The sequence below is a fragment of the Streptomyces sp. SP18CS02 genome, from assembly GCF_036322365.1.
Classification (GTDB): domain Bacteria; phylum Actinomycetota; class Actinomycetes; order Streptomycetales; family Streptomycetaceae; genus Streptomyces.
In genome coordinates, this window is the sequence record NZ_JAQYXC010000288.1 from 1 (window position 1) to 115,343 (window position 115,343).

Here is a 115,343-nt window from a genome sequence, read left to right on the forward strand (position 1 = left end):
GTGGGCCGCGCACGCCGACGGCACGGTGCGCAACCCCCGGTCCGGCAAGTGCCTGGACGCGTCGGGCGGCACCTGGAACGACGGAACGCCGGTCCACCTCTGGACCTGCCACACCGGCGCCAACCAGAAATGGACCCTGCCCTGACGGTATCCGGCCGGTGAACCTGCCGGCCGCCGCGTTCGCCCCGCTCACCGGCCCGAGCGGGGCGAAACGGCCCGGCGCCGCACGATCTGCCGCAGGCCGGTCGGACGGTGCGTCGCGACGGGCCCTCCCCGCTCGCGGTACCGGCTCGTGCTCTGCCGCCGGCCCGCCGGGCGCTGTGCGGCTCGCGGCCGGGCGGGGCGGTGGAGAGACGGCCGAGAAGAAACCGCTGCCGTGGCGGCGGTCGCGGGAACGGACGTCCTCCCGCGGTACGGCGGGACGAGGACGTCCTGGGTGTTCCATGGCTCATGGGAACGTTTCTGCAGGTCAGCCGCCGACCATGCGCGGCGGGTGCCCCTCGCTGTGGGGTGCGCGTGCGCCTTTCGGCCATAGTCGTCACCACACGTAGTCAGGTGGGCGCGAAGAGTGTTCGGCCTGGCTAGGCTCCTCACAGCGGACACGCCAGGCCTGTGGCCCGGCGCGGGCTTCCGCCTTCCCCTTTTGCCACGAGTAGAGGGCTGAGTCGCTGTGACAGTACGTCTGGATGACCTTCGGATCCTCCTCGACCAGGCGCCGGGTGGTGCGGTCGAGATCCCCGTCTCCGTGTTCGCCGACCCCGAGGCCGCGGCGCTCGTCTTTCCGGGCGGGACGGTACGCATCGCCGGGGCGGTGTGGGATCCGCGGGCCCTGTCGGTCGGCGGGCAGGCCACGATCACCGCGTCCTCGGCGCCGGTCGAGGTCGTGTTCACCGTTGACGGCGAGCGGGTGACCGGAACGACGGCCGCGGTGGACCTCGGCGAGGACCGCAGCCTGGTCCTGGTCGACGGAACCCCGGAAGGAGCGGAACTGCCCGCCGGTGCCTGGGCGCTGGCGGACGGCCGGGCACTGCGGCTGGTCAGGCGCACCCCCGCGCCACCGGCCGGCCCCGGACGCCTGGACGGCCTGGGTCGCGCGCTGCCCGCCATTCGGCACCGTGACGGCGCAGCCCGGGACCGCACCCCCCGGGCGCTGGTGACCGAGCACGGCATCCTCACCCCGCGCCCCGGACCGCGCCGCCGCAAGGGCATGCGGGTCCTCGAAGCGCCGTCGGTGCGGGGCTGGTCGCCGATCGGCACGCCCGGCGGCGAGAACGGACTGAGTGTCGACTACTACAGTCCGCCGCTGCGGATCGCCGGCGCCCTGACCGCGCTGCCGGCCTCCCCGCCGTACAAGACAGTGGTCGGCGGGGTGCTGCTGGTGGACACGGGAGCCTTCAACGGCTCGGCGATGGGCGCCTACGTCGTGCCCGACGGCAGCGGCGCGGATCCGTCCCTGTTCGCCTACGGCTCGCTCGGCAGCCAGGTCGGCTTCGGCCCGCCGCTGTTCCAGGTGCGCGGCATCTCCGCCGGGTTCGGCTGGAACAGCCGCGTGCGCGTCCCGGCCGCCGACGCCCTGGGCGACTTCCCGTTCCTGGTCGCCCTCGACAACCCGGGTGAGATCGGCGCCGACGACGAGGAGGTCGACCCGCTCAAGGTCCTGGGCGCGCTGATCGGCGGCGGGAATCCGTGGGTACGTCCCCAGGAGGGCGACCTCTGGTTCGCCGCGGGCCTGGCCTTCGACTGCTTCGAGACCTTCCGCGGCCGCGCCATGGCGCTGGTGCAGACCGGCTCCGACCTGACGATCAGCCTGCTCGGCGTTGCCGGCATGCAGCTGCCCACCAAGAGCAGCTCGAAGATCGCCCGGGTGGAGATCGGCATCGAGGCCACCCTGCGCCCGACGGCCGGGGAGCTGAGCATCGGCGCGGCCTTCACCGAGAAGACGTTCCTCATCGACCCGAACTGCAAGCTGCGCGGCGGCGTCGGTATGAAGTTCTGGTTCGGCGACCACGCCAACGCCGGCGACTTCGCGTTCATGCTCGGCGCGATCCCCGCCGGCCGGGAGCTGCCCGCCCGCTACCCCAGGCAGCAGCCGGCCGGCCTCACCTGGGGAGTCGGGTCGACGGTCAACATCACCGGCAACGCCTATGCCGCGTTCACCCCCAAGTCCCTGATGGCCGGCGGTTCCCTGGACGTCGTCTTCCAGTCCGGCATGCTGCGCGCCTGGCTGAGTGCCCGGGTGGACGCCCTGCTGGAGTGGAACCCCTTCTACTTCGACGTCGGCATGGGCATCCGGGTCGGAGTCTCGGCGACCATCAAGGTCTGGTTCGTCAAGATCAGAATCTCGATCGAGGTCGGCGTCAGCGTCCGGATCTGGGGCCCCGCGGTCGGTGGCGAGGCCACCGTCCATCTGTGGTTCATCTCCTTCACCATCGGCTTCGGCGCCGGCCGTCGCAACCAGGCCCCGGCGCTGGACTGGGGCGGCTTCCAGGGCATGCTGCCCCCTCCCGAGAACATGGTCCGCACCACCCCGATCGCCGGCTACGAGGGCGAGGGCGTCCCGCCCACCCGGGGAGCGGTCAAGCCGTGGCTGGTCAGCAACGGTGGCTGCACGTTCACCGCCGACACGCAGGCACCCGTCAGTACGGTCTACCTCAACCAGGGCGGCGACACCGTCGAGGCCGCCACCGGTGATGCGGTGGACATCCTGCCCATGCACGCCCGGGGCAAGGGCAGCGAACTGCGGATCTGGCTCACCTACAACGGCAAGGCCGGCACCTTGACCCCATGGGGTCGCGCGGTCCTGCGCGGCAACGTGCCCAACGGCCTGTGGGGCCAGAAGGCCGACGCGCCGAACGACGGAATCATCCCCGACAGGATCCTCGGCATCCGGCTGACCTCACCGCCGGTCGACCACGGCACCGACACCGGGTTCATCGACGAGGAGGCCATCTCCTTCGACCCGATCAACCCCGACGGCAACCAGCCCCTGTCCGTCGCCGAGCCGGCCACCGGCCCGACACCGACGCGGCCCGGCGGGGTGATCGCCGCGATCCAGGACGGCATCGACACCGCGGCCACCTCGGACCATCGCACCGCCCTGGCCCAGGCGCTCAAGGACCTCGGCGCGGACCTCGGCACCCTCGACGGGGACCTGGGCGCCTACGCCCGTGCCGCGGGCACGGCGTTCACCGCCGAGCCGATGCTCGTCGCCGGCTGACCGGACGCACCGCACCGCCCCCCGCCCGCACCGGGCGGGGGCGGCCCGCACCGTCATACGCCCGTCCGGTGCGCCCCGGCCCACTCCACCGGCTCTCTGCCGCGTCCTGTCGAAAGGCACGCCCTGTGACCACCACCTCCGAACCCGCTCCCCAGCCGCGTACCACCGAGCCCGGCGCCGAGCACCGCACCCGGTTCTTCGACCACCGCGTCCCCTCGCTGTACGCCGGCCGGTACCGGATCGACAACCGCCAGACGCTGAAGGCCCTCGACGGCGCGGACCGCGTCATCGACGCCACCCCGCAGCCCTTCGACGTCATCCAGCCGCGGTTCAGCTTCGATCCGACCGGTATCAACGCGCGGTTCCCCGTGCCGGACGCCGTCGGCACCTACAGCCAGACCCTCGCCCACATCAACCTCGACGCCCCCGGCCTGCCGTGGGCCCGGCCGCTCGGCGCCGGCCAGCCCGGCGCCGTCCCGTGGATGGTCCTGCTGCTGTTCCGCGAGGACGAACTGCCCGAGGACCCCGACGCGGTCGGCCTGGTCAAGGCCGGAACGGTGGGCCGGCTCCTGGAGGGCGGCCTCGGCGCGGGCAAGCCCCCCGCTCTTCCGCCCGAGAGCATGCGCCCCGACGAGTACGAGGAGCAGTGCGCCACCGTCCTCGTCCCGGCCGCGCTGTTCGACGCGGTGAAGCCCCTGCCCGCCGAGATGGGCTACCTCGCGCACCTGCGCGAGGGCGGACGCCCCGACGCCGACCACACCCGCGCCGGCGCGGCCCCCGAACCGGACGAGGGCGAACTCAACGCCGTCCTCGTCGCCAACCGCTTCCCCGCCGCCACCGGCGGGCGTCACGTCGTCCACCTCGTCTCCCTCGAAGGACACGACCAGCACCTGACCGGACCGGCGCCCACCGAAGGCGTACGCCTGGTCTCCCTCGCCTCCTGGTCCTTCACCACCGAACCCGACTCCGGCGTCGGCTTCGGCGACCTCTGTCAGCACCTGGCGACCACCGACGGCACCATCCCCCGCCCGGCGGACGAACTGCGCCTGCGCGTGCCGACCACCGCTCCGGCCGACCCGGCCGGAGCGCGGAAGGAAGCCACCGACCGGATGGCGTCCGGGGCCGTCGCCCTGCCGCAGCGCCTGGAGACCGGAGAGCGCACCCTCGCCTTCTACCGCGGCCCGCTCACCGCCCAACCCGCCCGGCAACTTCCCCCGCCACCCGCCACCCGGCTGGAATCCCCCGGCGAGGCGCTGATCTACCTGCAGCGCTACGGCGTCTTCGACACCGCCTACGCCGCCGCCTTCACCACCGGCCGCACGCTCGCCCTCGCCGACGCCGAGTTCCGCAGCGCCCTGCTGGAGTTCCGCTCGGCGGCACGCTCCGCGGCCCGGCGGCTGGCCTCCCACCCCGAACTGGCCGCACGGTCCGCCGCGGTCCTGACCGGCCGGCATCTCACCGCGCCCCTTGCCTTCGAAGCCTTCGACCGCCTCCTGACCGACGGCGACGGACGCTCCGACGCCGCCCGTCTGGTCCAGGCCCTCACCCAGGCCGGCCCGCAGCTGAGGGCCGGCCGCCGCCGCACCGGCGCCCGCACACGCCGCAGCCCCGGTGACCCGCGTGCCGTCCTGGCCCAGCCCGAACTCGCCGGCCTGCTCACCCAGGCCGCCCCGGACGACTTCGCGAAGGTCACCGCCTGGCTGGACGCGCTGCGCCGCCTGGAACTGCTGAGCCTGTCCCACCTGGTTCCCGACCCGCGCGCCCTGCCGGCCGAGAGCATCCGCTTCGCCTACCTCGACCCCGCGTGGGTACGGGCGGCTGTCGACGGGGCGCTGAGTGTCGGCGTCGGCCACACCCTGGACGCCGACCTCAACGCCCTGGCCACCGGTGGCGGGCCCGTGCCGAAGTGCGCGGTGCTGATCAACTCCAGCCTGGTGGCGAACTGGCCCCACACCATCGCCACCGCCTACAAGGGCACCGAAGCCGTGGAGGCCGTCCGCGACGCGGTGTTCGGACTGGAGACACGGCTGCTGCTCTTTCCCGAGGTCATCGACCGCTTCGAGCTCGCCGAACCCCCACGCGGCCTGTGCTTCGGCCTCAGCGACATCGGCACCATCGAGCTCCGCGAGATCACCGGAGACCGCATCGGCCACCCCATGGGTGAATTCCCCCCGCCGCCGCCCGCCGACGACAGCCGCTTCCGGCGCTTCCTGCGCCCGGGTGGCAAGGACGTCCTCAACGTCGACGGCACCGGCGACGCCCTGGTGCCCGCCCTCTCCACCGCGCACGGGCTCACCGGAGGCCGGCGGATCTCCTCGGCCCAGTTCGCCCTGCAGATGATCGACGCCCCTCAGGTACAGAACTTCTCCCGGCCCTGAGCCCTGCCCCGTTTTCGCGCCGTACCGCCAGGCGCTGACCGAAAGGACCCCGGGCCATGTCCGTGGACACCACCCTCATCGTGCCGGTCGAGGTAGCGGCCCTCGCCGTCAACCGGCAGACCCGCGACACCGGCACCCCGCACGTGTTCCATCGGTGGATCACCAATTTCAAGGACGTCGGCCAGGGCGTCCCGGCCGAGCCGGCCCCGTTCTCCAGCCCCGAGGAGTGGACCGGACGCGAGGACCGCCTCGGCGTCTACCTCCAGTGGGAACTGCCCGCCGCCCTCACCCGCGGCCACCACGACGAGGAAGAAGGCGTCGGCGACTTCCCCCTGGTGCCCAACCGGTGGCTCGTCGTCCGCCACACCGACAGCACCCGTACGCTCAAGGCGTGGATCGTCGAGAGCGATTATCTCGACCCCATGGACGGCAGCGTCTCCTTCCAGGACCCCGACAGTGAGGAACCCGCCGCCACCCTGATCGGCAAGTGCCACGAACTCACCGGCCCCTGGCGCGAGCCCACCGGCCGGCGCGAGCCCTTCCTCACCGCGATCGGCCCCGGCCTGCTGACCTTCTCCGTCTTCCAGCCCTACAACAGCAACGTCTTCTCCCTCCACGACACCCTCCTGGACACTCCCGAGGGGGAACTGCCCGCGCGGGAGCGGCTCAGCTACTTCGTCGCCGGCTGGTACGCCCAGCCGGACAGCGACATCCTCGCCGGCACCGACGACCTGGCCGCACTGCTGGAGCGCCTGCAGTGGAGGCCGCCGGTCGACTCCGGCAGCGGCATCCGCTCCTCCGTCTACTCGGGCACCGTCCTGGGCCTGGACTGGGACCTGAACGGCCCCGTCCCCGACTCGCCCTGCCCCGAGCCGGCCGACGTCACCGCGATCGTGTCCAACAGCATCGCCGAAGCCGTCGCCGAACTCGGCGCCCGGACCGACGGCCACGGCGCCCTGACCTCCGAGGAGGCCGACCTGTTCCGGGCCTTCCTCCTCGGCGGTATCGACGCCATGGAGGAACGCGACCGGCCCGAGGCCGACATCCTCACCGACCGCCGCGCCCACGACAGCGCCTTCGGCCCCGTCCCCGGCGGATACCGCTGGTTCATCGGCGAACGCGGCGAGGAGACCGGCCGCACCACCACCCTCGCGGCCCGTGCCGCGGAGGCCGACACCGTCGCCCGGCTCAACGCCCGCCAGGCCGCCCACGACGCCACCGAGGCCGAACTCGACGCAGCCCGCGAACGCCTCTACCACCTGTGGTGGCTCACCCACCTGCATAAGAAGTCCGCCGACTTCAACGGCCGCATCGACGACGAACTCGACCCGTCCAACCCGGACGGCGCAGCCGGACGTGTCGTCGCCCTTGCCCGCGACCTGGCCGGCCAGCGGGCCGAACTGCCCTGGGGCAAGAGCGAGGAAGAACTCTCCGCACGCATCGACACCCTGTATCCGGCCTACGGCGCCCGGGCCGCCCGCCGCCTGATCCGCGTCCCGGTCGAGGACTTCGAGTACAGCGCGGATCCGGTCCTCACCCTGGAGGGCGCCAACCTCCACGCCCCCCTCACCCGGGACACCGCGCTGCCCTGCCGCACCCCCGAACGGGTGGTGACCCGCGCCTCCGGCGTCACCACCACCGACGTCGCCCACGTCGCGGCCCAGATCGACCTCACCGGCCAGCAACCACCCTGCTTCCCCGCGCTGCTCAGCGAGTTCCTCATCCTCGACCGCGCCCTGCGCGGCGGCGCGATCCGGGACGTCACCGGCACTCTGCCCGAATACGGAACCCAGCCGTGGGCGATGCCCTGGCAGCCCCTGTTCCTGCTGTGGAAGGCCGAGTACTTCCCGCTGCCGTTCCGGGACGGCGACACACCGCACTGGGACTTCATCGACGGCTCCCGCTACCAGTGGAAGGGCACCGGAGAGCCCGGCACCCCGCTCGTCGTCTCCGGCCGCCAGACGCTCGCCCCCACCGCCGGCCACATCATCGACGGCACCCTGCAGACCTACGCCCGCGTGCGCGACCAGCTGCCCACCGACACCGTGCTCCGTGTCCGCTCCCAGGCCCGCGAGGCCAACTACCTCTCCCAGACCCTTGACGGATTCGGCGCCGCCATCGCCCAACGCCAGCCGATGGCCGGCCTCCGGCCCGCCGGTGACCTCGCCGCCCTGATCGGCAAGGGCGACTACCCCCCGCCCGACCCCGGCCCCCTCAAGGCCAGCGACTGGGACCCCGACCCCGTCTCCACCTTCCAGGACCTGCGGGCCGGCCAGCTCGCCTTCCTCGACGTCGCGGTCGTCGACCGCTTCGGACGCTCCGTCAACCTCATCGCGGCCGACCCCACCAGCTTCCACCCCGAAATGCCGGACACCATGCGCCCGGCCCACCCCGTCAGCGACGACACCCCCGAGCGGCTGGTCGAACTCGGACCGCGCCTGCTCCAGCCCGCCCGGCTGCGCTTCGACTTCCTCGCCGCCACCACCGACGATGATGTCGAGCTCGTCCCCGGCACCAACCCCGTCTGCGCCTGGCTGCTGCACAACCGCCTCGACCGGTCCATCGTCCTCCATGCCCCCGACGGGGCGGCGCTCGGAGAACTGCGCGTCACTCTGAACACCACGGGGCAGCGTGAGGTGACCTGGTCGGCCCTGCCCGGCTCCGAGGCGGCCCGGTTCGAACAGCTGGAGGCACTGACCCCCCACCCCTATCGGCTGCTCGCCGCGGTGAAGACCCGTGGACCCGAGACGTTCCACGCGTTCCGCGCCACCGTTGACCAGGCCCTGCAGACCATCGACCCCGACGGCCCCGCCGACCCCGGTCTCGGCTTCTTCCTCGGCCGCCCCCTCGCCCTGGTCCGCACCCGCCTGACCATGAACCTCCGAGGCCCTCTGCGTACCGACGTCAGCTGGCAGAACCTCTTCGAACCCACCCCCTCCCAGCTGCCCGCCTACCCCTGGATGATCAGGCTCGGCGAAGCGCAGCAGAGCGACGACGGCCTGGTCGGCTACGTCCTCGACAACGACTACGAGCACTTCGAGACGGTCATCGACCCGGCCCCCGGCGCCGGTGAGTACCTGCGGCCCATCGGCGACAGGCCCGGCCTCGAACTGGACTTCGGTGACCACGGCACCGCGGTCGCCACCGTGCTGCTCGACCCGCGCGCCGCCGTGCACGCCACCACCGACATCCTCGCCACCAAAAAGGTCTTCGTTCCCCAGGAGTTCACCGAGAGCGCGATCGCCCGCATGAGCGTGAACTTCCGCACCGGTCCGCTCCTGGCCGCCACCACCGGCCTGCGCGGGCCACAGGGCGAGAGCGAGGAAACCGTCCTCATGCCGGCCCCGGCAGGCGTCCTCGGCACTTGGACCTGGTCCGAGAACCGCAGCGGTGAGTGGGAGAAACTGCCGATCCTGGGCCAGGACCAGTACGACCTGCCCCTGGCCGAACCCGAGATCCGCTCCGGCTTCCTCACTCTCGACGACGCCGCCGAGCACAGCCGCGCCGAGCGCTGACCACCACGCCCCGCCGTAACGTGCCGCCTCCTGCCGGGGCGGCGCGCCCGCGAAACCGAAGGAGCCCCTGTGACCGTCGTGACCCAGACCCAGGACGCCGGCATCACAGCAGCCGACGATCCGCTGCTGTCGTACAGCGTCAGCACCACCCCGAGCCCGCTGAAGGCGTCGCCGGAGAACCCGCAGGCGCCCGAGGAGATCGGGGAGGTGATCATTTCGGTCGCCCGGCAGAGCGGCACCCCGGCCGATGTCGAATGGATCAGGGTGAAGGTCCCGGCCGGCACGATGGCGCCCGACCTGGCCACCGACCTCAACAAGATCAGCCCCCGGATCAGTCTCACCGGCTGGACCGTCCGCCTGGACGAGACGGCCAAGGAGTTCGTCTGCGCGCCCGTCGGCAGCCACGCGCCGATCGGCCCGGACACCGGGTTCACCATCCAGCTGTCCGACATCCCCATCAGCCGCAAGGTGGGAACCGCCCCGATCACCGTCACCGAACGCTCCCGCACCGGAAGCTCCGCCTTCCAGAACCGGCCCACGGTCTTCAACCTCGGCAAGTTCCCCGCCGACTTCTACCTGCGCAATTTCCTGTGCGAACCCTCCATCATCAACAACGGCGGCGACGTCGCACTCACCTGGGAACGCTCACCCAACGCCACCTACGAACTTCTCTACGGTGACGTCAACCGCGACGTCACCCACCGCACCAGCCTCGACATCGAAGGCATCACGTCCGACACCACCTTCTACCTCCGCGCCACCACCGGCGACCCCACCAACCCCGTCATCCGGATCATCTCCGCCCAGGTCACCGTCCTCAAACCCGACCTGGAACTCGGCAGCCTCACCGTCCACGGAACGTCGGCCTTCAACGACGCACTGACCGTACAAGGACCGACCACACTGAACGGCGTACTCGCCGTCACACAGGACACCGACGCGTTCAGGAAGTGGGAGTTGGCCTCTCTGGGTTCGGACACTGTGGGGGAGCTGCAGCAGAGCTGGACAGCCCCGACGTCCGGCTGGGTGACCGTGACCATCCGCAAGAGCGCGGCGAGCAACAGCAAGGCTGTGCTCTGGAGCGGCGAGGCGGGCTTCAACGCGCACGCGCACTGCCCGCCAGGCACGGAGGGAGCGTCCGCCATGCTCCCCGTCGGGGCCGGCCAGGACTTCGGTTACTCACTGAGCCGGGGTGACGACGGCAACCGGATCAAGGTCGACTGGGTGGCCTTCGGCGTCTCCACCCGTAAGCCCGTCTACCTGGGTGCCACCGACAACGAGCAGGCATAAGGGGCATCCGGCCACAGCGACGCGCCGCACCGGCGGAACCTGCGAGCACCTGGCACCCGCTCCGGTGTCCGACTCGGCCACCCGCCGCCCTGGTGCGCAGCGCTCCTGGCGAGGCCGTACTGCCCTGCGGCCGAGCGCGATCCGCTCCGGCGCTGCGGTCTCCCCGTACTCCATGAGTCCGCCGCCCAGCGGCATCAACCACTGAGCCACTCCTGCCCACCCGTGCTGCCCGACGTCCGGGGCAGCACAGACCCCGAATCCCGAGGAGCGCACTCGTGACCCTGGTCGTTCAGATGCAGGACACCGGCACCACCGCTGCCGACGATCCCCTGCTGTCCTACACGCTGACCACCACTCCGAGCCCGTTGAAGGCGTCGCCGGAGAACCCGACGGCTCCGGAGGAGATCGGGGAGATCGTCATCGCCGTGGCCCGGCAGAGCGGCACCCCGGCGGATGTGAAGTCGATCCGGCTCAAGGTGCCCGCCGGCGCCATGTCGCCGGACCTCGCCACCGACCTGGCGAAGATCACCCCGAGGATCACCCTCACCGGGTGGAGCGCGCGTCTGGAGGCCGCCGCCAAGGAGTTCGTCTTCACCCCCGCGGCCAGTCACACGCCCGTCGGCCCGGAGACCGGTTTCACCATCCAGCTGTCCGACATTCCGGTGAGCCGCAAGGTCGGCACCGCCCCGCTCACCCTGACGGAAGAGTCCCGCACCGGAAGCTCCGCCTTCCAGGAGCGGACCGCGGTCTTCAACGTCGGCAAGTTCCCCGCCGACTTCTACCTGCGCAACTTCCTGTGCGAACCCTCCATCATCAACAACGGCGGCGACGTCGAACTCACCTGGGAACGCTCGGCCAACGCGAAGTACGACCTGCTCTACCCCGGCTTCGAACGCGATGTCACCGACCGCACCGGCCTGGGAGTCGAGGGCATCACGTCCGACACCACCTTCTACCTCCGCGCCACCACCGGCGACCCCTCCAACCCCGTCACCCGCATCCTCTCCGCCCAGGTCACCGTCCTCAAACCGGACCTCGACATCGGCAACCTCACCATCAACGGCACCGTGACCGTCAATGGGCCCATTGCGGCACCGCGGATGCTTCAGGACTACGGCCACACCATGCAACAGGGGGTCTTCACGGCCGACTGCTCGGGAATGCTGGTGGTGAGTGGCTTCAACACCCATCGCTTCGGAGCGGAAGTCCAATTCTTTCCGAAGATCACATCGAACGGTGTGGAAGTGGCGGGCACTGCTGATCCTCAGGACTTCGGGAGTGCCACACTCCTGCTCAACAAGGGCCAACGGGCAGTGTTTACCGTTTCCTGGCGGGCGGGAGACATGGACTTCACGGGGCAGGGATTCTCCGGGAAGGCATCGTGGGTGCCACTGCCCATCCAATGAGGAGGAGCCGGTTCCTGCCTGAGGGGTCCGTGAAGACGCCCACAGCGACCAGGCAGTGCGCCACCGCGGAGGGCCGCTGGGATGCGTACCGGGGCGATCTTGCCGGCTGCGGCTGAGCACCCCCGTCGTCGCGCTCGGCCGGCCGCCCCGGCTACCCTCCGGGCATGGAGCAGGACCACCCCCTCATTCGCGACGTCTTCCCCGATCTCATCGCCGAGCTGACCGCCCTCCTGGAGGTCGAAGGAGAACGCGAGCTGGCTCTCTGCGCGTGGGATCTGCGGCTGGTGGACCAGTGCGGCTGCGGCGATGACTTCTGCCAGAGCATCCGGACGGCAGATCATCCGCAGGGGCAGCCGTACGGCCCAGGCCATCGGTGCGTGCCTCTCCTGCCCTCGAAAGGCATGCTGACCCTGGACGTCGTGGACGGCCGGATCATGTACATCGAGGTACTCGATCGGCCACCCATGCACCGTCAGGGTGCACAACCGTGACGTCCGCCCGAGCGGGACACGAAGTGCGGCTGACGCACCGGCTCACTCTGTTACGGGCAGGCACTCGACGAGCAGGTCGACGATGTCGCGCCAGGCTCTCCGCGCGTGCTGCGGGGAGTAGCCGACGCCGGGGAGCACGGTCTGGTCCGCCGGCTGGTCGACCGGCGGGTGGTGGAAGGCCAAGCAGCGCTCCGCTGGATCCACGTGTGCCTCGCCCGTGATCGCGAGTTCGTGCCCCCCACGCCGCCGGTGCAGGCCCCCGCCCGTCAGAGCGGGTCTTCGGTCCGCAGCTCGCGCCGACTGCGCTCCCCGGGGGAACGCCGCTGTCACTCCACCACCTCCGGGCGCCGATCGGGCTACGGAGGCGGTTGGATTCACTCATTCCGGTTGATCGGCGCGGGCCTGGTCCGGCGGCGTGAGTCCATGCGTCAGTATCGCGGCGGGAGCGGCTCGCTCCCGCCGCCGCTGCTCACTGCATCGGCCCGGCAACCAACGCAGGGACACCATATGACCAGCACATTCACCGGAAAACCCGAGATCGTCCGGCTGATGACAGTGCCCACCTCGGAACGGGACCTGCAGTGGCTCAAGGAGGGCCTGCAGGCGGCCGTGGCCCTGGAACTTTCCACGCTCCCGCCGTACCTGTGCGGCTACTGGTCCATCAGGGCACCGTCGTCCGAGGCTGCTCGGCTCATTGCGCAGATCGCCGTCGACGAGATGTTCCACATGGGACTGGTCTCCAACATGCTCACCGCGATCGGTGGGACGCCGCGCATCGTCGAGGCGGCGACGGAGATCTCCTATCCCGGCCGGCTGCCGGGCGGGGTGCGGCCCCAGCTGAGTGTGTACCTGTCCGGCCTCACGGTGAACTACGTGAAGGAGGTGTTCATGGAGATCGAGATGCCGGAACACCCCCTGGCGTTCACCGGCGAGGGTGTGCCGACGATCGGAGCGTTCTATGACGCGCTCCTTGACGCCTTCAAGGACGTCAACCCCACCATCGACCCCGCCAGGCAGCTGACCGGCAACGTCGGTGCGGCGAACAAGCTCGTGCCCATGACCGACCTCGATGTCATCGAGGAGAGCATCGCCCTGATCAAGGAACAGGGCGAAGGCACGCCGGAGTCGCCCAGCGGCGGGGACGTCCCGGCCCACTACTACCGCTTCGGCGAGCTCTACCACGGCCACAAGCTGCGGTGGACGGGAAGCGACTGGAAGTTCGACGGCGACCCCGTCGCGTTCCCTGACACGTACCCGATGGGCCGGCTCACGGCATCCTCATGGCCCAACCCCGCTCCGGACGTGGCCGAACTGCTCACGACGTTCAACCAGACCTACACCACCATGCTCGAACACCTCGACAAGGCGTGGGAGACCGGGTCCGCCACAGAGTTGAGCACGTCGATCGGCAAGATGTACCAGCTCGCCTCTCCCGCACGTTCACTCATGCAGATGCCGCTGCCGGACAGCAACGGCACGCAGACCTACGGGCCCGAGTTCCTCGTCGTGCCGACGTGAACGAACAGACCCGGCATCGGCCGTGAACAGCGAAGGCGCTGACTCCCCGGCCCCGGGCCAAGACCCGACGAACCCACCACCCAGCCTCGATCACCACGGGCCGCGCCCGAGGATCCGGCGCTGCCCGCCACCCGCTACCCACTGCCTCGCCGGGCCAGGCAACTGGGCACCTGAGTCCTGCCGGACCTCTCCGGCGTGGGGAAGCCGACCGCCCGAAACGGCCTGTCGGCCCAAGACCCGAGCTGACCGCGGAGACCCCCGGTCGGAGCAGGACTGATCGCGGGAGTGAGCGGAGGTCCATCCGATGCGTGGTCGTGGAGACGAGGTGGACGACGTCGGTGGAGGGGCGGGCTCCGCGCGGGTAGGCGGCGCGTTGCCGGTCGGTGGTGAGCGCTCTGCGGCCTGGCGGCGGCCAGCGCATCCAGCCCGGCGGAGGGCCAGATTGCTCGGGCCGCGCGCATCATCTGGCGTCCGGGTTTGCGGGCGCTTGTCCGCAGGGCCTGTACCGGGGCGCGGGCGTCGGCGGCCTCGTCCGGCTCCAGCGGGTCGTGCCCGGCGGCCGCGGCGGCCAGGCCCAGGGTGTGCGGCCGCGCCGGAGGATGCTCCGGCTTCGCGGCGGACCGGCGGGTTCTCCGGCTACGCCCGGGGTCCCGGGTATTGCGCGGTCTTCTGCAGCCGGCTCGACGCGATCCACGTGCTGGACCCGCGGGAGACGCGGCTCGTCCCGGACGACGTCGTCACGCGGCGGACAGGGGGCGGTCCGCCCGGTCGACCCGTCGGTCCGGGACGGAGGTGATGGCGCGCTTGAAGTACGCGAAAGGGTTCCGGCCGGCCGGGATGTCCTGCTGGACGCGGATCATGCGCACCTGGCGCCCGTCGGCGGTCGCTGCGTAGGCTTGTGCCGTCGTCTGGGTGGGGTGCAGGAGAGCGGGCGAAGCTCTCCTCCAGCAGCGTCCGGTTCAGCCGTTCGACCTTGCCGTTGGTCTGGGGCCGGTAGGGCCGGGTGCGCTTGTGAGTGACCCCGGCCGCCGCGAGTGTCTTGCGCCAGCTGTGGGACTTGTAGCAGGCACTGGTGCCAGGGCTACGCACACCCGCCTCGCCCGTCGGGCTCCCGGACCGCTGACGTGGGCGGCTCCGGGAGCCACGGTTGCCTGCCGTAGTCACTCGCTTCCGGTGGACAATGGCGCCCGCGCGGCCCTGCGCCTGCGGTGTCGAACCAGAAGCCCGGCGGTGAGCAGGAGCACCAGGATCCCGGCGAGGAGCCACGGCACCCTGATGAAGCCGTCCGATCCGGTGCCGCGGGCCTTGTCCGCGGTCGCCGTGACGGTGACGTCACCCCAGCCCGCGAAGGGTGCGCCGGACCATGACTCTGAGAGCCGCACCTTCTGGCCCGGGAGCAGCTCGGCCGGTATGTTCTCCAGTCGCCGCTCGTCGGGTCCTCCCAGGAACACTCCACCCACGTGGAGGGAGACTCGGGGGTCGAGCTTCACATTGCCCGTGTTGTGCAGCGTGTACGAGACGGTCGACGTGCTGCTGCCGGACCACGGTATCTGCGGGCTCCGGGCCGTGAAGCGTACGTCCTCGACGGAGAGAGAGGGGCGTTGCGGTCCGTCGACGCGCAGGTAGATCCGGGCTCCGACTCCGCGCTGGACGCCGATGTGGGAGCCGGCTCCGGGCTGCACGCGCTCGTCGACGGCGACGAGGGCCCCCACATGATCGCCGGGAGAGGCGTCACGGGGGATCCTCAGTGTGATGCCGACCATCACCGACGAACGGGCCGGCACTGTGACGACGTCCCGCTCCGGCTTCCCCCACGAGCCGACATCGTGCTGGGACTCCTTGAGGCCGCGCACCGCCAGTCCGCCGTCGCGTTCCGTGTTGTAGGCATCGGCGATGTAGAGACGGAACGTCAGCTTTCCAGCGGTGGTGTTGGTGACGACCGCGCGGTCGGAGAGTGTCGCGCCGGGGCGCGCGGGGAGATGGAAGGCCGCCCGCGGTGTGATCGCGGAGTCGGCGGGTCTGACCGACCATTCGCCGTTGTCCGCCGCCCCGGCTTGGGCGGGGGCCAGGGCCGTCAGGAAGAGGATGAGGAGGGCGACTAACGTTCTGCGCATGGCTCGCTTGGCTTTCTGGGCCACGCGTGCCGGACACCAGGTGTCCGGCACGCGGGTGTGAGGGTCAGAGGAGGGTGAGGGTGAGGGTGGCGGAGTAGTTGCCGACGGGGGTGTACTTGGGGATGTCGAGGGCGACGTCGGCGGCGGTGGTGAATTCACCGCCGGTGAGGTCGGCGTCGGGGGCGGACGCCAGGGTGGCTCCGTTCTTGCCGACGGTGCCGGGGCTGCCTGCCTTGCAGTTGCTGGGGCTGTCGGCCTTGGCAGTGCAGGTGGGGGTCCAGCTGAGGCGGTCGGCGTCGATCTTGCCGCGGGGGCTGGTGAAGTCGGTGATCTTGCCGGTGAGGGACCAGCCGCTCGTGCCGCCGCGGAAGTCCTTGACGGTGACGGGGTTCAGGGCTCCCTTCGAGGCCCCGCCCGCTCCGAAGCCGACGGACGGAAGCCGGACGGCGTCGCGCGAGGTGGCCATGGTGAGGACGCCGGCATCCACCGAGGTGATGAGCTCCTGCTCGGCCTTGCCGGTGCCGGGCGGGTCCGTCGGGTCGGTCGGGTCGGTCGGCTTGGTGGTGGTGCCGATCTTCCATGCCTGGCCGGCCGCGCCGTTGCACTCCGACTGGACGAGCTTGGCGCCGGCCGTGCTGGATCCGCCCTGAATGTCCAGGCACTTGTTGCTGTGCTTGGCGATGATGCGGGAATAGCCCTCGCCGAGGTCCTCGAAGCGCCAGCGCTGGTTGTCGCCCGAGCCGCAGTCGTACTGCTTGACCTCGGCTCCGTCCGCGGCCGACTTGTCGGCCACGTCCAGGCACTTGCCGCTGTGCTGGGCGAGGACGCGGACGTAGCCGTTGTTGTTGTCGGTGAAGCGCCACTGACTGTTCAGCCCACCGGCGCAGGTGTCCTGGACCACGGGAACCTGGTTGTCGGAGAGGCTGTCGGACACGGTGGCGCACTTGTCGCTGCTCTTGCCGGTGATGGTGTTCAGGGGGTCGCCGCCGGCGCCGGAGATCCGGCCGGTCTCCGTGTCGATCGAGACCTTCGTGTACCACGGAAGAATCATGGTCGTCGAGTTCGGGAACTCCAGCGGAAGCCAGACGTACCCCGAGTCGTTGACCCGCTTCGGGTCGGACCAGACGCCCGCCCAGCGGTCTCCCATGTAGAGGAAGGACGTGGTCTCGCTGCCCTCCACCGGCAGGACGAACGTCGTCTGCGAGTCGTGGCCGTCGTGGTTTCCGACGTCCTTCATCGGCGACCAGGGCCCGGCGAGGTCGGTGGCGGTGGCGTACTTCTGCTGGTTCGGATCCCAGTAACTGGTTCCGGAGGTGAGCATGAAGTACACGTTCCCGCGCTTGAACAGGGCGGGGGACTCGCGGTGCTGACCCGGCCAGGGGTTCGCCACGAGCTTCTTCACCTGGGTGTAGTCGTCGGTGAGTTCGTAGATCTGCAGGTCCGCGTTGTGGTTGGCGGCGGAGATCATGTACGCCTTCCCGGCGGCCTTGTCCTCGTAGACGGTGATGTCACGGGACATGTGCTCGGTGCCCTTGTCGTCCTTCGGGCGGAATGAGCCTTTCCAGGTGTAGGGGCCCTCGATCGTGGGGGAGACCGCCACCGCCGCGCGGGCCTCGCCATAGGAGTCGTCGGCCTCCTTGTGCATCCACATCACGTACTGCTTGGTCTTCGCGTTGTAGAGGACCTTCGGCCGCTCGATCACCGCGTTCCTGATCTCGGGGTCTGATTCCTGGGTCAGTGCGGGTCCCCGGCGCTCCCAGCTCTTCAGGTCCTTGGAGCGATACACCGAGACGTAGCGGAACTTGTTGTCCTCGCCCCGGTCCTCGCCGAACCAGTAGTAGTGGTCGCCGACCTTGGTCACGCCACCACCGTGGGCCTGCACCCCTGCTTTCGCGGTGTCCGGGAACTGGGTGCCTGTCTCCGTGGTGACGGGCGCGGCCTGTGCCGCTTGCGTTCCCGCCACGAGGGGCAGGAGCAGGCTCAGGCCCACAAGGGTGGCTCTTATTCTGCGCATGCAGATCCTTGATGTCGTCCGCGCACGTCACTGTCGCCTGCACACGAGGGAGTCCCGTCCCCATGCTGCACAGGAAGCAACATTTCTGCGCGGGAACCAACAATTTAGCCAGAGAGTGGCGCACTAAAAGCTCAAATGTCAACAGGTTGTAAATGATTATGACGACTTGTGCAGGTCGCCCGAGCGGAGCGTCACACAGCGTGGGCACTCCAGGGGCACACGCGGCCACGCCCCGGCCGTCCCTCGCGGCGGGCAGAACGGTCCTGGATCGGTGCGATCATGCGCCGGTTGCCGACGGGGGAGCGCCTGGTCGCACGGCGTCCTGTGGAGGAGACGTATGCATACGCCTCCGGGTTGCCCGTCGATGAGTGGGCCATTGCATCCAATGCCTTTCCGGGCGGCCAGGCCGGATGGGGGAGCGGGGTCCGGTGCCGGAACCCGTGCGGCGGGGGGGAGGGAGGTGCGGGGGAGCCGCGCGGACCGACCACGACGTGGCAATGCGCGGTGCCGGGGCATGCGCGCCCGGCGGATCGGCGCGCTCTGCCCGTGTTCGGCAGGCATGCTCCCCGATGGGCATCGGCGGGGCGGCGGTCGCTCACGTCGGCGGTCGCGGTGTGCGCTGCGGGTCCGCCGAACGGGGCGGCAGGCCATGTGGGTGTGCCGCCAGCAGCAGGTGGGCGTGCACCCGGCGGCCGTCGGCCTCCTGGCGGACATCGGTCCAGTGCGCCAGGCATTCGACGATTCCCAGTCCACGCCCGTGCTCGACGGGATCGACGTCGGGCTGTTTCGCCTGGGGGACGCAGGAGTTTCCGCAGTCGGCGACGGCGACGTGCAGGATGTCCCCGCCCAGTGCCAGCCGGACCGTCATCTCCGAGCGGCCGTGAAGCACGGCGTTGGTGGCGAGTTCGCTGACGATGAGAGTCACGGAGTCCTGGTCGTCGTCGGAAACCTGCCAGCGACCGAGCACATCCGTGGTGAACTGTCGGGCGACACGCACCTGGCTCTCCTCCGCGGCCAGGGTGAGGAGTGCCTGTCGCGGACAACCGGCGGCAGGGTCCGGTGTGGCGCTGCGGCGGGGGGCCGGCATCCGGGGGGATCCAGCGCGGGGCACTGCGACTGCGATGACCGGAAGGCTGTGGTTCGTCATGGCCCCTCCTAGGGCACTCCCCCCGAGGTCACATACCGATTGCTGTGCGGCTCTTGTCCGTACGGGGTGCGAGGGCGGCCCCGGACGTATGCGTACGCCTCGGGCCGGTCCTGACCGTCACCGGAACTGCGTAGCGGCGGGGCGGCGGGGCGGTGGCGCCGGCCGGCGCCCGCGTCCTTCGGGCCCGCCCCCTCAAAGTCCCGCGGCCCTGCGGGAGCGCTCGTCCCATACCGGCTCGACGGTCGCGAACCCCGGACCGTGTCCTCGGCGGTACACCATCAACGTCCGCTCGAAGGTGATCACGATGACGCCGTCCTGGTTGAACCCGATGGTGCGCACGCTGATGATGCCGATGTCCGGGCGGCTGCTGGACTCCCGCTTGGTGAGGACCTCGGACTGCGAGTAGAGGGTGTCGCCCTCGAACACGGGGTTGGGCAGCCTGACCCGGTCCCAGCCCAGGTTGGCCATGACATGCTGTGATATGTCACTGACGCTCTGCCCGGTGACCAGGGCCAGCGTGAAGGTGGAATCGACCAGCGGCCTGCCCCAGCTGGTTCCTGCCGAATAGTGACGGTCGAAGTGCAGTGGGGCGGTGTTCTGGGTCAGCAGGGTGAGCCAGGAGTTGTCCGTCTCCAGAACGGTGCGGCCCAGTGCGTGTTTGTAGACGTCGCCGACGGTGAAATCCTCGAAATAGCGGCCGGGCCAGCCACCGACGGGGGCGGCGGGGACGGTGTCGTGGGATGAGTGCTCAGTCGTCATGAGACTCATTCTGAGAAGCCGCCGGCGTTCTGTGAAATAACGAACCTTCACCGACATCATGCGTCAGACGCATGAGCTATCGAGCGAACGTAGTCGTAGAAACGCACAACCGCTGCCGCGCGCGGCCCTCCGAGGGGGCTGATCAGGCCAATCGTGCGCTGTGCCTGCGGGTCCTTCAACGGTACGGCGACCGCGCGGTCGCCCGTGCCCGACGGGCTTCCCTTCGTGGGGACGACGGCGACGCCCAGCCCTGCCGCCACCAGCTCCCGCAGGGTGCTCAGCTCCGTACACTCCATGAGGATCCGGGGCGTGTACCCGGCCGCGGCGCACAGCCGGTCGGCCACCTGGCGAAGGCCGTAGACCGGCTGCAACGCCAGGAAGTCCTCCTCGGCCAGCTCTGCCGCCTCCACCCGGCGGCGGCGTGCCAGCCGGTGCCCGGAGGGGACGAGCAGGCACAGGGGCTCGCGCTGCAGGGGCGTCCAGTCGAGGTCGTCGCCGGCCGGGTGAGGACTGGTGAGCCCCAGATCCAGCCTGCCCTGGCGCACGTCGTCGACCACCGTGTCGGCGGCGGCCCCTCGCAGTTCGAATCTGGTGGCCGGGGCGATCGAGCGATAGCCGGCCAGCAGTCCCGGCACCAGCCAGGAGCCGTACGAGTGCAGGAAGCCCAGCGCCACCGTCCCCCTGTCGGGGTCCACCAGACTCGCGATGCGCTGCTCGGCACCGTCGATCTCACCGATGGCGCGCAGGGCGTGGGCGCGGAACACCTCGCCGTACTTGTTGAGCCGGAGGCGGTTCTGGTGCCTGTCGAAGAGGGGCACGCCCACGCGTCGTTCAAGCCGCGCGATCGCGCGGGACAGAGTCGGCTGTGAGATGTTCAGCCGCTCCGCCGCGGCCGTCACATGCTGGCATTCGGCCAGTACCGCGAACCACTGCAGCTCCCTGATCTCCACCGTTGCATTATACGTCCAGTGCATGAGGTGCCGGAGTTTTTGTCATTTCACAACGGCCCGCGGGAGACCAACAGTGAGTCCCACCCGATCAGACCCCATGGGAGGGACCCCATGTCCGAGCCGTATACGCCCGCCGAAGACCTAACCGCCGAAGACCGAACCGCCGAGGGCCCCCTTTCCGGGCTGGTCGTCGTGTCCCTGGAACAGGCCGTGGCCGCGCCCTTCGCGACCCGGCAGCTGGCCGATCTCGGCGCCCGCGTCATCAAGATCGAACGACCAGGCAGCGGTGATCTGGCCCGCGGCTACGACCGCACGGTCCGCGGCATGTCCAGCCACTTCGTCTGGCTCAACCGGGGCAAGGAGAGCGTTCAGCTCGACGTCCGTTCCCCGGAGGGGAACCGGCAACTGCACGCCCTGGTCGGTCGGGCCGATGTTCTGGTGCAGAACCTCGCTCCGGGCGCGGCGGAAAGGCTGGGGATCGGCCATGACGCCTTGGCGTCGAGCCGCCCGGATCTCATCACCTGCGACATTTCCGGGTACGGCAGCAGTGGGTCCTATCGCGACCGCAAGGCGTACGACCTCCTTGTGCAGTGTGAGGCCGGCCTGGTCTCCCTCACCGGGACGCCGGAGACTCCGTCCAAAGTGGGCTTGTCGATCGCCGATATCTGCGCTGGTATGTACGCGTACTCTGGAATCCTGACCGCCCTGATCACACGCGATCGCACCGGTCAGGGCTCGCAGGTCGAGGTCTCCATGCTGGAGGCGCTGGGCGAGTGGATGGGCTACGCCGAGTACTACACGCGTTACGGCGGGACAGCACCGGCGCGCACCGGTGCCAGCCACGCGACCATCGCGCCGTACGGGCCCTTCACCGGGCGCGACGGGGAGACCGTCACTCTCGGGCTGCAGAACGAGCGCGAGTGGGCGTCCTTCTGCGAGACCGTGCTGCGCCGCCCGGAGCTTCGTGAGGACCCCCGCTTCGCGGGCAACGCCGCGAGGGTCGCCCACCGCGACGCACTCGACGCGATCGTGGCGGACGTGGCGTCGGCGGTCACAGGAGAAGAGCTGGTGGCCAGGCTGGAGGAGGCGTCCATCGCCTATGGGCGCCAGCGCACCATGGACGAATTCGGCACACATCCGCAACTCCGTGAGCGTCGCCGATGGGCGTCGTTCGACAGCCCTGTCGGAGAACTGCAGGGCCTCATCCCTCCCGTGACCTTCCGTGGGCAGCGCCCGCTGAGGCTGGGTCGGGTTCCGGCGCTGGGCGAGCACACCACCTCCGTCCTCGCGTGGCTGGCCCAGCAGCCTCGTACGAACACCCGTCAGGGGGCTCGCCATGTCGATTGAGGTCGTCGGAGTCCTCGTCCTCGTCGCCGTGTTCGTGCTCTCCGGCGTGTGCGGGCTGAACATGGGCATCCTCTCGCTGGTCGCCGCCTTCGTGCTGGGGTCGGTCGTGCTCGGCCGTACACCGGAAGAAGTGCTGTCCGGCTTCCCCGCCGCGATGTTCCTGGTGCTGGTCGCCGTGACGTTCCTCTTCGGTATCGCCCGGGTCAACGGCACGGTCGACTGGCTGGTGCGCATCGCGGTGCGGGCTGTCGGGGACCGGGTGGGAGCCATTCCCTGGGTGCTGTTCTTCCTGACAGCGCTCCTGTGCGCGACGGGCTCTGCCTCACCTGCCGCGGTCGCCATCGTCGCCCCCATCGGGATCACCTTCGCCGTACGGCACCGCATCGATCCGTTGTACGCCGGGTTGATGGCGGTCAACGGCGCCGCGGCGGGCAGCTTCGCACCGTCCGGCATCCTGGGCGGGATCGTCCACTCCTCGCTGGCGGCCGACCATCTGGCCGTCGGCGCGGGGCAGCTCTTCGCCGGCACGTTCGCCTTCAACCTGGCGGCCGCCGGGGTGACCTGGCTGGTCTTCGGCCGCAAGCAGCTCGCCTCCGGGGGGCCGGAGGATGTCGGCGACGGCGAAGGGGGTGACCCGGTGCCCCGACTGGGCCCCGAACAGATCTCGACACTGGCCGCGATGGCCGCGATGGTCCTGGGCACCACCGCCTTCTCACTGGACACCGGCTTCCTCGCCCTTACCCTGGCCGCCCTACTGGCCTTGTTCTTCCGTCGTACGGCCCAGGCGGCCACCAAGGAGATCGCCTGGCCGGTCGTTCTCCTGGTCTGCGGAATCGTCACGTACATCTCCCTGCTCCAGAAGATCGGCGTCGTCGACTCGCTGGGCACCACGATCGCCGCTGTCGGCTCACCCCTGCTGGCAGCCCTGCTGATCTGCTACGTGGCCGGCGTCGTCTCCGCATTCGCCTCCACGACGGGAATCCTGGGTGCGCTGATGCCCCTGTCCGTGCCGTTCCTCCAGTCGGGCGCCATCGAAACGACCGGCATGGTGATCGCCCTTGCGGCGGCGGCGACGGTCGTGGACGCCAGTCCCTTCTCCACGAACGGCGCCCTGGTGGTCGCCAACTCGCCCGAGCGACTGCGCCTCGGTGCGTATCGCGGCCTGCTGCGGTGGGGTGCGGGTGTGTGTGTACTCGTTCCGGTGTGTGCGTGGCTCGCCTTCGTTGTCCTATGACGGCGCGACGGGAGGAACAAGGATGAAGCCCCAGGTCACGCTGCTGTTCGTGCCGGGTGACCGGCCGGAGCGCTTCCTCAAGGCGGCGGCGTGCGATGCGGGCGGCGTACTCGTCGACCTGGAAGACGCCGTCGCGCCGGAAGGAAAGGCGCGGGCGCGGGACGCCGCGGTCGCCTGGCTCGCCGCACATGACGGATACCTGCGGATCAACGCGGTGGACACGCCGTGGTACGACGAGGACATGGCCGCGCTCGCAGCGGCACGACGGCTGCGGGGAGTGGTACTCCCCAAGAGCGCCACCGCGGACCAGGTTGCAGGAACCGTGCGCGGACTGCCCGCAGGAGTGCCCTTGCTCGCGCTGGTGGAGAGCGCCCTCGGGGTACGGGAGGCTGCGGCGATCGCCGGTCTTTCCGGGGTCGCACGCCTCCTCTTCGGCAGCATCGACTTCGCGCTGGACGCGGGTATCACCCCCTCCGAGCCGGACGAACCGGAGCTGCTGTGGGCCCGTTCGGCTCTGGTGGTCGCCTCGAAGGCGGCCGGTCTGCCGGCGCCGCTGGACGGGGTGTACACCCGGCTCGAGGACGAGGCCGGCCTGATGGCCTCGTCACGGCGCAGCCGTCAGCTCGGCTTCGGCGGCAGGCTGTGCGTACATCCGCGGCAGGTGGAACCCGTGCACCGTGCCTGGCGGCCGACCGAGGCAGAACGGGACTGGGCGCGCCGGGTCGTCGCGGCGGCGGGAGAATCCGGAGGGGCCGCCGTGCGTGTGGACGGCCAGATGATCGACCGGCCCCGCCTCGAACTGGCCCGTTCCCTCCTGTCGCGGTGACGTGAGGACGAGGAGTGACAGGGCGGTGCGGAGTCGTCGCTGTCCGTGAAGGGCGAGCGGGCGCCCGCCGTGGCTCGCGCCCGCAGACAGGGCGGGCTGGGGGAGATCGTGTGGTGGCTCCCACCGGATACGATCTCCCTCAGCCCGTGCTCGGTCCCAGGACGGTTCGTCGGCCGGAGCGGGGGGACCCGGCCGCGCCCGGCCGGCCCCGGTGCGCGCGATCGGCCGACGGTGCTCGTCAGTCCTTGTCAGGGGCAGTTGACCATCGTGTCGCCGGTGTCGCGGGTGCAGGAGTCGAACGAGGCCCCGCCGTCGAGACTGTCGTTGGCGTTGACGCCGTCGACGGCGTCCAGGGTGTCGATACCCTCCTCGCCGATCAGGGAGTCGTTGCCGCTTCCCGCGGTCAGGGTGTCGTTTCCGGTGTTCCCGTTGAGGGTGTCGTTGCCCTCGTTCCCGTTGAGGGTGTCGTTCCCGGCTCCACCGCTGATGGTGTCATTGCCTCCCAGCCCGGAGATGGTGTCGTTCCCCGGCCCGCCGTTGAGGGTGTCGTTGCCCGGAGTCGCCGTCGTGAGGCCGGAGACCCCGGCCGGTTCGTCACCGACGAGGCGATCGGCGTGCGGGCCGCCGTTGAGCCGGTCCTTGCCGCTGCCCCCGTAGAGAGTGGAGGGAGCGTCCAGATTCGGGGAGACCGTGATGCCGTCATCGCCGTCCTGGCCGTTGACCTGTACGGCCGTGGGCAGCGGGCACTCCGCGGTGTCCTGCGACCGTTGCACGCAGGGGGCGGTGGCGCGCACGCCGTCCGAGCCGTCCGACACCACGGCGACGCTGCCCTGACGGCGGATGGTGATGTCGTTGGCCACGCCCTGGGCCGCGGTGACGAGGAGTGTGCCTCCGGACATCTCGACCACCGTGGCGTCCGCGAGGGACCGGGACTCGGAGGTGAGCGGGGCCGCCGAGGCCGAGGCCGAGGCGCCGGTCAGCGTGGCACAGAGGAGCGCACCCGCCGAAAGGATCATGTGGATGTGTCGCACTGCCATGGTGGTACGTCTCCTTCGTTGTGGCACTGGCACTGGGGGCCGATCTCCGCGCCGGTCACGGGCATTCCGTGACGCTGTCGCCCAGGTCGGCCGGGCAGGTGTCGGTCTGGGTGCCTCCCTGGACGTAATCGTTGCCGCTGATCTCGTCGACGGCATCGAGGCTGTCCCGCCCCGCGCCGCCCTCCACGAAGTCGTTGCCCGTGCCGGCGACCACCTGGTCATTGCCGTTGCCGCCGCTCACCACGTCGTTCCCGGCGCCGGCGTCGATGATGTCGGAGCCGTTACGGCCCTCGATCGAGTCGTTCCCCGAGCCGCCGAAGATCCGGTCCCGGCCGCTGGAGCCGGTGAGTGTGTCGTTGCCGCCTCCGCCGGAGAGGAAGTCGGCGCCTTCGTCGCCTTCCAGGGTGTCGTTGGCGCTGCCGCCGTGGAGGCTGTCGTCCCCCGCGCCGCCGATGAGGGTCACCCCCGGACCGGCGAGGGAGGACGTGACATTGTCGGACTGGTCGCCTGCGTTGACCACGAATTCGGTGAGGCTGCCGGCACCCGGACAGACGGCCTCGGTGGTGCTGACCGAGGTGCACCCGCCGAAGGCGGTGACGGTGTCGCCGGTGTCCCTCACCCGGATCGTGTCGCCAACCTGCCAAACGGAGATGGTGTTGCCCAGGCCCACAGCGGCGGTGACGGTGACTGAGGTGCCGGTCCTGCTCACCAGCGTGCCCGCCGCCGGGCTGCCGGATAGCTGAGTGCCGGGCGCCGCGACCGCCGGGCCGGTGAGGCCCAGCGTGAGGCCGAGCACCGTTGTCACGAGAGCGATGGTGCGATGTAACGCCTTGGCCATGATCTGCCTCCTGGAAAGCGTTCTGGGACATCGGGCGGCTCGAGATGGCCGCGTGAATCAGTGGTGACATGGATGCAGCGCCTTCACCCGCATGCCGCGGAAAGGGACGCATCCCAGGGGCGTTGGGGATTCCGCCGGGCCATTTCATCGCTTCCCGCGGGCTGATGTGAGTCCGCGGGAAATGGCTCTTACGGTGTGGTCGCTCCTGAGTATGATGCGGGTCGCACGACAATGGCGGATGACTCACAACGGAGACGGGGCGCGCATAGGCGGAAACGCTGCCCGATACCGAATGGTGCCTGGCGTCCGTGGGCTGCCGGATCAGAGTATGCCGTGCGGAGTCCTTGCGGAGGAGATGCTTTAACGCCATGTGCGGAGAGAATTTCCGCAAGGCTCGAACATATGGTGCGATCTGTGCCGACAGCGGGATTTCCACTGATCGGGCACTTAAGGGATGGTGGAAACGTAAAGGGTGGCGGCCGAATTTCGGTGGGCCACGCGTGCCGGACACCAGGGTCCGGCACGCGGGTGTGAGGGTCAGAGGAGGGTGAGGGTGAGGGTGGCGGAGTAGTTGCCGACGGGGGCAGATGCCAGGGTGGCTCCGTTCTTGCCGACGGTGCCGGGGCTGCCTGCATTGCAGTTGCTGGGGCTGTCGGGCTTGGCGGTGCCGGGCGGGTCCGTCGGGTCGGTCGGGTCGGTCGGCCTGGTGGTGGTGCCGATCTTCCATGCCTGGCCGGCCGCGCCGTTGCACTCCGACCGGACGAGCTTGGCGCCGGCCGTGGTGGACCCGCCCTGAATGTCCAGGCACTTGTTGCTGTGCTTGGCGATGTTGGAGCGGTACACCGAGACATAGCGGAACTTGTTGTCCTCGCCCCGCTCCTCGCCGGACCAGTAGTGGTCGCCGGCCTTGGTCGCACCGCCACCGTGGGCCTGCACCCCCGCCCCCGTGGCATCGGGGAACTGGCTGCCGGAGGCGGTGGTGCCGGGCGCGGCCTGCGCTGCCGGTGCTCCGGCGATGACAGAGAGGAGCGGACTCAGGCCGATGAGGATGGATCCCATACCTCCCCGGTCAGTCGGCTCAGGTCGGCCGACGCCTCGCCGGGGGCCGTGGCGGCAGCCATGAACTGATCGCTCTTCGCCGCCGAGACCATCTCAAGTGTCGCGCCGTCGACGGCCCAACGGGCCCCGGCCGGGCCGCGTGCCGTCAAGTCGAACGGCAAGGCGGTGATACGCACTGGTCGCATGGGCCTTCCTCTTCTCGAAGGAGAGCGACAACAGGTCGTCCAGGTCGCACAGGGCCAGCGAATCGAGCCGGAGGTCGGCAGCGCCGAAGTCGTGCGACCGGGACAGGGCGTGCGGCACCGCCACGCAGAACGCGCCGGCCGCTCTCGCGGCCCGCACTCCCCGGTTCGAGTCCTCGAATGCCACGATGTCCGTCGGGTCGACCCCGAGCCGACGGGCCGCCAGCAGGTACAGGTCCGGCGCGGGCTTCACCTGCGGGACATCCTCCGCGGTGACGATCACGGTGAAGGATCCGAGCAGTCCGAAGGCGTCGAGGTGGGGAACCACGGAAGCGGAGCGGGAGCTCGACGCGATGGCGAGCGGCAGGCCGCGCCGCTCCGCCTCTGCCACCAGCCGCCGGGCCCCCGGCAGCGGCGCCTCGTACGCCATCCAGGCCCGGAACAGGGCCTCTCCCCGGACTTCCAGCTCGGCCGCACTGGTGGTTCCGCACCGGGCGGCCAGATCCTCGAAAGGGTCGAAGTCATGGAGCGTGCCGCCGATGGAAGCGACATAGAGGTCGTGCGGCAGCTCCTGGGAGAGCGACTGGTAGAGCCGTCTGAGCACCGCCAGCCACAGCACTTCGGTATCGGCGACGAGGCCGTCGAAGTCCAACACCAGAGCTCGCGTCTGCTCGCTCATGGGGTCGCCACCAGGTCCGGCCCGTTCCGCTGCGGGACGAGCCGGACGTCTGCCTGAAACGTGGCGCGCCTGCCGAAGGCGCAGAGCGCGGCCATCGCGTAGAGCGTCGCGATCGCCGCGAACAGCAGCAGCGGCCGGGCCTCGAACAGCACCGCGGACAGGTATCCCGTCGGGATGGACACCACCGCGGTGAACGTCTGCACGGCCGCGAAGAACGTGGCCCGCTCCGACGTGTGCACGCAGCTCACCACGAGGGCGTCGCGGTACGACTCCACCAGGAACGGGCCTCCCGAGGTGAGCACGGCGCACAGGAACAGCAGGGCGAGGTTCCCCGGACCGAGGGCGAGGAACAACAGCCAGCCCGTGGAGCTGGCGACGAGTGACCACCGCGCCATGGTGTGCGCCGAGACCCGCCCGGACGCCCACGGCATGACGACCGCGTAGGACAGCAGCGCGACGACCGCACCGACGGCCGGAACCCCGCCCACCGCCAGAGCGCTGTACTCCAGGCTCTTCATGAGATACACGGCCAGGAAGACGTTGAGCTGGAAGGCGACGAAGCTCAGCATGTACATCAGGACCAGACGGCGCAGCGCGGTGTGCCGACCGGCGGCCCACAGCAGCTTGCCACTGTCGATCACGCTCCGCAGCAGGGGGGTGCCGACGTGGCGCTCCATCGCTGCGACGCCCGCCTGTGTCTCGACCGTGTACCAGTGGCGCAGACAGTTGTGGAGCAGCATGGCGAGCCCGCCGACGAAGAAGAGCACGCGCAGGCTGGGCACCGTGCCGTACCTGTCCATGGCGAACCCGACGAACGGCACGAGCAGGCCCGCGAACATGATCACCAGTTTGATGGCGGCGAAGATGCGCGGCCTGTGCTCTTCCGGACTGTCCTCTGTCGCCAGCAGCCAGAACGACACGTTGACGATCTTGGACGAGGCGTTGAGAAGGTATCCCAGGAGGAAGAAAGAGAAGTTGTCGCTGAAGGCCCATACGAACATCGGGACGACCCAGGAGGTGACGTCGAACCAGAACGTGGCACGACGTCTGCCCATTCTGTCGGTGACCGCGCCCGCCACCAGCTGGAACAGGAAGGCGACATAGAGGTTGGCCGAGAGGATCCCGCCTATGGCCACCGTGCTGAGGCCGACGCTCTCCATGTACAGGGTCGCGTAGTAGAGCGCGGCGGTGCCGAAGACGGCCCAGAACGGCTCCGTGTAGATGCAGTACCGGGCGTTGCGGTGAAGGTGCGTCATGAAGCCCTGCCGCCTCATGAGCGGATCACCGCCTTGACGGATTTGACCTCGACCTTCTGTCCGGTTTCCAGGTCGACTCCCATGGTCGCCTCGAAGGCGTCGCGGAAGTCCGCCATGTCGACTTCCGTGGTGACCATCCGCGCGAGCTCCGGAAGACGCGCGGCGAGGTTGATGGCCGGACCGATGGCGTCGTGCAGCGGGACGGCCGCCACGATGCTCAGCCCGTCGTCGATGAGCCTGGTGGGCGCTATCTCGACGTGGTAGGTGTCGTCGTAGCCCATCGGTACCACCCGGCCGCCCTTGGCGACGGCCTCCATGGCCGCGGCCAGCTGGTTGCCGACGGCGTCGATCACCACGTCGAACTTTCTGCCGTCGGTGAGCTCCGCGATCGCCTCGGCGGTGAGCTCGTCGGGGTGCAGGGCGTGGTGGGCGACGCCGGCGGCGAACTCGCGGCGGAAGGCGTTGGGTTCCGTTGCCACGGTGAGCCGGCCCAACCGCCGCGTGACGCTCTGGCAGAGCAGGCCGATCGCTCCTGAGCCGATGACCAGGACCGACTCGTGCGGCTGCAGCCCCGACTTGAGGACGCCGTTCAGTGAGCAGCCCAACGGCTCGATCAGACTGGCGACCTGCCAGCTCATCCCCTCGGGGATCGGGTACAGGTACTGTGCGGTCCCCACGTAGTACTCGGCGAACGTGCCCGCGAGGGTGAAACCCACCTGGTGGTCGTCAAAATTGAAGCAGTAGCAGTAGGCGCCCAGCCGACAGTTTCGGCAGGTGCCGCAGGACTGCGTGGGGTTGACGATGACGCGGTCGCCGACCCTGAGGTGGGTCACGGCGTCACCGACCTCCACCACCGTGCCCACACCCTCGTGGCCGAGCACGGTGCCGCTTCCGGCCACGTCGAGCTTGCCCGCGAGGATCTTGTGGTCGGTGCCGCAGATGCCGGTCATGGCTATCCGCACCTTCACGTCGTCGGGTCTCCGCAGACCGGGCTCCTCGACGTCGACGAGGTCCATCCGGCCCGTTCCCGCATAGACGAGAGCTCGCATCTCCCGGCCTCCGTTCAGTTGTGGTGTCGGTAGCTGGTCAGGGCGGCGTCGATCGCGCGTTCGATCTCGTCGAGCTGCGCCGGTGTGTGCCGGTCGGAGAAGACGAAGTAGCCCTTGGTGAAAATGCGCCGCTCCGTGAGCACGTCCAGCAGGTGCGCGCGGAACGGATCCGTCCAGAAGTCGGGAGCGCCGGACGTGCCCAGGGAGAAGCTCGAGTGGTCGCCCCGGACCTCGATCCGGCCGCCCAGGCCGAGGATGGTCACCCGGGCACGCAGGGCGTCCAGCATGTCGACGGTCCGCGTGCGCCATGACGGCCATGCGGGCACCGCGTCCATCAGGTCCTCGCACGCCAGTGCGGCGGCGAGAGCCAGCGACTCGCTGGAGTGGGCATTGCTCATACGGACGTCCTCGGCACGCATCACCAGGCGGCGGTCGCCCAGGAGAGCCGCCAGCGGCAGCCCGTTCGCCATTCCCTTGGAGACACACAGCAGGTCCGGCCAGATGCCGACTTCGCCGCAGGTCGCGCGTCTGCCCATGCGTATACCGGAAGTGACCTCGTCGAAGATCACGACCGTGCCCATGGAGCGCGCCTCGTCCACCACGGCGCCGAGGCGATCGGCGGACCAGCGATTCGGACACACCACCACCGCGGCGACCTCTCCCGGGTGCTCGCGCAGCAGTGCGAAAAGGCGCTCGGAGTCGTCGGGCGGGGTGGTCAGTGTCAATGCGGCCACGGCTTGCGGGATACCCAGGGTCGTGGGGTGGGCGGAGTAGTGCGACGGTGCGGCCCAGTCGTGCCACCCGTGGTATTCGGTCGCCACGACGCGATCACGCCCGGTGGCCGCGCGGGCGATCCGTACCGCGCCGCTCACCACATCGGCACCGCTCTTGGCGAACTTGACCGCTTCGTAGCGGCCGAACCGGGACAGGAGCCGTTCGGCCAGTTCCAGTTCCAGGGGGTCCGCGACCGAGAACGCGGTGCCCCGCTCCAGTACCGCACGTACCGCTTCCCGCACCTCGGGCCGGGCGTGCCCCCAGGTCGCCGTGCCCATCGCCATCTCGCAGTCCAGCCAGGTGCGACCGTCGAGGTCGGTGAACTCGGCGTCCTTCGCGTGTACGGCCGCGATGGCGCCCCGTCCCGGCAGCAGTCGGTGAGGTGCCTTGGCCAGGGTGCTGCACGCGGCCGGGACCACGTCGCGTGCCTTGTCGAGCCAGGTGAGGCTGGAAGTCCGGTCCGGGGTGGTCGTTCGCTCGTTCGTCACCGGACCTTGCCTCCCGGCCAGCAGCCGGCGAAAAGGTCCTCAAGGCCCGTCCTGTTCCCGTGCAGGTCGATGACGACATCCTCCGACCGGGTCTGCAGGCGCTGGGCGAGCCACATCCGGTTGTCCAGCAGCCGGACGAAGTTCTCGACAAGGATCAGCAAGGGCCGCGGCTCGGTGAGGAGTGCGGTCGGCAGCACATGGGGGAGCAGGATGGGCTGTGTCCCGTCCACCTTCGTCGAGTAGTCGAGCACGTCATGCCGGTCGAGGGACGTGGCATCGGCAAGCGCCTGCCAGACACCGGCGGCATCGGTACGCGTCTCGGCGAGATCCAGGGGAACGAACCGGCCGAGGTCGGCCGTACCGCTCAGCGCGTCGAGGATCCGCGACGTCATGTCGTTCTCGACGTGCTTGCCCCAGGTCTTCCAGAACCGCGCCAGGTTGCTCTTGCGGTTGCCCGCCCGGTGCACGCCGTTGCGCTGCTCCCAGTGGTACGAGGTGACCCTCGGGTCGATCACCGTGCGGTAGCCGAGCAGCCTCGCCCGCATCTGGTAGTCGAAGTCCTCGTACCCGTTGAAGTACCGTTCGTCCAGCAGGCCGACGTCGTCCCTGACCTGCCGGGTCATCGCGAACAGCGCGAAGGCGGCGGCCTGCACCGTGTACGGCGTGCCGGGTAAGTCGTCCGGCCGGCCGTTGAGATACAGATGCCGGCCAAGAGTCTCGCCGAACGTGATGCCGCTGTGTTGCACACCACCCGTGTGCGGGTACAGCAGGACTCCGGCGGTCATCCCGGCCCTCGGATGGTCGCGCAGGGTCCGCAGCATCCCGGACTGCCAGCCGGACGTCAGGATCAGGTCGGAGTCGACGAAGAAGACATGGTCGCCCTCCGCGAGGGAGAGCCCCTGGTTGAGGGCTTGCCCGCAACCGCGGGGATTCGTGTTGTGCACGGTCTCCACCGTGAAGGCGCCGGCCCGCTCGGCCTTCACCGCGCGGGCCGACTCCTCGATGAGTTCACCCGCTTCCGGCCCCGAGCCGTCATTGATCAGGATGAGCTGGGTGTCCGGCTCCACGGTCTGCTCCAGCGATTCAAGGAACAGCGAGAGAACGGCGGGTGATTGGTAGATCGGCACGATGACGCTGCTACGCATGTAGACCCCCCAGATGTACGGAACGAACTCCGGAGCGAATCCAGAGTGTCGAAGTGTGCGAGTCGGGTCAGAATCGAAAGGGCAATACAGGCAAACCGGGGAAAGGTGAGGAGAGAATCCCCAGGACTCAACGTGATCGGACAAAATCAATCATCGATTGCAGAAGGATCAACCGCGTTGAGGTTCATGTCAAGCGGCTCCCGAACCGCCTGCCCCGTCGACCCGACGACTCGACCTGCGGAGATCCGGGCACGCGTCAGGATCACGCGGTACCGCTTCGGTCGAATATCGTCTCGATCCCATGGGTTCGGCAGGTCCGGATGGCGCAATTCGCCCCTCCGGCGCGATGGCCGGCCCCCGGACCTACGGTGCGGCCGGCCGCGCGGAGACTCCGACGCGGCCCTCCGCGCCTGCCCGCCGCCTCGCGACTCCCGGATCGGCGTGCCCGCGTCCGGCCTTCGTGTCGCGGCCCGGCAACTGTTCGCTGCCGGGCCGCGACCCATGACCGGCGTAGTGGTGGGGTCACCAGGACCGTTGACCCCGGCGACGCGGGCGACCTGCCGGCGGGTCGGTGCCGCGGGGACGGACAAGCTTCGGGCCTGTCCGTGACGACCTCACGTCGGCGGGGCCCGTGCGGGTGGGATGGGGTCAGATCCTGGCGGCCAGGGGGACGGAAACCTGCTTCAGCCACTGTCCGGCCGCGAAGTCGCGGGCTTTGATGACGACGCGGTCGCGGTGCACCTCGACCTGGAGTCCTTGGTTGAAGGTGCCGGGGACCGTCGTCTCACCCCCTTGCCCGTTGTCGGTGAAACCGGTCTGAACGGCTCCGGTGTTCACCACCGAGAACCCGTCGAGGTTCGCCGAACCCGGCACGACCCGGCGCACGTACCAGTCGGACAGCGCCAGGTTCCAGTGCGTGTGCCCGCTGAAGAGGAACACGTCCCGATGCCGGCCGAGCAGGCCGAGGAGTGCGTCGGCCTGGAGGTAGTCGCTCATGTAGAGCTTGTTCCGCGTGCCCGAGACCGTGTCGGGCAGAGGATGGTGACTGATCACCATGACCGGTTTGCGGCGCCGTGACCAGTACCGCAACCGCTCCTCCAGCCACCGCAACTGCCCCTCGCTCAGCCACACCTCGTCCCACAGCTGGGGATCGTGGTAATGCATGTAGCGCTCGGTGCCGATGGTGAGGACGGGTATGCCGCCGAACGTCGTCTCCGCGTACACCGCGCCGCGCCCCGCGAACCGGTAGAAGCTGCGGAACAGGGAGTCCTCCGTGGTGCCGTTGGGCCAGGTGGACAGGGCCAGGGTCCGGGGGTCGGCGTACTTGGGGACGTAGAACTCGTGGTTGCCGATGGCCCAGGCGACCTTGCGCGGCTTCGGGCCGCGCTCCAGGACCTTTCGCACCGCCGCGTACTCGAAGTCGTAACCGCGAGGGGTGATGTCACCGGCGACGGCGAGTCCCGCGCTGTGGGGGGCGGTGACGCCGATGTCCCTCAGGGCGACGGCCAGGTCGCCCAGATCCCCCTGGATGTCGCTGATGACGTTGAACGTGCTCAAGGGCGCGGCGCCTCGGCCCGGCGTCCGTGCGTCGGCGGACATGGAGGTGGAGGCTCCAAGAGCGACGGCGCCGGCCGTCGCGGTGATCAGGGCTCTGCGTTTCACGGTCGGGTCCTTTTCGCTTGCTGCGGACCTGGCTGACGGCCCGCACTGTGGGCTAGACCCGTTATGTTTACGCAACCAAGGCGGCCGGTGGGTGAACGCTGCCCAACGGTTGGCGTGCCCTGAGGGGGCACGGCGGCGCGGCCCGCTCCGGGGAGGTGGCGAGCCGAGGCGGTCGGCACGTCAGTGGTCGGAGACCGGACGGTCGGGCACGAGGTCCAGGGTGGCGCGGGCGCCCCCGGCGGGCAGGTTGTCGAAACTGACGTCGGCGCCCAGGACGCGCGCCTGCCCGAGGGCGATGGTGAGCCCGAGGCCGATGCCCACGCCGCGCCGGCGGGCAGTCGTCTGGAAGCGGCGGGGGCCGTGGGCGAGGACTTCCTCGGGGAAGCCGGGCCCGTGATCGCTCACTCGGATCACGGTTCCGTCGACTTCCATGCGTACCGGAGGTTCGCCGTGCCGGTGGGCGTTGGCGACCAGGTTGACCAGGATCCGCTCCACGCGTCGGGGATCGGTCTCCACGACTTCGTCGACCCGGACCAGGACCTCGGTCGTTCCCCCGGCCAGCGCCGACGCACGTCCGGCCAGCTGACCCAGGGACACCGGTTCCCGCGTGGCCTGCTCGACTCCGGGAACGTCCAGTCGTGCGACTTCCAGGACGTCCTCGACCAGGCGCCGCAAGGTGGTGACCCCCGCGTGGACGAGCTCGGTCGGCCGTCCCGCCGGCAGGAGCCCTACGGCTGTCACCAGCCCGGCCACCGGAGTGCGGAGTTCGTGGGCGATGTCGGCGGTGACACGCCGTTCCGCCTCCAGCCGGGCGCCGAGCGCGTCGGCCATGGTGTTGATGGCGTTGCCGAGCTGACCGATCTCGTCCTTGCCGCCGGCCTTCACGCGGGCATGGGTGTCCCCGTCCGCTATCCGCCGGGCGACACGTGCGGAAGCGGTGATCCGGCGGCCCGTGGCGACCGCCGTCACGATCCCCACCAGGGATCCGAGTGCGGTGACGACGGCACCGGAGCCCAGCAGCACGTAGTCCAGATCGTTGAGCGAACGCTCCTGGGGTGCGAAGGAGGTCTTCACGGCGAGGATCGTCTCGTCACTGCGCGCGGCAGCCCACATCACGGGTCCTCCCGCACCGGAGGCTTGCAGGAAGGTGGCACGCACCGGTTTCGCCAGGACCGTCGACCGCAGTTCGGACGGCAGGTCCGGTGGGTCGATCAGGGCCCCGCCGTCGACACCGGACGCGTAGTCCTCCACAGCGCCGACGAGTTTGCGGTCCGCCGCCTCGGCGGCGCTCTCGATCTGGTGCGCCTGCACGCGCTGGTGCACCAGGAGGGCGAACAGCGCGGCGATGGCGGCCGCTGTGCCTGCGACGAGAAGGGCCGCCTTGAGGGGGAGTCCCATCGTCATCACCGCTCGAAGCCGCGGCCGGATCCGCGGACGGTCACGACGCGCTCCCGGCCGGTCCTGCGGCGCGGGCGCCGCACGTGCGCGTCGACCGCGGCGACCTCAGGAATGCGCCGCCGGATCCGAGTCGGCCAGGCGAGGCCGTCGGCGGCGACGCGCACCTCGTATCCATGGCGTCCGAGGGAGAGTGGTGTGACCCGCACCTCCCCGAGCCACGGGTGTCCCAGTTGCACATCGTGCAGGTTCTCCGCGCTGTCCTGCCGGACATCGGGGGCTCGTACGGAGGCGCGTGTGTAGTACCCCACGTTCTCCAGCCGTTCCAGACGGGTCAGTTCGACGGTTGCCGGATAGCCCTGCCCGCAGTCGGGGACGCACCACATCCCGGTCAGCCGTCCCGTGGCGACGGCCGTCTCCCCGCCCCACGAAGCCCAGCGCAGTTGCCTGAGCGTGGAATGCTCGGTGATGGGCAGGGTCACCGGTCGGCTGAGCGGAAGACCAGTCCCCGCGTCGGAGACGTACGCCGGGCCCCGGATCGCGGTGGTGCTCGGTGCCGGGCCTCTGACCTGGGGTTCCTGATCGCCCTGGCACCCGGTCGTGCTCAGCGTCGTGAGTATCAGCAGGCATGTGGCCATCGCTGCCGCGGAGTTGCCCATGGCCAGCCTTTCGCATCACCAAACGGTGGTCAGGGGGCTTGCAGCCCGAAAACCCTCGGCATCGTACGCACCGTCGACACCGGCCGATCCCAGGGGTGAGGGGAGAGGGGGTTCCTCCGCCGACGGGCGGTAAGTCCGAGAGTTTGACGAGACCTTCGGCGCGTGTCAAGGCAGTCGCCGCAGTGCCGGTGGGGCGGAACTTCCGCAGGCCGGCGGGCCTTTGCGTCCGCCCGTCTCGGCTGGGAGCGCTCCCTCGGCAGGCGCCGTCGCGGAATCCCCGGCACCGGTGCGCAGGGGAGTGACACGTTCCGCGTGCGTCGACCCGGCCGGTGGCACACCTTTCGTGTGACTGGGGTCCGCGCGGGCCGCGAGGGCGCGACACGTCCGTCGCACCGTGGGGAACCCAGGCCGGCTGAGCAGAAAGTGCCGGCCCCGCGGTCGGTGACTCTTTGTCAGGCATTGGCCAACGAATTTCCTGTGGTTAGAGTGCCTCCCCTGACTGTTCGTGCTGAAGCGGGGGACTTTGACGGTGTCTGATCAGGGGCGGCTTGTGGCCGGCCGGTACCGGCTGGTGGAGCGAGTCGGCCGAGGCGGTATGGGTACCGTCTGGCGCGCCGAGGACGAACTCCTGGGACGCCAGGTCGCGGTGAAGAAGCTTCATGTACCGGACCACTCCTCTCCCGACGCGGTCCGCACGCTGTACGAACGCACGCGCCGTGAGGCGCGCAGCGCGGCCCGGATCAGCCATCCCCATGTGATCGTCGTCCACGATGTGGTCGAAGACGAGGGTCTCCCGTGCATCGTGATGGAATACGTCCCCTCCGTCACACTCGACGACGCCGTCAAGCAACGTGGCGCACTCCCCGCGGACGAGGTCGCCCGGATCGGCCTGGCCCTGACCGCCGCGCTGCGCGCCGCTCACGACATCGGGGTCCTGCACCGCGACATCAAGCCCGCCAACGTGCTGCTCGGGAAGGACGGCCGGATCGTCCTCACCGACTTCGGGATCGCCATGGAGAGCGGTACGGAGACCCTGACCAGGACCGGTGAGCTGGTCGGGTCCATCGCCTTCCTCGCTCCCGAACGCCTGCGCGGCCTCGAAGCCGGGCCCGCCAGCGACCTCTGGTCCCTCGGAGTGACGCTGTACCGGGCGGTCGAGGGTCGCCAGCCGTTCGAGTGCGGCATCCCGATCGAGACGGCCTACGCCATCGTGAGCGACCCTCACGAGCCGCCGAACGACGCCGGCGCGCTCACGCCCGTCATCGAAGGGCTGCTGGTCAAGGAGCCCGAGGGGCGCCTGGACCTGCCCGAGACCGAGCACCTGCTGCGCGGGTCGGTCACAGCGGGAACCGCCGTCCTCGATGCGGCCGTGCTGCCTTCCCGCGCGGAACGCCCCGCTCGTCGCGGGCGCGCCACCGGCCGTGGACGTCCTGCGGCGCTGTGGTGCGGGGTGGCGGTCGTGGCGGCGTCCTGCGTGGCCGGCGCCGCATTGCTGTGGTTCCCCCTGTCGTTCGGCGATCCGGACGACTCCCGTGGGGAAAGCGCGAGCGCCGCTTCCGCTCCGTCCCTGCCCGAGGGGTACAGGCTGGAGAAGCAGTACGGCGGCCTTTCCGTACCGGTGCCCGTCGGCTGGGCCCGCAGCCAGCTGGACGGTGGGGAGGTCGCGTACGTGGACCCGTCCGGACGCGTGGGGCTGAGGGTCAACGTGGCCGAGTTCGCGGGCTCCGAGGCGCTGGAGCACTGGCGTACCACGGAGGAGGAGCAGACGCGCCGCGACAATCCCGGCTACGAGCGCGTGCGGATGACGTCCACCACGGTCCGTGGACGGCCGGGCGGGTACTGGGAGTTCACCTTCGACGGCAAGGCGCGCGAGTTCCGGGCGGTCGAGGTGGCGCTCGCGGACGACGACGGCACCTGGTACGTCGTGTACCTCTCCGCTCCCGACGAGGAATGGAGCCGGTATCGGCCCGTCTTCGACACCGCCGTCGACGGCCTCCGCCTTCCCGCCTGAGCCGCGTTCGGGTCTCCCCGGAGGGCGCGGCGACCGGGGACGGCTGAACACCGGAGGAACGCGGTTTTACATCGATGAAACCAATTGTTCGCGTGAACATGTCAGTCTGTGGGCGTCCCGGTGTCGGACGCGTGCAGTCGACGCACCTCCCCGTCACGGGATTCGTCGCTTCGCTCTGCTCCACCGACGCCGTTCGGACCATGTACCCGCGTCCGTCCGGCAGGCGATGGCCGGGGCTCGTCCCCGGCTTCCTCATGAGGAGTCACGTTGAGACGCTTACCCCGCACGGCGGCCGCCGCCGGCTCGCTTCTGGCGAGCATCGCGATAGCCGCCGTGCTGCCCGCGGAGACTGCCGGGGCCGATCCGGCCTCCCCTTCCACCCCGCCCAGAGGCGCCGCACCCCGGGCCGGCGCGCTGCCGGACGCGCTGAGCGCGACCGAGCACGCCGCACTGCTGGCCGACGCACGAAGGTCATCAGCCGTACGATCGAGGGAGCTTGGCCTCGGCAGCCAGGAAGCCCTGGTCCCCAGAGCGATTCTGAAGGACGCCGACGGAACGCTCCACACCCGCTACGACCGCACGTACGCCGGGCTGCCCGTGCTCGGGGGAGACCTGGTCCTCCACACGGCCCCGAACGGAGGATCCCCAGGCGTCGAGAAGGCAACCCGGATCTCCCTCCCCACGACCGACGCCGCCAAGAGCGCCGACTCGGCCAAGACCCTCGCGGTGGGACGCGCTCAGGCCGATGGCGTGGCGGCCCCCAGGCCGGATGTCGTGCGCAAGGTCATCTGGGCGGCGTCGAACCGGCCCGTCCTGGCTTGGGAAACCGTCGTGGGCGGTGTCCAGCGGGACCGCACCCCGTCCGAGCTGCATGTGATCACCGACGCGCGAACCGGATCCGAGCTGTTCACGTACCAGGCCGTCGACAATGGCGTCGGCCACAGCCACTACAGCGGTCAGGTGGACATCGGCACCGCCAAGGCCGGGGACGGGTTCGCGATGACCGACGCCACACGCGGCGGCCACAGCACCTACGACGTGGCACACACCACGAGCCTCAAAGCCGCCGGTACGCTCCTCACGGGCGACCGGGACACCTGGGGCGACGGATCTCCCGCCCATGGGCAGACCGCCGCGGTCGACGTGCACTACGGCACGCAGGTGACCTGGGACTACTACCAGAAGGTGCACGGCCGGAGCGGCATCCGCGACAACGGTGTCGCCCACCGCAGCCGGGTGCACTTCGACAACGACTACACCAACGCGTTCTGGTTGGAGTCCTGCTACTGCGCGTTCTACGGCGACGGCAAGGACAACCTCAAGCCGCTCACCCAGATCGACGTCGTGGCGCACGAGATGACCCACGGCGTCACCGCCGCCACCGCAAACCTGCGCTACGGACGCGAGTCCGGCGCCCTGAACGAGGCCACGTCCGACATCATGTCGGCCGCCGTCGAATTCTGGGCCGGCAACCCCTCGGACCCGGGGGACTACCTGGTCGCCGAGAAGGCGGACGTCTGGGGCGACGGCAGCCCCGGCCGGTACATGGACAAGCCGTCCAAGGACGGCTACGCCGTCGACCACTGGTACCCCGGAGTGGGCAGCCTGGACGAGCACGACTCGTCCGGCATCGGCAACCACTGGTTCTATCTGGCGTCGGAGGGCAGCGGCCGGAAGACGGTCAACGGAGTCGACTACGACTCCCCGACCTACGACGGCCGACCGGTCACCCCCGTAGGGCGTGAAGCCGCCGCGCGCATCTGGTACCGCGCGCTGACGGTCTACATGAACTCCGCCACGGACTACGCCGGTGCCCGCACCGCCACCCTCAGGGCGGCGGCCGATCTGTACGGGCTGGGCAGCGGCACCTATCTCGACGCGGCGGCCGCGTGGGCCGCCGTCAACGTCGGTACCCGCATCGAGGGAGTCGTGCTCACCGGCCCGGGCGACCAGAGTTCGGTCCTCGGCAAGCCCGTCGGTCTCCAGGTGCGGGCGGCGAGCACCAACGCCGGGCCTCTCGTCCATACGGCGGCCGGCCTGCCCGCCGGCCTGTCGATCGACCGGTCCACGGGTCTGATCTCCGGAACCCCGACGGCCGAGGCCACGAACCAGGTCACGGTCAAGGTCACCGATGCCGCCGGCGCCATGGCCGAAACCCGGCTCACCTGGCGCGTTCGGGGCTTCGCCGGTGTCTTCGAGAACACCGCACGTGTGCCGATCCCGGACTACGGCGCAGCGGTCCACTCCGGCCTGGTCGTGTCCGGCGTCCCCGGCAACGCCCCGGCCGACCTGCGGGTCGGCGTCGACATCAAGCACCCTTACGGCGGGGACCTGACCATCGACCTCATGGCCCCGGACGGCACGGAGTACCCGCTGAAGCCCTATGCGGGAACCGGGGACAAGGAACCCTACGTGCCTACCGCGTACACGGTGAACGCCGCCTCGGAGGTCGCGAACGGTGAGTGGCGACTCAAGGTGCAGGACCTGTCCTCCGACGACCTCGGCCACATCGACGCCTTCCGGCTGACGTTCTGAGGTCCTGAAGCCCTGGCGGCCCGAGGGCCTGGGAGCCCTGAGAACCTGCCGTCCTGGTTGGTGCCGGCCCGGTGTTCTGCCGGCCTGAGGCGCCGCCGAGACCGTCGACCGGGGCGACCCCGCGCGACGACGCATCCCACCGCCCGGCGGAGCGGCGGGATGCGTCGTCGCGTCTGCCGCGCGTTCGGCTGTCCGTCCACCCGTGGGGGGAGGGGAGGGCGCGCCGCGGGCCGAGGGCTTGCCAACCGGTCGTGTTTACGTAAACATCTCGACCTGTGATACGTCGCCGTTCCTGGGCCGACGTGCCGCACGCCCGACCGGGCTCTCCACTTCAACCACGGGAGCACCTGCACATGCCCCTTCTGCACATCGACGACGACGGGTTCCTCCTCGACGGGAAGCCCTTCAGGCTGATCTCGGGCGGTCTGCACTACTTCCGTGTGCACCCGGACCAGTGGGCCGACCGCCTGCGCAAGGCCCGCCTCATGGGCCTGAACACCGTGGAGACCTATGTTCCCTGGAACCTCCACCAGCCACGCCCCGGCGGGTTGTGCATGGACGGCGGAATCGACCTGCCGGCCTTCCTCGACCTCGCGGCGGACGAAGGACTGCACGTACTGCTGCGACCCGGCCCCTACATCTGCGCCGAGTGGGAAGGCGGCGGTCTGCCCTCCTGGCTCCTGACCGACCCGGATATCCGGCTGCGTTCCCAGGACCCCCGCTACCTGGCAGCGGTGGACCGGTACTTCGAACGCCTTCTGCCCCCGCTGCTGCCCTACCTGGCGACGCGTGGCGGGCCGGTGCTGGCCGTGCAGGTGGAGAACGAGTTCGGCGCCTACAGCGACGACACGGCGCACCTGGAGCACCTTGCGGCAACCCTGCGCCGGTGCGGTGTCGACGTGCCGTTGTTCACCTGCGACCAGCCGGCCGACCTGGAGCGCGGTGCTCTTCCCGGTACGCTCGCCACGGCCAACTTCGGCAGCCGCACCGTGCCGAACCTCGCCGCCCTGCGCGCCCACCAGCCGTCCGGGCCCCTGATGTGCACGGAGTTCTGGATCGGCTGGTTCGACCGCTGGGGTGCTCATCACGTGGTCCGCGACGCCGCCCAGGCGGCCCAGGAGCTGGACGAGGTCCTGGCGGCCGGCGCCTCCGTCAACTTCTACATGTTCCACGGCGGGACGAACTTCGGCTTCACCAACGGTGCCAACGACAAGCACACCTACCGACCCACCGTCACCTCCTACGACTACGACGCACCCCTCGACGAGGCCGGTGACCCCACGGAGAAATTCACCGCCTTCCGGGACGTCATCGCCAAGTACGCCCCTGTCCCCGCCGAGCCCGTACCCGCCCGTGCCGAGAAGCTGGCGCCGGCAGCCGTCACCCTGGCGGAGAGCGTGTCCCTCCTCGCTGCGGCTTCCGGGCTCGGCGACGCCGTCCGCGCTCCAGGGCCGCTGACGATGGAGCAGCTCGGACAGGACTTCGGGTTCGTCCTGTACGAGACCGTCCTGCCGGCCGCGGGACCCGTTCTGCTGGAGGTGGAGCAGGTCCGCGACCGCGCCCAGGTCTTCGTCGACGGCCGGCCCGTCGGGGTCCTGGAACGGGAGAACCACGAGCGGGCCCTCGCGCTGGCCGTGCCGCGCGTGGGCGCCAAGCTCAGCCTGCTGGTGGAGAACCAGGGAAGGGTCAACTACGGCCCGGGCATCCACGATCGCAAGGGCCTGGTCGGCGACGTCCGGATCGACGGCGCCCCCCTCACCGGATGGACCTCGCGGCCCCTTCCGCTGACCGACCTGAAGAACATCCCGTTCGCTCCGACCACCGCCCCACCTGTCGGTCCCGCCTTGCACCGGGGCACCTTCACCCTCACCGAGACGGCCGACACCTTCCTCCACCTCGACGGCTGGGGCAAGGGCAACGCCTGGATCAACGGCTTCCACCTCGGCCGCTACTGGTCCCGGGGCCCCCAGCACTCGCTCTACGTCCCCGGGCCGGTCCTGCGCCCCGGAGTCAACGAGATCACCGTGCTGGAACTGCACGCCGCTCCCCACGCCCGCACCGTGGACCTCAAGGACACGGCCGACCTCGGCCCCACGGAGGAGTGACGATCGGCTTCCCTCCCCCTGGTCGGTCGCACGCCGGGGGGAGGGACGCGGCCGGTGACGGGCCGAAGGGGCCCGCCACCGGCCGCCGTGCCTCACGCTGTCCTGAGCTGCTGGTTGGTTCCTCCGTTGCAGGTGTACTGGGTGACGAGTGCGCCGTCCGCGGTGGAGGCGCCGGTCACGTCGAGACACTTGCCGCTGTGCCGGGCCACCAGGTTGACGTAACCCTGACCGGTGGTCCGCACGGACCATTCCTGGTTTCGGCCTCCGTTGCAGGTGTACTGGGTGACGAGTGCGCCGTCGGCGGTGGCGGCCCCGGCCACATCGAGACACTTGCCGCTGTGCCGGGCCATGATCTGGACGTGACCGCCGGCGGTGGCGCGCAGGGACCACTGCTGGTTGGTGCCGCCGTTGCAGGCGTGCTGGGTGACGGCCGTGCCGTCGGCGGTGGAGGCGCCGGTCACGTCGAGACACTTGCCGCTGTGCCGGACGGGCAGGGGCTTCCACGGGTCGGTCGTGATCGTGCGGAACGTCCAGGACTGGTTGCCTCCCGTCGTGGGCCGGTGGACACCGACCGGAGCACCGTCGGCGGTGGAGGCTCCGGTGACATCCAGGAGGTCACCGGTCGCGCGGCTGATCACCGTGTGGTGTCCGTCTCCGGTGGTCGACAGCATCCACCGCTGCTGTGTGGAGGCCCCATGGGTGGCCAAGGCCAGCCCGCCGCGGGTGTTGCTCAGGACCTTGCCGCTCCTGACGTTCTTCAGGCGGTACGAGGCGGTGGTGCTCCAGTCGGCAGGCGACGTCCTGGCGAGGACCCACTGCTGCGCGCTGTCGGCGGGGTCGGGGGCGCGCTGGACGAGGACGCCCTTCCCGCCGGTGGTGTCGACGGCGAGCGCCATGCCGCTGTGATCATTGACCAGCTGCTGGGGAGTACCGGATCCGGCGGTCGCCGCGGCGGCGTTCACGCCGGAGACCCCCGGCAGGACGAGGGTGGTGACCGAGCCCGGGGCGAGGGTCACGGTGAGCCTCTTGCCCGTGGCGGTGACGTTCGCCTCCCGCCGGAGGTTCTTGCCGGCGTCCGTGGTGTAGCGCTGGACGGGCGCCGGGGAGACGTTCTGGAAGCCGCTGAGGTCCAGGGTCACCGTCCGGGGCGACCCCGTGGGATTGGTGTGCACCACGACCGCGCCCCGGCCGCCCGGCCTCACGGCGGCCAGGGTGTCGGTGTCATCGGAGTTGATGATCCGGTCCCCTGGCCGGATGAACCTGCTGTACTGGGCCATCACCCAGTACTTCTTGTTCTTTCGCAGTGGCTCCTTCGCGGCGTCGGCCGGGGTGAAGTCGGTCTGGATCAGCCCCCAGTTGGAGTTCTCGTGGGCCGGAGTCATGTTCTCGTAGTCCTCCACGGCCTGCCACAGCACCCAGGCCCGCGGTTCCAGCTCCCTGATGTCGTCGGTGATGCGATCGGCCAGGTCGAGGGCGGGGCTCATGTCGGTGAAGCTCTGCGGGACCGTGCCGCCGAGATCCACCTCCGACATCCACAGCGGGGTGCCCGCGCCCTTGGCGATATCACGTGCGCCGGTGCGCCCGCCCGTTCCGTACGTGTGGGTGTTGAGCTTGCCGATCATGGACCTGACCGGAGAGCTGTACGCCTCCCAGTTGGTACGGAACTTCTCCGGGTTCGTCTCGTCCATCGTCGCGATGGGCGTGCCCAGCCCTCGGGAGTCCAGCTCGGCGCGGAGAGCGGCGATCATGCGGGCCTGCGATCCCGTGGCCCAGTGGGAGCCTTCCTGGCGCCCGCCGGCACGCCAGAAGTCGGTGTCCGGCTCGTTGACCGGGGACAGGGAGTCGAAGGTGACGCCGGTGGAGTTCTGGACCCGTCTCAGGGCGCCGGAGAGATAGTCGGCGAACCGCTCGTACTGGTCGGAGCGGAGATTGTCCTCCCCGCCGTTCACCGCGCCGGACACCAGACCGCTGTTGGTCATGAAGTAGGGCGGCGAGTTCGAGAACGCCTCGAAGGTGTCCGCGCCACGGGCCTTGGCCGCCTTGAGCCACCAGCGCTGGTTGGCGTCGGCGCCAGGGTTCCAGTGGCTCGGGTTCGCCGGGTTCCACCACCCGGGCGACTCCGCGCCGGGGCGGTTCCAGTGACCGGGAACGGCCCCCCCGGTCCGCAAATACGGCTTGGTCTCCGGGCTGTCGCCTCCGCCGATGTTGTAGCGGGCAATGGTGAAACCCAGCCCCTTGGAGCCGTAGAGGGCGTCGGCGAGCCGGTTGCGCTGGGCGTCCGGCCAGCCGCCGGTCACGTTGGCGAACCAGGCCAGGGAGGTGCCCCAGCCCTCGAACGGCTGATGCTGGTAGTCGGGCAGCAGGCGGACGGTGACGTGCGGCGCCGCTTCCGTGTCCGCCGCGGCGGGGGGTGAATCGAGCCCGCCGGTGACGAGCGCGGCGACGGCGGTGACCGACACGCCGAGGGCGGTGCGCCTTCGGCGTCGCCGGCTGCAGGGGCTCTTCCAGGTGAATCGCATGGGGTTCTCCATCTGGGGTGCGGACGGGAGAGTGCGGTGGGGCACACCGCCGCCGAAGCGGATCCGGCAACGGACATGCCGGACACACGTCCCCGCCCGGATGGGCGGGGACGTGTGCCGTGCGACCGCCGTCGTCAGGCGGTGGTGCGCTGCCAGTGCTGGTTGTGGCCTCCGTTGCAGGCCCACTGCTGCAGCGCGGCCCCGTCCGCGGTCGACTGGTTCACCACGTCGAGGCACTTGCCGCTGTGACGGGCGGCGATCTGTGTGTAGCCGAGGGTTCCGGCCGATCCGATCTTCCACTGCTGCGACGGCCGGCCGTCGCAGACGTTCTGGACCGCGGGTGCGCCGTCCTCGGTGGACGCGCCACTCACGTCCAGGCACTTGCCGCTGTGCCTGGCCATGATCTGGACGTGACCCGCGCCCAGCTCCTTGATCTGGAAGTGCTGGTTGATTCCGACGCCGCAGCCCCACTGGACCAGCTGCGCAGCGTCTGCCGTGGCGAAGTCGGCCACATCGACGCATTTGCCGCTGTTCCGCGCCACCAGCGCCTCCCAGCGGACGTTGCTGCCGCTCACTGTCCCGGCGGCGGTGTCGACCGTTATCTCGGGGGAGTACTCCATCGTCATGGTGGTGCGGGTGGGGAACCGCAGGGGCAGCCACACATACTGCGAGTCGTTGACCGTCCCGCCCATGGAATTGCCCCATCGGTCGCCCATGTACAGGTAACTGGTGCCGTTTGTCCCCTGGACGGGCAGTACGTAGGTGGTCTGGCTGCGGTAGGCGGTGGAGTCGCCGACGTCCTGGAGGCCGCTCCACTCCCCGGTGATGCTCGTGGCCGTGGCGTACTTCTGCTGGTTCGGGCTCCAGCCGGTGGAGCCGGAGGTGAGCAGGAAGTAGACGCCGTCCCGCTTGAACATCGCCGGGGCCTCACGCCAGTTGCCCGGCCACAGTTTCTGCACCTGGGACTCCACGGCGGTGTAGTCGGAGGTCAGGCGGTAGACGTGCAGGTCGGCGTTCTCGTTGGCCGCCGAGATCATGTAGCCGCTGCCGTCGGTGTCGACGAAGGTGGTGATGTCACGGGACATGTGCCCGAGGGGCCGGAAGCTGCCGCCCCAGGTGTAGTCCCCGTCCACCGTGCTCGACGTGGCCACGGCGGCCCTGGCCTCGCCGTAGTCACCGCCGTTCTCCTTGTGCATCCACATGACGAACTTGCCGGTGTCCTTGTTGTGGACGACCTTGGGACGCTCGATGTTGGCGTACTGCAGCTCGGGGTCGGTGGCCTGGGTCAGTACGTGGTTGCGGAATTCCCAGGTCCTGAGGTCGGTGGACCGGTAGGCGGACACATAACGGAAGGTGTTGTCGGCGTTCCGGTTCTCACCGAACCAGTAGTAGTACTCGTCCACCTTGATGACTCCGCCGCCGTGGGCGTGCACGTCCGCGCCGGTGGTGTCGGTGAACCGCGTGGCGTTGGGCAAGGTCAACGGGGCCGCGTGAGCGGTGCCGGCGGTACCGAGGAGGGTGAGGAGCAGACCGGAGAGAACGGCGAACAGTGCCGGCACCCTCCTCCTTGCGTATGACATGACAACCTCTTATGGCTCGTGTGGGGGTGGGTGGGGGGGGTGGGGGCGGCCCGTGCCGCCCGTGCGGGGGAGGCGACCCGGGACAGGGGCGCGTGTACACGGGTGCGGCACGCGGGCGGGGTGGTCGGCCGTGCCGCCACGACGATGCGGACGGCGAGTGGTGACGGTCGCGTATCGGAAGACGGCCCGGCGCGGGCCGGTCGGGGGGCGGCGGCTCATGCGGATGGGACGCTCGGGCCACCCCGCCGCGTGGGCGGGAGGGGGTGTCCGTCGCGTTACGACGACGTATCTCCTCGTTGTGTTTGCGTTAACACTCCTCGGTTGAGGAGAGTGTTGAAGCGGCGTCGGACTCTGTCAAGCAAACTGACGAGTAGGCTTGCGATTGGCGTGGATCGGTCGCGCAGGGCAGCAGGCCGGATTGTCCGCCCTTGTCTGGTTCGCTCCACTTGATCAGTGGATGGTAAGCGCTAACATTCCCAAGGAATGCGTCCCCATTCCGCTTGGAACGTCCCGGCACGGAGGTCCGGTTCACATGCCGCGCGAAAACGGAGCAAGATCACCTCGTTCGCGTCCGCCACGGCAGTCCCCCTCCATGGCCGATGTCGCCGCGATGGCGGGCGTCTCGTCGCAGACCGTCTCCCGGGTCGCGAACAACCGGGAGAATGTTGACGCCACCACGCGCGAGCGGGTGCTGGCCGCCATGAAGATGCTCGGCTACCGGCCCAACACGGCGGCACGTGCGCTGGTCACCGGAAGATTCGGCACGCTCGGGGTCATCAGCTTCGACATCAGCGCCCACGGCAACGCGCGGACCTTCGCCGCCATCTCCGAAGCCGCGCGTGAGGCCGATTTCTTCGTGAACTTCATGGGAGCGCGCGCACAGACCGAAGCCGCCGTGCGTCAGGCGTTCCAGCAGTTGATGGTCCAGTCGGTGGACGGCATCGTCCTGATCGAATCGCAGATTCTGGACACGCCCGATCTGCGCCTGCCGACCGGTGTCCCCGTGGTCTTCGCCGACGGGGACACCGGCCACCGCTACGCCAACGTGGACATCGACCAGGCCGAGGGGACGCGCAGCGCCGTCGAGCACCTGATGGGGCTCGGTCATCGGACGGTGTGGCACGTCGCCGGCCCCCGCGACTCCTACGCGGCGCGGCGCAGGGCCGAGGCCTGGCACCGCACACTCAGGGACGGCGGGGCCGCCGTCCCACCCCTGCTGTACGGGGACTGGTCCGCGGCCTCGGGATACCGTGCCGGACGTGAGCTCGCCGCCCGTCCCGAGGTGACGGCGGTCTTCGCAGCCAACGACCAGATGGCGCTCGGTGTTCTGCGCGCTCTGCACGAGGCGGGGCGGCGCGTGCCCGGCGACGTCAGCGTGACCGGATTCGACGACATTCCCGAAGCCGAGTACTTCACGACCCCGTTGACCACGGTGCGCCAGGACTTCGACGCGGTCGGCAGGCACTGCGTCGCCCTGTTGATCGACCAGATCAGCGGCGCGGCGGACACCGTGCGTCAGAAGTCGGTGGCGCCGGTGCTGGTGGTGCGCGAAAGTACGGCGCCCCCAGCGGGTTGAGCCATCCGGCCGGGACGGGGCCCGCGGATGCCCGGCCGGGCTGCCGTCCATGATTCCCGGCTCCCTGCCGCCCGTGCGCCGCCCGGTCACGAGCGCGCAGCCCGCGAGCTGTGGGTGGAACCGCCGGTCCGCAGGTGGAGACGGCGGCATGGCCGCGGGGCGAAGCCTCCGTTCCCTCAGGACCTGGCCCGCGGTGCGACCTGTGGAGCGAAGGAAGACGGCGGCGGGGGAGACGTCGTCCCACGTCGCGGGCGTCCTGCCGCGGCATCCCGCTGGACTCTGTCCGGCGCAGCCGAGGGGGCGGCTGCCTCGGGCCGCTGTGGTCCGGCGCTCCCGCACCCCGAACTTCGCTCCTCTTGGCCCTGTTTGCCGCTTGACGCCCCACAGTGGCGATGTCACCATCTCGCTACCGATGATTACGTAAACATTTCTTGTCGGGCCGCCCGCGGGCAAGCTGCCGTGGGCCTGATGCCACACGTCTCCTCCGCTTCCCAGACCTGTCGCTCAACGACACAAGGAACACCCCTCTATGACGCTCCTGCCGACGTCCGCGAAGGCGGCACCCCCACCCCGTTCGCGAGCACGAGCCCGATCCCGCAAGAACGCCCTTGTCGGCTGGGGGTTCGCCGGACCATTCGTCGCCGTCTTCGCGCTGGTGTTCCTGGCGCCGATCGGATACTCCCTCTACCTCACCCTCTACAGGGACCGCCTGATCGGTGGTACCTCGTTCGTCGGGCTCGACAACTACCGCCAGGCACTGACCGACGGGCAGTTCTGGGACGGGCTCGCCAGGGTCGCCCTCTTCCTGGTCGTACAGGTGCCCATCATGCTGGGGATCGCCCTGCTGGTCGCGCTCGCGATCGACAGCGGCCGTCTCTACGGCAAGGCGTTCTTCCGTATCGCGGTCTTCCTGCCCTACGCCGTGCCGGCGGTCGTCGCCAGCCTCCTGTGGGGGTTCATGTACGGCAACCGGTTCGGCCTGGTCGGCAACATCAACGACGCCCTGGGCGTCACCCTTCCCGATCCCCTTTCCCCGTCCTGGGTGCTCCTGTCCATCGGCAACGTCGTGACCTGGGAGTTCGTCGGCTACAACATGCTGATCTTCTACTCGGCCCTACGAGTCGTCCCGCGGTCGCTGTACGAAGCAGCGGCCATCGACGGCGCCGGGGAGTGGCGCGTCGTGCTGTCGGTGAAGCTTCCGGCGATCCGCAGTGCCCTGGTCATCGCGACGATCTTCTCGATCATCGGCAGCTTCCAGCTCTTCAACGAGCCGAGCATCCTCCAGGAGCTCGCCCCGAACGCGATCACCACCGACTTCACCCCCAACCTGTACGCCTACTCGCTGTCCTTCTCGGGGCAGCAGCACAACTACGCCGCGACCGTGGCGATCGTGATGGGTGTCGTCACCGCGATCATCGCCTATGCCGTCCAACTGCGCGGCATGCGGAAGAAGGGCTGACCGATGACCGCATCCGCCACCACCGACCGGGTCCGGCAGCCGGCCGTGGCGCCCCGACGGATACCGGCGCCCGAGCCCCGGCGTCGCCGCCCCAGTACCCCGCTCAACCCCCGGCGCAGCGTGCCGCTGACCCTGGTCACCGGACTCGTACTGGTCTACACGCTGCTGCCGCTCTGCTGGCTTGTGATCAACTCGACCAAGAGCAAGCGGGACCTGCTCGATTCGTTCGGTCTCTGGTTCGGCGAGGACGTCAACTTCTGGGACAACGTCTCCCGCACACTCGCGTACGACGACGGTGCCTTCGTGCGCTGGCTGCTGAACACTTTGCTCTACGTCGTCGCCGGGGCCGGGGGAGCGACGGTCCTCGCGGTGCTCGGCGGATACGCCCTCGCGAAGTACGAGTTCCCCGGCCGCAAGGCGATCTTCGCGGTGGTCATCGGAGCCGTCGCCGTCCCCGGCACTGCCCTGGCCGTACCCACCTTCCTGATGTTCAGCAACATGGGCCTGACCAACACCCCCTGGGCCGTCATCATCCCCTCCCTCATCTCGCCCTTCGGCCTCTACCTGATGTGGGTCTTCGCCTCCGAGGCGGTGCCGACCGAACTCCTGGAGGCCGCTCGCATCGACGGATCCGGGGAGTTGCGCACCTTCTTCCGCATCGCTCTGCCCCTGCTGATGCCGGGAACGATCACGGTGTTGCTCTTCTCGATGGTCGCGACGTGGAACAACTACTTCCTGCCCCTGATCATGATCAAGGACCCGGACTGGTACCCGCTCACCCTGGGGCTCGACGCCTGGAACGCCCAGGCCCAGACGGCGGGCGGTGAGGCGGTCTTCGATTTGATCATCACCGGATCGCTGCTCACCGTCCTGCCCATCATCGTGATCTTCCTGCTGCTCCAGCGGTACTGGCAGTCCGGCCTCTCCGCCGGAAGCGTCAAGGAGTGAAACCCACCTCCGCCTGTCCGGCCCGTCCCTCCACTCCTCCACCCCCTCCAGGCCTCCTTGCCCTCAGCCCCTCCTCGTAGACACACCGGGAGCACCATCCATGAGCACGAAGATCACCCGCAGGCTCGTCGGCGTCGTCGCGACGGTCTGCGCCCTGGCCCTCGGCGCCGCAGGCTGCGGTTCCTCCGCCGACGAAGCGTCCGGGGCCGGGAAGCAGGACATCGAGAACGCGTTGAAGCAGGGCGGGAAGGTGAAGGTGTGGGCCTGGGAGCCCACCCTGGCCAAGGTGGCCACGGACTTCGAGAAGAAGTACCCCAAGGTCGACATCGAGCTCGTCAACGCCGGCACCGGTGACAAGCAGTACACCGCACTGCAGAACGCTCTGGCCGCAGGCTCCGGCGCTCCCGACGTGGCACAGGTCGAGTACTACGCGCTGGGTCAGTTCGTGTTCGGCAAGTCCGTCGTCGACCTCGCCTCCTACGGCGCCCGCACCCACGAGCGGGCGTTCTCCGCCGGCCCGACCAACGCCGTGCGTGTCGGCGAGTCCATCTACGCCATGCCCATGGACTCCGGCCCCATGGCGCTGTTCTACAACAAGAAGGTCTTCGACAAGCACGGCATCAAGGTCCCGACGACCTGGGCGGAGTACACACAGGCCGCCCGTGACCTCCACAAGGCGGACCCGAAGGTCTTCATCACGAACGACACGGGCGACGCCGGTGCCACGACCAGCCTCATATGGCAGGCGGGCGGCCGGCCGTACAAGACCGAGGACGGCACCAAGGTCTCGGTCGACTTCACGGACGCGGGCACCAAGACGTATACGCGGACCTGGCAGCCGCTGCTCGACGAACATCTGGTGGCTCCCATCCGCTCCTGGAGCGACGAGTGGTACAAGGGGCTGGCCGACGGCACCATCGCGACGCTCTCCATCGGCGCCTGGATGCCGGCGAACTTCTCCTCCGGTGTCGCCACCGCCTCCGGTGACTGGCGAGTGGCTCCGCTGCCCCAGTGGACCAAGGGCAAGAACGTCAGCGCCGAGAACGGTGGCAGCTCCCTCGTGATGACGAAGGACGCCAGGACGAAGGAACTCGCCTACGCCTTCATCGAGTACGCGACGACAGGTGCGGGCGCCACATCACGCGTGGCCCAGGGAGCCTTCCCGGCAACCGTCGCGGATCTGGAGTCCAAGGCCTTCCTGGAGACGAAGTTCCCCTACTTCGGCGGGCAGCAGGCCAACCAGGTCTTCGCCGAATCCGCCCGGAACGTCGGCACCGGCTGGTCGTACCTGCCGTACCAGGTGTACGCCAACTCCGTCTTCAACGACACCGTCGGCAAGGCGTACGTGTCCGGCACGAAACTGGACGAGGGTCTGGAGTCATGGCAGCAGGCGAGTGTGAAGTACGGCAAGGACCAGGGCTTCAGCGTCGGCGAGTGACCAGGGCTTGGTGAAGGGGCGGACCTGCCGACGGCAGGTCCGCCCTCCTCCTGCGTCCGGGCCGGCGGTCGGCAACGCCGGGCATGGCCCCCTGCCGGGCCGACCGGCATGTGCCCCGACCCGGCCGGACCGGGTCGGGGACGGGCCCGCCGGCCTCGCGGCGCACCACGAAGCCGGCGGGTGTCAGGGTGTCAGGGATTCCAGCAGCCGCCGCGTGGCCGGACCGTACACCCCGGGTGGGTCCTCGTCGACGTCATGAGTCCTCTGGAATCGGTGGACCGCTTTTTGCAGGCGCCGGTTGTAGTGCTCCCGCTGGGGATAGGGCCACATTCCGACCCGCGCGAGCCGTTCCTGGAGCTCGGCGACCTCGGGACCCTGGTCGTGCCGGCGCAGCGTCGGCCCCTGGGCGGAGGCCGCCGGTGAGGCCGGGGCCGGGGCGACCGCGGTCCGCGCCGGCGCGGAGGCCGAGCTCGTGGCCGTGGCGGAGAGGGCCGGTGCCCGCGAGTCCAGGCCGTGCCGGGACGAGGGCGTGGTCCGCGCCTTCGCCGGGGGCGGGGGGCTGGTGCGGCCGGGGGCGGGTGGCGTACTCGGGCCTTCGACGACTGCGAGCAGGCTCGCCGAAGGGGCTCCTTTCGCCGCTTCGGTGTCCCCGCTTCCCGACAACGCGTATCCGCCCGCGATCGCGGCGGAGCCGACGAGGGTGGCGACTGCGGCGGTCAGGGGCGCCTGCCGTCGTCGCTTCGGGGGCCTGCGGCGTCCACGGCTCCTCGCCCTGGCCACCCTCACGGGCGGAGGGGGCGTCTCGACAAGGGGTGGGAGGCGATGATCCGGCCCTTCCCACGAAGGCTCCGACGCGGATGCGACGAAGGCCGGTCCCGCGTCCGGTACGGCGTCGGTCACCGGCAGATACGGCCGGACCCACTCCCGGCCGAACTCCGCCGACGCCTCGTCCGGCCCCGTGCCCTGTGTGTCGTGCGCCCTCACGCAGGCACAGGGGAAGCTGCTGCCGCACCGTGGGCAGAGAAGGGTGCTCACTGAACTCCTGTCGAATGTCGCACGACGCGCCCCCACGGGCGGCCGTCGCGCGGCTCCTGAGGACCTGTCACCGTACGAGCGGTGTCAGCACGGTCCTGCCGGCTGCCTTGCCTCGAAGTCGTACGGTGGGGCCGGGATGTCATGACGCGTCACGCGCTCTGTCGCGGGCGTCCCCTCCGGGACGGGCGCGACCCGTTCGGCGGCGGAGGATGAGAATGGCGGCGCCGGTCAGCGCCGCGACGCCGCCGACGGCTCCGATGACACGCATCTGGCCGGCGGTGCTGCCCGACGGGGGCAGGCCCGCCCCCGTGCGGGAACCGCCGGCGGTTTCGTGCCCCGAGGGCTTCTGGCCGGCCACTGCTTGCCCGGCGCCTGTCGTGTCCGGGAGGGAAGCGGTCGGTGTGGGAGGCGCCGAGGACGCCGAGGCCGTGGAAGGGGACAGGGCCGTCGTGGCCGGGCTGTTCCCCGCCGGACCGGAACCGGCCGTCGATATCCCGACTCCGGGGCCGCCGGTGATGGAGATGTCGTCGGCGTACAGCACCGCCTCCGGAAGGCCGGCGCGGTGGGGCGCTCCCTTCTCGGGCCGCCAGCCGGGGCGGTGGACGCCGATCCTGAAGTGCGGCGGTTGGCCACGGTGGTAGTTGTTGTTCCCACGGTGCGACCCGACCCGCACGCTGTCGCACATCGCGGTGATCGAACCCGGCACCGTTCCTGAGGACCATGTGATGTCGAAGTCCCAGTGGTTCCAGTGCCCCACCCGGGCCGGACCGAGCGGGCTGATCGTTTCCTGCCCGGCGCCCCGGCTCATCCAGTCGCCGTCATGGACGGCGAGTGCGACCACCGGCTTGATCGTCTTGGTGTCCGGCTGAGTGCTGAGCCATTGGGCGACGATGGTGTCGAAGTCCGTGTGCCGCCAGTCCTCCGGAAGGTAGTTGGCGAAGCTGAAGGGGTGGGTCCCGGACCCCAGACGTTTGACGGCCGGCTCGGGCCGGGAGGAGCGACCGTCATTGGGCACGTTGAAACGGGCCGCGCGCCCCGGCTTCCCGTCGGGTGCCGGGCCTTCGACGACGCCCCCGAATCCGTTGATGGCGGCGAACGGCCGGCTGTTGGTCGATGTGGATTCGAAGTCGTAGCCGACGGAGTCGGCGGCAACGGCCGCGGGTGCGGCGTGCGGGCCCCATGCCAGGAGTGCGGTGAGGGCGCATGTGGTCAGGACGCGGGCGCGGTGATCGCGTGGAAGCAGGGGCGGAGCGGGGGGCATGAGCGTTTCCTCGGGGTGAATGGGGTCGCCACTGGTTCGTGGACAGTGCGGCGAACAACGCCGATGCCGGTGCGACCTGAGCTGCATGGCGGTCCGGAAGGTGCGGTGGTACGACGGAGACCCGGGTCCCTGGGACGGACCCGTGTGCGCCTGCGGAGGGAGAAGCGGTCGGCCGTGCGGTGCGAGGCGAGAGGCTTCTCTTCGGCCGCCCGGTGAAGGCGCGCAAGCCGGATGCCGTGCGGGTGAGGACCGGCGTGCGTCGCCCCGGTTACTGATCTGTTCGCGTCAACAGATCGAGATGCTGAGTTTGAGTGGATTGTGACGGTCTGTCAAGGGATGTCGCGGGGTGAAACCTCCCGCGTTCGAATGGGAAGCGACAGTGAGCTCCGCGCCGGTCGGGCCGGCGCTCACGGTCCGGTGGGTTCTTTCCAGCGCTGCTGGGCGGAGGAATCAGCCGGTTCGAGGGTCACAGGTGTGCCGGGATCGCTGCCGCTTCCTGCCGTGAGGGCGAATCCGGGCCTGCCCACGGGCTCGATGCGGCCCATGGCGTCATGCGTGAAGACCAGGTTGTCGCCGCTTTCGCGGCCGAGGGCGCGGCAGGACCAGATGCCGACACCGAGGTGGCCGGAGCCCCGGGAGTCCATGCAGTAGTCGGTATGGGCGCGGTTGCGGAGGAGGCCGCTCTCGTCGAAGCGCCATTGTTGTGTCCGCGCACCGTCGCGGCAGGTCGTGGTGACGATGTCGACGCCGTTGGCGAAAACGCCGTCCTGGACGTCGAGGCACAGGCCGGTGGCGGCACTGACGGCAGGCACGAACGACGTCGCCCGGAACGGCACGTCGGATTTTGTCGGGGAGGGCGCTTCGTGTCCATCGGAGGGGCTGGGCGATGTCCGCCTGCCGGGCTGCTCGGCGGGGCGCGACACGGTGGGTGATGCCGAAGGAGGTGCGGGGGGCGGACGGTTCGACGCCGTCGCCGCTGACGTCGGGGCGGTTGCCGCGGTGCGCGTACCCGGGGTCGGAGCCCGGCTGTCGGCCCGGGACGTCGGGTCCCTGGGGGCGGGAGCCGTGGTCAGCAGCGCCACCGCCGTGGCGAGGGCGCTCACGGCACCGAGCAGACCCAGCGCTCCCTGCCACCTCATGCGGGGGATTCCGTTTCCGTGGTGACTCGCCGGAAGAGTTCGTCCGCTCGGGACCCGCACGGGCATGGGCACGGTGTTCTCCGTGTCCGCACCGGGAGCGCTGACCTTGGCGAGGTAGGCCGGGCCGAGCGGGCCCAGCAAGGCGTGTGCCAGGGCCGGACGAGGATCACGACGCAGGGTGCCGAGTCCGTCGAGCGTGGCCATGCAGTCGGGGCAGGCGTCGAGGTGCCCCGCGAGGTCAGGGTGACCGCGGACGTCCTGACGCCGGGAAGCGGCATCCAGCATGCGTCCGAAGGCGGCACACCCCGGTGTGGGGCGGCTGTCCAGATGGATGTGCAGAGTGGCGTCATGGCAGGACGCCAGCGCGCGCCGCACCAGGTCCGGGACGTTCTCCGGGCGGTCACCTGTCAGCAGTGCCACGCCGTCGTCGGGCTCGTCCTCGACCACGGAGTGCCATAGGAGTGCCTGCGTACGGGGGGACAACGCGGCGAATCCGCGAGCGAGTGCCGAAGAGGCGGTGTGCTTCGGCAGAGTCGTGCCGACCGCGGCCGGCGTCGCCTTAGCGGCGCCATCCCGCCGGACTTCGGTGTGCTCGGTGCGCACGTGCGTCAGGAGGAGAAGGCGCAGCGGCCGGTCGAGTACGGTGCGGCTCCTGGTCGTCGCGTGCCCATGCAGGCACGCGTCGAACGCCTCGTCCGCGGCTCGCCGGACGTCCGCTTCGTCGACGACGAACAGCCGGGCGTAGTCGGCGATGCGGTCCCAGTGGCGGTGACGCAGCTCGACGACGGCTGAAGGCCGGGACGTATCAGCGGCTTTCACCACCTCGTACAGCTCTTGGTCGGTCAATGCGCGTAGCGCGACATGATGGTGGCGTATGGGCACGAGAGAAACATCCTGCGGGGGGTGGGAGGTGACGTGCCCGGTATTGTGGGTGGTGGAACAACTGAGCGGTAGTGTTCCTGCCGGTAACTCCCTTCCGTGGTACGTCCCGTGCGAGAAGAGGAGGCTTCGATTCTCCTTCCGCTTCCCTGGGACGACCACCCCGTCCGGCCGACGGTGGCGGGGCGCCGGGGCGCACCCAGCGATGTGAGGCGGGTCTCGGCACGGCCACCGCCGCCCGGTGGCTGGACGTCACGCCGCGTTCCCTGCCTCAGGACGTGCGCGCCCTGGAGGCCCGCGCGGCACGGCGCCCCGCCGCCACCGGTCCGAACGTCTCACGGTCGTCGAGGAAGCCCTCCAGGGCGAAGGTGGCGGCCCCGAGGCTCACGGGATTGTCCGGCACGTCGCTCACCTGCAGTGTGAGCGCTTGCAGGGTCGCCGGCAGAGCGTTGGCGGCGATGACCTCGCGGGTCTGTCGCAGTAGTGGTTCGCCGAGCCGGTCCGCCACCCAGCCGCCGAGGACCAGAGCCTGCGGGTTGAAGAGGTTGAGGAGGTCGGCCGAGGCGGTTCCCAGGTGGTGGGCCGTCCGCGCCACGGTTTCGACGGCCACGGGCTCGCCCTCCGCGGCCGCACGGGCGATCGCCGTGATGGCGGTGGCCTCGTCGGCGTCCAGCAGAGGACTGCCGGGAGCCAGTTCCCGAACGGTCTGCACGATGCCGCGCGTGCTGACGTAGGCCTCCACACAGCCCCGCCTGCCGCACCGGCACTCCCGGCCGCCGGGGATGAGGCAGGTGTGCCCCCACTCCCCGGCGCTGTTGGTGGCGCCCCGGTACAACGCTCCGTCGACCGCGATGCCCGCGCCGACGCCTGCCCGGAGGGTCACCACGACGAGGTCGTCGACGTCGCGTCCGGCGCCGAACCACATCTCCGCGACGGTGCTGGCCTTGAGGGGGTTGTCCAGGTACAGGGGCATGGTGAGGTGCTCGGCGAGGAGGGTCCGCAGGGGCACGTCCCGCCAGGACCAGTACGGCGAGTACACCGATACCCCGCCCTCGCGCTCGACGAGCCCGGGAACGCTGACACCCGCTCCGAGGACGCGCCGCCCGTCCGTGGCATCCGCCAGCCCCCGGACTCCGGCCACGATGGTCTCGACCACCTCGTCCGGCCGTACGTCGGCCTGCGGCAACGGCAGCCGGACGCTCTGCAACACCGTCAGGGCCAGGTCGAACAGCTCGACCTGGACGGACGTCTCGGCGACGTCGATCCCGAACAGGGCACCACGGTCGGCGTTGATCGCGAGCCGCGCCCGCGGACGCCCGCCCTTCGAATCCTCGTGCCCGACCTCCAGAAGGACCCCCGCCTCCAGCAGCTCCGCGACGAGATTGGCGACGGTCGCGAAGGACAGCCCGGTGACCGTGGCGATCTCCTGCCGGCTCACCGGGCCGGGGGCGGCGAAGACGCACCGCAACGCGTCGAACCGGTTGCGGCGGCGGATGTCCTGGGCGGTGCGTCTCGCCATGGGGGCGTCCTTCCACGGAGGTCCTGGTGACGCGTCCGAGCTTATTCCGTCTGTTGGACGATGAGTATTTACATGGGTTAGAAGAAGTCGTAGAGTTCCGACGCCCAAGGTGAGGAGCCGCATCATGCAGTTGACCGCAGTCCCTTGCGCCCCGGAGCCGGGGCGTCTGACGGAGGGGCCCGTGTGGCACGCCGGGCGCGCGGAGTTGCTGTGGGTCGACATCACGGCCGGTCTCATCCACCGGGCGCCGCTGGTGGCCCGGGACGACGACAGCGGTCTGCCGGATCTGGGGCGCAGGGTCACCCTGAGCCTGGACCGGCCCGTCGGGGCGATAGCACCCTGCGCGTCCGGCGGACTTCTCGCCGCCGCCGGTACGGCGTTCCTGCGCGTCGACGACAGGGGTGGACAGAGCGAGTTCGCCGCTCCCGTGCTACCCGACGACGGGACGCCCCGACGGATGAACGACGCCAAGTGCGACCCCCAGGGGCGGCTGCTCGCCGGAACGATGGCCTATGACGTGACTCCCGGAGCGGGCGCCCTCTACCGTCTCGACCCCGGCGGTGCCGTGGTGACCCTGCTCGATTCGGTCACCATCTCCAACGGCCTGGGCTGGAGCCCCGACGGCCGGCTCATGTACTACGCGGACAGCCCGACGCGCCGCGTCGACGTCTTCGACCACGACCCCGTCACCGGCGCGCTCTCCGCTCGACGTCCCTTCGCCGGCACCGGTCCCACCGGCGAGCCGGACGGCTTGTCCGTCGACACCGAAGGCCGCGTCTGGGTCGCGGTGTGGGGGGCCGGCCAGGTCAGGGCGTACACGCCCGACGGCGCACTGCACGCAGTCGTGACCGTCCCCGCCTCACAGGTGTCCAGCTGTGCCTTCGCCGGACCGGACCTGGACGTCCTGGTGATCACCACCGCGTCCGAAGGACTGTCCCCCGAGCAGCTCGCCAAGGAGCCGCTCGCGGGCCGGATCTTCGTCTGCCGGCCGGGTGCCACCGGACTGCCCATCCCGTCCTTCGCCGACGACCCGGCGCACCCGCCCACCCCCTCCTTCGCCCCTCACGACCTCCGAGGTTCCTTGTCATGACGGATCTGAACACCGCGCTCGACGCCGCCCCCGTGATCGCGATCCTGCGCTCGGGCTCGCCCCGCCACTTCGCCGCCACCGCCGACGCCCTTCACGAGGCAGGCATCCACGCCGTGGAGTTCACGCTCACCACTCCGGGCGTCCTGCACGCGCTGCGGGAGTACGCCCGGTCCAAGCCGGCCGCACTGGCTCTCGGCGCGGGAACCGTCATGACGCCGTTCGACGCGCAGCGCGCCGTGGAGGCCGGTGCCACCTACCTCATCACCCCGGCGACCTGCCCCGACGTGATCAGGGAGGCACGCCGCCTCGGCGTACCCGTGTTGCCGGGCGCGCTGACGCCGAGCGAGATCGCGACCGCGTGGCGCGAGGGCGCCACCATGGTCAAGCTCTTCCCCGCCTCCATCGGCGGGCCCGAGTACCTGCGGGCCGTCCGCGCACCCCTGCCGCACATCCCGCTGGTCCCGACCGGGGGCATCGGACTCGCCCAGGCCGCGGATTATCTGGCGGCCGGTGCCACGGCCCTGGGCATGGGAAGCCCCCTGGTCGGAGACGCCTGCGAGGGCGGCGACCTGCACGCCCTGCGCGAACGGGCCGCCACGCTGCTGGACGGCGTACGCTCATGACGGCGCTCGTCACACTCGGCGAGGCGATGGCCGTGGTGGCCGCGACACAGCCCGGCCCGCTGGCTTCCGGCGCCTCACTGCGTCTGGCGTTCGCGGGCGCGGAGGCCACGGTCGCCATCGGGGTCAGCCGCCTCGGGCACCGGGCGTCTTGGACCGGACGGGTCGGGGCCGACAGTTCCGGCACGATGATCCTCGACGGACTGCGCGGCGAAGCCGTGGACGTCACCCGCGCACGCGTCGACGACACCGCGCCGACCGGCCTCATGCTGCGCGAACGCCGCACCTCCGACCACACCCGCGTCACCTACTACCGGCGCGGACTCGCCGGCGCCCGCCTCGCCCCCGAGGACATCGACGCGGAACTGGTGTCCCACGCGAGGGTTCTGCACATCACGGGCATCACTCCGGCCCTTGGCGACGCTCCCCGGGCCGCGGTCCGGCGCGCCGTCGAACTCGCCCGCGCGGCAGGTGTCACCGTCTCCCTGGACCTCAACCACCGCGCGCTGCTGTGGTCCCGGCAGGAGGCCTCGGCCGAACTGACAGAGCTCGCCACCCTCGCCGACATCGTCTTCGCCGGTCCGGACGAGGCCGCACTGGTCGTCCCCGAGGCCGAGCCCGCCGCCATGGCGCGCGCCCTGCTGCGACTCGGTCCGCGGGAGGCGGTCCTGAAGCTCGGCGCCCGAGGAGCTCTCGCGGCCGCCGGCGACGAGGTGACCGTCCAGGGCATCGTGCCGGTCACACTGGTGGATCCGATCGGCGCCGGAGACGCCTTCGTCGCCGGATACCTCGCCGGTCTCCTCGACGGCGCACCCGTCCCCGGCCGCCTTCGGCTCGCCGCCACATGCGGGGCCTTCGCGGTCTCGGCGCCCGGCGACTGGGAGGGCCTGCCCCGCCGCGACGAGCTGGACCTCCTCGACGGCGAGGACGTCGCACGCTGACCGGCGGCGTCCCTCCACCGGCACCCCTCCAGCCCACGACAGCACAGGAAGCCATCAGCCATGAACCGATTCACAGGGCGCACCGCCGTCGTCACCGGCGCCTCGTCCGGCATCGGCGCCGCCGCCGCCGTACGTCTGGCCGCCGAAGGAGCGGCAGTCGTCCTCGCCGACATCGCCCAGGAAGCCGGCACGGCCCTCGCGGGGAAGATCCGCGCCTCCGGCGGACGCGCCGCCTTCGTCCGGTGCGACGTCTCCTCCGAACAGGAGTGGCACCATCTGAGGGATCGTGCCCACGCGCTGTTCGGCCGTGTCGACATCGTGCACAGCAACGCCTTCACCCACACCCACGCGCCGGCCCATGAGTTGTCCGGCACCGCGTGGGACCGCGAGATCGCCGTCAATCTCAAAGCGCTCTACCTCGCCGTACGGACGTTCCTCGACGACCTGCGCACCGCCCGCGGCTCCTTCGTCGCCACCTCCAGCGTTCACGCGCTGTGCAGCCTGCCCGGCTACCCGGCATACGCGGCCGCCAAGGGAGGCATGTGCGCGCTCATCCGGCAACTCGCCGTCGAGTACGGGGAGGACGTGCGCTTCAACTCCGTGCTCCCCGGCCCCATCCTCACCGAGAACTGGGAGGACGTGGACGAGGAGGGCCGCCTGCTCTCCGCCCGTGCCACGGCCCTCGGACGGCTCGGCCACCCCGAGGAGGTGGCCGCCGCCGTCGCCTTCCTCGCCTCCGACGACGCCTCGTACATCACCGGCACGAACCTGACCGTGGACGGCGGCTGGGCCGTGAAGAAGGAGTCCAAGTGAAGATCACATCCCTGCGCACCTATATGGTCGCCCCCCGCTGGTGCTTCCTGCGCGTGGACACCGACGAGGGTGTCACCGGCTGGGGCGAGCCGGTCGTCGAGGGCCGCGCACACACCGTCGCGGCCGCCGTCGAGGAGCTCTCCGACTACCTCATCGGTCAGGACCCGATGCGTATCGAGGACCACTGGCAGGTCCTGACCAAGGGCGGCTTCTACCGCGGTGGCCCGGTGCTGTCCAGCGCGGTCGCCGGTATCGACCAGGCGCTGTGGGACATCACCGGCAAGGCACTGGGCGTTCCGGTGTGGCAGCTGCTCGGCGGCCACGTCCGGGACCGGGCGCGGGTGTACAGCTGGATCGGCGGCGACCGTCCGACCGATGTCGCGGAACAGGCGGCGGCCCGCAAGGCCGAGGGCTTCACGGCGATAAAGATGAACGCCTCCCCCCAGCTGGAGCTGATCGACACGCCCCGGGCGGTCCAGGACATCGTCGACCGGGTGGCCGGTGTCCGCTCGGCGGTCGGCGACGCGTTCGACATCGCCGTGGACTTCCACGGCCGGCTCACCCTTCCCATGGCCCGGAGGGTGCTTCCCCTGCTGGAACCGTACCTGCCGTTCTTCGTCGAGGAACCCGTGGTGCCCGAGATGAGCGCCCACATCGGCGAGGTCGTACGCTCCACCAGCATCCCCATCGCGACCGGTGAACGGCTCTACTCCCGCTGGGACTTCAAGCCGGTGCTCCAGCAGGGGATCGCGGTGGCCCAGCCCGACCTCTCGCACGCCGGCGGCATCTCCGAGGTACGGCGGATAGCGGCGATGGCGGAGGCCTATGACGTCTCCCTGGCCCCGCACTGCCCGCTCGGCCCGATCGCGCTCGCCGCCTGCCTCCAGGTGGGCTTCGCCACCCCCAACCTCCTGATCCAGGAGCAGAGCCTGGGCATCCACTACAACGCCGGGTCGGACCTGCTGGACTACCTCGTCGACCCGTCCGTCTTCCGGTACGAGGACGGGCACGTCGCCCTGCTCACCGCCCCCGGGCTGGGCATCGACGTCGACGAGAAGGCCGTCGAGCACGCCGCCGAGACCGGCCACCGCTGGCGCAACCCGGTCTGGCGGCGCGCGGACGGTTCCCTGGCCGAGTGGTGAGAGACGTCGGCGGGCCGGCCCGCCGACCGCCTCGTACGGCGGCTCCGGCACAGCCGCAGTCACCGGCGCCACGGTCACGAGCGGTCGAGTGGGACCCCTGCCGGGTGACGGCACCGCTGCCACGGGCCGCCTGACGGATGTCGCCGACGCCACGCAGGGCCCGGGGCCGAGTGGGCCGGGACATCGCTGATCAGGTGTGCGACGGTCGGGCGCCGGGTACCGCGTTCAGCCGGGTCAGCCGGATCGGTTCCTCCAGCAGTTCGTCGAAGCGGGCGGCGAAGGCCCTGAAGTGGGGCGTCGCCATGTGGAAGTCGAGTGCTTCCTGGTCCGCCCAGGTCTCACGTACGTAGAACGTCCCTGGCTCGTCGTGCAGTTCGAACAGCGTGTAGTCGGAGCATCCCTGCTCGGCGCGGGACGGTTCGACCAGCGCCGCCAGGGCGCTGAGCAGCGATGCGCGCTGTGACGGCCGCGCCTTCACTTTCGCGAGGGCCATCAGCGGTTGGGGAGACGGGGTGTGGGTCACGGGTAACTCCTTGACGCGGCTCGGTCCGGCCGGCCGCTGATGTCGGGACGACTCATGGTGCGACAGCCACGCGCCGTTCACCTGCGGTGCGTGGACGTCGGAGGGCCGGAAGGAGTCGTCGATGGTGTGATGTGCGGGCCCTCGGATCGTGTGGATCCACGGCGGGGCCGCCGTTGGTGTCGCCGACGGCCTGTACGGGGGCCTTTCCGGTCACATGACTGTATGAGGCGCTGGCTGGTTACCCGCAAGGAGAGCAGCTTTCCTCCGGGTAACCGAGGCGAAGCCGACCGCGGGCCCGCTCGGCGATCGCCGCAGCCGACACGTGCCGTGGCCGGCGTGCCACGGGGGTCCGGGTGGCTGCGAGGCCGCTCACCGCGCCGGCGGGCCGGCACACGACGGTCAACCGGCCGACCGGAGCTTCTGTGAGGGCTCCGCTCCCGGCGGCCGACGACTGTCGCCGCGCCGTGTTCGCGGGCTGGAAGAGCGATCGCGTGGTTCTCCTCGCCGGTCGGCGATGGGACACGTCCGACACCGGGACACGGTAGGGCGCGGTGGGCGGCTGCTTCGACGACCCATGGAGAGAGCCACGAAGACGCGTCGAGAATCCTGTCGTCAGCAGGTGTTGGGAACCCCGTTCCGCCAGACCGCTCTCAAGAGCTCGAAGGAGCGCGGCAATGGGCTTCCGGGGGAGCGCCCACGGGGGCGACGCCGTCATGACGTCATGGATTCCAGAAGCCGTCGAGTGGCTGGTCCGTAGACCCCGGGTGTGTCTCCGCGCACGCCGTGATCGGTCTGGAACCGTTGCACCGCGTCGTACAGATGGCGGTTGTAGTGACCTCGTTGCGGATAGGGCCACAGGCCGATCTGTGTGAATCGTTGCTGCAGTTCGACGACCTCGGGCCCTCGGTCGTGTCGGCGCAACGTCGGCCCTTGGGCGGAAGTCGCCGGCGCGGGTGATGTCGTCGTGGTATCCGGGCTGCCCTGCGCGGGCGAGGGGGCCGTCGCCGCGCCCGTGCCCGTGGAGGCGGCTGGACGAGAAGCCGAAGCCGAGGCCGATGACGACGTCCCCACCAGGTCGTAGCCAGGTGTCGGCGTGGTCCGTCCGGGGGTGCCCGGTGGCGTACCGCGGGCATGGTCCGGCGAGGGTGAACCGGCCGAGTCCTCGCCCGGGTCGAGCACTTCGAGCCGGCTGGCAGGGGGGCGTTCCATCACCTCGGTGGTGTCCGAGCCGCGAGAGAACGTGTACGCACCCGCGATCGCGGCGGAGCCGGCGAGCGTGGCCAGGGCCGCGGTGAGCTGGAGGGCTCGTCGTGGCTTGCGCGCTCTGTGTGGTCTGCGGTGTGACGCCCTGGTCATGGCCACGGGCGGGAGGGTGTCTTCCGCGCCGGGCGACAGGTGGGGCTCTTGGACTACTCGCGGTATCACCCAGGTGACGGTGGTGGTGGCGGTCCTCCCGTCGCCCGGCACGCCTTCATGGATGGTGAGGTACGGCCGGACCCACTCCTGGTCGAACTCCGCGGCAACTTCCCCCGGACGCGTCATGGCGGCTGCGTGTGCGGCGGCGCAGGCACACTGAAAGCGGCCGCCGCACTGCGGGCAGAGAAGAGTGCTCACTGAACTCCTGTCGACTGTTTCAGGACATGTTCACGGGTTGCCGTCACGCGACGCGCGTGGACGAGGAGACGCGGGAGCCCGGATGGGAAGCCTCGCAGAGCCTTCGCTGCAAGGAGTGCGGGTCGGGCTGTCTCGTGGGTAGTTGGCGAAGATACTGTGTGCAGGGCGTGGCAAACCAGCCAAGCTGCGGCTCATTTGGTAACGATCTGCTAAATGTCAACGTCTCACGCGTCGCCGTAGCGCGGCCAAGGTTCCGTCGGCCACACCCACAAGGCCGACGGTCGTCCCGGCAAGGGGCGACAGGCGGCTCGACAGCAGCCCTGGGGAATCATCACCACGAACCGGCGCGCCAACCCGGTTCCGTCTCCCTGCCCGTTCCAAAGCCCGTCTCAGCACGCACGGAACACCGTGGGTGGGCAGGGTGTCCGCCCGGTCCCCTGTCACCGCATCCGGTCTCACTTCGATGCACATCGGTACCCGGCGGTAGATGACCTGACCCTGTCAGTGGTATTCCTTTCGGTGTCGATCATGCCCGGGCTTGACCAGCCCATGGGCGAGCTCGACCATGCGTCCGGCTGAAATGCCACCACCACACTCCGGTTGTCGGAGCCGTCGCCCGTCATGTCTTCCACACCCCGCGAGCGATGCCCGAGGTGCGCTCCGACTGCGCCCCTTGCGACCACGCCACCCCGCACACCTGCCCCAAGGATGTTCCATGCTCCAGCGTTACAGTCGTCGGCGTACGGTCGGCACGGTTCTGGCAGTCGGTCTGTCGATGGGAGCCGCCTCGACCGGAACCGCTGCCGCCAAGGCTCCCGGCCCCGTCCCCTTCAGCGATGACTTCGAAGCCGGCGGGACCACCCTCTGGCCCCGCAAGGGAATCGAGGGCACCGGCACCGTGGGCGTTACCGCGGCGCCCGGCGGCCGCGCAGGCAAAGCCGCTCGGTTCACCATGCCCGACGACGGGAAGTCCTTCCGCTCCGAGATAGCCACCGGGCGTCTGCCCTACGGCAGTTACCGGTACTCCTTCTCCAACTACCTGCCCAGTGACTGGGCGCCTTACGGCAACATGACCATCGTCTCCCAATGGCACGGTGGGACCGGTACCATTCCCGCGATCGCGCTCGCGGTCAAGGGTGACAGGTGGACGATGGACACCCACTGGAAAGTGGGTTCCGGGGCGGTGACCGGACTCAAGCAGGATCTCGGCAAGGCGACGTTCGGGCAGTGGAACCGATGGGTCTTCGACGTCACCTGGTCCACCGAGACCACTCCGGGCTCCATCACCGTGTGGCGCGACGGCGTGAAGGTCGGGTCGCGCCAAGGCCCCAACAGCTACCACCAGGACACCGCTCCGTATCACAAGATCGGTTTGTACCGGCCGAACTGGAAGGCGTCGAAGGGGCACGTCAGGGGCGGTACCGCCCCCGTGGTGACCTACTACGACGACATCAGCATCACGGCCCTCTCCCCGGATGCGGGCGAGCCCGGGGCCGCCCCCGGCCGGCCCGCCACGCAGCCTCCGACAACACCCGCGCCAGGACGGCCTCAGGTGCCGGCATCAGCGTCCGCGTCACCGTCGACGTCGGCCCCGGTGCCGGCGTCGGCACCGGAACCGGTCGCGTCGGTGTCTCAGCCGAGCGGAAGCGCGGGGGGCGGCGCCCCTGAGAGCGCCACGCGCCCCCTGGCGAAAACCGGCACCCCCGAGCACCTGCCACTCATTCTCGGGTTCGGCGGGGCCCTGCTCGGCGCGGGCGTCCTCATCGCCGTCCGCAGCCGAAGGAACGCCGCGCGCCGGACCGGCTGACGCCGAGCCGGCGCGTAGGGGAGCCGGGGCACCGCCCCCGTCTCCCGCCCGTGGGGCCCTGAAGGGGGCGACGGCAGGAAGCGCATCGTTCTGCGGATGAGCGCCACCGGCGGGGGAGGCACGGCGACGAAGGGCAAGCGGCGACGGCCGGCCGTCGGCTCCCACCCGGGAAGATGCGGACGTCCCTGCCGGCGGGTCAGAAGCCCGTGAGCGTGATCTTGCCGATCGCACTCCCGGATTCCATGATCTGGTGGGCTTCGCGAAGGTGGGCGGCGTTGATCGTGCCGAGGTCCTTCGTGGCCGTCGTGGAGACGGTGCCCGCGTCCACGAGCTCGGCGACACGCGTGAGGATCTGGTGCTGGGTCACCTGGTCGGGAGTCCGGTACAGCGAGCGGGTGAACATCAACTCCCAGTGGAAGGAGATGCTCTTCGACTTCAGCAGGCCGATCTCCACCGGACCGAAGTCGTCGATGGCGACGAGCCGGCCGAACGGCTTGAGCATGTCCGCGTAGGCCGCGAGGTTCCGGTCGGTCCCGGCCGTGCTGAAGACGTATCCCACTCCGTCAGGTGCGACCTCGGCCACTTGGTCCGGCAGCGGGCGGTGGTGGTCGACCACGTGCGTGACGCCCATCCGGCGGGCGAACGCGACCGTCTCGGGCCGTGACGCGGTTCCGATCACCGTCAGACCGGTGAGCGCGCGGGCGAGCTGTGCCACCATCGCGCCCACACCGCCTGCCGCCGCGGTCACGAGCAGTGTGCCGGTCTGCTCCGGAGCCCCTTCGCGCAGACCCAGCCGTTCGAAGAGACCCTCCCAGGCGGTGAGCGAGGTGAGCGGCAACGCCGCCGACTCGGTGAAGGAGAGCGTGGCGGGCTTTCGCCCGACGATCCTCTCGTCGACGACGTGGAAACGCGCGTTGGTACCTGGCCGGTCGAGGGCACCGGCGTAATAGACCTCGTCGCCGACCGCGAACAGCGTGACGTCGTCGCCGACCGCGACGACCGTTCCCGCGGCGTCCCAGCCCAGCACCCTGGGCTCCCCGCCCGGAACGCTGCTCTGGCGCACCTTGTAGTCGACCGGGTTGACCGCGACGGCCTCCACCTGGACGAGCAGGTCACGTGGGCCCGGCTGCGGAACCGGCAGTTCGACGTCCACGAGGCTCGCGTCGTCCTGGAGCGGCAGGCTTTCGCGGCAGGCGACTGCCGGCATCGTCTTGGGGGTGTCACTCATGCTGGATCTCCTCACTGTGGTCACTGCTGGTGGCGGGCTGCCCGCGGAACGCGCCCTGGGGATACCCGAAGCGCGTGGAAACCCGTGGTGGAAGGGGTTCGCCCGTGTCGTGCATCGTCGCCCGGTAAGGGCCGCCTGGCACGGACCCGGCTGCGGCGCGTGCCTGGGCAAGGCCGGCGATCACCTTCCGCAAGGTATCCGCAGGAGGGCAGTAACCTGCAAGGGAAGCTACTTTCCTTTGGGAAACATCGAGGTAGAAGCAATGAAAGGTGGGTACGACCGATGGATACGGGATGCACGGCCGCCCGGCACGACGTCTACGCGGCGCAGTGCCCGTGCCGTGAGGTGCTCGACCTGCTGGCCAACAAATGGTCGGCACTCGCGATCGGGGCCTTGGAAGAGGGACCACAGCGCTTCGGTGCTCTCCGGCGCCGTCTGGAGGGGGTCAGCCCGAAGGTGCTGACCAACACGCTACGTCGTCTGGAGGAGAGGGGATTCGTCGATCGGACCGTCTATCCGGCGGTGCCGCTGCACGTGGAGTACGCGCTCACCGAGCTCGGCCACAGTGTCGCGGAGCCACTGCGACAGCTCCGGACCTGGGTCGAGGTCCACCTCGACGACATCCGCGGCGCCCGGACGCCATAGGTCGCGTCCGCGGGGTCTCGCTCCGCCCGCGGCGTCTCGCACGCTCCCCTCGTACCCCTCCGATGCGGGAGGGGCCCCATGTCGCTGTGACGCTCGTTGATGGGCGGATCGCGCCTCGCTGCCGCTGGGGTGATCCGTCCGCGCGCCGCAGGGAGGCGGCGTGCAACGGCCGGCTCGCCGATGGGCGGCCGGCCGACTTCTCGGATCGGCCTGACACGGTGCCCGAGGCGCCGCGAAGGGCTGAGGCCTCAACGATCGCAGCAGACCGGTCGACCGACGGTCCGCCGGCGTGATGCTGGGCTTCGTCACGAGGTTCGGCTCCTGGCCGGCTCACGTCCTGGCTGCCTCAGGCCTTGATCATGAGTGCACAGAATCAAACATCTGTGGTGGAAAGTCAACGCCCCTGCATTCGGTGCGGCAAGGGGCGTGCCGATGCGGGCGCGGGCGGTACGGGGGAGGGCCGGGCTGGAGGGGGACGGCGCCCGCGCGGCGCCTCTCGGGTTCGGCATGGGCCGTTTCTCATGGTTTCACCTTCAATCAATTGCCCATCAAGGGTGCCCCGCGGGGCAACTGCCGCGTGGGCCGGGGATTTGGGGTCGAAGGCGGCTCGTAGGTCACGGCGATGCATCAATCCGAGACCTGCCCTTCATCCTGTTGACTTCTGACGGAAACAGCGATTTTCTCTGTTGCATCAAGTTCGAAACCGACCGGCTGCGGTGACTTCAACGTGAGGTCGAACAGCCGAAACACCGGGCCAGCCCGACACGTGGAGTCGGAACGCACGGTTCCTTCTCCTTATCCGGCACTGCCCGGCCCACGGCCGTCGGCAGCGAACGCGGCGACGGCCGATGCGAAACCCCATCACCTGGCGCGAGCCTCACCGGTCGGTCCTGTGCCGCCCGTCCAAGCAAAGGGAATGACATGCTCACTCACCACAACCGCCGACCGGTGGCGGCCGCGGCAGTCGGCCTGGCCGCGATGCTCGTCCTGTCCGCCTGCTCCAGCGGCCAGGAGACGAAGGCCGAAGGCACCGATGTGGCGAAGGTCGACGGGAAGATTTCCCTGACCTACCTTCAGAAGCAGGGTGATCAGGAGTACTTCATCGGTGAGGCCGCCGGCGCCAAGGCCAAGGCCGACGAGCTCGGGGTCGACCTGAAGATCGTGAACCTGGGCAACGACGCGAACAAGACCGTGAGCGAGGCCCAGGCGGCGATCTCGCAGAAGAGCAACGGGCTGATCGTCGTCGTTCCCGATCCGGCTGTGGGGCCGCAGGTCGTCCAGCTGGCGAAGAAGGCGAAGGTGGCGCTCCTGACCTCGGACGACCAGATCTGTAGCAGCGGCCCGAACCCGACCACGTGTGGCCCCGACGACCTGGTGCCGCGGATCGGGTTCAGCGGTGAGCAGATGGGCGGTGAGGTCGGCAAGCGCGCCGCCGAGGAGTTCAAGAAGGCCGGCTGGAATCCTGCCGAGACGCGCACCATCTCGGCGTGGAAGCAGGACGTCACCGTCTGCACCGATCGTGTGAACGCCTCGAAGAAGGCGTTCGCTCTGGCGGCCGGCGCCAACGTGGCCAACATCGACGTGCCGACGGACAACAGCCCGACGGGTGCGCAGGACAAGATAGCCGCGACCATCACGGCGAACCCGTCGGTCAAGCACTGGGTGGTGTGGGGCTGCAACGACGAGAACGTCCAGGGTGGTGTCACCGCGCTGGAGAACGCCGGCTTCAAGGCGAACGACGTGATCGGTGTGGGCCTCGGCGCCTATCTCGCCTGCAAGAACTGGAGCTCGGGCAAGCCCTCCGGGATGAAGGCCGCGCTCTTCATCAACGGCAAGGACGTCGGTGCCCTGGCCGTTCAGACCATGTACGACAAGCTCAAGAACGGCAAGGACTTCCCGAAGGAGGCCTTCGCGCCGACGAAGATGGTCGACGCCTCCAACTGGAAGGCAGCCGGCGTCACCTGCGGCTGACTCACCACCACCGCCCGGGCGGGCGCGGCTGCCGCGTCGGCGCCGCTCCCGCCCCGACCACCGCCGGCCAGTAGTGCCGCTGATCCGGCACACGTTTCCCCAGCCTGTGAGGCCCCCCATGACCACAGCCGGTACAGAGCCGCCAGCCTCCGCTGCTTCTGTCCATCGTTCCGGCGCAGAGATCTCCGTCGAGAACATCACCAAGCGCTTCGGTGCCGTACAGGCACTCAGCGGTGTCACCCTCGCCTTTCCCCCCGGCCAGGTGACAGCCCTCATGGGCGAGAACGGCGCGGGCAAGTCCACGCTGCTGAAGATCCTCACCGGTGACCACCAGCCCACGGAGGGGAGCATCGTGTGGGAGGGACGCCCACTGACCCTGTCCTCTCCGCACGAGGCCCGCAAGGCCGGGATCCGCATCATCCCGCAGGAACCCGAGATCATCCCGCACGTCTCCGTCGCCGAGAACGTCTACGCCGGTTCCCTGCCCAGGAAGGCCGGCCGCCGCCTCGACCGTGCCGAGCTGCGGCGCCGTATCACCACCGACCTGGCCCGGCTCGGCTTCGAGAAGGTCATCCACCCCGACCAGCTCGGGTCCGAACTCACTCCCGCACAACGCCAGTTGGTGGAGATCCTGCGCGCCCTCACCGGCGACGCGAAGGTGATCGCCTTCGATGAGCCCACTTCTTCGTTGTCCGAGAACGAGGCAGAGGCGTTGTTCGCCCTGATCGACCGTCTCCGGGCCCAGGGCATCGCCGTCATCTACGTATCCCATCGGATGAAGGAGATCTTCCGTCTCGCCGACCGCATAGCCGTCCTGCGCGACGGCGCGGTCGCCGGCGTGCTCGACGCCGGGCAGACCGACGAGGGCGAAGTCGTCCGCATGATGGTGGGCCGAGACCTGTCCTCCCTGTTCGTACGGCAGGACGTCGCCCGCGACGAGGTCGTCCTGCGACTGGAAGACGTCACCACCGACGACGTGTCCGGCGTCAACCTGCACATCCGGGCCGGAGAGGTCGTCGCACTCGCCGGTCTGATGGGAGCCGGACGGTCCGAGCTGGCGCTCGCCCTCGCCGGAGACAAGCCGATCCGATCAGGCCGGATACTCATGAACGGCCGGCCCTTGCGGCTGCGCAGTCCCCGGGACGCGATCCGCGCCAGCATCGGCCTCGCCCCCGAGGAGCGCAAGGCACAGGCGTTGTTCCTGCACCGCTCGATCCGGGACAACACCTCACTGGTGAGCCTGGAGCGCCTGCGCCGCTGGCGCTTCGTCCAGAGCCGTCAGGAGAAGGAGGTGGCTCAGCAGTTCTCCGACCGGCTGCGGGTCCGCACGCCCTCGATCGAGCACGAAGTGCGCAAACTGTCGGGCGGCAACCAGCAGAAGGTCGTCCTCGCCCGCTGGCTGCTGCGCAAGCCCAAGGTCCTGATCCTCGACGAACCCACCCGCGGCATCGACATCGGTGCCAAGGCGGAGATCTACCGCATCATCGCCGACCTCGCCGGCGAGGGGGTCGCCCTGCTGGTGATCTCCTCCGAACTGCCGGAGGTCCTCGGCCTCGCCGACCGGATCGCCGTGATGCAGAACGGTCACATCACGGGCGAACTCACCCGCGCGGAAGCCACCGAGGAAGCCATTCTCGCCCTTGCCATGGCCGACGACCTCGCCCCCGTCGCATCCGACCGACCGCACACTGACTCCGCCGATGGAGACGCTCGATGACCACCACCCAGACGCCGACGACGACCGAAAGCATCCCTGCCCCGGAGCAGAGATCAGGACGGGCCCTCCTCTCCACGCTCGGCGGTCAAAACCTCAGCCTGATCGGCGCTCTCGTCCTGGTGCTGGCGCTGTTCGGCGCGCTCAACGACAACTACCTCAGCCTCGCCAACATCCAGGTCATCGGCGAGGCCGTGACGATCACGGGCCTGCTCGCGATCGTCCAGACGGTGGTCATCATCTGCGGCGGCCTCGACATCTCGGTCGGCTCCCAGGCCGGCCTGGCCTCCGTCGTCAGCGCCATGGCCTTCACCTCCACCGGCTCCAACCCCTACCTCGGCATCGCCGCGGCGGTAGGCATCGGAATCCTGGTCGGTGTCGTCAACGGCATCGTCATCGTCTACGGACGCGTCAACCCCACCATCGCGACACTCGCCGGCCTGGCGGCCTACAAGGGCGTGGCCCAGCTCGTCTCCGACGGCCGCGCACAGGGCTACGTCCTCAACGACCCGCTCTTCGTGTTCCTCGGTCGCGGAAAGATCGCCGGCATACCGGTGATGATCTGGATCCTGGTCGTCGTCGCCCTCGCGGTGCACATCATGCTCAAGTACACCGACCTGGGCCGCAACATCTACGCGATCGGCGGCAACGACACCGCCGCCAGGCTCGCCGGCATCAACATCAACAAGTACCTGGTGGCCGTCTACGCCCTCATCGGTGTCGTCGCCGCCATCGCCGGCATCCTCCTGACCGCCCGCACCGGGTCGGGACAGCCCGTCTCCGGCAGCGAGGGTCTGGAGCTCAAGGCCATCACCGCCGCCGCCCTCGGAGGCTGTGCCCTCAAGGGCGGTAAGGGCGGCATCGGCGGCACGCTCCTCGCGGTGGCCCTGCTCGGTGCCCTGGAGAACGGCCTCACGGTCGAAGGCATCAACACCTTCTGGCAGAACGTCGCCCAGGGCGCCCTCCTCGTCGCGGCCGTCGTCATCCAGCAACGCCGAAGCGGCGAACGCGCCGTCGGTCTGCCCCACTGACACACACCGCCGAGGCGATACCGCCACAAGCCGGTACGAGGTCCGTCCCGCAAGGGGCGGACCTCGCCGGATGTGCCGATGCCGCCCCTGCCCCGGTACACGGACACCCCGCCGCGGGTGGCGGTGTGAGCGCCGGGGAGCGGCCGTCGCGCCGACATCGACAGGCACCACCCTTCGGAGGCGGATGCGTGCGAGAACCCCGACACGGACCGGCTGCGGGTGCTGGGAGCGACGGGCGGTTCGAGGCCCTCCGGGAGACATGGCCGCGGCAGGGGGCTGTGCGCGAGCGGCGAGCTGTGGGCGGTGCGCCTCATGGGACCCCAGCGGCCGCACAGGGGGATGCGAGCCGCCACAGGAACCGGAGCGGGCACCGCCGGGCGGAGAAAGGCGTCCTGGTGCGGCTCTGGGTCTCCGTGGGGGATTCACCTCCCTCGCGCCCGACTTCAGTTCCGGATTCTTCTGAATCACCTATCCGATTGCCCGCCGAAGCAGGCGCAATGGCACAAAAAGAGCCCGAGATGAACTGGTTCGGGTGCAAGGAGGCGGTATCCGGATACTGTTTGAGCGTGATGGATGCCGTGTACAATTTTTCTCGGCCTGGAATTCGCTCAGAGATCATCGGGTGGGAAGTGTGACAGGGTCGACACCGCTGGCGCCGCAGCGGAGGGAGCTGATCCTCGACATCGTGCGCCGCGAGGGCGCGGTTCGCGTGGCCGCCCTCGTGGAGCAGCTCGGGGTCTCCGACATGACCATCCGTCGTGATCTGGACGTGCTGGCCAGGGCCGGATCCGTCGAGAAGGTGCATGGCGGTGCGGTGAGGACATCAGCGACCACGGCCGACGAGCCCGGGTTCGAAACGAAGTCCACCCTTGAGTCGATGGCGAAGGCGGCGGTCGCCGAAGCGGCGGCCGAGCTTGTGAAGCCCGGCAGTGTCGTGGCGATCTCCGGGGGGACGACGACGTTCGCCGTGGCGCACAGGCTCAAGGAGATTCCGGGTCTGACGGTGGTGACCAATTCCCTGCCCGTCGCGGAGCTGTTGCGGCCGTCCGGGGCGGGGACCGGACCTGCCGGCCCGACCGTGCTGGTGACGGGCGGCGCGCCCACGAAGTCGGCGTCTCTCGTCGGGCCGTTGGCGGATCAGGCGATCCGCGCACTGCAGGTCGATCTGCTGATCGTCGGCGCTCACGGTGTGTCCGAACGCGCAGGCGTGACAACCCCGAATCTCGCGGAGGCCGAGACCAACCGCGCCATGATCGCCGCCGCCACGCAGTTGGCTGTGGTGGCCGACCACAGCAAGTGGGGCATCGTCGGCCTCAGCCGGTTCGCCAGCCTGTCCGAGATCGACTATTTCGTGTCCGACGACGGCCTCGGCACGCAGGCGCGCACCGTCCTGGGTGAGCAAGTGGGCCACCTGATCCTGGCGGACACCCCGGACACGCCGGACACGCCGGGGGCCTGAGCGCGTGATGGCGGCCGTCCCCGCGTCGCCCCCTCGCGCGCGCACGGACACGCTGCGGCTCCGGAGTACCGTCCGTCCGTGCGCTCATGGGATCACAGCCCATTGGCCCGTCCATCGGCGCGCACTCTGGATCAACGGGGTTCCGTCAGCTCCTTCTCCAGGGCGATCCAGCGTTCGGCCACCGCTCGGACCGATGGATACCGCTTCAGCAACTCCACATCCCAGAGGGGCATGTCAGTGGTGGTGCTGATCGCGCGGACCGGGAGCCCGGCCGACAGGGGCAAGGCGCGGGGATGGCATTCGTTAGACATCGAGCCTCCAGTCGCTCGGGGCGTGCGTCCGGCTCCCGTGAGATACGGATGGGCGGCCGCCCCGCCCCGGGCGGCGACGCGGAACGGAGCAGCGGCTGCCCGACGGTGTGCGAGCGCCGTGGGCACACAGCATGCACTCAAAACCGGCCACTGGGTAGAGGCGTGGCTGAAGATGTGGTGCCAGGATCACTCCGTATCCCGGTCTGAGTTCGCCGTCCACCGAGTGTGTCGTCATCACCAGGACAGGCGGTCCGGTGGGTGCAGCAGACAGGTGTGGACGGCAACCATCGCCGAAGAGAACAGAGACGCTCACATATCTACAGCGATGGCTGAACCTCGTTGCCCGAATCCGCATCATGCCTGGCGTGACAAGAACAAGAACCGTATACATGGGGGCCGTCGCCGCAGCCACGTCCCTGTTCATGGCGGGTGCCTCGGCCTGTGCCGCTTCCGACGCGGGAATCACGGCGGCCACTCCCGCCACCGCTCGCCCCTCCTCCGAGGCGGAGTACCTGCCGAAGCCCCAGCCGGACAGGTCGAGGACGTCGAGGACAGGGCAGCCCGCCCATACGAAGGCGCAGCCGGTCGCACCGGCCCCGCCGATGCTCGTCCAGTACCAGCTGCCTCCCGGTGTCGTCCAGAACAGCTCCGACGACGCAGGGCTCGGGCCTTCCCAGGCGCACGGTGTGCTGGGCATACCCCAGGGCAAGGGAGCCCGTCCGGTCGTCGTCGTCATGCACGGCAGCCACCCCACCTGCGTGGAACCGGGCGCCGAGGACAACGGCGTGGCAGCCCGGCCGGTGAAGACGACCTGGCCGCTGGTCTGCGCCGACGCCAAGAAGCCGGTGCAGGGTGTCGGCCCGGACTACCTGCGCCACGACGCCGGTCTGTCCCACCTCGTGCAGGCCCTGGCCCGCAAAGGGTTCGTCGCCGTCTCCATCGATGTGACGGGTGCCGAGGCGTGGTGGGGCGGTGAGGCGACCGATCCCGCGAGGGCGTACACCCAACTGGTCGACGCGCACCTGAAACTGCTCGCCGACCTCGGCCGAGGCAACAACCGCGGACTGGCCATCGACGGCGCCAAAGGCCGGATCGACACCTCCCGGGTCGGCCTGGTGGGTCACAGCCGTGGAGGTGGATACGTCCTGGAGCACTCGGCCCGACGCCCTGGGCTCTTCGCTGCCGTATCGATCCAGCCCGGCTCGGACACCGCGGCCCGCCACACAGTACCCGTACTGAACATCCGCGGTGCCTGCGACGAGGACACCGGGCCCGAAGCCGGACTGGCCGGTGTGAAAGCCCTGGCCAAGTCCCGCTCCACCATGGTGGCCGCCGACGTGCTGCTCGCCGGCACCGGCCACGCCATGCTCAACACCAACCTCGACCCGGCCAAGGACAACGGCGGCTGCAGTGCCTCCAAAGTCACCGAACCCGCCACGGCACGCGACCAGGTCGCCCAGCTGACCGCCGACTTCATGGACCAGGCACTGCGCAAAACCACCGCCTACCGGCTCCCCGCCCTGAAGGGCCCCACTCCCACCGGCGGCAATCTCCGTACCAGCGGACCTCGGCTCACCTTCTCCCCGGCCGCACGGCACACCTACACCGACCCCCTCACCATCCGGGAGGTCACCACACGGCAGCGCCTCCTGCCCCCCATTCCCGCCAACCTCACGGTCAGGAAAGGCGAGGAGTACTGAGGCCCCGCCCGGTCACTGCCGTCTGCGGAACTCACTGATCGTCACCACCGCCTCACGGCCCCCGGTGAGCTCACCGTCTGCCGCAGTCCAGGCCCGGTGAGGGACCACGGAGACCGCGACGGCACGGCGGGTACATCATCGTGGCGACCACACCCTCGTGCGGGCGGACCAGCAGTCAGCCGGCGCCCGCGACGCGCCGTCGCCATGACTCCGCCGAGAAGTCCTCTCCGCCGTGCCCGGCCGTCATGGCGTGGCACGGCGGGCAGACCGCACCCGTCCAGCGGGTGCCGCCCTCGCTCCACGGGGAACAGCTCCGGGGCGCCCACCGGATCGCCGTCCGGCGGTCAGGCTCGACGGCCTCATCGCTGCCCCTGCCGGGACGCACCGGACCGCGGCAGACGACGGCACTCGACTCGGCCGCCGAGTGGAAGCAGCGCCCCCCGCGGCGGCATCGCGCGCCCGGGTCACGAAAACCAGTGACCAGCCGTGGGGGCCGCACCCCCGCCTGCGCCTTCCGCACCCACTCGCCAGCGGTGGAGCACCACCATGCCTCCCCCTGTCTGAGGAGCTCTCATTGCCCCTGAACACCTGTCCGGCGGCCCCCGCACCGCGCAACCCCTACGGCACGGTGCTGTGCGCCCCGCACGTCGCCCGCCTCCTCGGCGGCACCCTGGTCGGCCGCCTACCCAACGGCATGGCACCCGTCGCGATCCTGCTCTGGACGACCGCGAACGGCGGCGGCCTCGCATTCGGCGGAGTGCTCAGCGCCCTGTACGCGCTGGCCTCGGCGCTGTCACAACCCGTCAAGGGACGCCTGCTCGACCGGTACGGTCACCCAGCCGTCCACACGCCCGCCGCCGTGCTCAACTCGGCGCTTCTCCTCGCTCTTCCCCTCGCAGGCCCGCACGGCGGGCCGGCGCTGGCCACGGTCGTCACCGTTGCCGCGGGCGCGTCCGCGCCGGCTCTCGAAACCGGGTTGCGATCCCTGTGGCCCAGCGTGGTCCCCGACCCGCGCCTCCGGCACGCCGCGCTCTCCCTCGACACCGGCACCCAGGGCCTGCTGTACATCGCCGGTCCGCTGCTCGTCGCCGTGCTCGCCTCCGTACACAGCCCCTCGCTCGCACTCGTGGCCGCCGCCGTCCTCGGTCTGTCCGGCAGTGCCGTCGTCGTCTCCGCACCGCCGTCCCGAAGGCGGCGGCCCGCCGCCCCCGCCGGTGGCAGTTCCGGGCGGCTGGCCGGCTCGGGACTTGTGCTGCTGTTCGTCTCGCTCTCCGGTGTCGGGTTCGCGATCGGGGCGTTGTCCGTGTGGTCGGTCGCCATGGCCGACCACAACGGGACGGGCATGCTGGCCGGGTCGCTGCCCGCCGCGTTCTTCGCCGGCAGCCTCCTCGGCGGACTGCTCTACGGGCGTCGCACCTGGCCCGGCACCGCCGTCGGACAACTCCGGGCAGGGGCAGCCCTCTTTCTCGCCGGATGGCTCCCACTCCTCGCTCTGACCAGCTCCTACGCGGCTACCGTCGCGGTGGCCGTGCCGGGCGCTTTCCTCACGGTGGTGATGGCAAGCGCCTCCGTGAGCATCGACAACCTCACGCCCGCCGGCCGTAACAGCGAGGGGTACGCCTGGCTGCTCCTGTCGATCGGCGCCGGGCAGGCGGTCGGCACCGCGCTCGCCGGCCGCCTTGTCGACCGACTGTACGTCGGCGCCGCCCTGCCCGCTCTCGGCGCGTCCTTCACGCTCCTGACCCTGCTTCTCGCTCATCCCGCCTTTGCCCGGGCCGGAAGTCCCGACCGACGTGGCCGACACCGTCGCACGCGCTCGGGCCAGCACAGGCGCATCACGGCATAGGACATGTTCAGTGCCGGAGAGCCGATCGACCGGATACGAGTGGAACCCGTAGGGCCGGTTCGCTCATCCGAGTGGGCAAACCGATCACCTGTCCCACCATCACAGCCGGAGCAGCGCGATGACGAAGAAACACACGACCCCCGTCCATCGGTCCCGAGGCCATCTCCGGGTGTCCCGCGCCAAACGGTGGTTCAGCGTGGTGGTGTACATCACCGGGCTCGGACTGATCGCCTGGCCGGTGATGACCTACTACGAGGTGCCTCCGTTCACCGACGAGGGGGATCCGGTCAGCTTCGAGAGGCCCGAAGGCACGGGTGGCGCCCCGGGCCGGAAGCCTGCCGATACCGGCACCCTGATGCCCACGGGCCCGAGGGCCGAGTTCAGGAACGTCAAGACGCTCCGCGACGGCTCACAGGTCGGTGTTGTCACGCTCGACGGAGCGAAGTCAGGGTTCAAGGGCAAGGTGTGGGTGTGGGCACCCAAACAGTACAAGGAAGATCCGAAGCTCGCCGCGAGTGGCTTCCCGGTCATGATCGCCCTGCCCGGCGGGGCCGGGTACAACACCAATTACTGGTCGGTGGGCGAGTTCGGCGATCGCAAGGTCTCGCTGCAGGAGAGTGTCTCGAAGTGGTACGAGCAGGGCAGGAGCAAGCCGTTCCTGTTGGCCATGCCGGTCCTCAACCCGGGCCCGGACGATGAGGGAATCTATTGGGACGGCAGTGATATCCCCGATCAGCCGAAGATGGGGACGTGGCTGACCGAGGACGTGCCGAACCTGATCCGGGCCAACTTCCGGACGATCAAATCCCGTGATGGCTGGTGTTACATGGGGTCTTCCACGGGCGGGTTCGCAAGCCTCAAGACGGTACTCAAGCACCCCGACAAGTTCAAGACCGCCATTGCCAACGGCCCGGACATCGTGCCCGATTCGCCCTTGTGGCGCGGCCACGAGAAGGAGAAGGCGCAGAACAACCCCCAAGTGCTGGCCAAGCAGCTGATGACCGCCAAGGGCCCGGACATCTACATCGCCTTCCAGGTCGGTACAGAGGAGAACAAGGCGACCATCGGCGGCGTCAAGAAGTTCATGGCCACGTACGGCAAGGGGCCGGTGCACACCAAGCTCTGGGAGATACCGGGCGGCACGCACAGCGGTGCCTCGTATCTGTCCCCCATGGAGGGGCCCATGGAGTGGATCAGTGGGCACATGGCGGGCCCAACCCCTTCGTCCTGATCAGGCCCGGGTCTTCCGGCCGGCCGGTGAGCTGTCCGAAAGACCCCTAACCCGCAAGGCAGGGGGCGCGACGACTGTCCAGCCGGCCTCGGCCCGTCGCCAGTTCCTGACTGGCGTCGGGGGGCCCTTTCCGGACCAGTGAGTGGTCCTCCCCGCCGAAGGCCATGCATGCGCCGTCGCGCCGGTGACAAAGCGCAGGCCGCTCGGCTTGCCGACTCATCCGCTGACGCGGCGCCACTGCTGCTGGGCGCTGTCGTCGGCGGTTTGCTGTTCGAGTGTGGCGCCGTCGGAGGTCGACCGGTCGGTGATGCCGAGGACCTTGCCGCTGCGGGCAGAGGTGAGGGTGACGTGTCCGTCACCGGTGTCGGTCACCCGCCAGCGCTGGTTGTCCGCGTAGGTAGGGTTCCACTGGACGATTGTCGCGCCGTCGGCGGTGCCGCCGCCGCTGACGTCCCAGGACAGGCCACGGGTGGTGCGGATCGCGTGGAGGCCGCCTCCCACGGGGACGAAGCGGAACCGCTGGCTGGTCGCTTCGCTCGGCGTGTGCTGGATGAGTTCGGTGCCCGGGCCGGCGGAGTCTCCGGGGACGTCGACGGCCTTTCCGCTGTGGCGGTTGATCAGCTGGAACACGGTGTGCTGGGCGGGCGGTGTGACGGTGACGGACCCGCCGGAGGGAATGGTGACGGTCTTGCTCCAGTCGCCGAAGACGACGGTGGCCGACCGGCCGGCCGTGCCGCGGAGCGTGGCGCTCGTGACCTGTCCGGACGACCAGCCGAGGTCGACGGTGAGACCGCCTCGTACGCCGACGCCGGTGACCGAGCCGGACGCGGCCCACGCGTCGGGCAGGGCGGGCAGGAGCTCGACGCGTCCGGGGCGGGACTGGACCAGCATGTCGAGCATCGCCACGGGCGTGCCGTAGTTGGCGTCGATCTGGAAGACCGACCTGCCGCCGAGGCTGTACATGTCGAAGAGGTTGACGGCGGAGCCGTTGCTGAAACCGACGGAGGGCTTCAGCACGTTCATGACGCATTGGTACGCCTTGTCGGCGTCCTTGAGGTGGGCCCAGCAGATGGCGCGCCATGCGGTGGCCCAGCCGAAGCTTTCCGTCCCACGTGCGTCGAGGAGCTTGGCTGCCCCGGCGACGAGGGCGGCGGGGGAGTCCTGGAGGTTGATGCGGTCGCCGGGGAACAGGCCCATGTGGGCGGAGAGGTGGCGGTGGGTGGTCTCGCCGAGGTCGCCATCGCTCATCCACTCCTCCAGCCAGCCGCTGGTGGCGCTGACCTCGGGCAGGTGGAGCTTGCTCTGGAGACCGGCGACGGTGGAGGCGTAGGAGGCGTCCTTGCCGAGTGTCGCCGCGGCGGACCGGTAGTTCTTGAACAGCTGCCAGACCAGCTCCTGGGCGTAAGTGATGCCCCGGGCGTTGTCGGGACCGTGTTCCGGGGACCAGTCGTGGTCGTCGATCAGGACCTGGCGGGGGGCGCCGGTCACGGGGTCGGTGACGGTCGTCGTGATCAGCCGTGCCTGCCAGAACTGGCAGGCGCCCTTGAGCAGCGGGTAGATCTTGGCGAGATGGGTGGTGTCCTGGGTGTACTCGTAGTGCTCGTACAGCGAGTTGCACACCCAGGCGTTGCCGGCCGGGTGCCACCACCAGCCGTTGCCGCCCCACACGTTCGCGGAGATGGCCACGGTCCAGCCCGCCACCTTGCCGGAGGTGTTGCGGAACCGGTTGCGGGAGTCCTGGAAGAGCTTCACCGTCCTGGCCTGCCAGCCGGGCAGCTGCGCGACACAGTAGTCGGTGAACGCGTCGAAGCACTCCGAAAGGCCCGCCCGGTCGGGTAGCCAATAGTTCATCTGGACGTTGATGTCGGTGTGGTAGTCGCTCATCCACTCGGGAGTGTTGCTGTCGATCCACAGCCCCTGCAGATTCGTCGGAAGGCTGTCCCGGGACCCGGTGATCGCCAGGTAGCGGCCGAACTGCAGGTAGGCGGCCTCCAGCTCCGGGTCGGGCGCGGAACCGGGCACGGCACGCGCCGCCAACCGCGCAGGGGTGTCCAGCGCCCGCTGCGCGGCCGTCGAGGATCCCAGGTTCACCGACATCCGCTGCTGCAGCCGCTGGAAGTCCGCGACGTGCGTGGCAAGCAGCGCCGTGCCGCTCACCGCCTCCGCGGCCGTCGCCCTGCCACGGGCCACGATCAGCGGCACCAGCGCGGTGTCCTTGTAGGCGACGGAGGAGTCGGCCTTGTAGTTGGTGCCGCCGGACAGGATCAGCACGACCTCGGTGCAGCCGGTGAACGTGACCTTCGTGCCCGTCGCCGAGACGCTGCCGCCCGTACCAACCGCCTTGACCAGGGTCGCGTACTTCAGCGTGTTTGGCAGCGCCGCCGCGAACGACACCTCGGCCCCGGCTGCGTTCGACGTCACCGTCTCGCCCCGTGTTCCGGTGAGCGTCAGCGACCCCGTGTAGGAGCCGCCGCCGCTCTGCGAGAGGCGCACGACGATCACGTCGTCGGGGTGGCTGGAGAACACCTCGCGCCGGTACGTCACGCCGCCCAGCTGGTAGGAGGCGGTGACCAGGCCGTTGCTCATGTCAAGGGAGCGGCGGTAGCCGCTGATCGCCGAACCGGTGTGGGCCGGGATCTCCAGGTATGCCTTGGCCAGCATGCCGAAGGAACCGAAGTCGTCCGCGCCGAAGGGGAACTGTCCGTCGGACTGGAGCTCGGCGTTGGCGTGCCCCGTCCACAGGGCCGCGTCCGCGAGGACGAGCGCGTCCCGGGACGGGTCGCCGCACACCAGCGCGCCGAGCCGCCCATTGCCGACGGGCAGACCCTCCTCCATGATCACGCTTTCCCGGCCCGGCGAGGGGTACCAGAGGGTGACGGTCTCGTTCTCCGGCACCAGGGACAGCGTGCTCGGCCGCGTCAACGCGGCCGCAGGCGCAGTGAACTCGGGCAGCGACGACAGGGCGAACAGCGCCCCGAAGGCGGCGGCTGCTCTCAGGACTCCACGGCGGGAAACCCCGGGCTCGCCGCTTGCGGCAGGTGGCTGGGGGGCGGGGCCGGACATCATGGCGCTGCTCCTTCGTTCGACAGGATGCGGAGTCGCGGGCAGACCGCTTCGAGGACGACGGCCGGGTGACGCACAGCGCTGCGCCCGCGTGAGCGGGCCGGGGCGCCTTCGGCCAGCGGCACTGGAAGCAGCGCGGCTCTGTCGGGCTTGCGGCGCAAGGGCAGGTGCCTCTAGCCGTCGCCTTACGGGTGTGCGGACCTTAAGGGGGCTGCCGGGAGGGCGTGGTGCAGCGAGGCCGACGACCGGGGGCCCGGCGAAGGCAACGGGGCAGAAGGCCCGGTGCTGACGCCACGGTCGAATCGATGCACCGCACTTGTTTGCGTGAACATGTGCTTCGCTGAGAGTCTCGGAGCCCCGGTCGAACCTGTCAAGCATCCGGGCAGAACCACCGAACCCGGAGGGGGCGTTCCCCGTGTACGACGGCTCCCCGTACCTGGTCACCGTCTTCGTTCCGGCGGCTCCGCACCTCCCGGGCAGTGGGGCGGCCCGGTGAACCGGCCGGTCGGCGTCCACGACAGTCGTCCTGCCGTCACTCAGGTGGAAGCCGGAAGGCCGTCTGCATCAGCACCATCGCCGCGAGGGCTTTCCGGCGCAGCGCGGCTCCGGACGGCCGAGGCGCCCCTGAAGCGGAGAAGGGACGGTCAATCCGCGAGGGGAGTCAGTCGATCGTCCAGCGCTGCAACGCTGATCCGGAGTCTGCCTCTTGGGCCACCATGGCACCGTCGGCGGTTGACGCGGCGGTGAGTGCGAGATCGCTGCTGGCCGAGGTGATGGTGTGTTCGCCGTCGTCGAGGGGAGTGGCCTTCCGGCGCTGGCCGGCCTCGCCGCTGCGGGGTCGCACACGAGCGATCGCGTGCGGTGGTCGGTGAGAGGGGTCGCGTGTTGGTCGGTCTCGACGCACCTGCGCATGGCCACAGGGCCACTGGCGATGGCCTTTTGCCGGGCACCTTTATGAACTCGCTGGCCATCGGGTCGGCGATGATCGCGGCTATGGTCTTGCGGTCCTTCCCGGCCTGGTCCGGTGCCGCCTGGGCAGGTGCGGTCGGAGCAGACGGGTTGGCGAGGCGGAGACCTCCGCGTCGGCGGCGAACGCCGGCGAGGTGATGAGCACGGCCGGCGCAGCGCAGCGGTGGTGAGCACTGCGGTGATCCGGGACAACAACTTCACAGGCAAAACCCCTGGAAAGTTCGCAACTTACCTGTGTGGGACGTGGAAACCTGGATGGACTCCGGGCCTCGGCCCGGTAAGCCAACCGCAAGAAAGGCCCAACTCTTCAGCGGGAAAAGGATCGTTCAAAAGGCGAATGCCGGCAGATCGAAGGATCAGGGGAAAGCGGGAGGCGACCTTCACGCCTCCGGCCGTATCGGTGGCGGTGTGCGCGCTTGACGGCGTTGAAGCCTTCGGGCTTGCTTGAGCCGTGATGCCTTGAAACAGGTCCGGTTCTGAGGGGGCCGGGTCACGGCGACGTGACCCGGCTACCCGACCAGTGGCTCGGCCTGGCCGGCGGTAGCCGGCCGCGTCGCGGGGCGACCGCGCCCAGAGGGCAGTCCGGGCGCGGTCGCGTCATGAGGCCGTGCCGCGCGGACGGACCCGGATCAGCGGTTGATCAGCTTCTTGAGGCGCTTGCGCTCGGGGTCCTCGGCGAAGGTGCCCCAGAGCTCGGCGGAGCTGGTGGAGGCGTAGACGCCAGGGGCGCCCTGCTCGGCGCAGCCCTCGCCGTGGGAGACGATGCCGATCTGGTACGTGCGGCCGGAGACCTGGCGGAAGAGCGGGCCCCCGCTGTCGCCCTGGCAGGAGTCCTTGCCCTCGACTCCGGCGCAGACGTTGACGGCGTTGTCGTAGTCGGGGTAGGTGGCCTTGCACTCGGCGTGCGAGAGCAGCGGCACCTGGACGCCACGGAGGCGGTCCGGGTAGGTGGTGATCTCGGTGTTGGTGTTGCCCCAGCCGATGACCGTGGCCTTATGGCCCGGGCGCAGGAGGGCGTCGGTGCCGGCGGTGGGCATCTTGACGGGGGCTATGTTCGTGATCGGCTTGGCCAGTTCGAGCAGGGCCAGGTCGAAGCTCTCGTCGCCCTTGAGATAGCGGGGGTGGGCGTAGACACCTGCGATGTCGCGGAGCTGGCCCTGCTTCTTGTTCGACAGGACGGTACGGCCGACGGCGACCTCAAGTCCCTTGGCGTCGGTGTCGGCCACGCAGTGGGCGGCGGTGAGCACGACGGTGGGGGCGATCAGACTGCCGCCGCAGAACTGGCGGTCCTTGGCGCTGCCGGAGCCCTTGGAGAGCAGGGCCGCCATCCAGGGGTAGGCGTTGTCGGGCTGCTCGACGCCTCCGATGATGTGGCTGCTCGGGTTGTCCTTCCCGGTCGGGGCCGCGTGGGCGGTGGCCGCGGTCGCGGCTAAGGCGAGGAGCGCCAGGGAGGCACTCGCCGTCAGGCCGGCGGACCCGAGGCGACGGGTGCCGTCGCGGAGTGGAGACATTCTCATGGGGGGTGATCTCACTTTCTGGAAATGAATGCCAAAGGCCCTCGCCCTGGAGGACGTTGCACTTCGGCGCATGCCGTCAAGTCAGACGAGTGAATGCGTCCCGGGGTTCACTCTGCCCCCGGAAATCTCAGGGAGGCACACCAAGAGGACTTTCCGCAGGGCGTGTTGGCCGCAATATGGGTGTATCGGCCGATGAGCGTGATGACGCAGATCAGGACGATCCAGGAGCTGAGGCCGGTGTGCCGGCCGCGTTGCTTTCCCCCACCACATCACGTACCCGCGCGTGAGGCGGCCCGCCTGCGCTTCCGGACGGCGGATACGCCCGCGGCGGCTCGTCTTTGCCGCGGCCCTTGCTCCCGTAGCGGTCACGGACCGGATCCGGATCGGCCGGGTCCGGGCAGGCCCCGGACCCGGCCCGAGCGTGTCGTCGACATTGCTGGCTTCGGCCCAGTCCGCGACCAGGGCGGCACCGCTTGGTGGTCAGGTGCGGCGAGTAGTTGTCGCAGAGATCTCGTCCATCTCCTGGCGGAGAAACGGACTGGGCACAGCCCGAACCGAGGCACGCTAAGGGCTGTCCCGTGATGATGCCGGCATGAGGGTAGTTGGTCAGGACTGAGTCCTGGGGACCACCGGTGGGCTCCGCCGCCGGGGTCGTGGCGTTCTCGTGGACTGTCCGGTTTGATCACTTGGTGTCCAACGCGGCCGAGGACCCGGCGGGGTCGCGGGCGGATCCCCCTGGGGAAATGACCGGTAGAGTCTCAAGCCCCCTTGGTACGGTGCACCGATGTCAGCGATCAAGAAGTTCCAAGTCACCTTTGACTGCGCAGAACCTGAGCGTCTCGCTCGATTCTGGTGCGAGGTGTTGGGGTACGTCGTACCGCCGCCACCAGAGGGGTTTGCCACGTGGGATGATTTCAAGCGTTCGCAGCCACCTGAGCAGCGGGATTCATGGTTCGCCTGCATAGATCCCTCAGGTGTGGGCCCGCGACTGTACTTCCAGCGCGTCCCTGAAGGGAAGGCCGTCAAGAACCGGGTGCATCTTGATGTGCGGGTCGGCACCGGACTCGTGGGGGAAGAGCGCCTCGCCGTACTTGAGGCCGAACGCGCGCGACTGGTCCCGCTCGGCGCAGTACACGTGCGAACGCTGTATGACGGCAATGATTCATGCATCCCGATGCTGGACATCGAGGGCAACGAGTTCTGTATCGACTGAGCACATGGGGCGGGAGTCATCCCGTGAGGGCGAGGTTGTGCAGGCGGGCGATGCCGAGCATGGCGGTGTGAACGCCGTCCCCCTTTAGGCGGCAGTCGCGAAGGATCTTCCAGGACTTCATCCGCGCGAAGACGTGCTCGGCACGGGCCCGGACCTTGTGATGGGAGGAGTTGCGCTCCCCCCTTTCACGCTGGCAGTTCGGCCTGGCCGCGTTCACGGCGGTGTGGGATGAGCAGGCCGGTACCTCGGTAACCGCCGTCCGCGATGACCGTGGCCCGGCCTACGGCGGCCTTCGCACCGTCCCACGTCTCGCAATCATTGCGGAAGCCCGTGACCGGCCGACGGCGACGGCGACGACGATGCGGCTGGGGCGGCGCCCCTGGAAACGGCTTGCATACTTGTCATGCCCGGGAGGATGCGATTTCGGCCAGCGAGGTTAAGCCGCCGATGTAGATATGCGCGCAACTCCGTTTCCATGGACCGCTGTCGCCGTTCGTACTCGTTCGGTTCGCTGGTTGTCGCCCTCCCGGTCTCCGCAGCTTCGACAGGATCGGCCTGTCGCGAGCCCGCGTCTGATGTCGCGACCGGCAGGTGAAGAGAGCCAGGATTCGCCGACTCGGGTCGGTGATGCCGTGCGGAAGTGGCCGACCGGTTGAGCAGCAGGTCCCGCGGCGGCGACCGCACGTTGCCGCTGATCAGGCCGGCCCCCGCAGCCGCCGGGCCAGAATGCGTACGCGCCCGGGCTGTGGTTCTCCGCCGCCAACACAACAGCCTGGATCGCAACCCTCCAGCAGACCACCACACCCTCAGCCGCCATCACGCACCAGCTCGTCAGTGATCGATTCAGAATGAGGGGCGGAGTCTTCCCGGGGAAGTGCGGATGGGTTGGTGCAGGGCAAGGTGAAGGTCGGCTCCCGTCGCGTAGCGGATCCGGAGCCGCTTGACTGGTGCCATGCGCGAGGCCCAGCGGATCCTGCCCAGGCGGAAGCCGTTGGTTGTGCTCTTGCGCGCGATTCTCGGAGTGAGGCGGCGGGGCCGGAGAAGGTGGCGGTACCCCTCATAGTCGTCGTTGCGACCCGCGGTCCGGCGAACAGTCGGCCCGGCCGACGCTTCGGCCACCCGTGTGTCCCGCGGATGCGGAGCTCCGCAAGGGCGGCCGACGGCATGGCGATTCCCGCCGGTCCACCGTGGCCAACGATGCTGCTCGGCGAGGGCCACCACCAGAGCGAGGAGGCGCGGTGACGGCTGGACGTGGAAAGACCGCCGCCTCGTAGGAGGCGGCGGTCAGCCTGTGTTCCGTGCCTAGGACCAGCCGTTTGATGCCGAGGGGAGTCGCCCTCAGGGCCGGAGCACCTGCGCGGTGCACGGGTGGCGCCGGCACCGGGGGAGCGGTGAGCGTCTCAGCCGATGCTGGCGCCGTACGCGGAGAGCGCGTCCGTCACGGGTGTGAAGAACGTCCGACCGCCGAGAGAGCAGTTGCCGCTGCCGCCGGAGGTCAGACCCAGTGCGTCGGATCCGGCGAACATGGCACCGCCACTGTCGCCCCGCTCGGCACATACATCGGTCTGGATCAAACCGTGCACGGTGCCCTCGGCGTAGGTGACCGAGACGTCGAGCGCCAGGACCGAACCGTCGTGCACCCGGGTGGTGGAGCCGCTGCGCTGTACCTTCTCGCCGACGACCGCTTCACGTGCGGCGGTGATCTGTTGCGTGCTGCCGTTGTAGAGGTTGACTTCGCTCGGATGCGGCACGTCGGCCGTGTACCTCACCAGTGCGTGGTCGCCTTGACCGGGGAAGGTCCAGGTCTCGGCCGTGCCCACCGCGGCGGCGCCGTCCGCGTCGGACCAACTGGTCCCGGCGATCGCGGCGCAGTGGCCGGCGGTCAGGAAGTAGGGCCGGCCGTCCTTGACCACGTTGAAGCCCAGCGAGCAGCGCCCTCGCGGGCTGTAGATCGCGTCCCCTCCGGACAGCAGGGGCTGGAACGAGCCTGCGGTCCGGTGCAGTACAGCCTTGCCGTTCTGGGCCGCCACCTGCCGTTCAAGACTTTTGAGTGCCGCTCCCGTGACCGTGCGGTCGGCGGTGACCACGACCTGGTTGCTGATCGGGTCGATACCGCGCGACGTACCGGGCGCGGCGGTGGCGTCCAAGTCTTTCTTGACGGAGTTCAGTTGCGCCTGACTGTGCTTGACGAGCCTGGCCTCGGCACCGGCCTTTTCGACCCGTTCCGCTGCGGCAAGGTCCACGACGTTCACCACGAGCTTCTTTGCCGCGGCGTCGTAGTAGGCGCCGGCCGTGGCGCCCTTGATGCTGGATGTCAGGTTGCCTGCAAGGTCGCTTGCCGCAGCGGAGGTCAGGAGGCCCTTGGTGCCCGAGGATTGTGCGGCGGTGGCGTTCGCCGCGGTGAGCGATCCGAAGACGAGTGCGGCCACTCCTGCCATGGCTGCGATGTGTCGATAGGCGTAGGTGTGTTGGCGCTTCATTCAGTACCTCCGTGGAAGACCGCTTGGTCCATCGTGGGACTGGGCTCGAAGGGAATGTTGCGTGCATGACAATCCAGAGGTGTGCTGTCGCACCCCTTGGATCGATGGCTCTGCCGAGTATGGCCCTGCCGTGTTAACGCAAACAAGAGCCCCTGGGCCGTGCTCCGCCAACGAGGGTGGCGAGATGGCGGAAAGGCGCCCTGCGGTGTGCCTCGCCTGTGCCGGGTTCGCGCCGCAGTGGCGTCGATGGCGTTCTGACGGCGGTGAAGGCAGGTGCATCGCCGGCCTGTCCGGCGTTTATTTCACCCGGAAGTGTGGCCTCCGTCATGTTGGAAAGCGTTCATTGATGGTGAACTTTGTCTAGAGCGACAGGCGAGGCCGTTCCCTGACCAGGACCTGAGACGGTGCGCTTGAGCTAGCAATCGTTCCGGGGGGAACACATGTACATGGACAAGACGTCACTCGGCGCAGTAGGGCGCCGCGCAGCAGTGGGGCGGCAGATGTCGCCACCGTCGCTGCCTCCGCCACCACATCTGCCCAAGGCGCACCTGTGCCAGCCGCCGAGACACTGCCTCCGGGCTCCGCTGAGCGGGCCTCCGCGCTGATCGGGAAGTACAGCGGAACCGGGAAGATCGTGCAGAGCACGCCAGCAGGCGGCCGGGCTCTCCGGGCCGTCACCCGTGCGAAGAGATCCGGCGCACCGTAACGGCTCCCGCCACAGCTCCCGGAACGGTCAAGTCGATGGGGTCTGCCGGCAGCTCCATCGGCATCGGCCTGCCGAGCTCCTTCAGCGTGAGTGGTGCGAGGACGGGATGGACCGTTCGCCTCAAGCTTCGTGATGGTGCCCGCTCTCCGAGGCCGCCCGGAGACCGCAACCCGTATGCGGTCATGCCCCTCCTTGGTGGCGGCCGCGCGTGGCAGGGCTGTATCGGTCGGCCGCGCGATCGCCGCGCTCAGGTGATGTGGCCACTCCTCCATGGCGCGCACTCGCTCGGCTGCCCGCGGGGACAGGGCCGTCGTGGGGGAGACGGACCGCCATGCCGCAGTACCAGTTCACGGTGAGGGCCGTCTCGGTCGACGCCGACTGCTGTTGTTCCCGTGCCGGGGCTGCGGGCTGACCGGCGCGCGTCACCACCACGTCATCGGGCGGCTCGTCCGTCTTTCACTTTCGCCACGGCTGTTCTCTTTGAAGGATGCTGCTTTGCGCCCTGGACCCGGGTTGTTCAGACCCAGATCACTACCATCTGCCCGTTTCATCTCTGTCGTCACCTCTGTCGCCGCTCTGTCCGTCTTCGGTGGTCCGGCTGTGCAACCCGACGTCCTCGGCCGGCTCTCCGGACAGCAGGCCGCTCTGGCGGGTGGCTCCAAAGACTGGTTCGAGGTCACGGCCGCGGAGGAGCTGCGGCAGGACCAGTGCCTGATGGCCGACGTGCTGCGCCTGGGCGGGCCGTCCATGGCCGCCGTCGCGCAGGACGGCCTCAATCAGCCGCAGGACAAGCTGCGCGTACTGGCCAACCGGCAGCACTGGCAGGGCACTCCGCTCGCGCAGGCGTACAGATCGGACAGGGAAGCGTCGTCCAAGGAGATGGGCAGCCTCAACGCCCTGCGGAACACGTGGAAGAGGCCGCTCGAGGGGCTGGCGAGGCCGCCCATAGCGAACTTCCATGAACCTCCGGGCGGGACGGGGGATGGCAGGGGCACGTTCTATGAGCAGACCGGTCTGTCGAAGTGGGTTTCCGACCGGTTCTGGAAGAACGACAGCGACTTCTACAAGGATCCCACCCCCAAGGCCGATGAGCAGACGGTGAAGGCCGTCAAGGATCTCGGGACTCCGCTGTATGGCAAGGACCCCGATCCCAACCTGCCTGAGTGGGACCGTCAGCTCGCCGAGCGCGACGGGTTCGAGTATCTGACGAACCGGTCAATGGAGCCCACGGGTGCGGACAACGCCCGTATCTTCCTGGCCTCCGGAGGCTTCCCCCGCACCGCTCCGCAGCCGGGGTCGGCGGAGTACCGCGTCGCGGTCGAGGACCTGAAGACCCGGTTCGCGTCGTGCGCATGGCGCGACCCGATGGACCCGAACAAGGTCTTGGGCGACATCTCCTCCACCGCAGCGGCGGAGTGGCAGCGGGAGATCACCTCCCAGCAGGCGCAGCGCAACCAGCTCCTGACCGCCAACAGGGACGCCGACAAGTCCCTGGCCGCGGGCGCGAAGACGCTGGGGGACCTGCTGGGGCACTCCTGGGTCGCCGACCATTTGTCCCGCTGGCAGGACTACTGGTCCCCTGGCGGTGTGGGCTGGATCGGTGACAGCTACGTGACGATCGAGGTGCCGGGCGCGAAGGGCATGTGCCTGGATGTCCAGAGCGGTGGCAAGACCAACGGCACGCCGGTCCAGGTCTACACCTGCAACGGCACCTCTCCGCAGCAGTGGCTGGTCGAGGGCACGGAAGACGATCTCCACCTGCGTAGCGCCAGCTCGCAGAAGTGCCTGGATGTGGCCGGGAACGCGGTGGCGAACGGCACCAAGGTCCAGATTTTCGACTGCTACAAGTCCAAGGGGCAGTCGTGGAAGGGCGATGTGCGCGCGGCCTCGCCTCTGGAGAGCCTCTCCACGGGCAAGTGCCTGGACCTGAGCGCGTTCACCAAGAGGACGCACGCGCGGCTGTGGGACTGCAAGGACGCCAGTGCGCAGAAGTTCCTGATCAAGCCGTCCGGTCACAAGGGCACGGGCAGCCTGTCCTACCCGCAGAAGGCACAGTTCGACAAGGCGAAGAAGGGCATCACCGACACCCAGGCGGCGGCCAAGAAGCAGCTGGCCGTGCTCAGGGGCCACTTGGAGAGTGCCAAGGAGGCGGCCGTTTCTTCTGATGCCGCTGAGCAGGCGGCGTACGTTATCGCGGATGTCGCGGGGGCGCCGCGAGGTCGTGGTCTTCTGGTCGGTCAGCAGAAGGCTCAGGTCACCAAGGGTGCCGTCGCCGCGCTGACAGCGATGGTGAAAGCCGGTGAGACCGCTGAGGCCGCCACCAGGGCCTCCGCGGGTGACAGTGAGACGATCGCACAGCGTGCGCTGGCCCAGGCCGCCCAGGTCAAGGCTGAATTCCGCAAGGAAGCCGCGCGCACGGCCGAGTCGCAGGCGAAGGCAGCGGCGGATGCGGCCAAGGTGCATCGGGACAACGCCAAGAAGGACAAGGAGACCGCGGAGGCCAAGTTCGCCGTCGCCCTGAAGGCGGAAGCGAACGCGAAGGCGGCCGCCGCCGACGCGCATGCCAAGCGGCTCGCGGCCGAGGCCGAGGAGAAGACGGCCAAGGCGGAGAAGGACACTGCCGCCGCCAAGCGGGCCGAGACCGACCAGCACAAGCAGAGCGCGCAGGCCGAGGCGGCGAACGCGAAGACCGCCAAGGAGAAGGCCGACGCCGCCGAAGCGACCGCGATCGCGCGCAAGGACGACGCGGTCAAGGCCCGCGACAGAGCGCGTGATCTGCGGGACGACGCCTGGGACGCCGAGCAGAAGGCCGACGCCTCCCGCGCCAAGGCGGACGCGAAGGAGGCGTACGCCGAGGCTCATGAGTCCGACAGCAACGCCCAGGGATCTCGGGCGGCGGCGGACGCGGCCGACGAGCACGCTGATGATGCCGAAGCGGCCGCCGGCCGGGCCCGGTCGGCGGCCGACGCCGCCACCGAGGCAGCAGCGGAAGCGGACGCCGCGGCCACCCGCGCCGAGGCGGCCGCCAAGCGGTCCCGCGCGAACGCGGACGACGCCCAAGCCGCCAAGCTGAAGGCCGACGCCGCCGTCGCGACCGCGCACAGCGCCGCAGCTGACGCCATCAAGGCGTCCGAGCACGCCGCCTCCGAAGCCGACATGGCCGTCAAGTCGGCCGACGACGCGGAGAAGCTTGCCAAGGCCGCGAAATCGCATGCGGACGAGGCGAACAAGGAGGCCGGGAAGGCCCTCGCGGCTTCGGCGAAGGCCGCAGGCTTCGCCTATGTCACCGCTCAGGCCGCGGTCGATGCGGGGAGCGCCGCCGTCCAGGTCGCCAAGCCCGCCAACGATGCGATTCAGCTCGGCTCCCCGTACGTCACCACTGACGCGGCCGCGAGCCTGGTCGTGCTGACCGGGCAGGCAGCGAAGTCGATCGCCGACCAGCAGAAGGCCGTCGCCGACGCCCACGCCAAGAACGCGCAGGCCGAGGCCACTGCGGCCAAGAACCTCGCCGCCCAGGCACAGGGCGACACGAAGATCGCCTACCAGCACGCGGCGAACGCCGCCGCGCACGCCGCGGATGCCCGCGGCTACTCGAAGGAAGCCCTGGGCTACGCGGCCGACGCCGCCAAGGCCGCCGCGCAGGCATCGGCGTCCCTGGCCCGCACGATCGAGTACGACCGCAAAGCCACCGAAGACGCGGCCGCCGCCGACCAGGCGGCAGGACGCGCCGAGGGCTATGCCAAGCAGGCCCGTGACTCCGCCGACCAGGCCGCCCTCGACGCCCAAGCCGCACGCCAGGCCGCAGCCACCGCCGAGCAGTCCGCCAAGGACGCACGAGCCGCCGCCAACCGCGCCGACGCCGCCGCCACCGAAGCCGAACAGGCTGCCAAGGACGCACTCACATACGCCCAGGAAGCACAGAAGGCGGCAGAGGAAGCGGCACGCAACGCCGCCAACAAGCAGGTTTCTACTGGTGCGGGCACCGGAGTCGGCGGCACGTGGTACGTCGTCGATGAGGACAGCATCGAGATCACCGACGCAAAGCAGCGCGACCCCTGCGGGATCACAGTCGGTTTCGAGGGCTGCACCACCACCTTCACGGTCACCTTCAGCGCGGTGGTCGACTTCTTCCTCTGCACCAACCCCGACGCAACGGCCGGCACCAGCGGCTGCCTCCCGCAGGACACCCTGCTCATCGAGAGCAAGCGCACCCCCGGCCTGAAGAAGGACGTCACCCGGTACTTCTCCAAACTGGAGCTCATCCAGCAGACCCTCACCTACAAGCTCATCAAGGCGGCGCTGGTCCAGGACTTCGTCGACTGCTGGCACGGCAGCGCCGGCGGCTGCGCCTGGGCCGCGAGCAACTTCCTCCCCGGCAAGGCATTCGCTAAAGTCGCCGAGGGCATCAGGGCCCTGGACGCCGCCATGAAGACAGGCGTCGGTGTCGCCGACGCCTTCAAGGCCCTCAAGGCCCTCGACCTGGATCCCGCGACCCTCGCCATGCTCGAACGGTCGGTGAACGCCTATGAGGACGCGTTCACCGCCTGCAAGACGAACAGCTTCCCTGCCGCCACCCAGGTGCTGATGGCGGACGGTTCGCACCGGCCCATCAGCCAGGTGGGTATGGGTGACCTGGTAACGGCGGCCGACCCGGCCTCCGGCAAGCTGCAGGCCCGAATGGTCACCGGCACGTTCCAGCACGAAACCGAGCGCCTGGTGGACCTCACCGTCGCCGGCGGCAACACGCTGACCAGCACCGCGGGTCACAAGTTCTACGTCGTGGACCAAGGCTGGACGCTGGTCTCCGACCTGCGCGTCGGTCACCGGCTGCGCACTCCGGACGGCTCCGTCCGCGCGCTGACGGCCCTCCGTGACCGCTCGGGCGTGGCTCCGCGCACGGTCTACGACCTCACCGTCGACGACCTGCACACCTTCTTCGTGCGCACGAAGGGTCAGCGGCCGGACGACGTGCTCGTCCACAACTGCCTGAACCTCACGCTGCACGAGGGAGACCGGGGTGCCCACACGATCAGGGACCATGTGACCATCAAGCCGCAGGACGCGGTTCAGAAGGCCATCGACGACATGCGAAGGATCCCCGGCCATCCGGGAGTAACGAGCGTCTGGAAGGACCTCGCAACGGCCCAGGCATCTGTGGACGCGGCCTTCGCGAAGTGGTACGCGACTCACAGGAAGGAGCTGGAAGCATGGATGAAGAAGACTCCCAGGGACTCGGAGAGCGCGGCGCACCTCAAGCCGTTCAAGGTCCAGCTGGACAACCCGGGCTCACTCGGGACCATCTACCCTCACACGGGCGTTGCGGATGCTCATCAAGCCGGAAATTGGGTCTCCATCACCCTGAAGAGGTCCCGGCACAAGCCCGGATACATGGTCTACACATCGCACCCGGAGTGAGAGTGACTGGCAATGGACCGTAAGGACATCTGGATCGATTTCGGCTTGAGTGGCCTCACCAAGTGGTACGGCACCTTCGAGTTCGCTCCGCTGCAAATCGTCGTGGATGCCGCGGACTGGGGGGAGGGCGCCTACGCACCTACCCTCCGGGAAGACGCTCTCACGCTGTTGGATTCACCGCTGCCGACCAGGGTGATCGACATCCTGTGGTGTGCGGCCGTGCGCTCCAAGTTCGTCCCGGATGAGCTATGGATGGATGGACGCGACTGGCTCCGCCAGATCGTGGACGTCTGCGAGGAACGCATCCGCCGGGACGACCCGCGATTCGAGGCCCTTCCTCCTGCGCCCGTCTGCGATCCGGAACTGAGGGACGCGGTCCTCGCCGAGGTGCGAGCCTTCGCCCCGGAACTGGAGCACACCACCGCCGACCACCCCTACTACGGGGTGCCGGACGTGGTCCCGTCGCTGGAACGGGTCGTCATCGAGGCCGACCCTGACCTCGGGTTCAGGCTTTTCCTGCGGGTCCTCAAGGCGTACTTGATTCCGGTCAGCAAGTCGAGGTACCTCCGGTACCGCGAGCTGGGCGAGAGGTTCGGCTACAACGAGCTCGTCGTCGATGACGGAAACCTCCAGGTCATGTCCTGTGAAGGCTGACTTCTGAGCACTACCACCGAGGGCGGCATCCCGGTTTTCCATGGGTACCGCCCTCGGCTCTTGGGACAACGGATGTCCCATGGTCACGAAGCGCTACCCGCCGGAGTTCAAGGCGGACGCTGTCGCGTTGTACGAGTCGCGGCCTGGAGCGACGATCAGGTCGGTAGCCGCTGACCTGGAGGGCAACCTGCGGACGCCGCGGAACTGGGTCGGGCGGCCAGAGCGGGTCGGCTCCAGGTGACGCCGGGCAGATGCGCCGACGGAGCCGCCCACCCGGGTGATATGCGCTCAGCGGCCTCACCGGCACGCTGTGCGCCCGTGCGCGCCTGCGGATCGACGGGTCAGTGGGCTCGAAGTGGTGATCCCAACCGTGATTGCCCAGGGCAACGGTGTCGTGGAGAAGGACCAGGATGTCTCGATCCGGCCCTGGCCGAGCCGGAAGCAGGCGGTGCCTTGAAGAAGTCCCCGCAGCCGACGATGAAGCTGTCGTTCCTCATGTCGTGCACGTGCGCGAGCCTCTGCACGGCGTCATTGAAGGCCGAGTGGCAGAAGGGCGCCTGAACTGCGGTACTCACGAGCTCGTGCACGGTTGGCGGTGAGACGTCGAGGCCGGGATGGCTGATCATGGGCGGGTGGTGGGGACCGTGACTCGTGCAGTGATCGTCGGCAATCGCCGGATCACGGGCTTGTCTGCCGATGTGATTGCTGAACTCATCACCGAGGTGGGTCCGTTGTGGCATGAGCGTCATCAGGCCAAGCTGGCCTCTCGGCCGCGGAAGCGTGCCGTGGGCGCTGGTGCCAAGCACCGGTTCACGTTCGTCCACCGGCTCCTGGCCACCCTCGTCCATCTCCGTCACAGTGCCACTCACGATGCGCTGGCCTGCTGGTTCGATGTGGACCGTTCCACCATCACCCGGGCCATAGGCGAGGTGCGGCCCCTGCTCGCCGAGCGGGGGTGCACCGTGAGCCCCGACGTGCGGCTGCGGGCCCTGGCCGATGTCGTCGAGTACCTCGGCGCCAGCGGGAAGACCGGCATCGTCGACGGCACTGAGATCCGGGTCCGGCGGGCCGCTGCCGGACGCAAGGACGGGGACAGGTTCATCTCCGGCAAGAACAAGCAGAACGCCGTGAAATCCATGGTGGTCGCGGACGGCGAGGGGCGCGTGCTGTGGTGCAGCCCGACCGAGCCCGGGAGCTGCGCGGACATCACACACGCCCGTCAGTTAGGGCTGGTCAAGCTCCTGGCTGACGGGCCTACGGCCGAGATCCTTGCCGATGCCGGCTACCAGGGCCTCGGTGCCCAGACCGGCGGACGCGTGGTGACACCGCCACACCGCAAGTTCAAGAAGGACGCCCCCGATTGGTACGAGGAGATGTACGAGCGACAGCGCAAGGCGCGTTCCTCGCGGATCCGGGGCGAGCACGGCATCGCCCATCTGAAGAACTGGCGGGCACTGGCCCGCCACCTCGGCCGCCGCGAGCACGCGAGCGACATTGTCCAGGCTGTCGCCGGCCCGCTCTCCCACCAGCAGACCGCGGACCTGATCCCCGCGCAGCAGAAGTGAAGACCGAGCCCCGCCGGAATTCTCGACGTCTCACCGCCCACCGCGCACGAGCTCGTTAGCAAGAGCCGCATCCTCGCTCTCGTCCACCACCGAGAGGGCCCTGCCTCACTGCAGGCTGTTCTCACCTGTCGGCACCCCGAAGTCGCGCAGCAGGCGGTGGGTATCCTCCAGCAGGCCATCGGTTCTTCCGCCGATGCTTGGAAGCCCGAGCCGCTGGAGAGGCTGTGCGCCCAACTGCCGGATGCTCCGGCTTCCTCCCTCCGCAGTGCCGCACGGCACGCCCTCGCGGGCGTCTGGCTCATGCCTCCCGGCAGCTTCCTGAAATGGGAGCAGATCGCTGATGGCGACGACGTGGATGAGGGCAAGGACGTCGACGCGGTCCCGCGCGCCGTGCACACCCCGAACGACGCACGGCTCGCTGATCTGGCTGGTCCGGTCATTCGGGTAGAGATACTCCGAGAGTTCCACGTGCGTGACCAGCAGGCCGTGTTGAAGGCAGCCAGAAGCGCGGGCTGGGAGCCCCAGCCGAATGACGACCGCGAGGGCGACGACCCTCAGGACGTCGTCGGGGCCGTCATGCGGCTTGGGGAGTCCGACAGCGAGATCGAGGGTGCGGACACGGTCACGGATACCTCTGAGGGCCTGCGGCTGCGCACCGAGAACGGGCATGAGGTCGCCGACTGGAGCGAGGAAGCGGTGGTCGCCGACTTCGGTGCGGGCTGGCGGTACGCAGCGGCTGTCCGCCGAGGTGAGCCGGCGACGCCGTCTACCAGGAAGAAGAGCCCGGGCCTGGGCCGACTGACCCCTGGCGGTGGGCACCCCGATCCCGTGGGGCCGCCCTCGCTCCTAGCCCCCCAGGCCGCCAGAGTGAGGGTGATCACGGACACCGTCCGGAGGCTGTTGGCTAGGCTTGTGTAGTCGTCGCGGTGGGGTCCAGGAGGGTTGGCGAAGCTCTCCTGCAGTCACCTGATGGCGCGTCAGCAAAGTCGGCAATTGGTCAGCATCAGTCCTCAAGAACCTGGTGAAAGCTGACCGAACGCGCGACTCGTTGTAGGGTAGGGAAACCGCCCTTGACCTGCAAAAACGCAGGCAGGGAGCCTAGCTCCAGGAGTGCCCCGATGATGCGTACTATGTTCAAGTCCAAGATCCACCGTGCCACCGTGACCGAGGCCGACCTGCACTACGTGGGGTCGGTCACCGTCGACGCCGAGCTCATGGAAGCGGCGGATCTGCTGCCCGGCGAGCTGGTTCACATCGTCGACATCGACAACGGCTCCCGACTGGAGACCTACGTCATAGAGGGCGAACGCGGCTCGGGTGTCATCGGTATCAACGGCGCCGCCGCCCATCTGGTCCACCCCGGGGATCTGGTGATCCTGATCAGCTACGCCCAGGTCGACGAGGCCGAGGCCCGTGCCCTCGTACCGCGCGTCGTCCATGTCGACGCGGAGAACAGGATCGTGGAGCTCGGCTCGGACCCGTCCCGGCCGGTGCCGGGCAGCGGGACCGTGCGAAGCCCGCACGCCGTCGCGTCCGCGCGCGGCTGAGCCCGGCGAGGAGCTTCGGCGTGGCAGTGGGAGTCCGGATCCGCGACGACCGGGCCGAGAGGCGCCTGGAGGCGTCGGAGGAGGACCGGTACCTCGGTGCCCTCCACTACTCGGTCCTGGAGGAGGCGCCGCACGCCCTGGTGGCGCTGCACTGCGCCGTGGGGCAGGACGACGAGGGCCGGGGCGTCGCCGGAGCCCTCGTGCGGGAGCTCTACGCGAGGGCGGCCCGCGAAGGCGTTCCGGTCGTCCCGCTGTGCCCCCACGCCGCCACGTGGGCCGAGCGTCACCCCGACCAGGCTCCCCGGCCCCCGGCCGACCTGGTGGAAGCGGCCCGGCGCCGGTTCAGCCGGCCGCCCGAACCGGTGACGCCGCCCGCCGTGCTGGCTCTGTTGCACACCTCCCCGGTCCACGTCCCGGTCTTCGACGCCCTGCGGGATCTGGACCATCCAGATCTCGCACTGCTCCACCGCGTCGACGCCTCGCTGCTCGACCGCGCCCGCGTCCACGGCCCCCGAGCCGTGGCCGACGACATCGGGGCGGCAGTCGCCGACGCCGTCGCGGCGGGCGCGACCGCTGTGCTGTGCACCTGCTCCACGATCGGCGGCGTCGCCGAGACCGTGCCGGCGGCCGTGCCCGTCCTGCGGGTGGACCGGCCGATGGCGGCGGCGGCCGCCGCCGAGCGCCGGATCGTGGTGGTCGCGACCGTGGCCGGCACCGTGGAACCCACGGTCGCGCTCGTGCGGGACGAAGTGGCGCATGGCCGCTCCCCGGACATCCGCGCGCTGCTCGTCGAGGACGCCTGGGAGCTGTTCGAGACGGGGGACCGGGAGGGGTACCTCGACGTGGTCGCCAAGGCCGTGGACTCGGTGGAGGACGCGGATGTGATCCTGTTGGCCCAGGCGTCGATGGCCGACGCCGCAGGCCGTGCGAGGACGACGATCCCGGTGCTTTCCAGCCCTCGTCCGGGTCTCGCGGCGGCTGCGGCAGCGGTGGCGGACGTACGACGATGAGTGATCCCGCCGCGCGTGGGAAGGCGCAGCGGGAGAACCTGAAGACGCACGGCAGACCTCTACCTGGGGGCCCAGATGACCCATCCCTTCCCGGACCCCGTTCCCCCCGCGCCCACCCCGCCTCCGGGGCCGCCCGACCCGGTGCCCCCGGCGCCGACCCCTCCGCCCCCGCCGCCGGACCCCGTGCCGCCGACGCCCGTGCCCCAGCCCGGGCCACCCGGACCGGAACCCGGTCCGGCACCGGGGCCCGTACCCACCCCGTCGCCCCCGCCGGGGCCGTCGCCGGACCCGGTTCCCAAGCCGCCGGGGCCCGACCCCGTACCCGATCCGCAACCGCAGCCCGGCCCGGCGACCTGACGCCGCCGCGACAGCCGGCTCCGTACCGCCCGGACGCCGGGGCGGCCGCCGTACTCGATCGGCCGCCCCGGCGTCCGGGCGGTGGCGATCGCCCCGGGTCAGTCCGTCCCCACCTCGGAGCGGTCCTCGCCCCAGAGGGTGTGGAAGGAGCCCTCCCGGTCGATCCGCCGGTACGTGTGCGCCCCGAAGTAGTCGCGCTGCCCCTGGGTGAGCGCCGCCGGCAGCCGGGGCGCGCGCAGCGCGTCGTAGTACGCCAGCGCCGCCGAGAAGCCCGGCGTCGGCACGCCCTGCCGGGCGGCGGCGGCCACCACGGCACGCCAGTCGTCCTGGGCCGTGCCGATCTCCTGCGCGAACCGCTGGTCCGCGAGCAGGCTCGCCAGCCCCGGCTCGGCGTCGTACGCGGCCCGGATCCGGTCCAGGAACACCGCCCGGATGATGCAGCCGGCCCGCCACAGCGACGCCACCGCGCCCAGGTCGATGCCCCAGTCGTACGCGTCGCCGCCCGCCCGGATCTGGTGGAAGCCCTGTGTGTACGAGACGATCTTCGACGCGTACAGCGCCTGCTCCACCTGGTCGGCGAAGCGGGCGGCCTCCGCCTTGTCCAGCGCTCGGGGGGCCGGCCCCGGCAGTGAGCGGGACACCTCGCGCAGGTCCGCGTGTCCGGACAGCGAGCGCGCGAAGACGGCCTCCGCGATGCCCGACACCGGAACGCCCAGGTCCAGGGCGATCTGCACGGTCCAGCGGCCGGTGCCCTTCTGTTCCGCCTGATCGGCGACGACGTCCACGAACGGCTTTCCGGTGGCGGCGTCCGTATGGGCGAGCACTTCAGCCGTGATCTCGATCAGATACGAGTCGAGGCGTCCCCTGTTCCAGGTGCGGAACGTCTCGGCGATCTCGGCCGGCGAGTACCCCGCCACCTCGCGCAGCAGGTGGTACGCCTCCGCGATCAGCTGCATGTCCGCGTATTCGATGCCGTTGTGGACCATCTTGACGAAGTGGCCCGCGCCGTCCGGGCCGACGTGGGTGACACAGGGCGTGCCGTCCGGCGCCTTCGCGGCGATCTTCTCCAGCAGGGGACGCAGCGCCTCGTACGACTCGGCCGAACCGCCCGGCATGATGCTCGGGCCGTTCAGCGCGCCCTCCTCGCCGCCCGAGATGCCGGCGCCCACGAAGTGGATGCCGCGCTCCCGCAGCTCCTTCTCGCGGCGCCGGGTGTCGGCGAAGTGCGCGTTGCCGCCGTCGATGATGATGTCGCCGGGCTCCAGCAGCGGTGCGAATTCCTGGATGACGGCGTCCGTCGGCTCGCCCGCCTTCACCATGATGACCAGGCGGCGCGGCCGCTCCAGAGCCGCGACGAACTCCTGAGCGGTCGTCGCCGGGACGAAGGCGCCCTCGTCGCCGAACTCCTTGACCAGGGCCTCGGTCTTCGCGGACGTCCGGTTGTGGACCGCCACGGTGAAACCGTTGCGGGCGAGATTGCGGGCGAGATTGCGGCCCATGACCGCGAGCCCCGTGACGCCGATCTGGGCAGTGCCACTCATTCATGTACTCCTGTGATCCGGTGAACTCCGTAGCCGACAGCGCAGTGCCCCCCACGTCCGCACGCACGCGACGAATGCATACGTGCCCCGCGAGCAGGGCGTTCATCGATCATCAAGCCGTACCGGCCGCGTGTGATTCCCGATGCCGCCGAATGGCCCCTCAAATGGCGCTGCCGAACGGGCATTTGATCCACGGCCCCCCTCTTGTCACGAGGCCGGGTCAGCCTCTAATTTGGGGCGGCTGCTGACGTGTGCAAGGGGGATTCATGGCCGTACGCGGACGACACCGCCGGTACCAGCCGAGCCGGATCAACCGGACCTCGCTCACTCTCACGATGAGTGGTGCCGGAATGGCGATCCCGCTGATAGGAGCGGGATCGGCGCACGCCGCATCGGTCGACGTGTGGGAGAAGGTCGCCGCCTGCGAATCCACCAACGACTGGAAGATCAACACAGGCAACGGCTACTACGGCGGACTGCAGTTCACCCAGTCCACCTGGGCCGCCTACGGCGGTACGCGGTACGCACCGCGCGCCGACCTGGCCACCAAGGACCAGCAGATCGCCATCGCCGAGAAGGTGCTCAAGGGGCAGGGCCCGCGTGCCTGGCCCGCCTGCTCGGTCAAGGCCGGACTGACACGCGGCGGCGACTCGCCCGACATCGCGCCGGGCCGGAAGCCCGCGCCCCGTACCGAGGCCCGGAAGTCGCAGGCGGCGACGCCCACCACGGTGCCCACCCAGCGCGAGAGCTACACGGTGGCGCGCGGCGACTCGCTCTCCCGCATCGCGGCGGCGAAGCGGGTCGACGGCGGCTGGCACCGGCTGTACGCCGAGAACCGCACGGTCATCGGCGGGGATCCGGACCTCATCGTCCCGGGCCAGAAGCTGGACCTGCGGACCGCGCCCGCCAAACCGGCGAGACCCGCCGCCAGGCCTCCGGCGTCCAAGCCCGCCGGAGCGCAGCCCAGGCCTGCCGCCAAGCCCGTCGCCGGACCGGCCGCCGCCAAGCCGAAGCCCGCCGCGAAACCCGCCGTCAAGCCGGCCGCCGCACCGAAGACCGCCAAGTTCAGCTCACCGGTCGAGGCGGGCCCCAGCACCGCGTACCGCAAGGCGGGCTCCTCCTGGGCCAGCGGCTACCACACGGGCGTGGACTTCCCGGTCCCCACCGGCACCGCCGTGAAGGCCGTCGCGTCGGGCCGGGTCGTCTCGGCCGGCTGGGCGGGTTCGTACGGCTACCAGATCGTCATCCGCCACAACGACGGCAAGTACAGCCAGTACGCCCATCTGTCGGCACTGACCGTGCGCGAAGGACAGAACGTCAGCGGCGGGCAGCGGATCGCGCGTTCAGGATCCACCGGAAACAGCACGGGTCCGCACCTCCACTTCGAGGTGCGCACCGGTCCTGAGTACGGTTCCGACATCGACCCCCTCGCCTACCTCCGGGCGGCCGGCGTCAGGCTCTGACCGCCCGGCCGGACCGGACGGCTCCACCGGCCCCGGCCGGTTCGGGGGACCGGTCCGTCGCGGCGGTACCGGCACCATGTCGTGCCGTGCCGGTTGCGGCTGCACGGAGTGAGCGGCCCGGTCGCGGGCGCGACCACGTGCAATACCGCGCCCGGACCGTTCGTGAGCCGTCCTGCCGCCGTCGTCGTACGCGAGGGCCGCGCGGGGTGTGCCCCCGCTCATCGGGCCGTGGCCCGTGCCCCGCGCGCACCCCCGCGAGGGCCCCGGCACGGCCGCCGCTACGGTGGACCCGCCGGCCTGCCGACCGGCCGGCGCGGGGGAGGAGCGGCACGGTGGATCTGGACGAAGCGGGTTCGGTGGGCGGGTTCTTCGCCCTGCGGACCGACGCCCCCGCGGACGGCTCGCACCAACCGCTGGGCCGGGTGTACGCCGTCGGCGCGGCGCCCCTGGCGGCCCGTGTCGCACTGGTCGGCGCCCGGCTGCGGTCCCCCGAGTACCGGGTCGCCGCCTCCATCGCCCATCTGGGCCTGGCCGCCCGGCTGTGGTCGATCGCGCTCGGGTCCGCCGCCCTGTACGGCGAGTTTCCCGATCTCTCGCCCGGTTCGCTGCACTGGGACGGCACCCTGGCCTCGCCCGACGACCTGTGGTGGGAGCCCGGCCGCACCCGTCCCGGCACCGTCGAGGAGATCCGCGAGGCGGTCCAGCTCGGCCACCTCGTGCCCCTGGCCGAGGCGCTGCGACGGGGCGGCCCCGTATCGCCGCGCCTGCTGTGGGGCAACGCGGGCTCCGCGCTCGGTGGCGCCCTGCGGGAGCTCACCCGCTGGGCACACACCCATGGCCGTCCCGACGCGGCGCGGCGGGCCGCCTCGCTCACCGCCGGGCTCCTGGACCACCCCGACCTCGCCGGTACCGTGCGCGGCCCGGACCTGCGCCGCCGAAGCTGCTGTCTGTACTACCGCTGCCCCGGCGGCGGCCTGTGCGGCGACTGCGTCTTCGACCGGCCGCCGCGGCCGGCCCCCGCCACCGGGTGACATCACCTCTCCGGCCGCCCCCCGCGCCCCTCCCCGGCCACGCCTCCGGTGACCTCGCCGCAGGCTCCCACCACGTGTTCCGGTCTGCCGGGCGGCCTGCGCGCCCCTCGCTCCCGGCCTCGCTGCGCACCCCCGACGGGCGGGTTCCGGCCCCGCGCGCAGGGAGCGGGTTTGGCGGCAGGGCGGTTCGCTCCGTAAAGTTCGGCTTTTGAAACGTGGCATACGAGTGATAAAGGAACGGCGACGGCCATGACGGTGACAGAAGAGAACCAGGCGTACGGGCCGGGAATCGACCCCGAGCGCCTGACCGTCTGCCTGAGCGTCCTCGAAGAGCTCGACAAGCTGGAGGTCGACCACCCGGACGCGATCGCCGTCCGGCGGGCCACCGCGGGCATCTACCGGACGGTGAAGCAGCGCCGCCGCCAGGAGCGCAGGGCCTCCAAGACCGCTCACGACAAGGCGGTCACCGAGGCCACCGCGACCGGCTCCGCCGAGCGGATCGACGACGAGACCGAGGGCATCCTCCCCTCGTCCGTCACCGAGGCCGGACAGATCGCGGGGATACTCCAGCGCCCCCGGTCCTGCTACGTCTGCAAGACGCGGTACGTCGAGGTCGACTACTTCTACCACCAGCTCTGCCAGAAGTGCGCCGCCGAGAACCGCTCGCGCCGCGACGCCCGTACCGACCTCACCGGCAAGCGGGCGCTGCTCACCGGCGGCCGGGCCAAGATCGGCATGTACATCGCCCTGCGCCTGCTGCGCGACGGCGCCCACACCACGATCACGACCCGCTTCCCCAAGGACGCCATCCGCCGCTTCAAGGCCATGGACGACTCGGCGGACTGGATGCACCGCCTGGAGGTCGTCGGCATCGACCTGCGCGACCCCGCGCAGGCGGTCGCCCTCGCCGAGCAGGTCGCCGGGCAGGGCCCGCTGGACATCCTCATCAACAACGCCACGCAGACCGTGCGCCGCCTGCCCTCCGCCTACGCGGCCCTGGTCGAGGGCGAGAGCGCCCCGCTGCCCGCCGGGGAGCTCCCCGCTCACCAGGTGATCGGCGCCTTCAACTCCGGCGCGGTGGACGGTCTGGCCGCACTGCCCGTCGGTGTGAGCGGCCTGGACGCTCAGAAGGTCGCGGATCTGGCCCTGGTCGCGGGCAACGCGAGCGTCGAGCGGCACCGCGACGGCAGCGCCATCGACGCGGGTGGACTGCTTCCGGACGTCGTCGAGAGCAACACCTGGGTGCAGACCATCGAGCAGATCTCGCCGGTGGAGCTGCTGGAGACCCAGCTGTGCAACTACACGGCCCCGTTCATCCTGATCAGCATGTTGCGCCCGGTGATGGCCGACGCCGCCAGGAAGGCGTCCAGCGGGCGCTCCTACATCGTCAACGTCTCGGCGATGGAGGGCGTCTTCGGCCGTGGCTACAAGGGCGCCGGGCACCCGAACACCAACGCGGCGAAGGCCGCGATGAACATGGTGACGCGGACCAGCGCCCAGGAGATGTTCCAGACCGACGGCATCCTCATGACCTCGGTCGACACCGGCTGGATCACCGACGAGCGCCCCCACTTCGACAAGCTGCGCCTGGCCGACGAGGGCTTCCACGCCCCCCTCGACCTGGTCGACGGCGCCGCCCGTGTCTACGACCCCGTCGTGCGCGGCGAGGCGGGCGAGGACCTGTACGGCTGCTTCCTCAAGGACTACGCGCCCGCCAACTGGTGACGGTCACCCCGCGCGCGATGATCCGGACGTGATTGTCCGGAACGTACCCCTGTGACGAGCGCCATCGAGCGTAAGCGTGCTCATTTGGTTACTCTGAAGCGAACGGTCGGCCTCCACGGATCCACGAAACCCCTGGTGGCCGACCCGGGGACTGGCCTGCCACCAAGGCCGCGGTCCCGCCCGAGTACCGGCGCCACCGCGACCGAACGGCATTGTCCTCATTGGTTCGCGACACGAAGGAGTGCGCGGTGACACCAGATCTGACGAAGCAGGAACAGCGTCCGGCGGAACGCGGCGAACGGTCCGGCCGGCCCGAAACGCTCGGCAGCCTCGAAGTGTGGGCCCGTTCGGCCCCGATCCGGCTCGCCGGATACGAGGAGGACCTCGCCGAGCCGCACATCCTGCCCGGCATCGACTGATCCGCGACACGCTGATCCGTACGCTTCGCCATGTGCCCCCCGCCGTTCACGGCGGGGGGCACATACATGTCCGGGCCGGTGAGCGGGTCCGCGCCCGGCGGCCGCTCGGGCCGGGACCCGGGCCGGGACGCCGGTGAGGGCGTTGACAGGACGGGCGGGCCGGGGTCGTCCGGCATGGCCGTCAGGGCCGGTCGTCCGTGGTGAGCCGGGTCGGCGGCCAGTACTCCCTGACGTACGTCCGGTGCCACCAGGCGCCCGTGTCGCGCAGCTCCCGCCACGTCGTGAAGCGGTAGCGGTACAGACCGGCGCGGATCCGCGCGGGCGGTGCGTCCGGGAACGGGTTGTGGCGCAGCAGCCGCAGGGTGTCCCGGTCCCCTTCGAGAAGCCGTTCCAGGAAGGGGCCGAACCAGGACCGGGCGTACCCGGGGGAGAGCGCCGCGAACCACATCAGCCAGTCGAGGCGCAGGTGGTACGGGGCGTACGGGCGGGGCAGCCGTCGGACATCGCCCGGTTTGCCCTTGAACTCGTACGCTCGCCACACCGTTCCGGGGTGGATCACGGTCTCCTCCGTGCCCTCGATGATCACCTCGTACCTGACCCGGCCGACCGTTCCGAAGGCTCCATAGGTGTTGACCAGGTGCAACGGGTCGAAGGAGCGGTTCATCGCCTGCCGGCGGGAGAGCAGGTTGAGGACCGGACGCCGGCTGAGCACCACCACCAGCACCGTGACGGCGAGGACGACCACGACATACCAGAGCGGAGGCTCGGGCAGGGCGCGCGCCCCGGCGACCGGTGAGCCGTCGATCGCCGACAGGGCCAGCACGATCGTGATCCAGTTGAGCCAGGCGAAGTTCCCGGACAGCACCAGCCACAGCTGGGTCAGTACGACGGCTCCCGCCGCCACGCTTGCCACCGGCTGGGGGGTGAAGAGAAGGACCGGCAGCGCCAGCTGGGTCACGTGGTTGGCGGCCGCCTCGACGCGGTGCAGAGGCCGGGGCAGGTGGTGGAAGAACCAGCTCAGCGGGCCCGGCATCGGCTGTGTCTCATGGTGGTAGTACAGACAGGTCAGATCGCGCCAGCAGGTGTCCCCGCGCAGTTTGATCAGCCCCGCGCCGAACTCCACCCGGAAGAGCAGCCAGCGCAACAGGAACAGAATGAGGACGGGGGGCGCGGTGCGCTCGTTGCCGAGGAAGACGGCGAGGAAGCCGGTCTCCAGGAGCAGCGATTCCCAGCCGAATCCGTACCAGGTCTGCCCCACGTTCACGATCGACAGGTAGAGCGCCCACAGCACCGCCCACAGCAGCATCGAGACCGCCAGCGGTACCGCGTCCCCCGCTCCCGCGATCATCGCCAGGGCGAGCGCCGCACCCGTCCAGGAGCAGAGGGCGAAGAACCGGTCCGAGTAGTGCAGCCGGAACACACTGGGGCTCCGGCGCGCCGGAACCCGGCCGAGGTACTCGGGCACCGGGAGCATGCCGCGCTCGCCGATCAGCGCCCGGAACTGGAGGGCGGCGCAGAGGAACGCGACGAGGTACAGACCGGCGAGGCCCCGCTGGAAGACCAGTCGGCTCAGCCAGTAGTCGGACGCGGTGAACCAGGTGAACCACTCCATCGCCTCCAGTATCGGCGCCGGTGGCCCCGCTTCGCGGGATCAGGCCGCGGCGATCCTCCGAAGAGTGCGGCCCAGACGGCGCGCGTACCAGTGCTGGGCCGCCGGGACGAGGGGCCCCGCGACCCGGGTGTACCAGCGCGCGGGGCGGCTGAAGGCGGTCACGGTGAACCACACGGACCCGTCCGGCCGCAGTTCCACCACGAAGGACTCCTCGCCGCGCTCGGGGTGCCCGGCGGTGGTCCCGTACGCGAAGCCGACGCGCTCGCTCCCGCAGGCCGTCCAGACCACCTCGCACGGAGCGCCGATCCGCAGCGGGCCGACGCGGAGCGCGATCTCGACGGCGGTGCCCGGTTCCGCCCGCGGCGTGTCCGCCGTCACGAGGGCGCCCGCTCCGCGGTGCATGCCCCAGGTGGTGACGGCCGCGCCCGCCGCCCTGAAGGCCTCCTCCCCCCGGCCGATCCGGGTGCGGTGGCGAAGGTGGTGGTATCCGTCCGGCAGCGGCCCGGTCCGGGTGGCGCCGACCTCCGGATAGGTGAACGAGGACGGTCCGGGAGTGGTGCTGAGGCTGCGGATCAGTCGGGTCATGAGACACGTTCCTTGAGTCGTCGCCAGGCCAGCACCGAACAGAGCGCGAAGCCGAGGGCGTTGCCGAGGCCGTGGGTGGCGGCCATCCAGGGGAGATCCGGGTGGGGCAGTCCGGTCGCCTCGCCGAGTGCCCAGCTCAGCGCGAGCAGCATGGTCGCCACCAGGGCGGCGGCCGAGACGGCGAGCAGTGCCCGGGTGGGCCGGTCGCGGACGCGGGGCCTGATGTCCCGCCACGTCAGCAGGGCGACGGCCCACATGCCCGCGGTCAGGACGAGCGCTCCGGCCAGTTCGGCCCAGTCGTCGACGAAGTAGCCGAGCAGGACGAGCAGGGTGCCCGAGGGAACGCTCAGGGCGGCGAAGCGGGCGAGCGGCCCGTTCGAGGCGCGGCAGACAAGCCCCGCCACCAGCGCGGCGGTGAAGCCGGCGAAGTGGAAGTGGGGCACGGTCAGGGCAAGGATGTCCAGGTCGAAGCCGAAGAGCCGGACTCCCTGCCGCTCGGCGACCAGGGCGAGCGCGGCGACGGCGGGGCCGGTCAGGGCGGTGAGTACGGCGATCTCGGCCGGGCCGGGGGCGCCCGTGCCCCGGGCGCGTGCCAGGCGGCGCACCCCGTGCAGGGCGAGCAGCAGGGCCCCCAGTGCGTAGCAGGCGGCGAGCGCGACCGCGGTGGGACCGCGCGGCAGCCAGAGGGACGCCGCTCCCGGCACCGCGAACAGCGGCCACAACCGGCGCAGGGCCCGTGTCCCGGCCGCGTCCATCAGGCGCAGCCCGGCCGGAACGATCACCAGCATGCCCAGCATCACGATCAGATCGACCAGGACGGACATCCTGTGCCCCTTTCCCGGACCGGGCGCACCCGGTCGGCCCAACCCCCGGACCACGCCTTGAACATGTTCAATTAATGGTGAGCGTAAAGGTTCTGTTGAACGCGTTCAAGTCCATCGCCATGTGCGGTTGTCTCCGGTTGCGGGACCGTGCCGGATCCGGCCAGATGAAGAAGCGCCGGCACCGGCGCATGGAAGAGGCGTTGAAGACGCGGGAGATCGACGTGCGTTCACCCACACGACAGCAGCATGGCGCGATCGCCGTGCTGACCGCAGGGCTGTTTCTGGTCGCAGGGTGCGGCGGTGACGGCGACAAGGAGACCGGGGCCGGGGCCGGCGCGGCGGCGCGGGACTCCCGAGAGGTCCTCCTTCAGCCGCTGGCCGCCCAGGGGCCGGATCCGTTCACCGCATCGACGGCGACGGGTACCGCTCCCGTGACGTACCGGCCGCCCTCCGGCGTACCCGGTACTCCGCCGTCCGCGGGCGCCGTCCAGCAGGTGCGCACGGTCTCCGGGGCCACGCCCGGGCTGTACGGCGGGACGCGCGGACGGCCCAGCTGCGACATCGAGCGACAGGTGAACCTGCTGACGGCGGACCCGGGCAAGGAGCGCGCCTTCGCCCGGGCGGCGGGGGTCGGCCAGGCGGGTGTCGCCAACTGGCTGCGCGGCCTCACCCCGGTGCTGCTGCGCACCGACACCCGGGTGACCAGCCACGGCTACCGCGACGGCTCGGCCGCAGTCCTCCAGTCCGTCCTCCAGTCGGGTACCGCCGTCCTGGTGGACCAGTACGGAGCTCCGCGCGTCCGCTGCGCCGGCGGCAATCCGCTGCGCTCGCCCGCCACCGTCGAGGGCGAGGCCGCGCACACGGGCGAGTCGTGGGCGGGCTACCGTCGCGACCAGGTCGTCGTCATCAACGCGACGCAGCGGATCCTCGGCAGCCTGATCATCGCCGACGTCGTGGACAACACCTGGATCGAGCGGCGGACCGGCGCGGCCGCGAGCCAGGACAGGCGGCCGGACACCCCGCCCCCGTACAGCCCGAACGAACGCAGTGTGATCGACCAGCCGGTGCCGGACGCGCCGGCGGGCCCGCGCTCCACCGTGCCGGCCCCTCCGGGCGACGCCCCCGGCGCGGGCCTGCCGCCCGCTCCCGGCGACGGAGCGGCGGCCCCGGACGGTGGCGCGGTCCCGGACGGCGGTGCGATTGCGGACGGCGGCGAGGCGGTTCCGCGGGATGGCGCGGTTCCGGACGGCGGTGAGGCGGTTCCGGACGGCGGTGACACGGGGATGGTCGACGGGGAGCCGGACGCACCGATGGATCCCGCGCCCACCGACTGCACGACGGGCTCCTCCGACCCGTTCGGCACCGACGGGGCGCCGGGCGAGGGCCAGGAGATGCCGTCCGGCTGCCTCACCGGCCCCGGTGAGGAGTTCCTGTCCGAGGCCGATCCCGGGTCCGGCGGCGACGAGGGCCTGGACGATCCCTCCGGTGACCCGGGGGCGTTCGAAGGCTGACGTCACGAGTGGCATGCGTAAACAGTCGAAAAACCTGGCAAATGATGGCAGAGTGGCTCCATGGTTGATCCGGCAGCGGATGCCCTGTCGCTCCCCGAGGACTGGCCCGCACACCCGGATCTGAGTCTGGCCCTCAACCGCATGGGCAGCTTCGACTGGGACCTGGACGCCGGGCTGATGCACATGGACCGGGCCGCCCTCGACGTGTTCCAGATGGACGCGGACGAGTACGACGGCCGGCCCGAGAGCCTGTCCGCGCGCGTGCCGCCCACCGAGGCCATCCGCCTGGACGGCATGGTGACGCAGGCGCTCAAGGGCGGGGGTGCGCACTACGGCGCCTACTTCCGCATCCGGGGCCGGGACGGCGGCCTGCGCTGGACCCACACCCAGGGCACCATCCGGCGCGACGAGACCGGCCGCCCCCACCGCATCATCGGCATCGTCAGGGACGCCACCCAGGAGCTGGCCGAATCCAGCGCCCGGATCCAGGTCGACGCCGACCGGCGTCGGCAGACCAGCGTGGTGGAGTCCACCACCGCCGCCCTGGCCCACGCCAGGACGGTCCAGGACGTCATCGACGTGCTGAAGGACTCCCGCGGCCTGGAACACCTCGGCGCCGCCAGCGTGGTGATGGGACTGCTGGAGGCCGGCCGGATCCACCTCGTGGCGGACGGGCCCGAGGACTCCCATGTCCCCGGTACCCGCTACACCCGGGTGGACGAGCAGTACCCGATGAGTGAGGTGGTGCGTACCCTCACGCCGCGGTTCATCGAGTCGCCCGAGGACTTCGCCACCTCCTACCCGGTGCTGTGGCCGGACATCAGCGGGCTCGGCATCACCTCCGCCGCCTATCTGCCGCTGATCGCCCAGGCCCGGCCCATCGGCGCGCTCGGGCTGCTCTACAGCGACAAGAACGGCTTCTCGGCCGACGACCGCAACGTGCTCGTCGCCCTCGGCAGCAGCATCGGGCAGAGCCTCCAGCGCGCCATGCTCTTCGAACAGGAGCACGACCTCGCCGAGGGCCTCCAGCAGGCGATGCTGCCGCGCCGCATCCCCGAGGTCCCCGGCGCGCAGATCGCGGTCCGCTACCGCTCGGCCCGGCTCGGCCGGGACATCGGCGGCGACTGGTACGACGTCATCCCGCTGCCCGGCGGCCGGGTCGGCGCCGTCATCGGCGATGTCCAGGGGCACGACATCCACGCGGCGGCCGTGATGGGCCAGCTGCGCATCGTGCTGCGGGCCTACGCCGCCGAGGGCCACAGCCCGGCGACCGTGATGGCCCGGGCCTCCGTCTTCCTGCACGAGCTGGACACGGACCGGTTCGCGACCTGCACCTATCTGGAGGCGGACCTGGCGACCGGCGTGGTCCAGGTGGTCCGGGCGGGTCATGTGGACCCGCTGCTCCAGGACACCGACGGAAGCTGCCGCAGGCTGCCGGTCCAGGGCGGCATGCCGCTCGGGCTGTCGGCGGAGTTCGGGCGCCTCGACTACCCGGTCACCCTGCTGGAGCTCGATCCCGGTCAGTCGCTGCTGCTCTACACCGACGGGCTCGTCGAGCGGCCGGGCTCCGACCTCGACGAGGGCATGCAGTGGCTCACCGCCCTGGTGCGCAACGGCCCGCGGGACCTCCAGCTGCTGGCGGACCACCTGTGCGAGGTGGTCGACGAGCGGGGCGGCGACGACGACGTGGCGATCCTGCTGCTGCGCCGCAAGGGCGGCTACACCCCCCAGACGGGGGGGCGTCTGCAGCAGCACGTGGCGCAGGGCGACCCGGAGGCGCTGAGCACGGCCCGGCACATGATCCGGGCGGCGGTACGGGCCTGGGGTGCCGGGGAGCGCGCCGACGAGGCGGAACTGGTCGCCGACGAGCTGATCACCAACGCGCTGCTGCACACCGACGGCGGGGCGATCGTGACCCTGCGGATGCTCGCCGCCCCCGAACGGCGGCTGCGCGTGGAGGTGGAGGACCGCTCCAGCGCGCTTCCCAGGCGCCGGGAGGCGGGGGAGTCGGGAGTGTCGGGGCGCGGTCTGCTGCTGGTGGACCGGCTCGTCGACGCGTGGGGTGTGGAGTCGCGTGGCAGCGGCAAATGCGTCTGGTCGGAGTTCATCATTCAGGACAGAGCCGAAATTCCAGCGACACCCGCTGTTAACTGTCCGTAAATGCATCATGCTTGACCGTAACCGACCGAAAGCGATTGACTTGGTCTCTTCCGTGGCCTTATCCGGCGTTGTCCCGCCTGGTGCGGCAGCGCCCCGCCCGAGCCTGCGCCGCCCCGATCGGGCCCCGCACGGCCCGATCGGGGCCTCCCTGGTCATCCGTAGCCTTCTAGGACATGAGGATCCCTTGAGCAGTGAGCTGCTGGCACCTCTTGATCTGGCCTTCTGGCACCTCGAATCGGCCGAGCACCCCATGCACCTCGGGGCGCTCGCCCGGTTCGACCCCGGCCCCCGTGACACGGGTGGCGTACTGGAGCTGCTCGCCGGGCGCGCCGCCGCCATCCCCCGGCTGAGGATGCGGGTCAGGGACGTACTGCTGCCGGTCGGGGGCGCCGCGTGGAGCGTCGACCAGACCTTCGACGTGCACCGGCACGTCCGGCAGGTCCGGCTGCCCGGCGGCGACTTCGCGGCCGAGGCGGCCCGGCTCGCCGGTGAGCTGATGGAACGCCCCCTCGAACGGGGACTGCCGCCCTGGGAGATGTACCTGCTCACCGGGGCGCCCGGCGGCCCCTTCGCCGTCCTGGTCAAGCTCCACCACGCACTCGCCGACGGCATGAGGGCCGTCGCCATCGGCGCCGGGATCTTCGACGAGATCGCGGGCGCCCGCGCCCCGGGACGCCGGCGCCCCCGCGCCGTACCGCCCCGCTCCTGGCTGCCCGGCCCGTGGACCGGCGCCCGGGGGCGTCTGGAGGAGCTCGGGCGCGCCCTGGGCGTGGGCGCGTCGGTCGTGCTGGCCAGCCGCCTCGATCCCCGTGGCACGCCCTCCCTCGCCGCCAGCTCCAGCGGGACACGCCGGGTGGCCACGGCCGAACTCGACCTGGAGGAGGTGCGCCATGTGCGCCGGGTGACCGGCGGCACCGCCAATGACGTGCTGCTCGCGGTGGTCGCCGGAGCGCTGCGCCACTGGATGCTGGAACGCGGGGAGCCGCTGCCCGCCGCCGACCCGCGCGCCCTGGTGCCCGTATCCCGCCGCAGGCCCGGCGTCCGGCCCGACTCGGGCAACCGGCTCTCCGCCTACCTGCTCGATCTGCCGGTCGGCGACCCCGACGCGGTGAGCAGGCTGCTGTCCGTCCGGCGCGACATGGACCGCAACAAGGCGGCGGGGCCGCTTCGCGGAGCGGGCGCGGTGGCCGTGCTCGCCGATCAACTGCCCCCGCTGGCACACCGGTTCGGGGCTCCGCTGGCCGGCAGCGCGGCACGGATGCTCTTCGACGTCCTGGTCACCAACGTGCCGCTGCCGCGTTCCAGCCTCTCGCTCGGGGGCTGCCCCCTGCGCGCGCTCCACCCCATGGCGCCGCTGGCCCGCGGCCAGGCCCTCGCCGTGGCGATGGCTCCGTACGGAGGCCAGGTCCATGTGGGCCTCGTCGCCGACGGCAGGGCCGTGCCCGACCTGGACCGTGTCGCGTTCGGCATGCACGCGGAGCTCACCGACCTCGTCAAGGCCACCGACGGCCCCCGCTGATCCACCGATACGGCCCCGGCCGAGCCGCCGACGGCCCCCGCTGATCCACCGATACGGCCCCGGCCGAGCCGCCGATGGCCGTCCCCGCCGATGGCCGTCCCGCGGGGGGAGCCGTCCGCACCGGCGCTCCTCGGCGCCCCCGCCCCGGCCGGGACGCACCGCACACCCGTGGCCGCCCCACAGGACGGCCCGCCCGGCCGCACCCCGGGCCGCGGAGCGTCCGCGTCGGCCGGACGGCATCCCCCGCGCCACCCGCGACGCCTTCCGTGAGGCGAGCCGCACACCGCTGCGGCAGGCTGGAGGCATGCCCGAACTGCCCGAGGTCGAAGCGCTGCGAG

The 115,343-nt window shown here is 70.1% G+C and carries 82 protein-coding genes and 4 pseudogenes (1 of these 86 running past the window's edge); 49 read left to right on the plus strand and 37 right to left on the minus strand.

Annotated elements, in window-relative coordinates:
- The 7 genes from PUR26_RS18605 to PUR26_RS18635 all read left to right on the plus strand — a co-directional run.
- Positions 1–145, plus strand: a 145-nt coding sequence (locus tag PUR26_RS18605) for an RICIN domain-containing protein (RefSeq protein ID WP_329873848.1), incomplete at its 5' end; no start/stop codon positions are given.
- A 525-nt stretch (positions 146–670) separates the two neighbouring features.
- A complete protein-coding gene (locus PUR26_RS18610; RefSeq protein ID WP_329873530.1) occupies positions 671–3,217 on the plus strand; it encodes a DUF6603 domain-containing protein in 2,547 nt (848 codons plus the stop codon).
- 125 nt (positions 3,218–3,342) lie between these two features.
- Positions 3,343–5,595, plus strand: a complete 2,253-nt coding sequence (locus PUR26_RS18615; RefSeq protein ID WP_329873531.1) for a hypothetical protein — start codon at positions 3,343–3,345, stop codon at positions 5,593–5,595.
- A 56-nt stretch (positions 5,596–5,651) separates the two neighbouring features.
- Positions 5,652–9,110, plus strand: a complete 3,459-nt coding sequence (locus PUR26_RS18620; RefSeq protein WP_329873532.1) for a hypothetical protein — start codon at positions 5,652–5,654, stop codon at positions 9,108–9,110.
- A 69-nt stretch (positions 9,111–9,179) separates the two neighbouring features.
- Positions 9,180–10,400, plus strand: coding sequence for a hypothetical protein (locus tag PUR26_RS18625; protein ID WP_329873533.1), 1,221 nt, complete (start codon positions 9,180–9,182; stop codon positions 10,398–10,400).
- A 275-nt stretch (positions 10,401–10,675) separates the two neighbouring features.
- Positions 10,676–11,806 (plus strand): hypothetical protein, encoded by a 1,131-nt coding sequence (locus tag PUR26_RS18630; RefSeq protein WP_329873534.1) that lies wholly within the window; start codon positions 10,676–10,678, stop codon positions 11,804–11,806.
- A 164-nt stretch (positions 11,807–11,970) separates the two neighbouring features.
- Positions 11,971–12,297, plus strand: coding sequence for a hypothetical protein (locus tag PUR26_RS18635; RefSeq protein WP_329873535.1), 327 nt, complete (start codon positions 11,971–11,973; stop codon positions 12,295–12,297).
- Positions 12,298–12,339: 42 nt separating this feature from the next.
- Here PUR26_RS18635 and PUR26_RS18640 read toward each other — a convergent pair.
- Positions 12,340–12,477, minus strand: a pseudogene (locus PUR26_RS18640) (dienelactone hydrolase family protein); the annotation flags it as partial.
- Positions 12,478–12,804: 327 nt separating this feature from the next.
- Here PUR26_RS18640 and PUR26_RS18645 point away from each other — a divergent pair.
- The gene (locus tag PUR26_RS18645; RefSeq protein WP_329873536.1) at positions 12,805–13,815 is read left to right on the plus strand and encodes a ferritin-like domain-containing protein; all 1,011 of its coding nucleotides are present in this window, start codon (positions 12,805–12,807) and stop codon (positions 13,813–13,815) included.
- Positions 13,816–14,552: 737 nt separating this feature from the next.
- Here PUR26_RS18645 and PUR26_RS18655 read toward each other — a convergent pair.
- The 7 genes and pseudogenes from PUR26_RS18655 to PUR26_RS18690 form a co-directional block, all read right to left on the minus strand.
- Positions 14,553–14,675, minus strand: coding sequence for a hypothetical protein (locus PUR26_RS18655; protein WP_329873869.1), 123 nt, complete (start codon positions 14,673–14,675; stop codon positions 14,553–14,555).
- A gap of 67 nt (positions 14,676–14,742) precedes the next feature.
- Positions 14,743–14,883, minus strand: a pseudogene (locus PUR26_RS18660) (integrase core domain-containing protein); the annotation flags it as partial.
- A gap of 92 nt (positions 14,884–14,975) precedes the next feature.
- Positions 14,976–15,929 carry a DUF916 domain-containing protein gene (locus PUR26_RS18665; RefSeq protein ID WP_329873537.1) on the minus strand — a complete coding sequence of 318 codons (954 nt, stop codon included), beginning with the start codon at positions 15,927–15,929 and terminating at the stop codon, positions 14,976–14,978.
- Between the two features lie 64 nt (positions 15,930–15,993).
- Positions 15,994–17,943: an RICIN domain-containing protein gene (locus PUR26_RS18675; RefSeq protein ID WP_443077106.1), complete on the minus strand. Its 1,950-nt coding sequence runs from the start codon at positions 17,941–17,943 to the stop codon at positions 15,994–15,996.
- Between the two features lie 595 nt (positions 17,944–18,538).
- Positions 18,539–19,090 (minus strand): ATP-binding protein, encoded by a 552-nt coding sequence (locus tag PUR26_RS18680; protein WP_329873538.1) that lies wholly within the window; start codon positions 19,088–19,090, stop codon positions 18,539–18,541.
- Positions 19,091–19,282: 192 nt separating this feature from the next.
- A complete protein-coding gene (locus tag PUR26_RS18685; RefSeq protein ID WP_329873539.1) occupies positions 19,283–19,849 on the minus strand; it encodes a MaoC family dehydratase in 567 nt (188 codons plus the stop codon).
- Positions 19,850–19,905: 56 nt separating this feature from the next.
- Positions 19,906–20,799 (minus strand): LysR family transcriptional regulator, encoded by an 894-nt coding sequence (locus tag PUR26_RS18690; protein ID WP_329873540.1) that lies wholly within the window; start codon positions 20,797–20,799, stop codon positions 19,906–19,908.
- Between the two features lie 111 nt (positions 20,800–20,910).
- Between PUR26_RS18690 and PUR26_RS18695 the strand changes: the two genes are divergently transcribed.
- Genes PUR26_RS18695 through PUR26_RS18705 form a run of 3 tightly spaced genes read left to right on the plus strand, consistent with a single transcriptional unit; the run spans position 20,911 to position 24,206 of the window.
- A complete protein-coding gene (locus PUR26_RS18695; RefSeq protein ID WP_329873541.1) occupies positions 20,911–22,146 on the plus strand; it encodes a CaiB/BaiF CoA transferase family protein in 1,236 nt (411 codons plus the stop codon).
- Positions 22,136–23,380, plus strand: a complete 1,245-nt coding sequence (locus tag PUR26_RS18700) for an SLC13 family permease (protein WP_329873542.1) — start codon at positions 22,136–22,138, stop codon at positions 23,378–23,380. Before PUR26_RS18695 ends, PUR26_RS18700 begins: the two co-directional genes overlap by 11 nt.
- A 22-nt stretch (positions 23,381–23,402) precedes the next feature.
- On the plus strand, positions 23,403–24,206 hold the full coding sequence (locus tag PUR26_RS18705) for an HpcH/HpaI aldolase/citrate lyase family protein (RefSeq protein WP_329873543.1): 804 nt from the start codon (positions 23,403–23,405) through the stop codon (positions 24,204–24,206).
- Between the two features lie 248 nt (positions 24,207–24,454).
- Here the strand turns inward: PUR26_RS18705 and PUR26_RS18710 are convergent, their stop codons facing one another.
- The 11 genes from PUR26_RS18710 to PUR26_RS18760 form a co-directional block, all read right to left on the minus strand.
- The gene (locus PUR26_RS18710; protein ID WP_329873544.1) at positions 24,455–25,243 is read right to left on the minus strand and encodes a calcium-binding protein; all 789 of its coding nucleotides are present in this window, start codon (positions 25,241–25,243) and stop codon (positions 24,455–24,457) included.
- A 55-nt stretch (positions 25,244–25,298) separates the two neighbouring features.
- Complete coding sequence (locus tag PUR26_RS18715) at positions 25,299–26,081, minus strand: calcium-binding protein (RefSeq protein WP_329873545.1); 783 nt, start codon at positions 26,079–26,081, stop codon at positions 25,299–25,301.
- Positions 26,082–26,618: 537 nt separating this feature from the next.
- A complete protein-coding gene (locus PUR26_RS18720) occupies positions 26,619–27,140 on the minus strand; it encodes an RICIN domain-containing protein (RefSeq protein ID WP_329873546.1) in 522 nt (173 codons plus the stop codon).
- A 93-nt stretch (positions 27,141–27,233) separates the two neighbouring features.
- The gene (locus PUR26_RS18725) at positions 27,234–28,001 is read right to left on the minus strand and encodes an HAD family hydrolase (protein ID WP_329873547.1); all 768 of its coding nucleotides are present in this window, start codon (positions 27,999–28,001) and stop codon (positions 27,234–27,236) included.
- Positions 27,998–29,257, minus strand: a complete 1,260-nt coding sequence (locus PUR26_RS18730) for an MFS transporter (RefSeq protein WP_329873548.1) — start codon at positions 29,255–29,257, stop codon at positions 27,998–28,000. The genes PUR26_RS18725 and PUR26_RS18730 overlap by 4 nt, the downstream gene beginning before the upstream one ends.
- Positions 29,258–29,271: 14 nt before the next feature.
- The gene (locus PUR26_RS18735) at positions 29,272–30,306 is read right to left on the minus strand and encodes a zinc-dependent alcohol dehydrogenase (protein ID WP_329873549.1); all 1,035 of its coding nucleotides are present in this window, start codon (positions 30,304–30,306) and stop codon (positions 29,272–29,274) included.
- Between the two features lie 14 nt (positions 30,307–30,320).
- Positions 30,321–31,568: an aminotransferase class III-fold pyridoxal phosphate-dependent enzyme gene (locus PUR26_RS18740; protein ID WP_329873550.1), complete on the minus strand. Its 1,248-nt coding sequence runs from the start codon at positions 31,566–31,568 to the stop codon at positions 30,321–30,323.
- On the minus strand, positions 31,565–32,713 hold the full coding sequence (locus tag PUR26_RS18745; RefSeq protein WP_329873551.1) for a glycosyltransferase family 2 protein: 1,149 nt from the start codon (positions 32,711–32,713) through the stop codon (positions 31,565–31,567). The genes PUR26_RS18740 and PUR26_RS18745 overlap by 4 nt, the downstream gene beginning before the upstream one ends.
- A gap of 648 nt (positions 32,714–33,361) precedes the next feature.
- Positions 33,362–34,375, minus strand: coding sequence for a metallophosphoesterase family protein (locus PUR26_RS18750; RefSeq protein WP_329873552.1), 1,014 nt, complete (start codon positions 34,373–34,375; stop codon positions 33,362–33,364).
- Between the two features lie 180 nt (positions 34,376–34,555).
- Positions 34,556–35,773 (minus strand): HAMP domain-containing sensor histidine kinase, encoded by a 1,218-nt coding sequence (locus PUR26_RS18755; RefSeq protein WP_329873553.1) that lies wholly within the window; start codon positions 35,771–35,773, stop codon positions 34,556–34,558.
- 5 nt (positions 35,774–35,778) lie between these two features.
- A complete protein-coding gene (locus PUR26_RS18760) occupies positions 35,779–36,252 on the minus strand; it encodes a hypothetical protein (RefSeq protein WP_329873554.1) in 474 nt (157 codons plus the stop codon).
- A 706-nt stretch (positions 36,253–36,958) separates the two neighbouring features.
- On the opposite strand from PUR26_RS18760, the gene PUR26_RS18765 reads away from it, so the two are divergent.
- From PUR26_RS18765 to PUR26_RS18775, 3 genes are all read left to right on the plus strand, one after another.
- Complete coding sequence (locus PUR26_RS18765; protein WP_329873555.1) at positions 36,959–38,440, plus strand: serine/threonine-protein kinase; 1,482 nt, start codon at positions 36,959–36,961, stop codon at positions 38,438–38,440.
- Positions 38,441–38,707: 267 nt separating this feature from the next.
- Positions 38,708–40,975, plus strand: a complete 2,268-nt coding sequence (locus tag PUR26_RS18770) for a M4 family metallopeptidase (protein ID WP_329873556.1) — start codon at positions 38,708–38,710, stop codon at positions 40,973–40,975.
- Between the two features lie 353 nt (positions 40,976–41,328).
- Positions 41,329–43,080 (plus strand): glycoside hydrolase family 35 protein, encoded by a 1,752-nt coding sequence (locus PUR26_RS18775; RefSeq protein WP_329873557.1) that lies wholly within the window; start codon positions 41,329–41,331, stop codon positions 43,078–43,080.
- 92 nt (positions 43,081–43,172) lie between these two features.
- On the opposite strand, the gene PUR26_RS18780 is transcribed toward PUR26_RS18775, so the two are convergent.
- Together PUR26_RS18780 and PUR26_RS18785 are read right to left on the minus strand one after the other, a co-directional pair.
- A complete protein-coding gene (locus tag PUR26_RS18780; protein ID WP_329873558.1) occupies positions 43,173–45,599 on the minus strand; it encodes an RICIN domain-containing protein in 2,427 nt (808 codons plus the stop codon).
- A gap of 134 nt (positions 45,600–45,733) precedes the next feature.
- Positions 45,734–47,158: an RICIN domain-containing protein gene (locus PUR26_RS18785; protein WP_329873559.1), complete on the minus strand. Its 1,425-nt coding sequence runs from the start codon at positions 47,156–47,158 to the stop codon at positions 45,734–45,736.
- A 613-nt stretch (positions 47,159–47,771) separates the two neighbouring features.
- Between PUR26_RS18785 and PUR26_RS18790 the strand changes: the two genes are divergently transcribed.
- The 4 genes from PUR26_RS18790 to PUR26_RS18805 all read left to right on the plus strand — a co-directional run bounded on the left by PUR26_RS18790 (position 47,772) and on the right by PUR26_RS18805 (position 52,600).
- On the plus strand, positions 47,772–48,755 hold the full coding sequence (locus PUR26_RS18790) for a LacI family DNA-binding transcriptional regulator (protein WP_329873560.1): 984 nt from the start codon (positions 47,772–47,774) through the stop codon (positions 48,753–48,755).
- Positions 48,756–49,284: 529 nt separating this feature from the next.
- Entirely contained in the window at positions 49,285–50,214 is a 930-nt protein-coding gene (locus PUR26_RS18795; RefSeq protein WP_329873561.1) for a carbohydrate ABC transporter permease, read from the plus strand.
- A gap of 3 nt (positions 50,215–50,217) precedes the next feature.
- Positions 50,218–51,162: a carbohydrate ABC transporter permease gene (locus tag PUR26_RS18800; RefSeq protein WP_329873562.1), complete on the plus strand. Its 945-nt coding sequence runs from the start codon at positions 50,218–50,220 to the stop codon at positions 51,160–51,162.
- 100 nt (positions 51,163–51,262) lie between these two features.
- Complete coding sequence (locus PUR26_RS18805) at positions 51,263–52,600, plus strand: ABC transporter substrate-binding protein (RefSeq protein ID WP_329873563.1); 1,338 nt, start codon at positions 51,263–51,265, stop codon at positions 52,598–52,600.
- Positions 52,601–52,783: 183 nt separating this feature from the next.
- Here the strand turns inward: PUR26_RS18805 and PUR26_RS18810 are convergent, their stop codons facing one another.
- The 4 genes from PUR26_RS18810 to PUR26_RS18825 all read right to left on the minus strand — a co-directional run bounded on the left by PUR26_RS18810 (position 52,784) and on the right by PUR26_RS18825 (position 58,433).
- A complete protein-coding gene (locus tag PUR26_RS18810) occupies positions 52,784–53,386 on the minus strand; it encodes a peptidoglycan-binding domain-containing protein (protein WP_329873564.1) in 603 nt (200 codons plus the stop codon).
- A gap of 388 nt (positions 53,387–53,774) precedes the next feature.
- The gene (locus tag PUR26_RS18815) at positions 53,775–54,896 is read right to left on the minus strand and encodes a heparin lyase I family protein (protein ID WP_329873565.1); all 1,122 of its coding nucleotides are present in this window, start codon (positions 54,894–54,896) and stop codon (positions 53,775–53,777) included.
- A gap of 407 nt (positions 54,897–55,303) precedes the next feature.
- The gene (locus tag PUR26_RS18820) at positions 55,304–56,881 is read right to left on the minus strand and encodes an RICIN domain-containing protein (protein WP_329873566.1); all 1,578 of its coding nucleotides are present in this window, start codon (positions 56,879–56,881) and stop codon (positions 55,304–55,306) included.
- 304 nt (positions 56,882–57,185) lie between these two features.
- Complete coding sequence (locus tag PUR26_RS18825; RefSeq protein ID WP_329873567.1) at positions 57,186–58,433, minus strand: ROK family transcriptional regulator; 1,248 nt, start codon at positions 58,431–58,433, stop codon at positions 57,186–57,188.
- A gap of 124 nt (positions 58,434–58,557) precedes the next feature.
- Here PUR26_RS18825 and PUR26_RS18830 point away from each other — a divergent pair, with 124 nt between their 5' ends.
- From PUR26_RS18830 to dgoD, 5 genes are read left to right on the plus strand one after another with little or no spacing between them, the layout of a single operon-like run.
- Positions 58,558–59,523 carry an SMP-30/gluconolactonase/LRE family protein gene (locus PUR26_RS18830; protein WP_329873568.1) on the plus strand — a complete coding sequence of 322 codons (966 nt, stop codon included), beginning with the start codon at positions 58,558–58,560 and terminating at the stop codon, positions 59,521–59,523.
- The gene (locus tag PUR26_RS18835) at positions 59,520–60,146 is read left to right on the plus strand and encodes a bifunctional 4-hydroxy-2-oxoglutarate aldolase/2-dehydro-3-deoxy-phosphogluconate aldolase (RefSeq protein WP_329873569.1); all 627 of its coding nucleotides are present in this window, start codon (positions 59,520–59,522) and stop codon (positions 60,144–60,146) included. Before PUR26_RS18830 ends, PUR26_RS18835 begins: the two co-directional genes overlap by 4 nt.
- Positions 60,143–61,084, plus strand: a complete 942-nt coding sequence (locus tag PUR26_RS18840; protein ID WP_329873570.1) for a sugar kinase — start codon at positions 60,143–60,145, stop codon at positions 61,082–61,084. The genes PUR26_RS18835 and PUR26_RS18840 overlap by 4 nt, the downstream gene beginning before the upstream one ends.
- Positions 61,085–61,144: 60 nt before the next feature.
- Positions 61,145–61,897 carry an SDR family NAD(P)-dependent oxidoreductase gene (locus tag PUR26_RS18845; RefSeq protein WP_329873571.1) on the plus strand — a complete coding sequence of 251 codons (753 nt, stop codon included), beginning with the start codon at positions 61,145–61,147 and terminating at the stop codon, positions 61,895–61,897.
- Positions 61,894–63,039 carry a galactonate dehydratase gene (gene dgoD, locus PUR26_RS18850; protein WP_329873572.1) on the plus strand — a complete coding sequence of 382 codons (1,146 nt, stop codon included), beginning with the start codon at positions 61,894–61,896 and terminating at the stop codon, positions 63,037–63,039. The genes PUR26_RS18845 and dgoD overlap by 4 nt, the downstream gene beginning before the upstream one ends.
- Before the next feature lie 190 nt (positions 63,040–63,229).
- Here dgoD and PUR26_RS18855 read toward each other — a convergent pair whose 3' ends face one another.
- Together PUR26_RS18855 and PUR26_RS34700 are read right to left on the minus strand one after the other, a co-directional pair.
- Positions 63,230–63,562, minus strand: a complete 333-nt coding sequence (locus PUR26_RS18855) for a putative quinol monooxygenase (RefSeq protein ID WP_329873573.1) — start codon at positions 63,560–63,562, stop codon at positions 63,230–63,232.
- A 711-nt stretch (positions 63,563–64,273) separates the two neighbouring features.
- Positions 64,274–65,104, minus strand: coding sequence for a peptidoglycan-binding domain-containing protein (locus tag PUR26_RS34700; RefSeq protein ID WP_443077117.1), 831 nt, complete (start codon positions 65,102–65,104; stop codon positions 64,274–64,276).
- A 787-nt stretch (positions 65,105–65,891) separates the two neighbouring features.
- Here PUR26_RS34700 and PUR26_RS18860 point away from each other — a divergent pair.
- Positions 65,892–66,983 (plus strand): polysaccharide lyase, encoded by a 1,092-nt coding sequence (locus PUR26_RS18860; protein ID WP_329873574.1) that lies wholly within the window; start codon positions 65,892–65,894, stop codon positions 66,981–66,983.
- A 196-nt stretch (positions 66,984–67,179) separates the two neighbouring features.
- Here the strand turns inward: PUR26_RS18860 and PUR26_RS18865 are convergent, their stop codons facing one another.
- A complete protein-coding gene (locus PUR26_RS18865; RefSeq protein ID WP_329873575.1) occupies positions 67,180–68,211 on the minus strand; it encodes a zinc-binding alcohol dehydrogenase family protein in 1,032 nt (343 codons plus the stop codon).
- Positions 68,212–68,493: 282 nt separating this feature from the next.
- Between PUR26_RS18865 and PUR26_RS18870 the strand changes: the two genes are divergently transcribed.
- The 8 genes from PUR26_RS18870 to PUR26_RS18905 all read left to right on the plus strand — a co-directional run bounded on the left by PUR26_RS18870 (position 68,494) and on the right by PUR26_RS18905 (position 80,119).
- On the plus strand, positions 68,494–68,856 hold the full coding sequence (locus PUR26_RS18870; RefSeq protein ID WP_329873576.1) for a winged helix-turn-helix transcriptional regulator: 363 nt from the start codon (positions 68,494–68,496) through the stop codon (positions 68,854–68,856).
- Between the two features lie 921 nt (positions 68,857–69,777).
- Positions 69,778–70,827, plus strand: a complete 1,050-nt coding sequence (locus PUR26_RS18875; RefSeq protein WP_329873577.1) for a substrate-binding domain-containing protein — start codon at positions 69,778–69,780, stop codon at positions 70,825–70,827.
- Positions 70,828–70,945: 118 nt separating this feature from the next.
- Positions 70,946–72,544: a sugar ABC transporter ATP-binding protein gene (locus tag PUR26_RS18880; protein ID WP_329873578.1), complete on the plus strand. Its 1,599-nt coding sequence runs from the start codon at positions 70,946–70,948 to the stop codon at positions 72,542–72,544.
- On the plus strand, positions 72,541–73,572 hold the full coding sequence (locus tag PUR26_RS18885; RefSeq protein WP_329873579.1) for an ABC transporter permease: 1,032 nt from the start codon (positions 72,541–72,543) through the stop codon (positions 73,570–73,572). Before PUR26_RS18880 ends, PUR26_RS18885 begins: the two co-directional genes overlap by 4 nt.
- A 631-nt stretch (positions 73,573–74,203) precedes the next feature.
- On the plus strand, positions 74,204–75,031 hold the full coding sequence (locus PUR26_RS18890) for a DeoR/GlpR family DNA-binding transcription regulator (protein WP_329873849.1): 828 nt from the start codon (positions 74,204–74,206) through the stop codon (positions 75,029–75,031).
- Positions 75,032–75,707: 676 nt separating this feature from the next.
- The gene (locus tag PUR26_RS18895; protein ID WP_329873580.1) at positions 75,708–77,042 is read left to right on the plus strand and encodes a dienelactone hydrolase family protein; all 1,335 of its coding nucleotides are present in this window, start codon (positions 75,708–75,710) and stop codon (positions 77,040–77,042) included.
- A gap of 574 nt (positions 77,043–77,616) precedes the next feature.
- Positions 77,617–78,888, plus strand: coding sequence for an MFS transporter (locus PUR26_RS18900; protein ID WP_329873581.1), 1,272 nt, complete (start codon positions 77,617–77,619; stop codon positions 78,886–78,888).
- Positions 78,889–79,084: 196 nt separating this feature from the next.
- Positions 79,085–80,119 carry an alpha/beta hydrolase gene (locus PUR26_RS18905; protein WP_329873582.1) on the plus strand — a complete coding sequence of 345 codons (1,035 nt, stop codon included), beginning with the start codon at positions 79,085–79,087 and terminating at the stop codon, positions 80,117–80,119.
- A gap of 216 nt (positions 80,120–80,335) precedes the next feature.
- Here PUR26_RS18905 and PUR26_RS18910 read toward each other — a convergent pair whose 3' ends face one another.
- The 3 genes from PUR26_RS18910 to PUR26_RS18920 all read right to left on the minus strand — a co-directional run bounded on the left by PUR26_RS18910 (position 80,336) and on the right by PUR26_RS18920 (position 85,668).
- Positions 80,336–83,185 (minus strand): glycosyl hydrolase family 95 catalytic domain-containing protein, encoded by a 2,850-nt coding sequence (locus PUR26_RS18910; RefSeq protein ID WP_329873583.1) that lies wholly within the window; start codon positions 83,183–83,185, stop codon positions 80,336–80,338.
- 658 nt (positions 83,186–83,843) lie between these two features.
- Positions 83,844–84,026 carry an RICIN domain-containing protein gene (locus tag PUR26_RS18915; protein WP_329873584.1) on the minus strand — a complete coding sequence of 61 codons (183 nt, stop codon included), beginning with the start codon at positions 84,024–84,026 and terminating at the stop codon, positions 83,844–83,846.
- A gap of 754 nt (positions 84,027–84,780) precedes the next feature.
- Entirely contained in the window at positions 84,781–85,668 is an 888-nt protein-coding gene (locus tag PUR26_RS18920) for a S1 family peptidase (RefSeq protein ID WP_329873585.1), read from the minus strand.
- A 784-nt stretch (positions 85,669–86,452) separates the two neighbouring features.
- Here PUR26_RS18920 and PUR26_RS18925 point away from each other — a divergent pair.
- Positions 86,453–86,881, plus strand: a complete 429-nt coding sequence (locus tag PUR26_RS18925; protein WP_329873586.1) for a VOC family protein — start codon at positions 86,453–86,455, stop codon at positions 86,879–86,881.
- Positions 86,882–86,897: 16 nt separating this feature from the next.
- Here PUR26_RS18925 and PUR26_RS18930 read toward each other — a convergent pair.
- Both PUR26_RS18930 and PUR26_RS18935 read right to left on the minus strand, forming a co-directional pair.
- Positions 86,898–87,222: pseudogene (locus PUR26_RS18930) on the minus strand (transposase); the annotation flags it as partial.
- 1,059 nt (positions 87,223–88,281) lie between these two features.
- Entirely contained in the window at positions 88,282–89,361 is a 1,080-nt protein-coding gene (locus tag PUR26_RS18935; protein ID WP_329873587.1) for a S1 family peptidase, read from the minus strand.
- A gap of 1,420 nt (positions 89,362–90,781) precedes the next feature.
- Between PUR26_RS18935 and PUR26_RS18940 the strand changes: the two genes are divergently transcribed.
- The 8 genes and pseudogenes from PUR26_RS18940 to PUR26_RS18970 all read left to right on the plus strand — a co-directional run bounded on the left by PUR26_RS18940 (position 90,782) and on the right by PUR26_RS18970 (position 100,258).
- On the plus strand, positions 90,782–95,482 hold the full coding sequence (locus tag PUR26_RS18940) for a ricin-type beta-trefoil lectin domain protein (RefSeq protein ID WP_443077118.1): 4,701 nt from the start codon (positions 90,782–90,784) through the stop codon (positions 95,480–95,482).
- A 12-nt stretch (positions 95,483–95,494) separates the two neighbouring features.
- Positions 95,495–96,136: a hypothetical protein gene (locus PUR26_RS18945; protein WP_329873589.1), complete on the plus strand. Its 642-nt coding sequence runs from the start codon at positions 95,495–95,497 to the stop codon at positions 96,134–96,136.
- A gap of 79 nt (positions 96,137–96,215) precedes the next feature.
- A complete protein-coding gene (locus PUR26_RS34705; protein ID WP_443077107.1) occupies positions 96,216–96,377 on the plus strand; it encodes a transposase in 162 nt (53 codons plus the stop codon).
- Between the two features lie 544 nt (positions 96,378–96,921).
- Positions 96,922–97,701, plus strand: a complete 780-nt coding sequence (locus tag PUR26_RS18950) for a transposase family protein (RefSeq protein WP_329873590.1) — start codon at positions 96,922–96,924, stop codon at positions 97,699–97,701.
- Between the two features lie 300 nt (positions 97,702–98,001).
- Entirely contained in the window at positions 98,002–98,619 is a 618-nt protein-coding gene (locus PUR26_RS18955) for a hypothetical protein (protein WP_329873591.1), read from the plus strand.
- A gap of 200 nt (positions 98,620–98,819) precedes the next feature.
- On the plus strand, positions 98,820–99,248 hold the full coding sequence (gene panD / locus PUR26_RS18960; protein ID WP_329873592.1) for an aspartate 1-decarboxylase: 429 nt from the start codon (positions 98,820–98,822) through the stop codon (positions 99,246–99,248).
- A 20-nt stretch (positions 99,249–99,268) separates the two neighbouring features.
- Positions 99,269–99,607: pseudogene (locus PUR26_RS18965) on the plus strand (GNAT family N-acetyltransferase); the annotation flags it as partial.
- A gap of 18 nt (positions 99,608–99,625) precedes the next feature.
- Positions 99,626–100,258: an aspartate/glutamate racemase family protein gene (locus PUR26_RS18970; protein WP_329873850.1), complete on the plus strand. Its 633-nt coding sequence runs from the start codon at positions 99,626–99,628 to the stop codon at positions 100,256–100,258.
- Positions 100,259–100,713: 455 nt separating this feature from the next.
- On the opposite strand, the gene gndA is transcribed toward PUR26_RS18970, so the two are convergent.
- Positions 100,714–102,156: an NADP-dependent phosphogluconate dehydrogenase gene (gndA, locus tag PUR26_RS18975; RefSeq protein ID WP_329873593.1), complete on the minus strand. Its 1,443-nt coding sequence runs from the start codon at positions 102,154–102,156 to the stop codon at positions 100,714–100,716.
- A 266-nt stretch (positions 102,157–102,422) separates the two neighbouring features.
- Between gndA and PUR26_RS18980 the strand changes: the two genes are divergently transcribed.
- From PUR26_RS18980 to PUR26_RS18995, 4 genes are all read left to right on the plus strand, one after another.
- Positions 102,423–103,619, plus strand: coding sequence for a transglycosylase family protein (locus PUR26_RS18980; RefSeq protein WP_329873594.1), 1,197 nt, complete (start codon positions 102,423–102,425; stop codon positions 103,617–103,619).
- A 332-nt stretch (positions 103,620–103,951) separates the two neighbouring features.
- Positions 103,952–104,650 carry a (2Fe-2S)-binding protein gene (locus PUR26_RS18985; protein ID WP_329873595.1) on the plus strand — a complete coding sequence of 233 codons (699 nt, stop codon included), beginning with the start codon at positions 103,952–103,954 and terminating at the stop codon, positions 104,648–104,650.
- Positions 104,651–104,899: 249 nt separating this feature from the next.
- The gene (locus tag PUR26_RS18990; RefSeq protein ID WP_329873596.1) at positions 104,900–106,375 is read left to right on the plus strand and encodes an SDR family NAD(P)-dependent oxidoreductase; all 1,476 of its coding nucleotides are present in this window, start codon (positions 104,900–104,902) and stop codon (positions 106,373–106,375) included.
- Between the two features lie 248 nt (positions 106,376–106,623).
- Positions 106,624–106,794 (plus strand): hypothetical protein, encoded by a 171-nt coding sequence (locus PUR26_RS18995; RefSeq protein WP_329873597.1) that lies wholly within the window; start codon positions 106,624–106,626, stop codon positions 106,792–106,794.
- 181 nt (positions 106,795–106,975) lie between these two features.
- Here PUR26_RS18995 and PUR26_RS19000 read toward each other — a convergent pair whose 3' ends face one another.
- The 3 genes from PUR26_RS19000 to PUR26_RS19010 are packed head-to-tail and all read right to left on the minus strand — an operon-like array spanning position 106,976 to position 109,815.
- Positions 106,976–108,406 carry a lipase maturation factor family protein gene (locus PUR26_RS19000; protein ID WP_329873598.1) on the minus strand — a complete coding sequence of 477 codons (1,431 nt, stop codon included), beginning with the start codon at positions 108,404–108,406 and terminating at the stop codon, positions 106,976–106,978.
- A 39-nt stretch (positions 108,407–108,445) separates the two neighbouring features.
- Positions 108,446–108,991 (minus strand): DUF1990 family protein, encoded by a 546-nt coding sequence (locus PUR26_RS19005; protein WP_329873599.1) that lies wholly within the window; start codon positions 108,989–108,991, stop codon positions 108,446–108,448.
- Positions 108,988–109,815 carry a YndJ family protein gene (locus PUR26_RS19010; protein ID WP_329873600.1) on the minus strand — a complete coding sequence of 276 codons (828 nt, stop codon included), beginning with the start codon at positions 109,813–109,815 and terminating at the stop codon, positions 108,988–108,990. The genes PUR26_RS19005 and PUR26_RS19010 overlap by 4 nt, the downstream gene beginning before the upstream one ends.
- 74 nt (positions 109,816–109,889) lie before the next feature.
- Here PUR26_RS19010 and PUR26_RS19015 point away from each other — a divergent pair, with 74 nt between their 5' ends.
- From PUR26_RS19015 to PUR26_RS19030, 4 genes are all read left to right on the plus strand, one after another.
- Positions 109,890–111,326: a DUF6777 domain-containing protein gene (locus PUR26_RS19015; RefSeq protein ID WP_329873601.1), complete on the plus strand. Its 1,437-nt coding sequence runs from the start codon at positions 109,890–109,892 to the stop codon at positions 111,324–111,326.
- Positions 111,327–111,386: 60 nt separating this feature from the next.
- Positions 111,387–113,486 (plus strand): SpoIIE family protein phosphatase, encoded by a 2,100-nt coding sequence (locus PUR26_RS19020; protein WP_329873602.1) that lies wholly within the window; start codon positions 111,387–111,389, stop codon positions 113,484–113,486.
- A gap of 184 nt (positions 113,487–113,670) precedes the next feature.
- Positions 113,671–115,005 carry a wax ester/triacylglycerol synthase family O-acyltransferase gene (locus PUR26_RS19025; RefSeq protein WP_329873603.1) on the plus strand — a complete coding sequence of 445 codons (1,335 nt, stop codon included), beginning with the start codon at positions 113,671–113,673 and terminating at the stop codon, positions 115,003–115,005.
- A 304-nt stretch (positions 115,006–115,309) separates the two neighbouring features.
- Positions 115,310–115,343 carry the beginning of an Fpg/Nei family DNA glycosylase gene (locus PUR26_RS19030; protein WP_329873604.1) on the plus strand. It continues 827 nt past the right edge of the window, so only the first 34 of its 861 coding nucleotides appear in the window; its start codon is at positions 115,310–115,312; the stop codon falls past the right edge of the window.

Coding starts and splice junctions, on each gene's coding strand:
- PUR26_RS19010 (WP_329873600.1), bottom strand. CDS start 109,815: ATGTCCGTCCTGGTCGATCTGATCGTGATGCTGGGCATGCTGGTGATC.
- PUR26_RS18685 (WP_329873539.1), bottom strand. CDS start 19,849: ATGACGACTGAGCACTCATCCCACGACACCGTCCCCGCCGCCCCCGTC.
- PUR26_RS18830 (WP_329873568.1), top strand. CDS start 58,558: ATGCAGTTGACCGCAGTCCCTTGCGCCCCGGAGCCGGGGCGTCTGACG.
- panD (WP_329873592.1), top strand. CDS start 98,820: ATGATGCGTACTATGTTCAAGTCCAAGATCCACCGTGCCACCGTGACC.
- PUR26_RS18620 (WP_329873532.1), top strand. CDS start 5,652: ATGTCCGTGGACACCACCCTCATCGTGCCGGTCGAGGTAGCGGCCCTC.
- PUR26_RS18700 (WP_329873542.1), top strand. CDS start 22,136: ATGTCGATTGAGGTCGTCGGAGTCCTCGTCCTCGTCGCCGTGTTCGTG.
- PUR26_RS18990 (WP_329873596.1), top strand. CDS start 104,900: ATGACGGTGACAGAAGAGAACCAGGCGTACGGGCCGGGAATCGACCCC.
- PUR26_RS18940 (WP_443077118.1), top strand. CDS start 90,782: ATGGCCGACGTGCTGCGCCTGGGCGGGCCGTCCATGGCCGCCGTCGCG.
- PUR26_RS18955 (WP_329873591.1), top strand. CDS start 98,002: ATGCCTCCCGGCAGCTTCCTGAAATGGGAGCAGATCGCTGATGGCGAC.
- PUR26_RS18745 (WP_329873551.1), bottom strand. CDS start 32,713: ATGCGTAGCAGCGTCATCGTGCCGATCTACCAATCACCCGCCGTTCTC.
- PUR26_RS18725 (WP_329873547.1), bottom strand. CDS start 28,001: ATGAGCGAGCAGACGCGAGCTCTGGTGTTGGACTTCGACGGCCTCGTC.
- PUR26_RS18815 (WP_329873565.1), bottom strand. CDS start 54,896: ATGCCCCCCGCTCCGCCCCTGCTTCCACGCGATCACCGCGCCCGCGTC.
- PUR26_RS18635 (WP_329873535.1), top strand. CDS start 11,971: ATGGAGCAGGACCACCCCCTCATTCGCGACGTCTTCCCCGATCTCATC.
- PUR26_RS18720 (WP_329873546.1), bottom strand. CDS start 27,140: ATGGGATCCATCCTCATCGGCCTGAGTCCGCTCCTCTCTGTCATCGCC.
- PUR26_RS18775 (WP_329873557.1), top strand. CDS start 41,329: ATGCCCCTTCTGCACATCGACGACGACGGGTTCCTCCTCGACGGGAAG.
- PUR26_RS18945 (WP_329873589.1), top strand. CDS start 95,495: ATGGACCGTAAGGACATCTGGATCGATTTCGGCTTGAGTGGCCTCACC.
- PUR26_RS18845 (WP_329873571.1), top strand. CDS start 61,145: ATGAACCGATTCACAGGGCGCACCGCCGTCGTCACCGGCGCCTCGTCC.
- PUR26_RS18795 (WP_329873561.1), top strand. CDS start 49,285: ATGACGCTCCTGCCGACGTCCGCGAAGGCGGCACCCCCACCCCGTTCG.
- PUR26_RS18755 (WP_329873553.1), bottom strand. CDS start 35,773: ATGGGACTCCCCCTCAAGGCGGCCCTTCTCGTCGCAGGCACAGCGGCC.
- PUR26_RS18880 (WP_329873578.1), top strand. CDS start 70,946: ATGACCACAGCCGGTACAGAGCCGCCAGCCTCCGCTGCTTCTGTCCAT.
- PUR26_RS18675 (WP_443077106.1), bottom strand. CDS start 17,943: ATGCGCAGAATAAGAGCCACCCTTGTGGGCCTGAGCCTGCTCCTGCCC.
- PUR26_RS18840 (WP_329873570.1), top strand. CDS start 60,143: ATGACGGCGCTCGTCACACTCGGCGAGGCGATGGCCGTGGTGGCCGCG.
- PUR26_RS18875 (WP_329873577.1), top strand. CDS start 69,778: ATGCTCACTCACCACAACCGCCGACCGGTGGCGGCCGCGGCAGTCGGC.
- PUR26_RS19005 (WP_329873599.1), bottom strand. CDS start 108,991: ATGACCCGACTGATCCGCAGCCTCAGCACCACTCCCGGACCGTCCTCG.
- PUR26_RS18980 (WP_329873594.1), top strand. CDS start 102,423: ATGGCCGTACGCGGACGACACCGCCGGTACCAGCCGAGCCGGATCAAC.
- PUR26_RS18730 (WP_329873548.1), bottom strand. CDS start 29,257: ATGACGCACCTTCACCGCAACGCCCGGTACTGCATCTACACGGAGCCG.
- PUR26_RS18910 (WP_329873583.1), bottom strand. CDS start 83,185: ATGATGTCCGGCCCCGCCCCCCAGCCACCTGCCGCAAGCGGCGAGCCC.
- gndA (WP_329873593.1), bottom strand. CDS start 102,156: ATGAGTGGCACTGCCCAGATCGGCGTCACGGGGCTCGCGGTCATGGGC.
- PUR26_RS18860 (WP_329873574.1), top strand. CDS start 65,892: ATGCTCCAGCGTTACAGTCGTCGGCGTACGGTCGGCACGGTTCTGGCA.
- PUR26_RS18935 (WP_329873587.1), bottom strand. CDS start 89,361: ATGAAGCGCCAACACACCTACGCCTATCGACACATCGCAGCCATGGCA.
- PUR26_RS18825 (WP_329873567.1), bottom strand. CDS start 58,433: ATGGCGAGACGCACCGCCCAGGACATCCGCCGCCGCAACCGGTTCGAC.
- PUR26_RS18710 (WP_329873544.1), bottom strand. CDS start 25,243: ATGGCAGTGCGACACATCCACATGATCCTTTCGGCGGGTGCGCTCCTC.
- PUR26_RS18835 (WP_329873569.1), top strand. CDS start 59,520: ATGACGGATCTGAACACCGCGCTCGACGCCGCCCCCGTGATCGCGATC.
- PUR26_RS19020 (WP_329873602.1), top strand. CDS start 111,387: ATGGTTGATCCGGCAGCGGATGCCCTGTCGCTCCCCGAGGACTGGCCC.
- PUR26_RS18715 (WP_329873545.1), bottom strand. CDS start 26,081: ATGGCCAAGGCGTTACATCGCACCATCGCTCTCGTGACAACGGTGCTC.
- PUR26_RS18705 (WP_329873543.1), top strand. CDS start 23,403: ATGAAGCCCCAGGTCACGCTGCTGTTCGTGCCGGGTGACCGGCCGGAG.
- PUR26_RS18800 (WP_329873562.1), top strand. CDS start 50,218: ATGACCGCATCCGCCACCACCGACCGGGTCCGGCAGCCGGCCGTGGCG.
- PUR26_RS18805 (WP_329873563.1), top strand. CDS start 51,263: ATGAGCACGAAGATCACCCGCAGGCTCGTCGGCGTCGTCGCGACGGTC.
- PUR26_RS18655 (WP_329873869.1), bottom strand. CDS start 14,675: ATGATCCGCGTCCAGCAGGACATCCCGGCCGGCCGGAACCCTTTCGCG.
- PUR26_RS19000 (WP_329873598.1), bottom strand. CDS start 108,406: ATGGAGTGGTTCACCTGGTTCACCGCGTCCGACTACTGGCTGAGCCGA.
- PUR26_RS18665 (WP_329873537.1), bottom strand. CDS start 15,929: ATGCGCAGAACGTTAGTCGCCCTCCTCATCCTCTTCCTGACGGCCCTG.
- PUR26_RS18870 (WP_329873576.1), top strand. CDS start 68,494: ATGGATACGGGATGCACGGCCGCCCGGCACGACGTCTACGCGGCGCAG.
- PUR26_RS34700 (WP_443077117.1), bottom strand. CDS start 65,104: ATGACGCGTCCGGGGGAAGTTGCCGCGGAGTTCGACCAGGAGTGGGTC.
- PUR26_RS18920 (WP_329873585.1), bottom strand. CDS start 85,668: ATGAGAATGTCTCCACTCCGCGACGGCACCCGTCGCCTCGGGTCCGCC.
- PUR26_RS18865 (WP_329873575.1), bottom strand. CDS start 68,211: ATGAGTGACACCCCCAAGACGATGCCGGCAGTCGCCTGCCGCGAAAGC.
- PUR26_RS18885 (WP_329873579.1), top strand. CDS start 72,541: ATGACCACCACCCAGACGCCGACGACGACCGAAAGCATCCCTGCCCCG.
- PUR26_RS18645 (WP_329873536.1), top strand. CDS start 12,805: ATGACCAGCACATTCACCGGAAAACCCGAGATCGTCCGGCTGATGACA.
- PUR26_RS34705 (WP_443077107.1), top strand. CDS start 96,216: ATGGTCACGAAGCGCTACCCGCCGGAGTTCAAGGCGGACGCTGTCGCG.
- PUR26_RS18790 (WP_329873560.1), top strand. CDS start 47,772: ATGGCCGATGTCGCCGCGATGGCGGGCGTCTCGTCGCAGACCGTCTCC.
- PUR26_RS18695 (WP_329873541.1), top strand. CDS start 20,911: ATGTCCGAGCCGTATACGCCCGCCGAAGACCTAACCGCCGAAGACCGA.
- PUR26_RS18780 (WP_329873558.1), bottom strand. CDS start 45,599: ATGCGATTCACCTGGAAGAGCCCCTGCAGCCGGCGACGCCGAAGGCGC.
- PUR26_RS19015 (WP_329873601.1), top strand. CDS start 109,890: ATGGTGAGCGTAAAGGTTCTGTTGAACGCGTTCAAGTCCATCGCCATG.
- PUR26_RS18680 (WP_329873538.1), bottom strand. CDS start 19,090: ATGACGAACCACAGCCTTCCGGTCATCGCAGTCGCAGTGCCCCGCGCT.
- PUR26_RS18925 (WP_329873586.1), top strand. CDS start 86,453: ATGTCAGCGATCAAGAAGTTCCAAGTCACCTTTGACTGCGCAGAACCT.
- PUR26_RS18735 (WP_329873549.1), bottom strand. CDS start 30,306: ATGCGAGCTCTCGTCTATGCGGGAACGGGCCGGATGGACCTCGTCGAC.